106 protein-coding genes (2 of these 106 cut by a window edge) are annotated in these 111,477 nt (G+C 72.5%); 41 read left to right on the top strand and 65 right to left on the bottom strand.

Annotated elements, in window-relative coordinates; all coding sequences use genetic code 11:
- Positions 1 to 855 carry the 3' portion of a 3-hydroxybutyryl-CoA dehydrogenase gene (locus MWM08_RS24920; RefSeq protein WP_244457159.1) on the top strand. Its footprint begins 24 nt before the window's first position, so the window shows 855 of its 879 coding nt (coding positions 25-879); the start codon falls outside the window, past its left edge; it ends in the stop codon at positions 853 to 855.
- Between the two features lie 135 nt (positions 856 to 990).
- Here the strand turns inward: MWM08_RS24920 and MWM08_RS24915 are convergent, their stop codons facing one another.
- A complete protein-coding gene (locus MWM08_RS24915; RefSeq protein ID WP_244457158.1) occupies positions 991 to 1,518 on the bottom strand; it encodes a DUF992 domain-containing protein in 528 nt (175 codons plus the stop codon).
- A 107-nt stretch (positions 1,519 to 1,625) separates the two neighbouring features.
- Between MWM08_RS24915 and MWM08_RS24910 the strand changes: the two genes are divergently transcribed.
- A complete protein-coding gene (locus MWM08_RS24910; protein ID WP_244457157.1) occupies positions 1,626 to 2,525 on the top strand; it encodes an NAD(P)-dependent oxidoreductase in 900 nt (299 codons plus the stop codon).
- Positions 2,526 to 2,528: 3 nt separating this feature from the next.
- Positions 2,529 to 3,308, top strand: coding sequence for a potassium channel family protein (locus tag MWM08_RS24905; protein WP_244457156.1), 780 nt, complete (start codon positions 2,529 to 2,531; stop codon positions 3,306 to 3,308).
- Between the two features lies 1 nt (position 3,309).
- Here the strand turns inward: MWM08_RS24905 and MWM08_RS24900 are convergent, their stop codons facing one another.
- Complete coding sequence (locus tag MWM08_RS24900) at positions 3,310 to 4,095, bottom strand: helix-turn-helix transcriptional regulator (RefSeq protein ID WP_244457155.1); 786 nt, start codon at positions 4,093 to 4,095, stop codon at positions 3,310 to 3,312.
- 122 nt (positions 4,096 to 4,217) lie between these two features.
- Here MWM08_RS24900 and MWM08_RS24895 point away from each other — a divergent pair, with 122 nt between their 5' ends.
- The gene (locus MWM08_RS24895; protein WP_244457154.1) at positions 4,218 to 4,616 is read left to right on the top strand and encodes a hypothetical protein; all 399 of its coding nucleotides are present in this window, start codon (positions 4,218 to 4,220) and stop codon (positions 4,614 to 4,616) included.
- Between the two features lie 4 nt (positions 4,617 to 4,620).
- Here MWM08_RS24895 and MWM08_RS24890 read toward each other — a convergent pair whose 3' ends face one another.
- Complete coding sequence (locus MWM08_RS24890) at positions 4,621 to 5,385, bottom strand: 3-ketoacyl-ACP reductase (RefSeq protein WP_244457153.1); 765 nt, start codon at positions 5,383 to 5,385, stop codon at positions 4,621 to 4,623.
- A 192-nt stretch (positions 5,386 to 5,577) separates the two neighbouring features.
- Between MWM08_RS24890 and MWM08_RS24885 the strand changes: the two genes are divergently transcribed.
- A complete protein-coding gene (locus MWM08_RS24885) occupies positions 5,578 to 6,303 on the top strand; it encodes an aspartate/glutamate racemase family protein (RefSeq protein ID WP_244457152.1) in 726 nt (241 codons plus the stop codon).
- Between the two features lie 119 nt (positions 6,304 to 6,422).
- Here the strand turns inward: MWM08_RS24885 and MWM08_RS24880 are convergent, their stop codons facing one another.
- The 5 genes from MWM08_RS24880 to MWM08_RS24860 form a co-directional block, all read right to left on the bottom strand.
- Entirely contained in the window at positions 6,423 to 8,075 is a 1,653-nt protein-coding gene (locus MWM08_RS24880) for a heparinase II/III family protein (protein WP_244457151.1), read from the bottom strand.
- On the bottom strand, positions 8,072 to 8,740 hold the full coding sequence (gene rpe, locus MWM08_RS24875) for a ribulose-phosphate 3-epimerase (RefSeq protein ID WP_244457150.1): 669 nt from the start codon (positions 8,738 to 8,740) through the stop codon (positions 8,072 to 8,074). The genes MWM08_RS24880 and rpe overlap by 4 nt, the downstream gene beginning before the upstream one ends.
- A gap of 262 nt (positions 8,741 to 9,002) precedes the next feature.
- Entirely contained in the window at positions 9,003 to 9,569 is a 567-nt protein-coding gene (locus MWM08_RS24870; protein WP_244457149.1) for a transposase, read from the bottom strand.
- A gap of 94 nt (positions 9,570 to 9,663) precedes the next feature.
- Entirely contained in the window at positions 9,664 to 10,305 is a 642-nt protein-coding gene (locus MWM08_RS24865; protein ID WP_244457148.1) for a LysE family translocator, read from the bottom strand.
- 545 nt (positions 10,306 to 10,850) lie between these two features.
- Complete coding sequence (locus MWM08_RS24860) at positions 10,851 to 11,321, bottom strand: Lrp/AsnC family transcriptional regulator (RefSeq protein ID WP_244457147.1); 471 nt, start codon at positions 11,319 to 11,321, stop codon at positions 10,851 to 10,853.
- Between the two features lie 110 nt (positions 11,322 to 11,431).
- Here MWM08_RS24860 and MWM08_RS24855 point away from each other — a divergent pair, with 110 nt between their 5' ends.
- The 3 genes from MWM08_RS24855 to MWM08_RS24845 all read left to right on the top strand — a co-directional run bounded on the left by MWM08_RS24855 (position 11,432) and on the right by MWM08_RS24845 (position 13,656).
- Complete coding sequence (locus MWM08_RS24855) at positions 11,432 to 12,418, top strand: Bug family tripartite tricarboxylate transporter substrate binding protein (RefSeq protein WP_244457146.1); 987 nt, start codon at positions 11,432 to 11,434, stop codon at positions 12,416 to 12,418.
- 278 nt (positions 12,419 to 12,696) lie between these two features.
- The gene (locus tag MWM08_RS24850; RefSeq protein WP_244457145.1) at positions 12,697 to 13,344 is read left to right on the top strand and encodes a DUF2459 domain-containing protein; all 648 of its coding nucleotides are present in this window, start codon (positions 12,697 to 12,699) and stop codon (positions 13,342 to 13,344) included.
- A 126-nt stretch (positions 13,345 to 13,470) separates the two neighbouring features.
- Positions 13,471 to 13,656 (top strand): hypothetical protein, encoded by a 186-nt coding sequence (locus MWM08_RS24845; protein ID WP_244457144.1) that lies wholly within the window; start codon positions 13,471 to 13,473, stop codon positions 13,654 to 13,656.
- A gap of 311 nt (positions 13,657 to 13,967) precedes the next feature.
- Here MWM08_RS24845 and MWM08_RS24840 read toward each other — a convergent pair whose 3' ends face one another.
- From MWM08_RS24840 to MWM08_RS24805, 8 genes are all read right to left on the bottom strand, one after another.
- Positions 13,968 to 14,531, bottom strand: coding sequence for a DUF3035 domain-containing protein (locus MWM08_RS24840; protein ID WP_244457143.1), 564 nt, complete (start codon positions 14,529 to 14,531; stop codon positions 13,968 to 13,970).
- Between the two features lie 2 nt (positions 14,532 to 14,533).
- On the bottom strand, positions 14,534 to 15,031 hold the full coding sequence (gene lspA, locus MWM08_RS24835; protein WP_244457142.1) for a signal peptidase II: 498 nt from the start codon (positions 15,029 to 15,031) through the stop codon (positions 14,534 to 14,536).
- Positions 15,028 to 15,516: a signal peptidase II gene (locus MWM08_RS24830; protein WP_244457141.1), complete on the bottom strand. Its 489-nt coding sequence runs from the start codon at positions 15,514 to 15,516 to the stop codon at positions 15,028 to 15,030. The genes lspA and MWM08_RS24830 overlap by 4 nt, the downstream gene beginning before the upstream one ends.
- A 115-nt stretch (positions 15,517 to 15,631) precedes the next feature.
- Positions 15,632 to 18,541, bottom strand: a complete 2,910-nt coding sequence (gene ileS / locus MWM08_RS24825) for an isoleucine--tRNA ligase (protein WP_244457140.1) — start codon at positions 18,539 to 18,541, stop codon at positions 15,632 to 15,634.
- 236 nt (positions 18,542 to 18,777) lie between these two features.
- A complete protein-coding gene (locus MWM08_RS24820; protein WP_244457139.1) occupies positions 18,778 to 19,455 on the bottom strand; it encodes a hypothetical protein in 678 nt (225 codons plus the stop codon).
- 172 nt (positions 19,456 to 19,627) lie between these two features.
- Positions 19,628 to 20,851, bottom strand: coding sequence for an RNA polymerase sigma factor (locus MWM08_RS24815; RefSeq protein ID WP_244457138.1), 1,224 nt, complete (start codon positions 20,849 to 20,851; stop codon positions 19,628 to 19,630).
- Complete coding sequence (locus MWM08_RS24810) at positions 20,848 to 21,207, bottom strand: YciI family protein (protein ID WP_244457137.1); 360 nt, start codon at positions 21,205 to 21,207, stop codon at positions 20,848 to 20,850. The genes MWM08_RS24815 and MWM08_RS24810 overlap by 4 nt, the downstream gene beginning before the upstream one ends.
- Positions 21,208 to 21,239: 32 nt before the next feature.
- Entirely contained in the window at positions 21,240 to 21,683 is a 444-nt protein-coding gene (locus tag MWM08_RS24805) for a hypothetical protein (RefSeq protein WP_244457136.1), read from the bottom strand.
- A gap of 382 nt (positions 21,684 to 22,065) precedes the next feature.
- On the opposite strand from MWM08_RS24805, the gene MWM08_RS24800 reads away from it, so the two are divergent.
- Positions 22,066 to 23,346, top strand: coding sequence for a hydantoinase/carbamoylase family amidase (locus MWM08_RS24800; protein WP_244457135.1), 1,281 nt, complete (start codon positions 22,066 to 22,068; stop codon positions 23,344 to 23,346).
- Between the two features lie 100 nt (positions 23,347 to 23,446).
- Here MWM08_RS24800 and MWM08_RS24795 read toward each other — a convergent pair whose 3' ends face one another.
- Together MWM08_RS24795 and MWM08_RS24790 are read right to left on the bottom strand one after the other, a co-directional pair.
- Positions 23,447 to 24,736 (bottom strand): hypothetical protein, encoded by a 1,290-nt coding sequence (locus tag MWM08_RS24795; protein ID WP_244457134.1) that lies wholly within the window; start codon positions 24,734 to 24,736, stop codon positions 23,447 to 23,449.
- Between the two features lie 227 nt (positions 24,737 to 24,963).
- Positions 24,964 to 25,608, bottom strand: coding sequence for a histidine phosphatase family protein (locus MWM08_RS24790; protein WP_244457133.1), 645 nt, complete (start codon positions 25,606 to 25,608; stop codon positions 24,964 to 24,966).
- A gap of 75 nt (positions 25,609 to 25,683) precedes the next feature.
- Here MWM08_RS24790 and pgi point away from each other — a divergent pair, with 75 nt between their 5' ends.
- The gene (gene pgi / locus MWM08_RS24785; RefSeq protein ID WP_244457132.1) at positions 25,684 to 27,285 is read left to right on the top strand and encodes a glucose-6-phosphate isomerase; all 1,602 of its coding nucleotides are present in this window, start codon (positions 25,684 to 25,686) and stop codon (positions 27,283 to 27,285) included.
- Here the strand turns inward: pgi and MWM08_RS24780 are convergent.
- Genes MWM08_RS24780 through MWM08_RS24770 form a run of 3 tightly spaced genes read right to left on the bottom strand, consistent with a single transcriptional unit; the run spans position 27,270 to position 29,610 of the window.
- Positions 27,270 to 27,992: a lysophospholipid acyltransferase family protein gene (locus MWM08_RS24780; RefSeq protein ID WP_244457131.1), complete on the bottom strand. Its 723-nt coding sequence runs from the start codon at positions 27,990 to 27,992 to the stop codon at positions 27,270 to 27,272. The genes pgi and MWM08_RS24780 overlap by 16 nt on opposite strands.
- Positions 27,993 to 27,994: 2 nt before the next feature.
- A complete protein-coding gene (locus MWM08_RS24775) occupies positions 27,995 to 28,972 on the bottom strand; it encodes a phosphatidate cytidylyltransferase (RefSeq protein WP_244457130.1) in 978 nt (325 codons plus the stop codon).
- Positions 28,969 to 29,610, bottom strand: coding sequence for a CDP-alcohol phosphatidyltransferase family protein (locus MWM08_RS24770; RefSeq protein ID WP_244457129.1), 642 nt, complete (start codon positions 29,608 to 29,610; stop codon positions 28,969 to 28,971). Before MWM08_RS24770 ends, MWM08_RS24775 begins: the two co-directional genes overlap by 4 nt.
- Before the next feature lie 245 nt (positions 29,611 to 29,855).
- On the opposite strand from MWM08_RS24770, the gene mutL reads away from it, so the two are divergent.
- Positions 29,856 to 31,973, top strand: coding sequence for a DNA mismatch repair endonuclease MutL (mutL, locus tag MWM08_RS24765; protein ID WP_244457128.1), 2,118 nt, complete (start codon positions 29,856 to 29,858; stop codon positions 31,971 to 31,973).
- 333 nt (positions 31,974 to 32,306) lie between these two features.
- Here mutL and MWM08_RS24760 read toward each other — a convergent pair whose 3' ends face one another.
- The 4 genes from MWM08_RS24760 to MWM08_RS24745 all read right to left on the bottom strand — a co-directional run bounded on the left by MWM08_RS24760 (position 32,307) and on the right by MWM08_RS24745 (position 36,472).
- On the bottom strand, positions 32,307 to 33,806 hold the full coding sequence (locus MWM08_RS24760; RefSeq protein WP_244457127.1) for a glycosyltransferase: 1,500 nt from the start codon (positions 33,804 to 33,806) through the stop codon (positions 32,307 to 32,309).
- Between the two features lie 319 nt (positions 33,807 to 34,125).
- Complete coding sequence (gene rsmD / locus MWM08_RS24755) at positions 34,126 to 34,680, bottom strand: 16S rRNA (guanine(966)-N(2))-methyltransferase RsmD (RefSeq protein ID WP_244457126.1); 555 nt, start codon at positions 34,678 to 34,680, stop codon at positions 34,126 to 34,128.
- A 197-nt stretch (positions 34,681 to 34,877) separates the two neighbouring features.
- Complete coding sequence (locus tag MWM08_RS24750; protein ID WP_244457125.1) at positions 34,878 to 35,765, bottom strand: pseudouridine synthase; 888 nt, start codon at positions 35,763 to 35,765, stop codon at positions 34,878 to 34,880.
- Positions 35,762 to 36,472, bottom strand: a complete 711-nt coding sequence (locus MWM08_RS24745; protein ID WP_244457124.1) for a gamma-glutamyl-gamma-aminobutyrate hydrolase family protein — start codon at positions 36,470 to 36,472, stop codon at positions 35,762 to 35,764. The genes MWM08_RS24750 and MWM08_RS24745 overlap by 4 nt, the downstream gene beginning before the upstream one ends.
- Before the next feature lie 110 nt (positions 36,473 to 36,582).
- Between MWM08_RS24745 and MWM08_RS24740 the strand changes: the two genes are divergently transcribed.
- Together MWM08_RS24740 and MWM08_RS24735 are read left to right on the top strand one after the other, a co-directional pair.
- Entirely contained in the window at positions 36,583 to 37,209 is a 627-nt protein-coding gene (locus MWM08_RS24740; RefSeq protein ID WP_244457123.1) for a TetR/AcrR family transcriptional regulator, read from the top strand.
- A gap of 96 nt (positions 37,210 to 37,305) precedes the next feature.
- Positions 37,306 to 37,821 (top strand): DUF2852 domain-containing protein, encoded by a 516-nt coding sequence (locus MWM08_RS24735; protein ID WP_244457122.1) that lies wholly within the window; start codon positions 37,306 to 37,308, stop codon positions 37,819 to 37,821.
- 99 nt (positions 37,822 to 37,920) lie between these two features.
- Here MWM08_RS24735 and typA read toward each other — a convergent pair whose 3' ends face one another.
- From typA to MWM08_RS24715, 4 genes are all read right to left on the bottom strand, one after another.
- Positions 37,921 to 39,759 carry a translational GTPase TypA gene (gene typA, locus MWM08_RS24730; RefSeq protein ID WP_244457121.1) on the bottom strand — a complete coding sequence of 613 codons (1,839 nt, stop codon included), beginning with the start codon at positions 39,757 to 39,759 and terminating at the stop codon, positions 37,921 to 37,923.
- 287 nt (positions 39,760 to 40,046) lie between these two features.
- Positions 40,047 to 40,562, bottom strand: a complete 516-nt coding sequence (locus MWM08_RS24725; protein WP_244457120.1) for a hypothetical protein — start codon at positions 40,560 to 40,562, stop codon at positions 40,047 to 40,049.
- A 158-nt stretch (positions 40,563 to 40,720) separates the two neighbouring features.
- Positions 40,721 to 41,725, bottom strand: a complete 1,005-nt coding sequence (locus MWM08_RS24720) for an adenosine kinase (protein ID WP_244457119.1) — start codon at positions 41,723 to 41,725, stop codon at positions 40,721 to 40,723.
- 153 nt (positions 41,726 to 41,878) lie between these two features.
- Positions 41,879 to 43,186, bottom strand: a complete 1,308-nt coding sequence (locus tag MWM08_RS24715) for an LLM class flavin-dependent oxidoreductase (protein WP_244457118.1) — start codon at positions 43,184 to 43,186, stop codon at positions 41,879 to 41,881.
- A gap of 154 nt (positions 43,187 to 43,340) precedes the next feature.
- On the opposite strand from MWM08_RS24715, the gene MWM08_RS24710 reads away from it, so the two are divergent.
- Positions 43,341 to 44,921: an ABC transporter substrate-binding protein gene (locus MWM08_RS24710; protein WP_244457117.1), complete on the top strand. Its 1,581-nt coding sequence runs from the start codon at positions 43,341 to 43,343 to the stop codon at positions 44,919 to 44,921.
- Positions 44,918 to 46,261, top strand: a complete 1,344-nt coding sequence (locus MWM08_RS24705; RefSeq protein WP_244457116.1) for an LLM class flavin-dependent oxidoreductase — start codon at positions 44,918 to 44,920, stop codon at positions 46,259 to 46,261. Before MWM08_RS24710 ends, MWM08_RS24705 begins: the two co-directional genes overlap by 4 nt.
- 227 nt (positions 46,262 to 46,488) lie before the next feature.
- Here MWM08_RS24705 and MWM08_RS24700 read toward each other — a convergent pair whose 3' ends face one another.
- Together MWM08_RS24700 and MWM08_RS24695 are read right to left on the bottom strand one after the other, a co-directional pair.
- Positions 46,489 to 47,886: an ATP-binding protein gene (locus tag MWM08_RS24700; protein ID WP_244457115.1), complete on the bottom strand. Its 1,398-nt coding sequence runs from the start codon at positions 47,884 to 47,886 to the stop codon at positions 46,489 to 46,491.
- A 21-nt stretch (positions 47,887 to 47,907) separates the two neighbouring features.
- Complete coding sequence (locus MWM08_RS24695; RefSeq protein ID WP_244457114.1) at positions 47,908 to 49,056, bottom strand: penicillin-binding protein activator; 1,149 nt, start codon at positions 49,054 to 49,056, stop codon at positions 47,908 to 47,910.
- Here MWM08_RS24695 and rsmI point away from each other — a divergent pair.
- Together rsmI and MWM08_RS24685 are read left to right on the top strand one after the other, a co-directional pair.
- Positions 49,029 to 49,931: a 16S rRNA (cytidine(1402)-2'-O)-methyltransferase gene (gene rsmI, locus MWM08_RS24690; RefSeq protein ID WP_423815998.1), complete on the top strand. Its 903-nt coding sequence runs from the start codon at positions 49,029 to 49,031 to the stop codon at positions 49,929 to 49,931. The two genes, MWM08_RS24695 and rsmI, sit on opposite strands and share 28 nt — an antisense overlap.
- A 359-nt stretch (positions 49,932 to 50,290) precedes the next feature.
- The gene (locus MWM08_RS24685; protein WP_244457112.1) at positions 50,291 to 51,151 is read left to right on the top strand and encodes a calcium-binding protein; all 861 of its coding nucleotides are present in this window, start codon (positions 50,291 to 50,293) and stop codon (positions 51,149 to 51,151) included.
- Between the two features lie 283 nt (positions 51,152 to 51,434).
- Here MWM08_RS24685 and MWM08_RS24680 read toward each other — a convergent pair whose 3' ends face one another.
- Together MWM08_RS24680 and MWM08_RS24675 are read right to left on the bottom strand one after the other, a co-directional pair.
- The gene (locus tag MWM08_RS24680) at positions 51,435 to 52,103 is read right to left on the bottom strand and encodes a hypothetical protein (RefSeq protein ID WP_244457111.1); all 669 of its coding nucleotides are present in this window, start codon (positions 52,101 to 52,103) and stop codon (positions 51,435 to 51,437) included.
- Positions 52,100 to 52,606 (bottom strand): RNA polymerase sigma factor, encoded by a 507-nt coding sequence (locus tag MWM08_RS24675; RefSeq protein WP_244457110.1) that lies wholly within the window; start codon positions 52,604 to 52,606, stop codon positions 52,100 to 52,102. The genes MWM08_RS24680 and MWM08_RS24675 overlap by 4 nt, the downstream gene beginning before the upstream one ends.
- A 69-nt stretch (positions 52,607 to 52,675) precedes the next feature.
- Between MWM08_RS24675 and MWM08_RS24670 the strand changes: the two genes are divergently transcribed.
- Complete coding sequence (locus tag MWM08_RS24670) at positions 52,676 to 54,010, top strand: S8 family serine peptidase (protein ID WP_244457109.1); 1,335 nt, start codon at positions 52,676 to 52,678, stop codon at positions 54,008 to 54,010.
- Here MWM08_RS24670 and MWM08_RS24665 read toward each other — a convergent pair.
- Positions 53,979 to 54,179, bottom strand: coding sequence for a hypothetical protein (locus MWM08_RS24665; protein WP_244460067.1), 201 nt, complete (start codon positions 54,177 to 54,179; stop codon positions 53,979 to 53,981). The genes MWM08_RS24670 and MWM08_RS24665 overlap by 32 nt on opposite strands.
- Positions 54,176 to 55,564 (bottom strand): argininosuccinate lyase, encoded by a 1,389-nt coding sequence (gene argH / locus MWM08_RS24660; protein WP_255751377.1) that lies wholly within the window; start codon positions 55,562 to 55,564, stop codon positions 54,176 to 54,178. Before argH ends, MWM08_RS24665 begins: the two co-directional genes overlap by 4 nt.
- 110 nt (positions 55,565 to 55,674) lie before the next feature.
- On the opposite strand from argH, the gene MWM08_RS24655 reads away from it, so the two are divergent.
- The 5 genes from MWM08_RS24655 to MWM08_RS24635 all read left to right on the top strand — a co-directional run bounded on the left by MWM08_RS24655 (position 55,675) and on the right by MWM08_RS24635 (position 59,898).
- The gene (locus tag MWM08_RS24655; RefSeq protein WP_244457108.1) at positions 55,675 to 56,169 is read left to right on the top strand and encodes a TlpA family protein disulfide reductase; all 495 of its coding nucleotides are present in this window, start codon (positions 55,675 to 55,677) and stop codon (positions 56,167 to 56,169) included.
- A gap of 266 nt (positions 56,170 to 56,435) precedes the next feature.
- Positions 56,436 to 57,629 (top strand): hypothetical protein, encoded by a 1,194-nt coding sequence (locus MWM08_RS24650; protein ID WP_244457107.1) that lies wholly within the window; start codon positions 56,436 to 56,438, stop codon positions 57,627 to 57,629.
- Complete coding sequence (locus MWM08_RS24645; protein ID WP_244457106.1) at positions 57,626 to 58,225, top strand: protein-S-isoprenylcysteine O-methyltransferase; 600 nt, start codon at positions 57,626 to 57,628, stop codon at positions 58,223 to 58,225. The genes MWM08_RS24650 and MWM08_RS24645 overlap by 4 nt, the downstream gene beginning before the upstream one ends.
- A 5-nt stretch (positions 58,226 to 58,230) precedes the next feature.
- Positions 58,231 to 58,860, top strand: coding sequence for a lipase family protein (locus tag MWM08_RS24640; protein WP_244457105.1), 630 nt, complete (start codon positions 58,231 to 58,233; stop codon positions 58,858 to 58,860).
- Between the two features lie 285 nt (positions 58,861 to 59,145).
- Positions 59,146 to 59,898, top strand: coding sequence for a thioesterase domain-containing protein (locus tag MWM08_RS24635; protein WP_244457104.1), 753 nt, complete (start codon positions 59,146 to 59,148; stop codon positions 59,896 to 59,898).
- Here MWM08_RS24635 and ccmI read toward each other — a convergent pair.
- The 7 genes from ccmI to MWM08_RS24600 all read right to left on the bottom strand — a co-directional run bounded on the left by ccmI (position 59,882) and on the right by MWM08_RS24600 (position 65,951).
- Positions 59,882 to 60,679: a c-type cytochrome biogenesis protein CcmI gene (ccmI, locus tag MWM08_RS24630; protein ID WP_244457103.1), complete on the bottom strand. Its 798-nt coding sequence runs from the start codon at positions 60,677 to 60,679 to the stop codon at positions 59,882 to 59,884. The two genes, MWM08_RS24635 and ccmI, sit on opposite strands and share 17 nt — an antisense overlap.
- On the bottom strand, positions 60,676 to 61,107 hold the full coding sequence (locus tag MWM08_RS24625; RefSeq protein ID WP_244457102.1) for a cytochrome c-type biogenesis protein: 432 nt from the start codon (positions 61,105 to 61,107) through the stop codon (positions 60,676 to 60,678). The genes ccmI and MWM08_RS24625 overlap by 4 nt, the downstream gene beginning before the upstream one ends.
- A 284-nt stretch (positions 61,108 to 61,391) precedes the next feature.
- Positions 61,392 to 61,976: a DsbE family thiol:disulfide interchange protein gene (locus MWM08_RS24620; protein ID WP_244457101.1), complete on the bottom strand. Its 585-nt coding sequence runs from the start codon at positions 61,974 to 61,976 to the stop codon at positions 61,392 to 61,394.
- Positions 61,973 to 63,931: a heme lyase CcmF/NrfE family subunit gene (locus tag MWM08_RS24615; RefSeq protein ID WP_244457100.1), complete on the bottom strand. Its 1,959-nt coding sequence runs from the start codon at positions 63,929 to 63,931 to the stop codon at positions 61,973 to 61,975. Before MWM08_RS24615 ends, MWM08_RS24620 begins: the two co-directional genes overlap by 4 nt.
- Positions 63,932 to 64,166: 235 nt before the next feature.
- Positions 64,167 to 64,712, bottom strand: coding sequence for a cytochrome c maturation protein CcmE (ccmE, locus tag MWM08_RS24610; RefSeq protein ID WP_244457099.1), 546 nt, complete (start codon positions 64,710 to 64,712; stop codon positions 64,167 to 64,169).
- 313 nt (positions 64,713 to 65,025) lie between these two features.
- On the bottom strand, positions 65,026 to 65,169 hold the full coding sequence (locus tag MWM08_RS24605; protein ID WP_244457098.1) for a hypothetical protein: 144 nt from the start codon (positions 65,167 to 65,169) through the stop codon (positions 65,026 to 65,028).
- Positions 65,166 to 65,951, bottom strand: a complete 786-nt coding sequence (locus MWM08_RS24600; RefSeq protein WP_244460027.1) for a heme ABC transporter permease — start codon at positions 65,949 to 65,951, stop codon at positions 65,166 to 65,168. The genes MWM08_RS24605 and MWM08_RS24600 overlap by 4 nt, the downstream gene beginning before the upstream one ends.
- A gap of 218 nt (positions 65,952 to 66,169) precedes the next feature.
- On the opposite strand from MWM08_RS24600, the gene MWM08_RS24595 reads away from it, so the two are divergent.
- The 6 genes from MWM08_RS24595 to MWM08_RS24570 all read left to right on the top strand — a co-directional run bounded on the left by MWM08_RS24595 (position 66,170) and on the right by MWM08_RS24570 (position 70,199).
- Positions 66,170 to 66,451, top strand: coding sequence for a YciI family protein (locus tag MWM08_RS24595; protein WP_244457097.1), 282 nt, complete (start codon positions 66,170 to 66,172; stop codon positions 66,449 to 66,451).
- Positions 66,448 to 66,867, top strand: a complete 420-nt coding sequence (locus MWM08_RS24590; RefSeq protein WP_244457096.1) for an EVE domain-containing protein — start codon at positions 66,448 to 66,450, stop codon at positions 66,865 to 66,867. Before MWM08_RS24595 ends, MWM08_RS24590 begins: the two co-directional genes overlap by 4 nt.
- Positions 66,864 to 67,223: a Rieske (2Fe-2S) protein gene (locus MWM08_RS24585; RefSeq protein ID WP_244457095.1), complete on the top strand. Its 360-nt coding sequence runs from the start codon at positions 66,864 to 66,866 to the stop codon at positions 67,221 to 67,223. Before MWM08_RS24590 ends, MWM08_RS24585 begins: the two co-directional genes overlap by 4 nt.
- 156 nt (positions 67,224 to 67,379) lie before the next feature.
- The gene (locus MWM08_RS24580; protein ID WP_244457094.1) at positions 67,380 to 67,730 is read left to right on the top strand and encodes a hypothetical protein; all 351 of its coding nucleotides are present in this window, start codon (positions 67,380 to 67,382) and stop codon (positions 67,728 to 67,730) included.
- Between the two features lie 173 nt (positions 67,731 to 67,903).
- Positions 67,904 to 69,835: an acetate--CoA ligase gene (acs, locus tag MWM08_RS24575; RefSeq protein ID WP_244457093.1), complete on the top strand. Its 1,932-nt coding sequence runs from the start codon at positions 67,904 to 67,906 to the stop codon at positions 69,833 to 69,835.
- A gap of 4 nt (positions 69,836 to 69,839) precedes the next feature.
- A complete protein-coding gene (locus tag MWM08_RS24570) occupies positions 69,840 to 70,199 on the top strand; it encodes a hypothetical protein (protein WP_244457092.1) in 360 nt (119 codons plus the stop codon).
- Between the two features lie 7 nt (positions 70,200 to 70,206).
- Here the strand turns inward: MWM08_RS24570 and MWM08_RS24565 are convergent, their stop codons facing one another.
- On the bottom strand, positions 70,207 to 71,685 hold the full coding sequence (locus MWM08_RS24565) for a flavin-containing monooxygenase (protein ID WP_244457091.1): 1,479 nt from the start codon (positions 71,683 to 71,685) through the stop codon (positions 70,207 to 70,209).
- 149 nt (positions 71,686 to 71,834) lie between these two features.
- Between MWM08_RS24565 and MWM08_RS24560 the strand changes: the two genes are divergently transcribed.
- Positions 71,835 to 73,010 (top strand): MFS transporter, encoded by a 1,176-nt coding sequence (locus tag MWM08_RS24560; protein WP_244457090.1) that lies wholly within the window; start codon positions 71,835 to 71,837, stop codon positions 73,008 to 73,010.
- A 721-nt stretch (positions 73,011 to 73,731) separates the two neighbouring features.
- Here MWM08_RS24560 and MWM08_RS24555 read toward each other — a convergent pair.
- Positions 73,732 to 73,905 carry a DUF1674 domain-containing protein gene (locus MWM08_RS24555; RefSeq protein ID WP_244457089.1) on the bottom strand — a complete coding sequence of 58 codons (174 nt, stop codon included), beginning with the start codon at positions 73,903 to 73,905 and terminating at the stop codon, positions 73,732 to 73,734.
- Between the two features lie 37 nt (positions 73,906 to 73,942).
- On the opposite strand from MWM08_RS24555, the gene htpX reads away from it, so the two are divergent.
- Positions 73,943 to 74,878, top strand: coding sequence for a zinc metalloprotease HtpX (htpX, locus tag MWM08_RS24550; RefSeq protein ID WP_244457088.1), 936 nt, complete (start codon positions 73,943 to 73,945; stop codon positions 74,876 to 74,878).
- Between the two features lie 244 nt (positions 74,879 to 75,122).
- Positions 75,123 to 75,383: a hypothetical protein gene (locus MWM08_RS24545; protein WP_244457087.1), complete on the top strand. Its 261-nt coding sequence runs from the start codon at positions 75,123 to 75,125 to the stop codon at positions 75,381 to 75,383.
- A gap of 257 nt (positions 75,384 to 75,640) precedes the next feature.
- Here the strand turns inward: MWM08_RS24545 and MWM08_RS24540 are convergent, their stop codons facing one another.
- A complete protein-coding gene (locus tag MWM08_RS24540; RefSeq protein WP_423815997.1) occupies positions 75,641 to 77,011 on the bottom strand; it encodes an ammonium transporter in 1,371 nt (456 codons plus the stop codon).
- Positions 77,012 to 77,022: 11 nt separating this feature from the next.
- Positions 77,023 to 77,361, bottom strand: coding sequence for a P-II family nitrogen regulator (locus tag MWM08_RS24535; RefSeq protein WP_137125843.1), 339 nt, complete (start codon positions 77,359 to 77,361; stop codon positions 77,023 to 77,025).
- Positions 77,362 to 77,544: 183 nt separating this feature from the next.
- Here MWM08_RS24535 and MWM08_RS24530 point away from each other — a divergent pair, with 183 nt between their 5' ends.
- Complete coding sequence (locus MWM08_RS24530) at positions 77,545 to 78,801, top strand: FAD-dependent monooxygenase (protein WP_244457086.1); 1,257 nt, start codon at positions 77,545 to 77,547, stop codon at positions 78,799 to 78,801.
- A 443-nt stretch (positions 78,802 to 79,244) separates the two neighbouring features.
- Entirely contained in the window at positions 79,245 to 79,379 is a 135-nt protein-coding gene (locus MWM08_RS26375; RefSeq protein ID WP_255751375.1) for a hypothetical protein, read from the top strand.
- A gap of 100 nt (positions 79,380 to 79,479) precedes the next feature.
- Here MWM08_RS26375 and MWM08_RS24525 read toward each other — a convergent pair whose 3' ends face one another.
- The 11 genes from MWM08_RS24525 to MWM08_RS24475 all read right to left on the bottom strand — a co-directional run bounded on the left by MWM08_RS24525 (position 79,480) and on the right by MWM08_RS24475 (position 92,723).
- Positions 79,480 to 80,460 (bottom strand): Bug family tripartite tricarboxylate transporter substrate binding protein, encoded by a 981-nt coding sequence (locus tag MWM08_RS24525; protein ID WP_244457085.1) that lies wholly within the window; start codon positions 80,458 to 80,460, stop codon positions 79,480 to 79,482.
- 242 nt (positions 80,461 to 80,702) lie between these two features.
- Positions 80,703 to 81,173, bottom strand: coding sequence for a hypothetical protein (locus MWM08_RS24520; RefSeq protein WP_244457084.1), 471 nt, complete (start codon positions 81,171 to 81,173; stop codon positions 80,703 to 80,705).
- A 316-nt stretch (positions 81,174 to 81,489) separates the two neighbouring features.
- Entirely contained in the window at positions 81,490 to 83,004 is a 1,515-nt protein-coding gene (locus tag MWM08_RS24515; RefSeq protein WP_244457083.1) for a class I adenylate-forming enzyme family protein, read from the bottom strand.
- Between the two features lie 233 nt (positions 83,005 to 83,237).
- Positions 83,238 to 84,467, bottom strand: coding sequence for a glycosyltransferase (locus MWM08_RS24510; RefSeq protein WP_244457082.1), 1,230 nt, complete (start codon positions 84,465 to 84,467; stop codon positions 83,238 to 83,240).
- 65 nt (positions 84,468 to 84,532) lie between these two features.
- Positions 84,533 to 85,603 (bottom strand): non-hydrolyzing UDP-N-acetylglucosamine 2-epimerase, encoded by a 1,071-nt coding sequence (gene wecB, locus MWM08_RS24505; protein WP_244457081.1) that lies wholly within the window; start codon positions 85,601 to 85,603, stop codon positions 84,533 to 84,535.
- Positions 85,603 to 86,859 carry a glycosyltransferase family 4 protein gene (locus MWM08_RS24500; RefSeq protein ID WP_244457080.1) on the bottom strand — a complete coding sequence of 419 codons (1,257 nt, stop codon included), beginning with the start codon at positions 86,857 to 86,859 and terminating at the stop codon, positions 85,603 to 85,605. The genes wecB and MWM08_RS24500 overlap by 1 nt, the downstream gene beginning before the upstream one ends.
- A gap of 4 nt (positions 86,860 to 86,863) precedes the next feature.
- On the bottom strand, positions 86,864 to 88,057 hold the full coding sequence (locus MWM08_RS24495) for a DegT/DnrJ/EryC1/StrS family aminotransferase (protein ID WP_244457079.1): 1,194 nt from the start codon (positions 88,055 to 88,057) through the stop codon (positions 86,864 to 86,866).
- A gap of 36 nt (positions 88,058 to 88,093) precedes the next feature.
- Positions 88,094 to 88,690, bottom strand: coding sequence for a sugar transferase (locus MWM08_RS24490; RefSeq protein WP_244457078.1), 597 nt, complete (start codon positions 88,688 to 88,690; stop codon positions 88,094 to 88,096).
- Positions 88,659 to 89,897: an O-antigen ligase family protein gene (locus tag MWM08_RS24485; RefSeq protein ID WP_244457077.1), complete on the bottom strand. Its 1,239-nt coding sequence runs from the start codon at positions 89,895 to 89,897 to the stop codon at positions 88,659 to 88,661. Before MWM08_RS24485 ends, MWM08_RS24490 begins: the two co-directional genes overlap by 32 nt.
- Before the next feature lie 238 nt (positions 89,898 to 90,135).
- Entirely contained in the window at positions 90,136 to 91,071 is a 936-nt protein-coding gene (locus tag MWM08_RS24480; protein WP_244457076.1) for a hypothetical protein, read from the bottom strand.
- Entirely contained in the window at positions 91,068 to 92,723 is a 1,656-nt protein-coding gene (locus tag MWM08_RS24475) for a heparinase II/III domain-containing protein (protein WP_244457075.1), read from the bottom strand. The genes MWM08_RS24480 and MWM08_RS24475 overlap by 4 nt, the downstream gene beginning before the upstream one ends.
- A 118-nt stretch (positions 92,724 to 92,841) precedes the next feature.
- Between MWM08_RS24475 and MWM08_RS24470 the strand changes: the two genes are divergently transcribed.
- The 3 genes from MWM08_RS24470 (at position 92,842) to MWM08_RS24460 (ending at position 99,170) form a co-directional block, all read left to right on the top strand.
- Positions 92,842 to 95,520: an SLBB domain-containing protein gene (locus MWM08_RS24470; RefSeq protein WP_244457074.1), complete on the top strand. Its 2,679-nt coding sequence runs from the start codon at positions 92,842 to 92,844 to the stop codon at positions 95,518 to 95,520.
- A 133-nt stretch (positions 95,521 to 95,653) separates the two neighbouring features.
- A complete protein-coding gene (locus tag MWM08_RS24465) occupies positions 95,654 to 97,843 on the top strand; it encodes a YjbH domain-containing protein (protein WP_244457073.1) in 2,190 nt (729 codons plus the stop codon).
- A 271-nt stretch (positions 97,844 to 98,114) separates the two neighbouring features.
- Positions 98,115 to 99,170, top strand: a complete 1,056-nt coding sequence (locus MWM08_RS24460; RefSeq protein WP_244457072.1) for a glycosyltransferase family 4 protein — start codon at positions 98,115 to 98,117, stop codon at positions 99,168 to 99,170.
- Here the strand turns inward: MWM08_RS24460 and MWM08_RS24455 are convergent.
- The 3 genes from MWM08_RS24455 to MWM08_RS24445 all read right to left on the bottom strand — a co-directional run bounded on the left by MWM08_RS24455 (position 99,154) and on the right by MWM08_RS24445 (position 102,288).
- A complete protein-coding gene (locus MWM08_RS24455) occupies positions 99,154 to 99,846 on the bottom strand; it encodes a YjbF family lipoprotein (protein ID WP_244457071.1) in 693 nt (230 codons plus the stop codon). The two genes, MWM08_RS24460 and MWM08_RS24455, sit on opposite strands and share 17 nt — an antisense overlap.
- 163 nt (positions 99,847 to 100,009) lie before the next feature.
- On the bottom strand, positions 100,010 to 100,831 hold the full coding sequence (locus tag MWM08_RS24450; RefSeq protein WP_244457070.1) for a hypothetical protein: 822 nt from the start codon (positions 100,829 to 100,831) through the stop codon (positions 100,010 to 100,012).
- The gene (locus MWM08_RS24445) at positions 100,828 to 102,288 is read right to left on the bottom strand and encodes a hypothetical protein (RefSeq protein ID WP_244457069.1); all 1,461 of its coding nucleotides are present in this window, start codon (positions 102,286 to 102,288) and stop codon (positions 100,828 to 100,830) included. Before MWM08_RS24445 ends, MWM08_RS24450 begins: the two co-directional genes overlap by 4 nt.
- 362 nt (positions 102,289 to 102,650) lie before the next feature.
- Between MWM08_RS24445 and MWM08_RS24440 the strand changes: the two genes are divergently transcribed.
- From MWM08_RS24440 to MWM08_RS24425, 4 genes are all read left to right on the top strand, one after another.
- Positions 102,651 to 103,979 carry a FliI/YscN family ATPase gene (locus MWM08_RS24440; protein ID WP_244457068.1) on the top strand — a complete coding sequence of 443 codons (1,329 nt, stop codon included), beginning with the start codon at positions 102,651 to 102,653 and terminating at the stop codon, positions 103,977 to 103,979.
- A gap of 321 nt (positions 103,980 to 104,300) precedes the next feature.
- Positions 104,301 to 105,206 (top strand): hydroxymethylglutaryl-CoA lyase, encoded by a 906-nt coding sequence (locus MWM08_RS24435; RefSeq protein ID WP_244457067.1) that lies wholly within the window; start codon positions 104,301 to 104,303, stop codon positions 105,204 to 105,206.
- Between the two features lie 49 nt (positions 105,207 to 105,255).
- The gene (locus MWM08_RS24430) at positions 105,256 to 106,164 is read left to right on the top strand and encodes a S1C family serine protease (RefSeq protein ID WP_244457066.1); all 909 of its coding nucleotides are present in this window, start codon (positions 105,256 to 105,258) and stop codon (positions 106,162 to 106,164) included.
- A 177-nt stretch (positions 106,165 to 106,341) separates the two neighbouring features.
- Positions 106,342 to 106,479 (top strand): peptide chain release factor 1, encoded by a 138-nt coding sequence (locus MWM08_RS24425; RefSeq protein ID WP_244457065.1) that lies wholly within the window; start codon positions 106,342 to 106,344, stop codon positions 106,477 to 106,479.
- 37 nt (positions 106,480 to 106,516) lie between these two features.
- Here MWM08_RS24425 and MWM08_RS24420 read toward each other — a convergent pair whose 3' ends face one another.
- The 5 genes from MWM08_RS24420 to MWM08_RS24400 all read right to left on the bottom strand — a co-directional run.
- Complete coding sequence (locus MWM08_RS24420) at positions 106,517 to 107,281, bottom strand: TlyA family RNA methyltransferase (protein ID WP_244457064.1); 765 nt, start codon at positions 107,279 to 107,281, stop codon at positions 106,517 to 106,519.
- An 8-nt stretch (positions 107,282 to 107,289) separates the two neighbouring features.
- A complete protein-coding gene (locus tag MWM08_RS24415) occupies positions 107,290 to 108,117 on the bottom strand; it encodes a hypothetical protein (RefSeq protein ID WP_244457063.1) in 828 nt (275 codons plus the stop codon).
- A 280-nt stretch (positions 108,118 to 108,397) separates the two neighbouring features.
- Positions 108,398 to 110,317 carry a 1-deoxy-D-xylulose-5-phosphate synthase gene (gene dxs / locus MWM08_RS24410; RefSeq protein WP_244457062.1) on the bottom strand — a complete coding sequence of 640 codons (1,920 nt, stop codon included), beginning with the start codon at positions 110,315 to 110,317 and terminating at the stop codon, positions 108,398 to 108,400.
- On the bottom strand, positions 110,317 to 111,231 hold the full coding sequence (locus MWM08_RS24405; RefSeq protein WP_244457061.1) for a polyprenyl synthetase family protein: 915 nt from the start codon (positions 111,229 to 111,231) through the stop codon (positions 110,317 to 110,319). Before MWM08_RS24405 ends, dxs begins: the two co-directional genes overlap by 1 nt.
- A 2-nt stretch (positions 111,232 to 111,233) precedes the next feature.
- A protein-coding gene (locus tag MWM08_RS24400) for an exodeoxyribonuclease VII small subunit (protein ID WP_244457060.1) crosses the window boundary here: on the bottom strand, positions 111,234 to 111,477 show its 3' portion. The gene runs 14 nt beyond the window's last position; the window shows 244 of its 258 coding nt (coding positions 15-258); the start codon falls outside the window, past its right edge — the gene reads right to left on this strand; the stop codon is at positions 111,234 to 111,236.

The following is a 111,477-nucleotide window of genomic DNA, read 5'->3' as shown; positions in this document are numbered from 1 at the left end:
GTCATCGGCGCCGGGCTGATGGGCAATGGCATCGCGCATGTCGCGGCGCAGTCGGGCCTGTCAGTCGTGCTGATGGATGTGAGCCAGCCCGCGCTCGACAAGGCGCTGGCGACCATGTCCGGCAACATGGACCGGCAGGTGAAGAAGGGCCTGCTGACCGCCGAGGACAAGGCCGCCGCGCTGGGGCGCATCACCACCGCCACCACCAACGACGCCTTCGCCGGCTGTGACATGGTGATCGAGGCGGCGACCGAGAACGAGGCGATCAAGGTCAAGATCTTCGCCGCGCTCTGCCCGATCCTGAAGCCCGAGGCGATCCTGGCGTCGAACACGTCATCCATCCCGATCACGCGCCTGGCGGCCGCCACCGACCGCCCCGCGCGCTTCATCGGCATGCACTTCTTCAACCCCGTGCCGATGATGAAGCTGGTCGAGATCATCCGCGGCCTGGCCACCGATGACGCTACCGCCGCCGCCGTGACGGCGCTGGCCGAACGCATGGGCAAGGTGGCGGTACCCGCCGGCGACTGGCCGGGCTTCGTGGTCAACCGCATCCTGTGCCCCATGCTCAACGAGGCGATCCAGGCGCTGATGGAAGGCGTGGGGGATGTGCGCGCCATCGATGACGGGCTGAAGCTTGGCGCGAACCACCCGATGGGGCCGCTCGAGCTCGCGGATTTCGTGGGCCTCGATACGCTGCTGAGCGTGATGAAGGTGCTGCGCGAAGGGCTGGGCGACCCGAAGTACCGGCCATCGCCGCTGCTCGCGAAGTATGTCGAAGCCGGCTGGCTCGGGCGGAAATCGGGGCGTGGCTTCTACGATTATTCCACCACGCCGCCGACGCCCACCCGCTGAGCGTGCAGCCTCCGCGGCCCGCGATGCGAGCCGGGAGCGCACGGCGCAACCGCGCCCAGGATTGTAGTCCTGCCGGGCGCGCCGGTGCATGGCGCGCAGCCGCGCCGCCTGAGGCGGCGCCCGGCTACTGAAGGCTTACGGCGCCGCCGTCAGCACCAGCTCGCCGACGCCCAGCGCGATGTTCAGGCCGGTATTGCCCTCGACGCTGACCGGCTGCAGTGCAATGCCGCGGTCGCTGCCGCCCACGAGCACATTCGCGCCCACGCCCACCCCGGCCGTCGCACCCGCCGAGACACCCGCATAGGTGCCCGCCAGCGCGCCGGGGCGCGTATCGCCCGAGCTGCCCAGCACGCCCCACAGCATCACCGCCGCGCCGGTGAAGCCGATATCGACGCCGAAGCGGCGGATTTCGCCGGTGTAGCGCTCGGGATTGCCGCGCGCCGGGGAGAACAGGCAGGTCACCTGGCGTGTCGAGCCGAAGATGAAGCTGGTGCCGGCAGCGACGTCGCAGCGCAACGAGCCGATGCTCACGCGCCCGGTCTGCTGCGCGGCCTGGCCGCCGGTGGGGCTCGGTGTGCCGGGGGCCGGGGTCTGCGCCATGGCGGGCGCCGCGGCGATCGCGCCGGCGAGAATGGCGGCGAGGCGAAGACGGGTCGATGACATGGACATGGCTCCTTGTGCAGAGGGCGGCTGAAAACCTGCCCCGCCTTGGCGCAACGCGTCAGCCGCGTCATGGTTTCGCCCGTCCCGGGAACTTGTGAGGCACCGCCATGACCCCCATCACGCCACCTGCGCGTATCGCCTTCATCGGCATGGGGGTGATGGGTGCGGCCATGGCCGCCAATATCCTGCGGGCCGGCTTCGCGCTGACGGTCGCGACACGCAGCCGCGCCAAGGCCGAACCGCTGGTCGCCGCCGGCGCGCAATGGGCCGCGAACGCCGCCGATGCCGCCGATGGCGCAGACTGTGTCTGCCTGTGCGTGCCCGATACGCCCGATGTCGAGGCGGTGCTGTTCGGCGAGAACGGCGTGATCGAGGGCGCGGCACCTGGCACCGTGGTAATCGACTTCTCGACCATCGCGGCCGCCGCCTCGGCCGCCTTCGCCGCGCGCATGGCGGATCGCGGGATCGTACTGCTGGACAGCCCGGTCTCGGGCGGGCCGCAGGGGGCAATCGATGGCACCCTCACCTGCATGGTGGGCGGTGCCGATGCCGGTTTTTCGGCTGCGCGGGCGGTGTTCGACGCGGTGGGCAAGACCATCACGCTGCTGGGTCCCGCCGGCTCCGGGCAGGTCTGCAAATCGGCCAACCAGCTGATCATCGTGAGTGCGATGCAGGCCGCGGCCGAAGCGCTCGCCATGGGCCGCAAGGCCGGGCTCGACCCCATGCTGATGCGCCAGGCGCTGCTGGGCGGTTCGGCCCGGTCCTTCGTGCTCGAGAACCACGCAAAGCGCATGCTCGACCGCAACTTCAAGCCGGGCTTCCGCGCTGAGTTGATGCGCAAGGACATGCGCCTGGCACTCGGTGCGGTGCGGGACAATGGCGTGTTCGCCCCGGCCACCGCGCTCGCCGCGCAGATGATGGAGGCGGTGGTGAATTCGGGGCGCGGTGGCGACGACTGCGCGAGCCTCGGTGCGCTGGTGGCGGAGCTGTCGGGCCTGAAGGACTGACCGGTGGAGCAGGCGGGCACGCTGCGGGCACGGCTGCACCACCTGTATTACGGCACGGCGCAGGACGCCTGCCGCTTCCGCTATGGCGTGCTCGCCTTCGATATCGCGACCATGGGCTTCGTCGTCGTCACGTCGTTCCTGCCGCGTTCACCGGTGGTCGAGGCGATCGACGTGCTGATCGGCCTGGTCCTGGTCGCGGAATTCGCCGCGCGCCTGGCCGGCAGCCGGATGCCCTGGCGGGAGGCGCTGCGCCCGGCATCGATCGCCGACGTCATCGCCATCGCGTCCTTCCTCGCGCCGCTGGCTGGTGAAGGGGCGGGCTTCCTGCGCGTGGTGCGCACGCTGCGGCTGATCCATTCCTATCGCATGCTGGGCACGCTGAGGCAGGACTTCGCCTTCTTCCGCCAGCACGAGGAAGCCATCCTGTGTGCGACGCACCTTTCGGTGTTCATCTTCATCATGACAGCGGTGGTCTACGAGACCCAGCACGGCAGCAACCCGCATATCGGCAACTACGCCGATGCGCTGTATTTCACCGTCACCGCGCTGACCACGACCGGCTTCGGGGACATCACGCTGCCCGGCACCACGGGGCGGATGATCTCGGTCGTCATCATGATCGCCGGCGTCACGCTGTTCCTGCGCCTGGCGCAGGCGCTGTTCCGGCCGTCCAAGGTGCGCTTCGCCTGCCCCACCTGCGGGCTGCAGCGCCACGAACCGGATGCGGTCCACTGCAAGGCCTGCGGCACGCGGCTGAACATCCCGGACGAGGGGCGCTTCTGACTCACGCCGCCGCCATCGCGCGCAGCGCCGCCGCCGTCTCGCCATCGGCGGGAAAGAACGTCTCGAGCGAGAGTTCCGAGAGCATCACGTCGGTCGCCGTACCGAACACCGTCATGGTGCCGATCAGCGCAAGCTCGCCGCCCGGCACGCGCAGGCGCAGCGGTGTCGCGATCAGCGCGCGTTCGCGCTCGGCCAGGCCGGGTGGCGGGTCCTGCCCGGCCGGGTAGCGCGCCATCTCCTCCATCAGCGCCAGCAGCACGGGATCGCCGGAGGCATCCGCGTCCCGCCGCAGGCGGTCGAGGATGTGCGTCTTCCAGGCGCGCAGGTTGACGATGCGCGGCGCGAGCCCGTCCGGATGCAGGCTGAGCCGCAGCAGGTTCACCGGCGGGCTCGCCAGCACCGGCGCCACGCCATCCATCAGCCGCAGCGCGACGCGGTTCGCGGCCACCAGCGTCCAGTGCCGGTCCACCGCCAGCGCCGGATAGGGTTCGTGGCCATCGAGGATCAGGCGCACCGCGTCCATCGCTGGGCGCAGCGCCGGGTCGTCGATGGCGCGCTCGGCGTATTCCGGCGCATGGCCGGCCGCGACCAGCAGCGCGTTGCGCGCGCGCAGCGGAACCGCAAGCCGTTCGGCGAGGCGCAGCACCATTTCGCGGCTCGGTCGCGCGCGGCCGGATTCCACGAAGGACAGGTGTCGCTGCGAGACCTCGGCCTCGAGCGCGAGGTCGAGCTGGCTGCGCCGGCGGCGGGTGCGCCATTCGCGCAGCAGGGGTCCGAAGGCGGTCATGGGCGCATCCTGCCATGGCGCACGGCGTCACGACGATGACCCGCGAGGTAATCGCATCATCGCGCGCCGCAGGCCATGTCCCGGCAAGCCGCAACCCCGCGGTCATGCCCGGAGAGACAGCCATGACGACGATCCCCACCGGCGGCCTGCTGCGCATCGCGCTCGGCCTCGATGCCGTGATGAGCGGCGCGACCGCGCTCGCGCTTGTCGCCGCCTCGGGCGCCATCGCCGCGATCACGTCGCTGCCGGCGCCGCTGCTGCTCGCCTGCGGCGTGCTGTTCCTGCCCTACACCGCGTTGCTGGCCTGGGGCCTGACGCGGGAGAGCCTGCCGCGCTGGCTGGTCTGGGTGCTCGCGGTGGGCAACGCCGTCTGGGCGGTGGACTGCGCGGTGCTGCCGCTGCTTGGCCTGGTGTCGCCGAACGGTTGGGGCATCGCCTTCCTGGCGGCGCAGGCGGTCGCGGTCGCGGTGTTCGCGCAGATGTACCTCACGGCACTGCGGCGTGCGGCGCGCGCGGCCTGACGAATCAGAACCGCGGCATCAGCAGACCGCCATCGACCGGGAAGGAATGCCCGGTCGAGAACGGCATGGCACCTGCCGCCAGCGTCGCGATGGCGCCGCCGATGTCCTCCGGTTCGCCCCAGCGTGGAATGGGCGTGAGGCCGCCTTCGATCTGCGCGGCGTAGCTGTCCCAGACCTCGCGCGTCATGTCCGTGCGGATCATGCCCGGCTGGATGTCGTAGGTGTTGATGCCGTGCCGCGCCAGGCGCAGCGCGAACAGCTTCGCGATCATCGTGACACCCGCCTTCGACACGCAGTATTCCGCGCGATTCAACGACGCCATCACGCTGTTGACCGAGGAGACGAAGCACAGCGAACGATGCCCGCGCACCGGCGCGCCATCCGCGATCATGCGCTTCGCGACCGCCTGGGACAGAAAGAAGACGCCGCGCGCGTTGATGTCCAGCAGCCGGTCCCAGGACTCCGGCGTGGTCTCCAGCATGTCCTGCCGCTTGCGCACCTGCACGCCCGCGATGTTCGCCAGACATTCGATGCCCCCGAACGCCGCCCATGCGGCATCGACCAGCGCGCCATGCGCATCGACGTCGCCGACATCGGCGGACAGGAAGGAGAAGCCGGCGCCGGCATCGCGCACGAGCGCGCGGGTCTCGTCCACGCCGTCCTCGCTGATGTCGGCGCCCACGATGTCGAAGCCCTTCCGTGCGAGGGCCACGCAGGTCGCGCGGCCGATGCCGCGCCGCGCGCCGGTGACGAGGGCGGCTGGCTTCATGGGGCGGATCCTCCGGCGTGTGGGGCCCCGGAAACACGAGGCCCGCTCCACCTTCCGGCGGAGCGGGCCTGTCGCCGTTGACCGGCGCCGTTTCCTGGACGTTGCCCCGAACTGAGCGCCGCGATGTGACAGTGTGTTAAGGGTCGGGTCAACGGGGTAGGTGTGCGGTGCAACATGGTTAACGGAGCCCCGATGCGGATCCTGGTCGTCAATTCCAACACCACGCCGTCGGTCACCGATCGCATCGGCGCCGCGGCGCGCGCGGTGGCCTCGTCCGGTACCGAAATCACCGCGGTCAGTGCCCCCTTCGGCCTGCCGCTGATCGTCACGCGCGCGGATTGGCTCGCGGCGGGGCCGGCCACGCTGGCGGCGCTGGCGCAGCATCGCGGCCGCTACGACGCCGCGGTGATCGCCTGCTTCGGCGACCCGGGCCTCGATGCCGCGAAGGAGTTGCTCGACGTGCCGGTGCTCGGCATCAGCGAGGCCGCCTTCCATGCGGCGTCCATGCTCGGTCGACGCTTCGGCGTGGTGTCCTTCACCGCGGCCCTGCGCCCGATGTTCGAGGAATGCCTGGCGCATCACGGCCTGGCCTCACGCTGCGCCGGCTTCCGCATGGGCCCGGCCTTCAGCGGCGACCCCGGCACCGTGGCGGAGGACCGGCTCGACCTGCTGGCGGCGCTGTGCGCCGAAAGCGCGGAGCAGGACGGGGCGGAGTGCATCATCCTGGCCGGCGGTCCGCTCGCGGGCGTCGCGCCGCTGCTGCAGCCGCGCGTGGCGGTGCCGCTGGTGGATGGCACACAGGCCGCGGTGCGGCTTGCGGAAGCGATGGCGGGGCTGATGCCGCGCCACCCGCGCGCGCATCGCGCCCGCACGCTGACCGGTTTCGCACCGGAGGTGGCGGGGCTCTACGGCGCCTGACGCGGCCTGCGGACTGCGCCGGAGACACCATGCGGTGGAGCACCCCGTCGCGGGTCCCGAATGTCGGGTGCGGACGAAGCCGGGCGCGCTGCTCGTGGGGCTGATGCGGGGTGCGGGCCTCAGCCCTCACCCGGCCCCGCCATCGACACGCGGGTGATCGCCCACTGGACCGAGGCCTCGCCGTCTTCGGCCGTCAGCACCACCTGCTGGGACCGGCGCGGCTCGCCGCCGATATACACGCTCTCCTCGAGCGACACGCGCGCGCCCTTGGCGCGCAGCTTCCAGCCGATGCCGGAGGGCAGGCGCAGCAGCGCCGCGCTTTCGTCCTGCAGTAGGGACGCGACGACACCCGGATGCAGGTGGAAGCGCAGCGTGAACGGCCGCACCGTGCCGTCGCCGCCGACCTCGACCATGTCCTCGCCGCGCAAATCGTCGCCGGATTCCGCCAAATACAGCCGCCGGCGATGCAGCGCGCCGAAGGCGCGGCGCCACCCGTCATGGCTCGCTTCCAGCCACTGCGCGCCGGCCGATTCATGGCGTGCCGTCTCGACCTGTTCGGGCCGGCGGCCCAGGCCCTCGGGGCGCAGTTCCGCCGAGTTGGTGTCGGACAGGATCAGCGTGGAATGCGCCGCTGTGGCGCGCAACGCGTCGCGCCAGGCTTCCTCGGCCGCCGGGGCGGCGCCGCAATTCACGATCAGCCGGTCGCGCCCGACCGACATCTCGAAGGCCAGCGTGCCGGCATGGGCGAAGCGGTCCGCCCCCGCCGGTAGCCCGCCCTCGGAGGCCGCGGCGGCGGCACGCCCGGCTGGCGGCGCGCCGGTATCGGCGATGATCAGCGTGCGGCCGGCCTGCAGGCGCTGGAAGCCGGTCTCGGGCAGGTCGAAGGGTGCGCGGCCGCGTGCCTGGCCCTGCGTCAGCACCAGGTCGATCAGCGCGGAGGATTCGTCCCGCGTGCCGTTGAAGAGCGCGAGCCCACCATCGCCGTGCCGGAACAGCCGCAGCGCGGGTGCGGCGCGATCCAGCAGCGCGGCCAGATGCGGCGGGGGTTCGACGCCCGCGCCATGCATCAAGTTCCTGATCTCGATCAGGTCCTGCAGCGCGAGCAGCTGCATCGCGGGCGAGCGTTCGACATGCCCGCCATCGGGGTGGAACTGGCGGTCGATCTCGGCCGGCAGGAAGCGCGCGGCGCGCTGCAGGTAGGCGTCTTCCTCGAGCGCGATCGCCGCCGCCATCGCGCCCTTCAGGGCGGCGAGCGCGCCACGGTGCTCGGCCTCGGCCGGCAGGGCGGCGGACAGGTCGCGCGCATCCTGCGCCATGCGCGTCATCACCGCGCGGCGGAACTGGTCCTCGGCGGTCGCGGCGAAGAAATCCCAATGGCCGAGCCAGGCGGACAGGCGCGCGCCCATAACCTCGGGCGCGTCGGCCACCGCTTCCTCGGCGCCGCGGGTGAGCCAATCCGCCGTCAGCGCGCGTGCATGCAGCCGCGCCGCGTCGGTGCCCAGCGCGCGCAGGTCGCGCATCCAGGCGAAGCCATGCGCGGCGGCGCGCCAGGTGGGCGAGCCCGAGGCCACGTCCCACCCCTCCGCGCCGCCCAGGCCGATGCGCAGCGGGCGGGCGGTGCCGGCGGTTTCGAATTCCCCGCGCAGCAGCCGCGCGCCGCGCGCGGCATCGCCGGGCCAGAGGTCCCTGAAGGCGCGGGCCGGCGCTTCCGGCACCCGGACCGGGCGCAGCCGCGCCAGCTTTTGCCGCGCGCCGCGCAGGATGTTGATCATGCGGCGGCCCGCCGTGGGCTGCGCAGCCCGGCGATCGCGGCGGCGTAGTCCGGCTGGCCGAACACCGCGGTGCCCGCGACCAGAACGTCGGCACCCGCCGCGATGCAGTCGGGCGCGGTCTGCGCGGTGACGCCGCCATCGACCTGCAGGCGGATGTCGCGGCCCGAGGCATCGATCATGCGGCGCAGCATCGCGATCTTGGCCAGCTGCGACTGCAGGAAGGACTGCCCGCCGAAGCCCGGGTTCACCGACATCACCAGGATCAGGTCGGTGATGTCGAGGACATGGGCCACGGATTCGACCGGCGTGGCGGGGTTCAGCACCACGCCCGACTTCTTGCCCAGCGCGCGGATGGTCTGCAGCGACCGGTGCAGATGCGGCCCGGCTTCCGGATGCAGCGAGATGATGTCCGCGCCTGCGTCCGCGAAGGCGGCCAGGTAGGGGTCGGCGGGGGCGATCATCAGGTGGACGTCGAAGGGGATGGCGGCGTGGCGGCGCAGCGCCTTCACCACGACGGGGCCGAACGAAATGTTGGGCACGAAATGCCCATCCATGATGTCGAGGTGCAGCCAGTCGGCGCCGGCGCGCGCGACCGCGGCGGCTTCCTCGCCCAGGCGGGCGAAGTCGGCGGCGAGCAGCGAGGGGGCGATCAGCGGCGCGGGCACGGGTGGGTTGTAGCGGTTTGTGACGAAGGGGGACAATATCGTGCCCGCCGGGCAGAGAGTCTGTGCTTCGCCCTCAAGCGCCGGGCGGCCGCATCCGCGGCCTTGGCTGCGCGCCGTGCACTGGTGCGCCCGGGCCGGCGTGCGGTCTGGGCGCGGTCGCGACTTGCGCTCCCGGATCGCGGCAGGGCCGCAATCCGCAGGGCGTGCAGGGGGTGGGGGTGGTGCCGACGTGTGGATGGGGTCGGTGCGGTGGCGCTTGGCATCAGCGCAGCCGCCAGTAGCGGCGGTTGCCGCCGGCCCTTCGGATGGCGCGGGCGAGGGTTCCGAACAGGCCGATGGGGGCCTGGTGGCGCAGATTCAGCGCGGCGACGACCTTGGATTGTATGGTTTCGGACAAAACCGGGTCGGGCAGCCAGCGGGTCGCGGCGGGCATGGCGGCGGCCACGCGCAAGCGCTTGGCGAGCAGCAGCATCGACAGCGTGACGACGCGCGAGATGCGCCGCCAGGCACGGGCGATGCGCCAGGCGAGGGCACGCCAGGGATCATCCCGGTCGGCTGTGGCGACCTGGTGGAGCAGCAAGTTCATGTGGCCGAAGGCCGCCCAGCGGCGCAGGGCGCGGGAGGCGGTGTCGGCGCGGCCGAGATGCTCGGGGAGGTCCTTCCAGGGGCCGGCGGAACAGGCGACCCAGAAGATGGCGTCCAGCGTGCGGCGACGGTCCTGCGGGGGGCGGCCGGGGCGGCCCTCAGTGGGCGGCAGGTAGCGGTCGAGGAGGGTGAATTCGTCGTCGGTCAGGGGGCGGAAGGGGTGGGGGGCGACAGCGGCGGGCATGGGCGGGCTCGACGAAAGGAACCCAATCACGATATATGAAAAGATTCCTTTTTTCAAGTGTGACGTGGACGCATGTGCGGCGCGGCGCGCCGGGTCAGCCGCCAGGCCGCCGCGCGAAGGCCAGGCCGACCCCCAGCGCCATCATCGCCGCACCCGAGGCCTCGCGCAGCCTCCGCACCAATGCGGGGCGCGCCGCCGCCCCGCTGCGCAGCCGGCCGGCGCCGAAGGCCACGCCGACATCCACCAGCGTGTTCAACACGACCGACAGGAAGCCGAGCACGACGAACTGCAGCGCGACCGACCCCGCCGCGGGGTCCACGAATTGCGGCACGAAGGCCAGGAAGAAGGCCGCGGTCTTGGGGTTCAGGGCTTCCACGACCATGCCCTCGCGGAAGGCGCGACGGGGGCCGATCGGCGGGGCGGCGGCTGCTCCGGGAGCCGCGTCGCGCCGCGCCGCGCGGATCGTGCGCAGCCCGATCCAAACCAGGTAAACCGCGCCGACCAGCTTCAGCGCGGCGAACAGCTCTGCGCTCGCGAGCACGATGGCCGAGACGCCGAGCGCGCCGGCCAGCACGTGCACCATGCCCCCGATGCCGGTCCCGAAGGAGGAGGCGATGCCCTCCGCGCGTCCGCCCGCCAGGGTACGGGCCGCGACGTAGAAAATGCCCGGGCCGGGCGTGAGGGCCAGCAGCAGCGCGGCGGCGAGGAACAGGGCGAGCTGTGTGGTGTCGGGCATGGAGGGGCCTTAGCGCGGCCGGGGATCGAGCCCAAGCGCTGCGGCGATGCCGCGCGGGCTCCGATACGCGCGGAAGGGTGCGAGGGTCTGTCTGGACCCGGGGCGGCGCTCCACCCGCCACCCGCGCCCCCTGCGGATCGTGCGCCGCACGATCCGGGAGCGCGGCTGCGCGACCGCGCCCACACCAACAGTGTTCCCCGGCGCAGCTGTGCACGGCGCGCAAGCCTAGCCGGCGGATGCCGGCCGCCCGGCGCCCGAGGGCAAAAAGACACTCGGATCGCGGCCCTGCCGCGATCCGGGAGCGCACAGCGCGACCGCGCCCAACCCATCAGCCGCGCCGGGTGCACCAGTCCACGGCGCGCAAGCCAAGCCGGCGGATGCCGGCGCCCGGCGCCTGAGGGCAAAAAGACACTCGGATCGCGGCCCTGCCGCGATCCGGGAGCGCACAGCGCGACCGCGCCCAACCCATCAGCCGCGCCGGGTGCACCAGTCCACGGCGCGCAAGCCAAGCCGGCGGATGCCGGCGCCCGGCGCCTGAGGGCAAACTAAAGCGGCAAGGCCGTCGTGCTCTTCACCCGCTCCATCGCAAATCGCGACGTCACCTTGCGCAGGGACGGCACATCCGCCGTCAGCCGCCGGTAGAAGGTGTCGAAGGCGGCCATGTCGGGCACCACCACGCGCAGCAGGTAGTCGACGTCGCCGCCCAGGCGCCAGCACTCCACGATCTCGGGCAGCTTCGCCACGGTCGCGGCGAAGCGCTCGATCCAGGCGGCCGAATGGTCCCCGGTCTCGATCGCCACGAAGACCGACACACCCAGGCCGACCTTCTCCGGGTCCAGCAGCACGACGCGGCCGGTGATGACACCCTCCTGCTCCATGCGGCGGATGCGCTTCCAGCAGGGGGTGGGGGTGAGGCCGACCTCCTTCGCGATGTCGGCGAGCGACAGGGCGGCATCCTTCTGGATCAGGCGCAGGATGGCGCGGTCGGTGTGGTCCGGTTCAAATTTACGGCTCACGGGCAAGACCTTGGCTGGTTCCTGTTCTTCGATAGTAGAAAAATCTTTCTCTTGCAAGGTATCGGCGCATCGGGAGAACAGTCTTCCATTATCCTATGGGACCCGCCGTCATGACCACGCTTCGCCGAGACCTGCTGGTGAGCGCCACCCTGCTCGCGATGCCCGCCCTGCCGCGCGGCGCCGGCGCAGTGGGCACCGCCTGGTCGCCCGACCGGCTGCTTCGCGTGGTGATCCCGGTGGCGCCGGGCGGAAGCCTGGATATCCTGGGGCGCCTGCTGGCGCGGCACCTCGCGCCGCGCATCGGCCAGCCCGTGGTGGCCGAGAACCTGCCCGGCGCGGGCAGCAACATCGCGTTCGAGGCGGTGGCCCGCGCCCGCCCGGACGGTCTCACGCTGCTGGTCGGGTCGGACCCGCTGACCATCAACCCGGCCGTGTATCCGCGCGTGGGCTTCGACCCCGTGCGGGACTTCGCGCCGGTGATCGAGGCGGTGCGCGCGCCGCAGGTGCTGGTGGTCAACCCGGCCTCGCCGGTGACGGACCTGGCGGGGTTCATCGGCTGGGCGCGGGAGACGCAGGGGCGGATGACGGTGGCCTCGCAGGGCAACGGGTCGATCGGCCACCTGGCGCAGGCGATCTTCGCGCAGGCGGCGGGCGTCGGCTTCACCCATGTGCCCTACCGCGGCGGCGGGCCGGCGGTGCTGGACGTGGTGGGCGGCCATGTCGACGCGCTGTTCGTCACCCTGCCCGCGGCGATCGAGCATATCCGCGGCGGGCGGCTGCGCGCGATCGCCGTGACCAGTGCGCAGCGCAGCCCGGCGCTGCCCGTGGTGCCGACGGTGGCCGAGGCAGGCTTCCCCGGCTTCGACGTGGTGACCTGGCAGGGAATCCTGGTGCCGGCCGGCACGCCGGGGCCGGCGGTGGCGCGCCTCGCCGCTGAACTCGCGGCGGTGCTGGCCCTGCCGGAGGTGGCGGACGACCTGGCCCGCCAGGGCTTCACCGTGACCGCCCAAGGCCCCGACCGCTTCGCTGCCCTGGTGCGGGAGGAGGCGGCGCGCTGGCCGGAGGTGGTGCGTCGCGCAGGGGCGCGCCTTGAATGACGCGCAGGGGCGCGCCTTGAATGATGTGCAGGGGCGAATGATGTGCAGGGGCGCGGGTGACATGACGCGGCGGGCATCGCGCGCAGCCCGGCGCCCCGCACGCGGTACAAGCATGCGTCGGCGGGGCTGGACCCGCGCAGCCGGGCCCCGTGCATGCCGGCATCGTGCATGACGCGCCGGCGGCGCGCGGCATGACCGCCGCGAGCGCGACTCCCGCGGCGGCGCCTCCGCCGCGATCCGGCTGGACAGGCCAGCACCGGGCATGATGAAGCGGGCGCATGACGCCGCGACGTTCCCTCCTGGCCTCGGCGTTGCTCGGCGCCTGCGCCGCGCCGGTGCCGGCCCCGCTGCTGCCCGTGCCTGCGCCGGGCGGCATCGCGGTGGCGGCGGAGGCCTGGCACACCGACCTTTGCCTGCCCGCCGGGTTGCTGCGGGCCGGCCCGCTCGCGCCCTTTGCCGGGGCGGCACCGGCCGCCCAGGGCTTCGCCTTCGGCTTCGGCCTGGACTCCTGGATGCGCGCCGACCGGCCCAGCCTGGCCGAGGTGCTCGGCGCCGTCTCGGGCGGGCCGGCGGTGGTGTCGGTGCGCGCCACGCCGGGCCCCCTGCCGCCCGGTGCGGAGGACAGCGTGGCGTTGCGCCTGCCGCGAGGCGGGGCGGAGGCGATCGCCGCCTTCATCCTCGGCAGCATCGCGACGCCGCCGGTCGCCGCACCGCCCGGTGGGTCCTGGCTACTGCTGCCGGCGCGGCGCGGCTACACGCTCGGCTTCACCTGCAACACCTGGGTGATGGAGGCCCTGGCCGCGGCGGGCCTGCCGGTTCCGGTCGCCGGGATCCGCCTGCGCGGGGAGGCGATGGCGGCGCTGCGGGACGAGGCGCGGCGCCAGGCGGCGGCGCAGCCCGTCTCCTCGCCCGGCGGCGTGACCTGACGCGGCACGCCCGGTTCGCGCCGTGTGCGCAATGTCACCGTTCCGCCATGGTGGAATGCTTCAGATGCAACCGTGGACGGTGTGGAACGCTCTCCCCGCAGCCCGACGCCTTGGATTCGCGAAGTCATGTCCATCCGCCGAGACCTGTTGATGCGCACGTCGCTGCTGCGGCTGCCCGACCTCGCCGCGCTTCGCGCTGCGGCGGTTGTCAGCGGCCGGCCGGCGGTGCTGGCGCCGGTGGTGGCCGCGCGGCAGGCGCCGCCCCCGCGGCGCCGACCGGCCCGCAAGGCGGCAACGCCGGCGCAGGCCTGACCGGAGAGCACGGATTGGCCTTTGCGGGCGGCCGTTTCGGCGTTTCCGCGCCGGCGCGGTGCGAGCCGGCGTTCAGGTCCCGATGGGACGGAAACGCCTGATCGGGTGCCACTGCTCGCGTAATGGGCCCGGATCACGCTGCGTTGTCCGCCGGCCCGCGAAACGCCGGATCGGGCGGCATCAGCAGGTCGGGTGACGAGGCCTGCGGGAACGCTCCGGTCGAGCCGCTCAACCGCGCCAGCGCGGAGCGCCATCGCGGCGGGCGCGCCGCACCGCGCGCGCCGACCCGCCCGGCGCCGCCGCGGGCTGCGTCAGAAGCCCAGCCATTCGAAGAAACTGCGGCGGCGGGGCTGCACCACCGGGGTCTCGCCGATATTGCCGTCGCGGCCCAGCGCGGCGTTCTCGCGCAGGCGCTCAGCCTCCCGCCGCGGGTCGACCGGCGTGCCGGGGGGCGGCGGGTCGCGCCAGAAGATCAGCCGGTCGGTCAGCGCCCGGTTGGGCTGATCCAGGCGCAGGCTCTCCTCGTCGACTCGGCGACGAATATCGTCCGGGGCGTCGGGGCCGGCGCGCTGCAGCAACGCGGTCTCGCCCACCGTGCTGCGCTGGTTCGGTGCGCGCCGCGGGTCGTCGAGCGACAGGCCGGGCACCAGCAGGGCCTCGGCCTGGTTGCGCGCGCTGCGTTCCTGCGGCCGCGGGGAGCCCGGGCGCGGCGTGGGCAACGAGGTCATGTCGGGCGGCATGGACAGCGGCGCGCGGGTGGTCACCTGGAATTCGTCCGGTGCATCGCGCACCAGGCCGAGCGATCGGGTGGTGTTCGGCCCGCAGGCCGCGACTGCCAGTGCCGCCGCGGCGGCCAGGACGGGGGTGTGGCGCATCCTCATGGCCCCTCCTTAGGCCCGGGCTTGGGCCGGAACAAGGCATCCGCGACCAGCGCCAGCACGCCGCAGACGATGGCGGCATCCGCCACGTTGAACACATACCAGTGCCAGCCCCAGGCATGGGTGTCCACGAAATCGACAACGGCCCCGAAACGGATGCGGTCGATCACATTGCCGATGGCACCCCCCACCACGGCGCCGAGCGCGACCGCGGTGAGCCGGTTCTCGGCCCGCGCCATCCAGCGCAGCAGGAAGGCGGCGATCGCCGCCGCCAGCGCCGCGAGGACGATGTGGTTCCAGGCCCCCTCGCCCGACAGCAGGCCGAAGGTCACGCCACGGTTCCAGACCATGGTCAGGTCCAGGCCGAAGGGGCCGGCCTCCAGCAGCGGGATGTGGCCGACCTCGGGCAGGCGCGCGACCTCGAGGATCCACCACTTGCTGACCTGGTCCGCGACCAGGATGCCGGCCGCGATGGGCAGGCCGAGACGCAGGCTCATGCGGGCTTCCCCGGCAACAGCGCATAGGCGGCGGCCGCGGCGAACAGGAGCAACGCGCCGGCGATGATGGCGACATCCGCCAGGTTGAACACGAAGCGCACCTGCGGGCCCGTATGCACGACCAGGTAGTCCACCACGGCGCCGACCCGTGCCCGGTCGATGATGTTCGACGCCGCACCGCCGACCACGGCGCCGCGCGCCACGTTCAGCAGGATGCGCCGCGACCGCACCATGCGCACCAGCACGACCGAGGCGATGGCGGCCGCAAGCACGATGACCAGCAGGCGGCTGTCGGCCTCGGGCAGCACCATGCCGAAGACGATCCCGGGATTGTAGACCAGCGTGGCACCGAGGCCGAGGCCGCCCAGTTCGGCAATCGGGGCGTAGCCGTTCTCGGGCATGGCGCCGGACGAGGCCCAGGCCTTCAGCGCCTGGTCGAGCGCGAGGGTGGCGGCGGCGACCGCGAGGCCGGCGGGGAGGCTCATGCGCCGGTGCGGCCGCCGTGCCGCGGGTGGGGTGACGGGGTCAGTTGTCTTGGCGAGGCGGGGGCTCCGCCCCCACACCCCCGCCGGGGTGACAGTGTCACCCCGGACCCCGCCGTCACGTCAGGGACTCCACGGCGTCGGTGCAGCGCAGGCAGAGCGTGGGGTGCTTCGCGCTGGTGCCGACCTCGGGCAATACGCGCCAGCAGCGGGCGCATTTCGTGCCGGGGGCCGGGTGGAACACCGCCTTCGCGGCCGGTGCCTCGGCACCCGCAACGCCACCTTCGGCGCTTTCGTCGAGCAGCGTGAAATCGGACACGATGCAGACCTCGGCCCAGAGGTCCGGCGTCAGCAGCGCATGATCCTGGCCCGGTGCGAACAGGGTGGGCTTGGCCTGCAGGCTCGATCCGATCGTGCCGGCGGCGCGCGCCTTCTCGAGCTCGGCCGTCACCACCGCGCGCAATTCGCGCACGCGCGACCACTTCGCGGCCAGCGCATCGTCCTTCCACCCCTCCGGCACGAAGACGAAGTCGAGCAGATGCACGCTGCCGTCGTCGCTTTCCGCCGCCCCCGCCCCGGCCCCGAACCGCGCCAGCCAGGCTTCCTCCGCCGTGAACACCAGCACCGGCGCCAGCCACTTGCACAGGCAGCGATGCAATACGTCCAGCACCGTGCGCGCGGCACGCCGGCGCAGGCTGTCGGCGCGGTCGCAGTACAACGCGTCCTTGCGGATATCGAAGTAGAAGGCCGAAAGGTCGGTTGCGCAGAAGGCGTGGATCTCGGGGTACACGCCGGACCAGTCATGCGTCGCCACCGCCTGGCGCACGCGCGCATCGATCTCGGTCAGGCGATGCAGCACCCAGCGTTCGAGTTCCGGCAGTTCGGCATAGGGCACCGTCTCGGCCTCGGTGAAGCCGTCCAGGCTGCCCAGCAGCCAGCGCAGCGTGTTGCGGATGCGCCGGTACAGTTCCGCCTGTTGCTTCAGGATCTCGGGGCCGATGCGCAGGTCGAGCGCGGTGTCGGAATTCATCACCCACAGGCGCAGGATGTCGGCGCCGTACTGCTTCATCACGTCCTGCGGCGCGGTGACGTTGCCGAGCGACTTCGACATCTTGCGCCCCTGCTCGTCGAGCACGAAGCCATGCGTCAGCACCGCCTTGAAGGGTGCCACGCCATTGGTGCCGACCGATTCCAGCAGGGACGAATGGAACCAGCCGCGATGCTGGTCCGACCCTTCCAGGTAGAGGTCCGCCGGGAAATGCAGCCCGCGCGGCGGCAGCACGAAGGCGTGGGTGGACCCGCTCTCGAACCACACGTCGACGATGTCCATGACCTGTTCGTACAGCGCAGGGTCGCGGTCGGGGCCGAGGAAGCGCGCGGCGGCGCCGGGCTTGTACCAGGCGTCGGCGCCTTCGGTGCGGAAGGCCTCGACCACGCGCGCGATGATGGCGGGGTCGCGCAGCGGTTCGCCGGATTGCTTGGAGACGAACACCGGGATCGGCACGCCCCAGGCGCGCTGGCGGGAGATACACCAGTCCGGCCGCGCGGCGATCATGGAATCAAGCCGGTTGCGCCCGGCCTCGGGCACGAAATGCGTCCTGGCGATCGCCTCGCGCGCCTTCTCGCGGATGGTCCCCTCATCCTGCGCGGCACCCGTCGCGACCGGCTGGTCCATCGCGATGAACCACTGCGGCGTCGCGCGGAAGATCACCGGCTTCTTCGACCGCCAGGAATGCGGGTAGGAGTGCGTCAGCTTCCCCGTCGCCGCCAGTGTGCCGGCCGCGCGCATCGCCTCGTAGACGGCGGTATGCGCCTTGAACACATGCAGGCCGGTGAAGCCCGGCGCATGCTGCGTGAAGGTGCCGTCGTCGTTGACGGTCTCGGGGATCGGCAGGCCGAATTGCCGGCCGAGGTTGAAGTCGTCCTCGCCATGGCCTGGCGCGATGTGCACGAAGCCGGTGCCAGCTTCGGTCGTGACGAAATCGCCGGGTAGCAATGGGACCGAAAAGCCGTAGCCTCCGTTGGCGGGTTCCCAATCCCTCAGCGGATGGCGGCAGAGAGTGCCGTCGAGGTCTGAACCCTTGATGATGCGCTGTATCGTGTGCGCCGCGAGCCCAGCGTCCTTCGAAAAAGTCGGTAGCAGCGCAAGCGCTACGATCAGGCGCTCGCCAACACGCAGAAGCGATCCCTCGCTCACCCCTTCCACATGCACGATCGCGTAGTCGATATCTGGTCCGTAGGCGACAGCGCGATTTCCGGGGATCGTCCAGGGCGTGGTCGTCCAAATTACGACACTCGCACCGATTAGCTGGTCCACATCGAGCGTTAGGCTTGGTCGACCTTTTCCCCATATCGGGAAGCGCGCCCAAAGCGTCGGGCTGACATGGTCGTGGTATTCGATCTCGGCTTCCGCCAGCGCGGTCTTCTCGACCGGCGACCACATCACCGGCCGCAGCCCGCGATACAGCGACCCGTTCAGCAGGAACTTGCCGATCTCGCCGGCGATCATCGCCTCGCTGTCGAAGTCCATCGTCGCGTAGCGGTTGGCCCAGTCGCCGGCCACGCCCAGGCGCTGGAACTCGTCGCTCTGCACGCCCAGCCAGTGCTGCGCGTAGGCGCGGCACTCGGCGCGGAAATCCAGCACCGGGACGGCATCCTTGTCCTTCCCCTTGGCGCGGTATTCCTCCTCGACCTTCCATTCGATCGGCAGGCCGTGGCAGTCCCAGCCGGGCACGTAGTTCGCGTCATGCCCGGCCATCTGCGACGCGCGGTTGATGACGTCCTTCAGGATCTTGTTCAGCGCGTGCCCGATATGCAGGTTGCCGTTCGCGTAGGGCGGGCCGTCATGCAGGACGAACTGCTCGCGGCCCTTGGACTGCGTGCGCAGCCGGTCCCACACGCCAAGCCGCGCCCAGCGTTCCAGCATGGCGGGCTCGCGCTTCGGCAGGTCGCCCTTCATCGGGAAGGCGGTTTTCGGCAGGAAGACGGTGCCGCGGTAGTCGCGGCCCTCGGTCGGGTTGTCGTTCATCGGTGCCTGTCTCGGTGCGCCGGCGGCGGGCCAGTGCGGTGCCCGTTCCGGGTGTTGGAAATCGCGCGCGGGAGGTCCCGGCCCTCAGACGAGGACCGGGAGAATAATTCGCGCGGGCGCGTTCCAGGCCATCACCGGGTTATGCGGAGCGGCGGCGCGGGGCGTCAAGCGTCGCGTCCCGGGGCCATGCGCAGGTGCGGGCCAGGCGCGCTTCGGCGCGGGGCGTGCCGGCGCGGTCATCGCCGGGGCGGCAGGGCGGTGGCGGTCCCGCCCGGCGCGCCGCGCAGCGCGGCCAGGCAGGCCGCCGCGTCCGGCGTCCCGCCCGGGCCCGCCAGCGCCTGGCAGAGCCGCGGCGCGCGGACGTGCCAGTGTTCCTCGGGTGGCGGTGGCGTGGCGCCGCCGCGGAATCTCCAGTGGCCCGTCGCGTCGCGCGCCGCGCCGGCAGCCAGGCGCGGCCCGCCGGCGCCCAGGTGGCGGGATGCGATCTCCTCCCGCACCGCGTCGGTGGCGGCCGCCCCGGTGCCACCGAACCCGATCGCGACCACCACGCCCGCGCCGGACTCCCTCCGCAGGGTGCGCAGCGCGCCCAGCACTTCGGCGACTTGGTCGACGTCGCGGTTCGTGCAGGATTCCGCTGGGCCGGACGGGTAGTGCAGCACGCCCGCCTGCTCGGCCAGCAGCGCCGCGGCGACCCGGCGCGCCGCCGTCTCGTCGTCCGGCGAACCTGTCAGCAGCACCGCGGCCGCGTCGCCGGTCGTCCAGTCCCGCGGAAGTTCCAGCATCAGCAAGCGGCTGCAGGGCGGCTGCTGCCCCTGCGCCGCCGGCGTCACCCACACCAGGTCGAACAGGACGAAGGGCGTGGCGGGCCGGAGCTGCGCCCAGGCCGCATCCATGCGAAGGGCCAGCGCGGCCATTCCGCACGCCACCATCGCAAGGGAGCACCGCCACATGGGGCGACCCGTCCTCGTGAAGACGGCCCCATCGTTACGCCGCGGCAGGGTCGAAGTGAACGGAATTCGGCGCGCCGTGCGGTCGGCCCCGCTGGCCTGCGCCGGCGCGGCGGAAGGCTGCGCGGCCAGGGTCGTGTCAGGACCCGGCCAGGTCCCCGCCGGCCAGCAGGAAATCCCGCAGCGCCGGATCCGCCGTCAAGCCGATGGCGCGCTGCAGCGCCTGCGCGGCGGCCGTCGCCTGCCCGGCCTGTGCCGCCAGCCGTGCCCGCGCCACCCAATAGGGCTGGTAGGACGCGACCTCGGCTGCCGGCAGCGCATGCAGCGCCGCTGCCGCCCCCGGCGCGTCCCCTGCCTCCAACAGCATGGCCGCGCGGGCCACCTCGACCCCCACTCCCGGCGCATGCCGTGCCAGCAGGTCGTACAGCACGCGCAGCGCGGCGAAATTCGTCCGCCCGGTGACCGGGCGCTGGACATGCACCGACTGGATCGCGGCTTCGCACAGGAAGCGGCCGAACTGCCCGGCGCGCGAGGCGGCGGTCAGCAGGCCTTCCGCCTCGATGATCATGTCGCGGTTCCACAGCCGCGCATCCTGGCGCGCCAGGGGCACGAAGCGGCCGGCGTCGTCGCGCCGCGCCTCCCGCCGCGCCTCGCAATACAGCATGAGCGCCAGAAGCCCCTGCGCCTCGGGCGCCGCCGGCATCAGGGCGGCGGCGACGCGGCCGAGGTGGATCGCCTCCGTCGCCAGCCCACCCAGACCGGCATCCGTCAGCGCATCCCAGCCGGTGCCGTAGGCGGCGTAGATGGCGTCGAGCACATCCGCCAGGCGCTCGGCCAGGTCCGGGCCCTCCGGCACCGCAAAGCGCAGCCCGGCGTCACGGATGCGGGCCTTGGCGCGCACCAGCCGCTGGCCCATGGCTGCGGGCGCCACCAGGAAGGCGGCGCCGATCCGCGCGGCATCGAGGCCCAGCACCGCCTGCAGCATCAGCGGCGTGCGCACCGCGCGGTCGATCGCCGGGTGGGCGCAGACGAACATCAGGCGCAGGCGTTCGTCCGGAATGTCGTGGCCCGCCTCGGCGAGCTCCTCGCAGCGCCGCAGCACCTCATCCTCCGCCGCGTCGCGCACGCGGTGGTGGCGGCGCGCGTTGGACAGCGCGTTGCGCGCGGCGGTCAGCAGCCAGGCGTCGGGGGAGGCGGGCACGCCGCGCTCGGGCCAGGTTCGCAGCGCGGCGGCGAAGGCCTCGGCCAGGGCGTCCTCGGCGGCGCCGATGTCGCGCGTGCGGGCGGCCAGGATTGCCACGAGACGGCCGTAGGACCCGCGCGCCGCGGCCTCGGCGGCGCGGCGCGCGGCGTCCTCGCTCATGCCGGCGGGGCGGCCATGGGCGGCAGCACCGGGCGCACCTCGACCGATCCGGTCAGGGCACAGGGCGCGCGCGCCGCCCAGTCCAGCGCCGCATCGAGGTCCGGGACCTCGATCACGAAGTAGCCGCCGAGTTGTTCCTTGGCGTCGGGGAAGGGGCCGTCCTGCACCTGACGACGGCCATCGCGCAGGCGCAGCGTGGTCGCGGTGTGCGGACCCTGCAGCCCGTCGCCCTTCACGATGATGCCGGCCTGCGCCATGGCGCCGATGAAGGCGGTCCAGCCACCCCAATAGGGGCCGGCCTGGTCGGGGTGGTTGCGGGCGGCGAAGTCTTCCGCGGTCTCATTCAGGATCAGCATGTACTGCATGGGATCTATCCTTCGGTTCGGGATCAGGCGAGGGCGCCCGCGCGCGCGGCGCGGCGGGCCATGACGACGAGCGCGGCGGCGATGGCGACGACCAGCGCGAGCACCGCCACCTGCGGCGCCCCGAAGGCGGCAAAGACACCATGCAGCGCATCCCCCGCGAACAACGCCACATAGCCGACGAGCGAGGTGCCCAGCACCGGGATCGCCTGGCGCCGGCGCAGCAGCAGCAGCGCGGTGCCGGCCAGCCCGCCGGCCACGCCGACCGCGAAGGCGAGCGTCATCCAGACCGGCAGGCCGGCCATCAGCGCGGCCTGCGCGGGCGTCATGCCGGCGGCGACCATCGCGGCTTCGTCGGCGAGGGCGGTGCGGGCGAACTGCGCCGCGCCGAAGCCGTTCCAGGCGAGGGCGAGCAGCGCGGCGGGGATGAACCAGCGGGGCAGCGCCTGGCCGGGGTGAGGGGTGGTCATGCGTCGGGATCCTTCGCGAGGGCCGGCGCGGCGCCCCGCGGACGGAGGGGCGCGTCGCCTGCCTGACCCCGTGACACCCGGCCAGCCCCCATTTCGACATCGCTCCCGAAAAACATCGGCGTACCAGGCGATGTCTTGTCGAGCCGCCGGAACGCAAGGCCTGTCGCGACGTGGCGCCGGCCTGGACATTCGCGTGCCCCGGGGCACAGTGCCGGCGCCGCGGGGGATCGCGGCAACGCCGCCAGGCTTTCGTTGTCGCGTGCATCGTCGCGCGGTCGGATACGTCCAACCGGCCGCCATCCGCCCTACGCCATTGTTTTCGCGAGCATCTTCACCGGATCGGGTGATTCCACGCGCCCGGCATCTGCTCTAGCCTGTCGCCATGTCCGCAGTCCCAGACCACGCCCTGGCCGAGGCGCTCGCCCTCGCCACCGACCTGTTCGACCGTCTGGCGGCCGCCACCGCCGACCCGCCAGGCATCACGCGCGCGTCCTATGGCGAGGGCGAGGCCGCCGCCCAGGCCATCCTGGCCGACGCGGCGCGCGCGCTGGACCTGGAGGTCGCCACCGACGCCATCGGCACCTTGCGCATGACGCTGCCTGGCCGCGACCGCGGCCTGCCGGCGGTGGCGATGGGATCGCACCTCGATTCCGTGCCGCATGGCGGGAATTTCGACGGTGCCGCCGGGGTGGTGATCGGCCTGGCCATCGCCGCGGCGCTGCGCGCGGCAGGGCGGCGGCCGGCGCGCGACCTGCTGGTGCTCGGCATCCGGGCGGAGGAGATGTGCTGGTTCCCGGCCCACTACCTCGGTTCGCGCGCGCTGTTCGGCCTGCTGCCGCGCGCCGCGCCCGACACGCTGCGGCGCGTCGATACCGGCCGGACGCTGGCGGACCACATGGCCGACCACGGCCTGGATCCCACCCCGATCCGCGAAGGCCGAGCGCTGCTGGACCCGGCGCGGCTGCACGCCTTCATCGAACCGCATATCGAACAGGGGCCGGTCCTGGTCGAGGACGGCCTGCCGGTCGCCATCGTCACCGGCATCCGCGGCAGCCTGCGCTACCCGCTGGCGCGCGCGACCGGCGCGCATGCCCATGCCGGCGCGGTGCCGCGGCGCCACCGCCGCGACGCCGCCATGGCCGGGGTGGCGCTGGTCGCAGCGCTGGACGCGCGCTGGGCGACGCTGGAGGCGCAAGGCGCCGACCTGGTCTGCACTGCGGGCATCCTGGCGACCGACCCGGATCACCACACCTCGACCAAGATCCCCGGACTGCTGCGCTTCAGCCTGGATATCCGCAGCCTGGACGCGGCGCTGCTGGCGGACCTGGACGCCTGGCTGCATGCGGAGGCGGCGCGGATCGGCGCGGCGCGCGGGGTCGGTTTCGATTTCGGGCCGCCCACCCATGCCGCGCCCGCGTCGATGGATCCCACCCTGCGGGCGCTGCTGGCGCGCCAGGCCGTGGCGGCCGGCGTGCCGGTGCGACAGATGGCCTCCGGCGCGGGGCACGACTGCGCCACCTTCGCCGGGCTGGGCGTGCCCTCGGCCATGCTGTTCCTGCGCAACCCTCATGGCAGCCACAACCCGCAGGAGGCGCTGGCCATGGCCGATGTCGGCGCCGGCCTGGCCGTGCTGGTGCCCGCCGTGGCGGAACTGCTGGGCTAGAGCGCATTCCGTTCGCAACGGCCCACGCCATGCACTCCAGCCGCCTGTTTTCGCGAGCGTCTTTACCCGCTCGAACGATTCCGTTTGAGCGGGTGACGCTCTAGGCGACCACCACCACATCGCCTGCCGCCAGCGCCGGCGCGCCGTGCAGCACGCCGATCACGACCGAGGGGGCGCCGCCGGCGCCATCGGCATCCCAGCGCAGCACGCCGGTCGCGCTCACGTAGACCAGCTGCGCGAGGCTGCCCTGCGGCAAATCCAGGCTGAACCGCGCATCGTCCAGCGGACCCAGCGCCAGCCCGCCGCCGAAGCCCGCGCGGGAGAGCGCGATCACGTCCTCCGCGCGGAAATCGACGATCCGGTCCATCCCCTGGCCCGGCCCGTCGAAGCGGAAATGGTCGGGGCCGATGCCGCCCACCAGGCGGTCGAGCCCGCTGCCGCCGGCCAGCGTATCGGCGCCGCCCGCGCCCTGCAGCGTGTCGTCGCCGGCATTGCCGACCAGGCGGTTGGCGGCCTGGTTGCCGACCAGCGTATTGGCCAGGCCGTTGCCGGTGGCGTGCACGGCGGCGGCGCCGGTCAGAGTGGCCTTCTCCACCTCGGCCGCGAGGGTGACATGGGCGGCGGACATCACGTGATCGATCCCGCCTCCGGCCAGTTCCAGCACGCGATCGAGCGAGGTGTTCAGGACATAGACGTCGTCCCCCGCCCCGCCCACGAGGCTGTCGGTGCCGCGGCCGCCATCGAGCGTATCGGCGCCGGCTTCGCCGAGCAGCGTGTCGTTGCCCTCGAGCCCCAGGATGCGATCTGCGAAGGATGTCGCGCGGACGGCGTCGGCGGCGGTGCTGCCGCGGATGTCGGGCACGCCGGTCGGGTCGGCCTGGTGGCCGAACCACACGTGGTAGACGCGCCCGCCATAGGGGCCGGCGCCGGGGGTGGTCTCGACCCCGATGCCGATGGCGAGGAAGGCCGGCGAGGACCAGGCGCCAGTCTGCGCGATGACCGCGTTGTGGCCGGGCGAGCCCTGCCAGCCGGCCAGCGCCGCGGCGATGCTGCCATAGCCCGCCGCGCTGATCTCAAAGCCGTTGCCGGTGTAGCCGGTGCCGATCCGTTCGGGCGCGTCCCACATCACCTGCGGCGCGCGGTGGTCGTCGTAGTAGGGCGCGTCGGACCAGGAATGCAGGTTGGCACCCGCCGGCAGCGCCAGGTTGGCCGCCCAGATGTTCTCCCGCGTGTCGAGCACGTGGCGCCCGGCGGTCGCGGTCAGGCCCTTGGACAGCGGGATCGCGGCGAGACCGAGCGTCGCACGGTAGTCCATCATCAGGTGATGGAGCGCGAGTTCCTCGAGGCTGAGGGCGTCATGCGCGGTGGGGCGGGTGATGTCGACGGGCATGGCTTCCCGACTTCCAGTGAAGGCCCCGGACGGACGGAAGCGTCCGATGGGGTGACGATGCGCGCGAGACCGTGGAACCGGAGACGTTCACGCGCGCCAAGGCGGATGGCATCGACCCTAGATGGCACGCTGCCTAATGGAACCATCCGCGGCCTGGGGCACCCCCGAGGCGTGGCGGATCAGCGCGTCGGCCGGCGAGCCCGGCACCGGACGTGGCAAACGCGCACTCAGCAGCCGTGGAAGCCGCCGCCGGGCAGCGGCGCGAATTCGATGATGCCAAGCACGACGAAGCCGCCCGCGCCCCGCGGCGCGATCACCAGCGCGCCGCCTTCGGGGAAGGCACGCCCCCCGACCGCATCCCCCGCCACCATGATGGCCGGCGTGCGGTGGCCGACCAGCACGCGGTTCACCCCCGCCGCGACGGGCGCGGAGAACAGTCGCCGATGCTCCGCCAGCACCCAGTCGAGCCGTGGGCCGGAGAAATCATCCGCCAGCAGGCTGTCGGTCACCGCCACCTGGCGGGCGCCGAAGGCGAGTTCCGCCGTGTCGCGCGCGCGATAGACCGGGCCCGCCAGCACCGGGCGTTCGACCGGGATACCCAGTTCCGCCAGCCGCGACCCGATGCGCGCCGATTGCGCGCGGCCGGCGGGCGAGATGTTGCGTTGCCCGGCGCGGTCGCCGACGCGGAAGGTGATGTCGCAATTCTCCCCGCGCGTGTCGGCGTGGCGGAAGAACAGGACATGGCCGCCGGCGCGCAGGGTGGTGACCAGCGGGGCAGCCTCGGCGCTGTCGGCGGCGACGGGACGCAGCCGTTCGGCCTGCGCCGCGGCGGGCAGGACCAGGGCTGCGAGGATGCCTCGGCGAAGCCACATGCGCCTTGAATGGTGCCGGCTGCGCGGCTTGCCAAGCCTGTGGCAGTCTCGCGCGGGCCACCAACGGGACACGCCATGCCGAACGACGATGCCGATGCCGCCTGGTCCGCGCTGATGGCACTGGCGCGGCGGCCCGATGCGCGCGCCATCCGGCCGCTGTTCGCCGCCGATGCGGACCGCGCGGCGCGCTGGACGCATCGCGCGGGAGACGTGGCGCTGGACCTTTCGCGCACATCCGTGTCGGACGACGTGCTGGCGGCGCTGCTGCGCCTGGCCCGCGCGCGGGACGTCACGGGCTTCCGGGACCGTATGCTGGGTGGCGGCGTGGTCAACCCGACCGAGGGCCGCGCCGCGCTGCATGCGGCGCAGCGCGGCGGCGGCGATGCGGCGGTGCAGGCGACGCTGGCGCGCATGCAGGCCTTCTGCGGCGCGGTGCATGGCGGCGCGCTGTGCGGCGCGACCGGTCAGCGCTTCACCGACGTGGTGAATATCGGCATCGGCGGGTCCGACCTCGGCCCCGCTATGGTGGCGCGCGCGCTGTGGACGCCGGCGGCGCCGATGCGCGCGCATTACCTGGCGAATGTCGATGCCCATGCCTGGCAGGAGATCCGCGCGCGGCTGGACCCCGCCCGCACGCTGGTGCTGGTGGCGTCGAAGACCTTCACCACGCAGGAGACCATGACCAACGCCGCGCTGGTGCGCGCCTGGCTGGTAGATGCGCTGGGGGAGGCCGGCACGACGCATCTCGCGGCGCTGTCCACCAACCTGCCCGCGGCGGCGGAATTCGGCATTCCGGGCGAACGCGTGTTCGGCTTCGCGGATACGGTGGGCGGGCGGTTCAGCCTCTGGAGTGCGATCGGGCTGTCGATCGCGCTGGCGCTGGGATGGGACGGCTTCGCGGCGCTGCTGGCCGGCGCGCGTAGCATGGACGAGCACTTCGCGAGCGCGCCGCCCGAATCGAATCTGCCGCTGCTGCTGGCGCTGACGGAAGTCTGGCACGTGAACGGGCTGGGATACCCCGCGCGTGCCGTGCTGCCCTATGACGAGCGGCTCGCGCGCTTCCCGGCGCATCTGCAGCAGCTGGAGATGGAAAGCCTCGGCAAGGCCGTGGCGCTGGATGGCGGCGTGGTGGCGCGCGCGAGCGGGCCGGTGGTGTTCGGCGAACCCGGGACGAATGCGCAGCATTCCTTCATGCAGCTGATCCACCAGGGACCCACGCCGGTGCCGGTGGACTTCATCCTGGTGGCGAAGCCCGACCATCCCTTCGCCGACAGCCACCGCAAGCTGCTGGCGAACGGGCTGGCGCAGGCGGAGGCTCTGCTGGTCGGGAAATCTGCCGCCGAAGTGCGCGCCGAGATGGCCGCCGCCGGCGCGGACGCCGAGCGCATCGCCGCCATCGCACCGCATCGCGTCTTCACCGGGGACCGGCCGTCCAGCGTCATCATCCTGCCGCGGCTTACGCCGGGCACGCTGGGGCAATTGGTGGCGCTGTACGAGCACAAGGTGGCCTGCCTGGGCGCTCTGTGGAACATCAACCCCTTCGACCAATGGGGCGTGGAACTGGGCAAGGTGCTGGCGGGCGGCACGCTGGCGGCGCTGGAAGGGCGTGCCGTCGCGGCGCAGGCGGCGACGGCGGCGAGTGTGGCGGCGATCCTGCGGCTTCAGGCGGAGGGCTGACCCGGGATCAGCGCGCGGACGGCGGCTTCGCAACGCGCCGCTGTGGCCTCCCAGCCGGTGCGCCCGCCCGGCAGGTCGTGGCACGCGACCGGCGCGCCGATGCGCAGGCGCAGCTTGCCCGGGCGCGGCCAGCGGCGCGTCGGCGGCCAGGCGGCGAAGGCGCCCTCCAGGTAGCACGGCACCACTGGCACGCCGCTGCCCGCCACCAACGCGCCGATGCCGGGCTGGAAGCCGGCCATCACGCCGTCGCGGCAGCGCGTGCCCTCGGGGAACAGGATGTAGACGAGGCGATCCTCGACCAGGCGTTCGCGCAGGGTGGCGATCTCGCTGGCACGGGTGCGCTTGCGCCAGACCGGCAGCGCGTTGACGGCATAGGCGGCGAAGGCGGAGGACAGCGTCGAGGTGAAGAAGGTATCCCCTGCCGCCAGCGCATGGGCGCGCCGCGCCGTATCGCCGCGCAGCACGGCGGACAGCGTGAGCGCATCGAGGTGGCTGGCGTGGTTGCCCACCAGCACGAAGGGGGCGGGGGGCAGGTTCTCGCGCCCCGTCACCTCGAGCCGGTGGAAGGCCGCGAGGTAGGCGCGCACCGCCGCGCGCCAGGCGCTGCCGAGCACGACGGAACCGAGCCCGCGTTCGCGCGACAGGCTGCGCAGCCGGTCGGCCGGGTCGAGGCCATGGTCGCGCGCCGGGCGGAGCTTGAACTCCATTGCTAGGGCCCCGTGACGAGCCGCGCCGGCTGGCCCATGCCGAAGCCGACGAAGAACTGGATGAAGTGGAAGGCGGCGGGTGCGACCAGCAGCAGCGAGTTGAAGCGATCGAGCACGCCGCCATGGCCGGGCAGGATGGTGCCCATGTCCTTGATGCCGATGTCGCGCTTGATCGAGGACAGCATCAGGTCGCCTGCCTGCGCGCCGATGCCCACGATCACGCCGAGCAGCAGCAGCCAATGCCATTGTCCGAGCGGCGTGCCGGCAAAGATGAAGGACGACAGTCCGGCGACCAAAAGCGTGGTGACGCATAGCGCGCCGACCGCGCCCGAGATGGACTTGTTCGGGCTGGTATTGGGCACCAGCTTCGGCCCGCCGAGCAGCTTGCCGAAGGTGAAGGCCGCGACATCCGACAGCGCCACCGTGGTCAGCAGCATCAGCATGATGGGCCGGTAGCTGGGTTCGTTCGCCATGAACGACAGGTGCGCGAGCGCCGCACCGAACAGCATGTAGGCGAAGATGCCGAGGGCGACGCGCTGCACGTAGCCCTGTGGACGATCGCGCGGGATGGTGCCGATGATGATGACGCCGACCGTCAGCGGCCAGAGGGCGACGAAGAAGCCGTACCAGTGGTCGAGCGCCGCGAAGTTGGCGGCGAGGATGCCCAGCACCACGATCCCGGCGACCAGCGGTTCGCGAAACAGCCCCGTCGCGCGGTCGAATTCCCGCAGGCAGGCGAGGCCGAGCACGGTGACCGCGCCGATCACCCATTCGCGCCCGAGCAGCACCGGCACCATCATCAGCGGCAGTAGCAGGCACCAGGAGGCGGTGCGCAGCCATAATTCCCGGCGCAGTTCGGGCGAACCGCGGCCGCGCGCCGTCATCACGCCGATCACGCCGAAAGCGATCGCGACCACCGCGACGGCCGCGGCGACGATGCCGATGGTGACCGGGTGGTCGAAGGCGCCGTGGCGGGTCATCGCTTCGCCTCCAGCGCGGCGGCGGCGCGCGCCAGGCGCCGCCAGGCGGTGAACACCGACCCGATGGTGATGACGACCAGCACCGCGGTGACCGCGGCCGCGCCGCCCCAATCGCTCGGCACGAAGGCGCACCAGGCGGCCAGCGCTGTCACCAGCGCCATGCGGTGCTGCTTTGCCATCGGGCCGCAGAAATCGCTCGGCGCACCGCCGGCGCGGGCGGTGGTCCGCACATAGGCGGTCAGCATCGCCGCGAGCGCCGCTGCAAGCCCTAGCGCGACGGACCCCGCCGCGACGCCCAGGCCGACCAGCACCGCCGTGTCCGACACGCGATCCGGCACTTCGTTGTAGAGTTCGCCGACCGGCGAGGCGACACCGCGCCCGATCGCCACCATCCCATCCAGCAGGTTGGCCATCAGCCGCGCCTGCACCAGCAGCGCGCCGAGCAGCCAGAACACCCAGGCCGCGCCGGGCAGCCACGCGACGGCGGCGAAGCACAGCCCGGCCAGCAACCCGGCCCCCATGCCCGCCACGGAAATCCCGTTCGGCGAGGCGCCACGCGCCACCAGCGCCGCCGCCATGCGCTGCGTGATGCCGAGGTTGCGCGCTGCGATCGGTCGCCGGTCTGCCTCGTTGGTCATGCCCCACCCCTGCCAGGGCGCGCAGCATGGCGCAGCGCGGCCGGCGCCGGAAGGAAGCGCTGCACAGGTCATGCCGCGACGCGTCGAGATGCGACCGCGCAGGTCCGGCCGCCGGCGCTGGCGGCCCGCTGACGGCCGCGGGTCACCGGCGCCCCGGACCGCCAGGCTCTCGACGGCGTCCGGTGTCCGGCCGTCGCGCCCGTGGTCGTGATTCCCGCCGCCGCCGAACTGCTCTACCAAGCCCCATGGACTCCGTCCCCCCGGCCGAGTCGCGCCTCCGCCCGGCCATCCGCCGCCTCTCCGAGACCACCGCCAACCGCATCGCCGCCGGCGAAGTGGTGGAACGCCCCGCGGCCGCCGTGAAGGAACTGGTCGAGAACGCGCTCGACGCCGGCGCCGCGCGTATCTCGGTGCTCCTCGAAGGCGGCGGGATGGACCGCATCCTGGTCGAGGATGACGGGTGCGGCATGGATGCCGCGGACCTGGCGCTCGCCATCGAACGCCACGCGACATCGAAGCTGCCCGAGGAAGCGATGCTGTTCCGCATCGCGACGCTCGGCTTCCGCGGGGAGGCGCTGCCCTCGATCGGTGCCGTGGCGCGGCTGTCGATCACCTCCCGCCCGGCCGGTGTGCATCCCGCGCGCGCAGGGGCGCGCGACGCCGCGCACCGCATCACGGTCGAGGGCGGCCATGTCGGTGCCGTCGCCCCCGCCGCCGGGGCGCCCGGCACGCGGATCGAGGTGCGCGACCTGTTCTTCGCCACTCCCGCGCGGCGCAAGTTCCTCCGCCACGCGCGCACCGAGGCCGACCACGCGATCGACGCCGTGCGCCGCCTGGCGCTGGCCTGGCCCGAGGTCACCTTCCGCGTCGAGAGCGACGGGCGCGAGGCGCTGTCCCTGCCCGCCACCGATTGGGAGGGGCGCATCCGCCAGGTGCTCGGCCCTGGCTTCGCCGCCGCAGCCGTGCCCGTCGAGCATGTCGGCGCCACCATCGACCTGCGCGGGCTGGCTGCACTTCCATCGTTCACCCGGCCGACCACCATCGGCCAGCACCTGGTGGTGAACCGCCGCCCGGTGCGCGACCCGCTGCTGCGCGTCGCACTCCGCGTCGCTTATCGCGACCTGATTCCGCAGGGCCGCCATCCCGCGGCGGCGCTGTTCCTCGACATCCCACCCGAGAGCGTGGACGTGAACGTCCACCCGATGAAGACCGAACTCCGCTTCCGCGAGGGCGAGGCGGTGCGCGGGGCGGTGATCTCGGCGCTGCGGCGCGCGCTGGCGGTCGGCGCCGGCGCCGCGGTGGCGGCGCCGGGCTTCGTGCCGGGTGCGGCGGCCTGGCCCGCGGTGGCTGGGGCTTGGCCGGAGGGTGGCGGGGTGTCGCCCGGGACGGGCGCGGGGGGGCTGTCGCCCGGGACGGGCGCGGGGGGGCTGTCGCCCGGGACGGGCGCGGGGGGACTGTCGCCCGGGACGGGCGCGGGAGGCACGGCACCCGTGACGGGTGCGGCGGGAACGGTGCCCGGGCTCGGCGCGGGCGGGTCCGCGCCGCTCACCGAAGGCTTCGGCGCCAGCCCCATACCGTCCTCGGCGCGTGATGATCACGGCGCGCATGCCGGCCTGGATGGCGATGCCGGTGCGACCCGCCGGCCGGGCGGCGGCGCGCCCGGCTTCGCCGAATCCCTGGGCGCTATGCCTCTGCCGGCGCCGCCACTGCAGCGCGCCCTGGGCCTTGTGCCGGCGGCGCCGCGCCCGGCCCCGCCCGCCACCGAGCGCGCGCCCGCGCATCACCCGCTCGGCCGCGCGCTGGCGCAGATCCTGGACACCTACATCCTGGCCGAGGCGCCCGACGGCGCGCTGGTGCTGGTCGACCAGCACGCCGCGCATGAGCGCCTCACGCATGAGGCGCTGGCCGCGCAACTGGTGGATGGCGGCGTGCGCGCACAGCCGCTGCTGCTACCCGCCGTGGTCGACCTGCCCGCGCCCGACGCCGCGCGGCTGCTGGAACACGCGGAGGCGCTGGCGCGGCTCGGGCTCGAGATCGAAGGCTTCGGCGGTGGCGCGGTGTTGGTGCGCGCGCTGCCCGCGCTGCTCGGCGCGCCCGACCCCGCGCCGCTGCTGCAGGATCTGGCCGAGGAACTGGCCGAACTGGGCGAGGCGGCCTCCCTGCAGCGGCGGGTGGATGCCGCGGTGGCGCGACTGGCGTGCCATGGCAGTGTGCGCGCCGGGCGGCGGTTGCTGCCGGCCGAGATGGATGCGCTGCTGCGCGCCATGGAAGCCACGCCGCGCGCGGCGACCTGCAGCCACGGGCGCCCCACCGTGCTGCGCCTGGATGCCGCGGCGCTCGAGCGGATGTTCGGGCGGCGATAGGGCGGATCCCGACCGGATAGGGTCGTCCGGTCGGATGAACATGCTCGTGCTCTCGAGGGCGGATCGCGATCGGACGGGATCATCCGGTGGGGCGAAGATGCTCGGTCGATCGAGGGCAGATCCCGTTCGGATGGGGGCGTCGGGCTGGGTGACGACGGTCGTCTCATCGAGGACAGATCGCGATCGAACGGGATCATCCGCTCCGGCGAGCATGCTTGCGCCATCGGGTGCAGAAGCCGAATGGATGCGGTCATCCCGTCGCGTGCGGATGCGCGTGAAGGTGCGCAGCGAGAGGCGCTGACACGTGGAAACCGCGCGCGCCAGGGGGCAGCGTCAGCCGCGTGGCGGCGGGGCCTCGGGCACCAGCTCGGCCTCGGCCAGCGCCCAGCCGGCGGTCTCGCCACGCGGGCACAGGGCGAAGGCCTTGGCGCCCTCGGCGGTGATCAGGCGCGTGTCGAGGTCGACCACCACCTGCAGCCCCTGCGCCGGCACGGTCGCGATCACCCGCGCACCGTCCAGCACCTCGATCACCGCGCCCTCCGGCGCCGGTGCGGCGCAGGCCAGGTGCAACACGATGCGCGCGATCCGGCGCTGGGCCATCGCCTCGGACAAGTCCAGCTGCGCGCGCCCGGCAATTGCCACGCGCCCGCCATCGCCGCGGGCCCAGCCGGCGCCGAGCAGGGCCGCGCCGGGGCCGCGGCGCCATTCCGCGATGCGCAGCCTTTCCCCCGGCTTGAGCGTCGCCAGGCGTAGCCGCAGCGCCAGGCGCGCGGCCTCGCCCTCGACGCGGGCCAGCCGCGCCGCGTGTTCCTCCCGCAGTCGCGCGACGTGGGTGGGGCCGAAGCCGCCCGGGCGCGGCGAGGCGAGCATGGCTTCCATCGTCTCGGCGCCGCGCATCGCATCACCGGGGCTGGGCTGCCCGGCCAGCGCGATGGCCTCGGCATGGATGGCGCGCAGGCGTTCCATGTACAGGTCGAGCCCGATCTCGGGCACTGCCAAGGCGCGCAGGGCGGCCTGGTCCCCGGCGTCGATGGCGTCGATCTCGGCCAGCACCAGCGCGGGGTCGAGCGGGCGCAGCAGCGTGGCGCCGCCGAAATTGCGCCGCCGCAGGGCGTGGAAGTTTTCGGTCGTGACCAGCCCGGCCAGGCCGCGCGCATCGGCGCAGACCACGGCGCAGCCCGCGCCCAGCGCCTCGAGCGCGGCGCGGCCGGAGCTGACCACCACGGCATGCGCGGCCATGAGGTCCGGCAGGTTCGAAACCGTCTCGCCCAGGCCACGGCCGACCGACGTGACCTGCCAGCCGCGCGCGATGAGCGCCTCCGCCAGCGCGGGAAAGGCGCCCGGCGCACCACCCTTGCCGACCAGCAGCGCGCTGCGCGGCGTCGGCGGTACGGCCGGCGGCGAGCAGGCCGCGAGGTCGGCGGCATTCGGCAGCATGCGGATGCGCGCTTCCGCCACGCCGCCCTCGATGCGCAGCCGCTGCGCCGTCTCGGTGGAATGCGCGACGAAAACCTGCGCCGTGTGCGCCGGCGGCGGGCGGTCCCACACGCTGCGGAAGTCGTGGCAGGACCAGGTGGCTGGCACGTCCGGGAAGGCGGCGCGCGCGACCAGGAAGGGCGTGTTGTGGTGGCCGTGCAGCAGGTCGGGTGCGAAGCCATCGAGGTCGCGGATGCGGTCGGTGACCATGACGCCGCGCGGCAGCAGCATCCCGGCGGTCGCACCCTTCTCGGGCGTATAGACCGCGACCGTGTCGCCGCCCGCGACCAGGCGCAGTGCGCATTCCACCGTGACCAGTTCGGTGCCGGTGCGGCCGGTCAGGCAGATGTTGGTCATCAGGATGCGCATCGTCCGGGGTCCGCCGCGTGTCGGTTCGAGAATGCGCCTTTTGGCGCATTCTCAAAGGGCGGCGCCGGCCCCCATCCGGCCCGGTCATCGTCGCGCCAGGGGCGCGCAAGTCGCGTAATGACCAGGGCGCGCGCTTCGCGTGATGGCCGTATCCTGGAAGGGGCGGCTGCTCGGGAGTGCACACGGATGACGGCTGTGCCGAACGGATGGCAAGGCCGACCGGATGCAAGCACCGGATCAGGCAAGGATGATCGCGACGACGATCAGTCGAAGATCCAGCGGTGAACCGTCGCGCGGCGAACCTCCGCTATGGCGCGCGCAGTACGTGCAGTGTCGCCGCGCCGTGGCTGCGCGTGGCGACCGGCACGAAGGCCGGCAGGTCGAGCGCTTCGTCGAGGCCTGCCTCGGCCACCACCAGCGCTTCCGGCGCGATCCAGCCGGCACCGCCCAGCGCCGTCAGGGCGCGTTCGACCAGGCCCTGGCCATAGGGCGGGTCCAGGAAGATCAGCCCGCAAGGCACGCGCGCGCGGGGCGGGCGCGTCGCGTCCGCAACGAGCACGGCGGTGCGCGCATCCTCCTTGCACGCGCTGATATTGGCGCGCAGCGCCGTCAGCGCGGGCTTGGCGGTCTCGAGGAAGGTGCAGTGGTCCGCACCGCGCGATAGCGCCTCGAGCCCCAGCGCGCCGGTGCCCGCGAAGGCGTCGAGCACCAGCTGGTCCTGGATGGTGGTGCGCCCACCCCAGGGGGCGTGCCACAGCATGTCGAACAGCGCCTGGCGGACGCGCTCGGCGGTCGGGCGCGTGGCCTCGCCGGGTGGTGCGACCAGCGTGCGGCCGCGATGGCGCCCGGCGATGATGCGCATGGTTCCGGGCCCTCAGGCGGCGGGCGCGGCCCATACGGGCCGCTTGCCTTCGCGCCACGCGTGCCTGCGCCCGGCGCGGCTGATGGTCTGGGCGCGGTCGCGTCGTGCGCTCCCGGATCGCGCGGTTGCGCGATCCGCGGTTGTGGTCCTCGGGCGCGGGGGCCGGGCCGCGATCCGCGCGGGGTGCACCCGGCAGGTCATTCGCGCCCGCGCGGATTGTCGCGGCCACGCACGGGCCGGCGCGTGCCCATGGTGGCGCTGCGCGCGCGGGGCATGCGGCGCGGGCCTTCGGGCGGTGCTTCGGGCAGCGGGGCCAGCGCCGTCTCGCGCAGGCGCTTGGGCGCATCGAGGCCGAGCTGATCGCGCAGCACCTTCGCGTTCACTTCCTCGACCGCGCCGCGCGGCAGGATGCCGAGCTGGAAGGGGCCATAGGCGGTGCGGATCAGCCGCGTCACCTCGAGGCCCAGATGCGACATGACGCGGCGGATCTCGCGGTTCTTGCCCTCCTGGATCGACACGGTCAGCCAGGCATTGGTGCCCTGGCGCGCATCGAGCCCGGCTTCGATCGGACCGTACTTCACGCCCTCGACCGTGACGCCGCGGATCAGTGCCGCCAGCGCGGCTTCGTCCACGCGGCCATGCACGCGCACACGATAGCGGCGCAGCCAGCCGTTGGACGGCAGTTCCAGCTTGCGCGCCAATTCGCCGTCATTCGTCAGCAGCAGCAGGCCTTCGCTCGTGAGGTCCAGCCGCCCGACGCTGACCAGGCGCGGCAGGCCGGGGGGCAGTTTCTCGAACACGGTGGGGCGGCCCTGCGGGTCGCGATGCGTCGTCACCAGGCCATCGGGCTTGTGGTAGCGGAACAGGCGCGTTCGTTCGGCCGCGGCCACCGGCTTGCCGTCCACCGTGACGTGGTCGCCGGGCGTGATGAAGGTGGCGGGGGTTTCCACCACCTTGCCGCCGAGCTTCACGCGGCCCTCGGCGATCATCTTCTCGGCGTCGCGGCGCGACGCGATCCCGGCGCGTGCCAGCCATTTTGCGATGCGTTCGCCGCGGCGCGCGTCGTCGGTGTCGTCCTCGCTCACCGGCAGGCCTCCACGAAGGCGGCGAAGATCGCCGGGTCGCGCGGGTCCACCGCGTATTCGGGGTGCCACTGCACGCCGAGCGCGAAGCGATGGCCGGGGTGTTCGACGCCCTCCACCACGCCATCGGGGGCCAGCGCGTTCACCACGCCGCTGCCGGCGGTGGCGACCGCCTGGTGATGCGCCGAATTCACCGCCATCCGCGTGGTGCCGACGATACGCGCGAGCAGCGTGCCCGGCGCGATCGCCACCTCATGCCCCGGTTCGGTGCGCGGGTTGGGCTGTTCGTGGGGCAGCGCGTTCGCCACCTCGTCCGGGATGTGCTGCACCAGCGTTCCGCCGAGCGCGACCGCGAGCAGCTGCTGCCCGCCGCAGATGCCCAGCACCGGCTTGTCGGTCGCCAGCGCTGCGCGCGTCGCGGCGAGTTCGAAGTCGGTGCGGCCGGGCTTGAGCGTCACCTTGGGATGCGGCGCGCCGCCGCCCCACAGCGCCGGGTCGACATCGAAGGCGCCGCCGGTCACCAGCAGCCCATCGACCTCATCCATATAGGCGGCTGCCAGCGCGGGTTCGTGCGGCAGTGCCACCGGCAGCCCGCCGGCCGCGACCACGGCGGAAAAATAATTCTGCCGCAGCGCATACCAGGGCAGCTTCGACCAGCCGCCGGCGGGTTCCGAATCGAGGGTGACGCCGATCAGGGGGCGGGTGCGCATTCCCGTGTGCTAGGCCAAGCGCCGCGGGACCCGCAAGCGCAGTGCGGCAGCCGGATCGTTCCGGTGTCGAGGGCTGGCGCCCCGGGCCGGGCGATGCAAATGATCCTCACATGTCCCGGTTCGGCGAAAGGCGCGGCTACCACCACGGCAACCTGCGCGAAGCGCTGGTCGAGGCCGCGGTGCAACTCATTGCCCAGCACGGCCCGGCCGGCTTCACGGTGGCCGAGGCCGCGCGCCTGGCCGGCGTCTCACCTGGTGCGCCGTACCGGCATTTCCGCGATGCCGAGGCGCTGCTGGCCGAGGTGGCGCTGCGCGGCTTCGAACGCTTCACGGAGGTGCTGTCGCGCGCCTGGTCCGGCGCTGGCACCGACCCGGCGCGTGGCTTCGAGGCGCTCGGGCGGGCCTACCTCGATTTCGCGCGGCGCGAACCGGCCTACTACGCGGCGATGTTCGAGACGCGGCTTGACCCGGCGGCGCATGCCGGGCTGCAACTGGCCTCCGACCGCGCCTTCGGCGTGTTGCGGGAGGCGACGGAACGGTTGATCGCGCGCCTGCCGGAGGGGCAGCGCCCGCCGGGGCTGATGGTGGCGCTGCATGTCTGGTCGATGTGCCACGGCATCGCATCGCTGTTCTGCCGGCCCGACCAGGCGCGCCGCAAGCTTCCCATGGCGCCGGAGGAACTGCTGGAGGCGGGGCTGCTGATCTACCTGCAGAGCCTGGGCCTGGGCGCCACGTAACGAATCATCGCGGCCGCGGATTCCTGTTGACCACGCTGCAGCGGATCCCCAATGTAAATGTCGCTTGCATTTACATCCCCTGACGCGAGGAGCGCCATGTCCGCCACCGCCTATCCCGACGACGCCGCCTTCCCCAGCCGCCGCGACCGCCGGGAGCAGCGCCGCCACGACCGCCGCTGGCGCGACGAAGGCGCCGACGGGTTCCGCCCCTCCCGCTGGAGCCCCTGGACCGCGCCCAAGCCGGTGATGATCGCGGTGATGGTCCTGGCCTTCATCCTGTTCTTCCCCATCGGGCTGCTGATCCTGGGCTTCATGATCGGCTCCGGCCGGCTGGGCCGCCGCTGGGCGCGCCGCTACGGCATGGGCCCCGAGGGCGGGGGCGCCTGGTGCAGCTGGAACGATGACCGCGGCGGCACCTCCGGCAACGCGGCCTTCGACGAATACCGCGTGGATACGCTGCGCCGGCTCGAGCAGGAGCAGCAGGATTTCGCCGCCTTCCTGGAGCGCCTGCGCTTCGCCAAGGACCGTGCGGAGTTCGAGCAGTTCATGACCGATCGCCGGTCGCGCCCCGCGGCACCGCCGACCGAGGGCGAACGCCCCGCGCAGGGCTGAACGCAGAACGGGGAGGGCGCCTGGCCCTCCCCGTGTCCTGGTACCGACCCGGCCACCGCAAGGCGGCCGGGTTTTTTCGTGTCTGCGTCGGGGGCGGCCTTACGCCGCCTCGCTCTCCGCCCGGCGCGCGTGCTTCTTGCGCTCATGCGGGTCGAGGTAGCGCTTGCGCAGCCTGACGGCGGAGGGCGTCACCTCGACGAGTTCGTCGTCCTCGATATAGGCGATGGCCTGCTCGAGGCTCATGCGCCGCGGCGGGATCAGCAGCAGCGCCTCGTCCTTGCCGGCGGCGCGGATGTTGGTGAGCTTCTTCTCCTTGATGGGGTTCACATCAAGGTCGTTGTCGCGCGAATTCTCGCCCAGGATCAGGCCGACATAGACCTTGTCGCCCGGGTTCACGAAGAGCGTGCCGCGTTCCTGCAGGTAGAACAGCGCGTACTGGATCGCCTCGCCATCGGCGTTGCTGATCAGCGAGCCGTTGCGCCGGCCCTCGATCACGCCGGCCCAGGGCTGATAGCCCAGGAACAGCCGGTTCATCATGCCGGTGCCGCGCGTGTCGGTGAGAAATTCGCCGTGGTAGCCGATCAAGCCCCGCGAGGGGATGTGGAAGGTCAGGCGCACCTTGCCGCCGCCGGACGGCCGCATGTCCTGCATCATGCCCTTGCGGATCGACATCTTCTCGACGACCACGCCGGAATACTGCTCGTCCACGTCGATCAGGCATTCCTCGAAGGGTTCTTCCTTCTCGCCCGTCTCGGGGTTGTCGCGCGTGAGCACGCGCGGGCGGCCGATGGTCAGTTCGAAGCCCTCGCGGCGCATCTGCTCGATCAGCACGCCCAGCTGCAATTCGCCGCGGCCCGCCACTTCGAAAGCGTCGACTTCCTCGCTCACCTTCACCTTGATGGCGACGTTACCCTCGGTCTCCTTCATCAGGCGGTCGCGGATCTGGCGGGAGGTGACCTTCTTGCCCTCGCGGCCACCAAGCGGGCCGTCATTGATGCGGAAGGTCATCGCCAGCGTCGGCGGATCGACCGGCACGGCGGGCAGCGGCACGGTCACCTCGGGCGATGCGATGGTGTCGGGGATGGTCGCTTCCGACAGGCCGGCGATGGCGATGATGTCGCCCGCCTTCACTTCCTCGACCGGCACGCGATCCAGGCCCGAGAATGTCATCAGCTTGGTCAGCCGGCCGGATTCCACCACCGAACCATCCTGGCGCAGCACGCGCACCGGCATGTTCAGCCGGGCGACGCCCTGTTCGATGCGCCCGGTCAGGATGCGGCCGAGGAAGTTGTCGGATTCCAGGATCGACGCGTTCATCGCGAAGGGCGCGTCGACATCGACCGTCGGCGCCGGCACATGCGACAGGATCAGGTCGAACATGGCCGAGAGGTCCTTGCGCGGACCTTCCAGCTCCAGATCCGCCCAGCCCTGCCGGCCGGAGGCGAACAGCGTGTGGAAATCGAGCTGTTCGTCGGTCGCGCCCAGCGCGGCGAACAGGTCGAACACCTCGTCATGCACCTCGTGCGGGCGGGCGTCCTGGCGGTCCACCTTGTTGATGACCACGATCGGGCGCAAGCCGCGCGCCAGCGCCTTGGTCAGCACGAACTTGGTCTGCGGCAGCGGGCCCTCGGCCGCGTCGCACAGCACGATGGCGCCATCGACCATCGACAGGATGCGCTCCACCTCGCCGCCGAAATCGGCGTGGCCGGGCGTGTCCACGATGTTGATCTTCACGCCCTTCCATTCCACTGCGGTGGACTTGGCGAGGATGGTGATGCCGCGCTCGCGTTCGAGATCGTTGCGGTCCATCGCCCGCTCGGCCACCTGCTGGTTGGCGCGGAAGGCACCGGCCTGGCGCAGCAGCTGGTCCACCAGGGTGGTCTTGCCGTGGTCGACGTGCGCGATGATGGCGACGTTGCGGATAGTGGCGGCGCTCATGGCGCACCTCGTTCTGTCTGGCCAGCGCGGCCCCTGCGATGCAGGTCCGGCCACGCCTGGTTGTCGGCACGCCGCGCGGCAAGCCGCACCCCTGCCCCGATCGTGGGCGGGCGGCGCGGCGTGTTGCCTGGCGGGTGTTGCGGCGCACACATAGTGCGCCGTCACCGGAATGGCGAGGGAAAAAGCACCCTGCCACCCCGGCGCACGCAAAGCCGCGGCGCGCCGGGGGGCGGCGCGCCGCGGGATGTGGGCGACGAATGGCGGCACGCAGCCGGCGTACCGGTGGCCTACATGCCCTGCGCGCGCGCCATGCTGCCGGCCTCGGCGATGAGCGCCTGCGCGCTCGATGTATCGCGGCGCGCGATGGCCGCCCGCGCCTCGGCCATGCGGCCAATCGGCCCGACACGGTTCGGGATGGTCTCGGTGCCGGCGATCGTGGACCGTGTCAGAACCTGCGCCTCGGCGCGCTCGATCAATTCGTTGGCGAGCGCCGGGTTGTTCTGGCGGAGCGCCTGCCCGGCCTGCTGCAACAGCTGGTCGACGCTGTGCGTCGAGACGACATCGGCAACCGCGGCTGTGCGGTCACCACCATTCAGGGCGGAGTCGCCCGCTACGCCAGGGCCGGGCACCACCGGCGCCAGGACGATCGGCGCTGGCGCGACGGGCGTCAGGGGAACGCTGGCCCCCGGCGGCACCAACGGGGGCGATGCCCCGGGCTTCATCGTGCCGTCGCCTTGGCCCAGCGCCGGCGTGACCATCAGGCCGAGGCCGATCACCGCCCATCGGATCGAGTTGCCGTGCATGTGTTGCTCCTGTCAGCGGGACTGCAGACAGAACGCGGCAGGCAGGCAAACGGACGACCTTCAGGGGCGGCGCCGGGTTCACAAACCCGCGATATCCCCCCGCTCCCGCGACGCGGCGGTGCCGCGAACCGGTCGCGAGAGATGGCCGCCGACGCGCGTCAGCCCAGCGCGGCGGCGACGCCCTTCGGCCCGCCGGCGACCAGCGCCTTGAGGTCCGCCTGCGGACGGGCGCCGAAATGGCTGATCGCCTCCGCCGCCGCGACCGAGGCCCAGCGGCCGCATTCCGGCAGCGGGTGGCCGGCCGTCAGCGCGGCGAGGAACCCGGCCGCGTAGGCATCGCCCGCGCCGGTGGTGTCGACCACCTTGGTGGGTTCGGCCGCGATCGCGTGCGTGGCCTCGCCTGCCAGGACCACGCTGCCGTGTTCGGAGCGCGTCAGCGCCGCCAGGCCCACATCGGCGCGCGCCGCGGCGGCGGCTTGTTCGAACGATGTCGCGTGGTACAGCGCGCGGATCTCGGCCTCGTTCGCGAACAGGATGTCGGCTTCCTCGCGCACGAAGGCCAGGAAGGCGTCGCGGTGGCGCTCCACGCAGAAGGCGTCCGACAGGGTGATGGCCACCTTGCGGCCCGCGGCATGGGCGATGCGCGCCGCGGCACGGAAGGCCGCCTGCGCCGCCGGCGGGTCGAACAGGTAGCCTTCAAGGTAGGTCACCTGCGCGCCGGCGATCGCGGCGGCATCGAGATCCTGCTCGCCGAAAGTCACGCAGGCGCCGAGGAAGGTGTTCATGGTGCGCTGGCCATCCGGCGTGACCAGGATCAGGCAGCGCGCGGTGGGCGCGCCGCCGGTCAGCGGCGCGGTCGGGAAGTGCACGCCGGCGGCGGTGATGTCGTGGCGGAAGACCTGGCCCAGCGTGTCATCCGCCACTTTGCCGAGGTAGCCGACCTTCGCCCCCAGCGCGGCGGCGGCGGCGCAGGTATTGGCCGCGGACCCTCCGCTGCTCTCCATGCCCGGGCCCATGTCGGCGTAGATTGTCTCGGCCTGGTCGGTGCCGATCAGTGCCATGCCGCCCTTGGCCATGCCGTGGCGGGCCAGCATGGCGTCGTCGGCGCGGGCGAGGACGTCGACGATGGCGTTGCCGATGCCGAGGATGTCGAGGGTGGTCATGCAGGAGCGCCTTGCCGGGATGAGGTGTGCCGCATAGCGGCGGCACCGCCCGGCGGCAACTGGAGCGCATGGCATTCGCCAGCGCGCAGGCCATGCTCTCCGGCATTCCGGTCAGGCGAGCATCGTCCACCGCTCAGTCGAGCGGGCGATGCTCTAGCGCGGGAAGAACCGGTTCGTCGGCATCTCCAGGCCCAGATGCCCGCGCAGCGTCGTCGCAGTGTATTGCTTGCGGAACAGCCCGCGGCGCTGCAACTCCGGCACCACTTCGTCCACGAAGCCGTCGAAGGCGCCGGGGAACCAGGCGGGGAGGATGTTGAAGCCGTCCGCGGCACCCCCTTCGAACCATTCCTGCAGGGTGTCCGCTATGTCCGTCACGGTGCCGGCCATCACCCAGTGGCCGCGCGCGGCACCGGTCAGGTTGTGCATGTCGCGCCAGGTCATGCCCTCGCGCTTCGCCTTGGCCAGCATGGCGCGGGCGAAGCCGTGCGAGGTGTCGGGCAGCGGCAGGTCCGGCACCTTCTCGTCCAGCGGAAAGCCTGAGACATCGATGCCCAGGCGCCCCGACAGCAGCGACGCCGCGTTAGTCGAGGTCACGAAGGACTGCAGCTGGTCGAGCGTATCGCGCGCCTCCTGCCGCGTGCGGCCCAGGATGGGCATGACGCCGGGCAGCACCGCGATTTCGTTCGGTGCGCGCCCGTAGCGCGGCATGCGGTCCTTCAGCGAGGCATAGGCGGCCTTCGCCTCGTCCAGGTCCTGCACCACCGAGAACACCACATCCGCGGTGCGCGCCGCCAGGTTCAGCCCCGGTTCGGACGACCCCGCCTGCAGCACGATCGGCCGCCCCTGCGGGCAGCGGCCGATGTTGAGCGGACCCTTCACCTTGAAGAATTCGCCCTCGTGGTCGAGCGCGCGCATCTTCGCGCCGTCGATGTAGCGGCCGGTGTCGCGCTCGGCGACGATCGCGCCGTCGTCCCAGCAATCCCACAGCCCCATCACGACATCGATGAATTCCTCCGCAACGCGATACCGCGCGTCATGCGGCGGATGCTGGCGCCCGAAATTCGGCGCGGAGCGCGGGTTGGACGACGTCACGGCATTCCACGCGGACCGCCCGCCTGACAGGTGATCGAGCGAGGCATAGAAGCGCGCGACGTTGAACGGTTCCTCATAGGTGGTGGACATCGTCGCACCCAGCCCGAGATGCGTGGTGGTCGCAGCGAGTGCGGCCAGCATCGTGATCGGTTCGAAGCGCGCGGTGAAGGACGGGTGGTCGTTCACGCCGGCCGCCAACCCATCACCGAGGAACAGCAGGTCGAAGCAGCCGCGTTCCGCGATGCGCGCGATGTGCTGGATGACGGGTAGGGACTGGAAGGAATCATAGGCGCCGGGCATGCGCCATCCGGCGATGTGGTTGCCGGTGCCGAGCACGAAGACACCGAGATGCATCTGGCGTGCGGCCATGCGTGATCTCCTGGAATGCGCCGCAAGGTGACGCGGGGCGCGCGCGCCGACAAGCCGGCGCGCTACGCGATGCGCCCCTGGCACATCGATTGCAAACCCGGCAGGCTCGAACATCGTGGCCGTCGTGGCTGCGCCGAATCCTGGAGCCCCCATCATGCCCCGCCTTCGCCTGTCCCTTCTGGCCGCGGGCCTGCTTGTTGCCGCCGCGGGCGCCGAGGCGCAGACGCTGCGCATCGCCTTCAAGGCGTCGATGGACGGCACCGACCCGCACCAGACCTTCACGCCCAATCGCAACGCGCAGCTGCATGTGTGGGAAACGCTGGTGACACAGGATGCGACGCTGCGCCCGCGGCCGCTACTCGCGGAATCCTGGCGCGCGGTCGATCCTGTCACGTGGGAATTCAAGCTGCGGCGCGACGCGATTTTCCATGACGGGTCGCCCTTCACTTCCGCGGACGCGGCGTTCTCCATCCTGCGCGCGCGCGCCGCGACGGGGCCGCGCACTTATGCCGCCGCGGTGCGCAACGTGGCCGGCGTCGAGACACCCGATGCCCATACGCTGATCGTCCGCACCACCGTGCCCACGCCCCTGCAGCCGGACTTCCTGGCGGCGATCGCCATCCTCAACGCCCGCGCCGCAGAAGGCGCGGTGGATGCCGATTTCAATGGCGGGCGCGCGGCGATCGGCACCGGCCCGTACCGCTGGGGCCGCTGGACGCCGCAGCAGGACGTGACCTTCGAACGCAGCCCGAACTGGCGCGGCGCGCCCGAGCCCTGGGCGCGCGTGCAGATCCGCTTCGTGCCGAATGACAGTGCACGCGTCGCCGGCCTGCTGGCCGGCGATGTCGACGTGATCGACAACGTTCCCACCGGCCTGCATCAGCGCGTGCGCGAGAACGCCAACCTCCAGCTGGTGAACGGCTATTCGGTCTTCACCCACTATTTCTACCTGGATGCGATGAGCGCCCAGATCCCCAACGCCACCGGCGCCGACGGCCAGCCGCTGCCCAGCAACCCATTGCGCGACCTGCGCGTGCGCCGCGCCATCAACCACGCCATCAACCGCGTGGCCCTTGCGGACCGCGTGATGGAAGGCAGCGCCACCGCCACCGGGCAGATCGCCGCGCCGGGCCTGATCGGCCATGTGCCGAACCTGGCCCTGCCGGAATTCAACCCCGCCCGCGCCCGCGCCCTGCTGGCCGAGGCCGGTTACCCCAACGGCTTCACCCTGACCGTGCATTGCACGCAGGACCGTTTTGCCGGCGATGCGCGCACCTGCCAGGCGATCGGGCAGATGCTCACCGCCGTGGGCATCCGCACGGTGGTCGAAGCACTGCCCATGCCGATCTACCTGCGCCGCAGCGCGACTCTCACGCCGGGCGGCGCACCGGAACTCTCCGCGCATCTCGCGATGTTCGGCTCGTCGTCCGGCATCGCGTCGGAGGGCCTCACCGCTTTGCTGCGCACGCCGAACGCCGCGCGCGCGCATGGCGGGTGGAACCGCACGCGCTTCTCGAACGCGGAATTCGACGCCATGCTCGACCGCGTGGACAGCGAATTCGACCCCGAGACGCGCGAACGCCTGACCCAGGAAGCCATCCGCTGGGTCGCCGACAACGTGCCGCTCGCGCCCGTCTTTCATGTCGGCGCGTCCTGGGGTGCCAAGCGCGGCCTGGTCATGACGCCGCGTGCCGACCAGTACACCATGGCCACGGAGATCCGGCCCGCACCATGACGAAGCAACTTCACCTCGGCGCCTTCTTCTTCACGCCGGGCAGTCATTCTGCCGGCTGGCGCCATCCCCTCGCCGTTGCCGAAGCCGACATGTCCTTCGCACACTACGTGCAGATGGCGCAGACCGCCGAGCGCGGCTGCCTCGACTGCGTGTTCTTCCAGGACACCGCCGCGGTGAACGGCAGCGCGGGGCTGGACGGCGCATCGCCATGGCGGCCCGGCATGGGGCGCCAGGTGTTTCCGGAGCCGGCCACGCTGATCGCCGCACTTGCGCCGGTCACGAAGCACATCGGGTTGGTCGCGACCGCCACCACCACCTACAACGACCCCTACACCATCGCGCGGCGCTTCGGGTCGGTGGACCACATCTCCGGCGGGCGCGCGGGCTGGAACCTGGTGACCTCGCAGATCGAGGACGAGGCCGGCAACTACGGCTTCGACCGCCACCCCGACCACGCCAACCGCTACGAACGCGCCGAGGAATTCTTCGACGTCTGCGCCGGGCTGTGGGATTCCTTCGAGGACGGCGCCTTCATCCGCGACAAGGCCTCGGGCCGCTACCTCGACCCGTCCAAGGGCCATATCCTCAACCACCAGGGCGAGTTCTTCCGGGTGCGCGGGCCGCTGAACCTGCCCCGCACGCCGCAGGGCCGCCCCGTCATCGCCCAGGCCGGGTCATCCGACGACGGCCGCAAGCTGGCGTCGCGCGTCGCGGACATGATCTTCACCGCGCAATCCGTCCTGTCCGAAGGCCAGGCCTTCTACAAGGACATCCGCGCCCGCGCCGCCGCCCACGGCCGCGACCCCGACCACGTCCGCGTCATGCCCGGCTTCATGACCATCCTGGGCGAAACGCAGCAGGAAGCCGACGACATCGCCGGCGCGCTCGCCGACATGATGGACGAAGCCAACGCCATGCGCCTGCTCGCGCGGCTGTGCGGCGACCTCGACATCCACAGCTACCCGATCGACGGCCCGCTGCCCGACCTGCCACCGTCCAACGCCGCCCGCGCCCGCCAGGAGCACCTCGTCGCGAAAGCCCGCGCCGAGAACCTCACCATCCGCCAGGTCGCGCGCTACCTCGGCACCGCACTCGGCCACCAGCTCATCATCGGCACACCCAAGCGCGTCGCCGACACCATGCAGGAATGGTTCGAAGCAGGTGCCTGCGACGGCTTCACCCTGCTGTTCCCCTTCTACACCAAGCCCCTCGACGACTTCGTGCGCCTGGTGGTGCCGGAACTCCAACATCGCGGCCTGTTCCGCACGCGCTACCCCGGCCCGACCCTGCGCGACAGTCTTGGAATCCCGGTTCCCGGGAACAGGTTTGCCGGGGGGTAAGGGCGCGGCGGGGGGCCAGCCCCCCGGACCCCCCCCCGCTGGGAGGCAACCGCCTCCCAGACCCTGGGGTCAAAGGGCCGGTTGGGAGGAGGGGCTCGTCGGTGCCACCGACGCGTCGGGAGCACGCTGCCCCTCCTCCCAACCGGCCCTTCGGTCACGCGGGTCCGGGGGCACGTATGCCCCCGGCGGGAGGGTTCGGGAGGGCAGAGCCCTCCCGGCGGCGCCCCTCACCCCCCCGGCCACCAAACCCGGAACGTGGTTCCCGAGCCTTCCTCGCTGTCGATGCCCATCGTGCCGCGGTGCCGGTTCACGATGTGTTTGACGATGGCAAGGCCGAGGCCGGTGCCGCCGGCGTTGCGGGACCGGCCTTTGTCCACGCGGTAGAAGCGTTCGGTCAGGCGTGGGATGTGGTCGCGGGGGATGCCGGCGCCATCGTCGGTCACGCTCAGCACCATGCCGCGGCGGCCGTCCGGTGCGGGGCCGGGTGCAACGGCGAGGCGTATGGTGCCGCGGTCGCGCCCGTGGCGAATGGCGTTGTCGAGCAGGTTGCGGATGACCTGCGCGACCTGGTCGGCGTCGGCCGGTTCGGCGGTGCCTTCGGCCAGGTTCAGCACCAGCTTCGCCTTGCGGGCTGCCAGGATGGGCGCCATCGCGTCGGCTTCCGCACGCGCGATTGCCGCCACGTCGGCGCGGCCCGATGGTGCCTGGTGTTCCGTCAGTTCGATGCGCGACAGGCCGAGCAGGTCGTCGATCAGCCGGCGCATGCGGTCGGATTGCTCGGCCATGATCTGCAGGAAGCGCTGCTGTGCCGCGGGGTCGTCCGCGGCGGGGCCGCGCAGCGTCTCGATAAAGCCGATCAGGCTGGCGAGCGGCGTGCGTAATTCGTGACTGGCATTGGCCACGAAATCGGCGCGCATGCGTTCCACCGCGCGTTCGCGCGTGCGGTCGGACAGCAGGACAATCACGCGCCCGCCATCGGCCAGCGGCGGGTCCATCGGGATCACCTGCACCGCCACGTCGCGCATCACCGGCACGGGCAGCACCAGGTCGGCCACCGCGGGTTCGCCGCTTGCCATCGCCTGGTCCAGCGCCTCGGCCAGAGCGGGGTGGCGCAGCAGCGCGGCGGCGTCGGGTGGTGCAGTGGTCGCGTTGCGCGAATCCGTGCCCTGCCGGCCGCCCAGCATCTCGCGCGCCGCGCGGTTGGCACGCAGCGCGGTGCGGTCGGCCGAGAGCACCAGCAGCGGGTCGGGTAGCGCTTCCAGGATGGCGGCGTCGGCGCGGCGCAGGCTTTCCACCAGGGCGCCGCGCTCCGCGAGGTTGCGCGCCAGGCGCGTCACGCCATCCGCCACGTCCTGCACCGAGGGCAGCAGCGGTGCCACCGTCAGGTCCGGCACGCCGTCGCCGTTCGATGCGGCGCGGATCTGCCGCGCCAGCCGCCCGAGATTGCCCAGCCAGATGCGCGCAACGGCCGCGCTGCCCGCCAGCGTGACCAACAGCGCCGCGCTGCCGGGCCGAGGCGCCAGCGCGCCGGTCGCCATCAGCAGCAGCAGCGCGGTGCTGGGAGCTCCGGCGACGACCAGCGTCGCGCGGATCCAGGCCCCCGCGCGCGGCGCTTCACCGAACATGGCGCGCGGCGTACCGGCGCGTCAGGACCCTGCCGCGCCGGGCGCCGGCGCACGTTCGACCATGCGCGGTTCGCCGCTGGGTTCCACCGCGAACAGTGCCAGGCCGCGCTGCACCAGGCCTTCGGGCTGCAGGCGCACGGGGCCGTCGACTCCATCGAAGACCTCGCCCGTATTGGGACCGGACTGGCCGCGTGGGGTCAGCACCACGCGCGCGGCGACGCCCGCGGCGTCGTAGGCGATGCCCGCCAGGCGCGGCGGGCGTTCGCCGAAAGCGCCTTCGAAGCGCGCATCGAAGCTGGCGCGCGACCGCGGGTCGGGGGCGGCGAAGATCGCGCCGTGCAGCGCGGGTTCCTGCCCCAGCGTCGCATCCTGCGCCCAGAGCGCATGGCCCAGGATGCGGGGCGCCGGCGCGTTCAGCCCGGCCGCGCCGAGCCCCGCCGCGACGCCGCGCGCTGCGGCACCCGTGCTGCCGATCAGCACCGCATCGACGCCGCCGCCGCTGCGCTGCGCGACATCCTGCGCCACGGCGCCACCGCTGGCGCGCGCCGAGTGCAGCACGATGGTGGGGTCCGGCAGGCCCCATTCGGCGGCCACGGACCGCATGGCGGTGGCCAGGGCGCGGCCGAAGCCATCATCCGGCGCGGCCAGGGCGAAGCGCTGCGCGCCGGACGACATCGCCGCGCCCATCGCGCGGCGCACCTGCTGCGCCGGTGTCACGCCCAGCGTCCAGACGCCGGGGCCGGACTGCGCGGCATCGTTCGTGAAGGCGATGATCGGGATGCGCCCCGCGCGCGCGGGGGCCGAGGCGGCGGAGGTCTCGGCCGCGGTCAGCGGGCCCACGATGATGCGCGCGCCGGCGCCCACGGCCTGGCGCGCCGCGGCCGCGGCACCCGACGCGGTGCTGCCGGTGTCCATCGGCACGAAGTCCACGCTGCGCCCGCCGCGTTCGAACAGCGCCAGCTCCGCTGCCTGCTCCATGGCGCGGCCGAGCGAGGCCTGCGGCCCGGACAGCGGCAGCAGCAACGCGATGCGGTCGCGCGGCGTCTCCTGCAGCGGTTGGCGCGACGAGATCGGCCCCGCCCCTTGCGGGCCGCAGGCCGCGAGGCCCACAAGGGCCAGCACGGCAAGCGCGGAGAAGCGGCGTGGGAGGCGATGCGGCAGAAGGGACACGGTTATCGGATCCTCCCGGTGGTCCGGCGGCGCGGCCGGGCCTTGTGCTTGTAGCGACGCCGATCGGCAACCTCGGCGACCTCGCGCCCCGTGCCCTGGCAGCCTTGCGGGACGCCGACGCCGTGCTGTGCGAGGACAGCAGGGTGACAGGCGGCCTGCTTGCGCGCCAGGGCGTTACGGCGACCATGATCCCCTTGCACGATCACAACGAGGCCGCGCAAGCCCCCCGCCTGGTCGACCGCATGGTGGCGGGCGAGCATTTCGCACTGGTCAGCGACGCCGGCACCCCGCTGGTGAGCGACCCTGGCTACCGCCTGGTGCGCGCGGCGATCGATGCGGGCGTTCAGGTCTCCGCCATCCCGGGGCCGAATGCGGCGGTGATGGCGCTGTCGCTGTCGGGCCTGCCGCCGCACCCCTTCCTGTTCCTTGGCTTCCTGCCGGCCAGGGCCGGGCCACGCGCGACGGAGGTGGCACGCTTGCGCCAGCTGGAACGCGCGGGGCTGGCGGCGACGGTGGTGTTCTACGAGGCGCCGCATCGCCTGGCCGAGGCCCTGGCCGCGCTGGCCGAGGGCCTGAGTGCGTCGCGCCCCGCCGCAGTGGCACGCGAACTGACGAAGCGCTTCGAGGAGGTGCGGCGCGGCACGCTTGGCGAGCTGGCCGGGCACTACGCGACCGCCGAGGCGCGCGGCGAGATCTGCATCGTGGTCGGCCCCGCGCCGATCGAGGAAGCCGGCGCGGACGAACTGGATGCCGCGCTGCGCGCCGCTTTCGCCGCCGGGTTGTCGCTGCGCGACGCGGCCGCCAGCGTGGCCGAGGCGACCGGGCTGAAGCGACGCGACGTGTATCGCCGCGCACTGGAACTGGGCGAGGGCTGAGCGACCGCCGCCGCCTGCGCCCTTTACGCATCCTGCGCTGTCGGGCGGTGCTGCGGCGCGGCGCCGTCCGTGAAATGCTTCACACCGACGTCTGGCCTCCGACCCGCGCAGACCAGCCTTTTGCGGGGCGTTGCAGCCGCGCGCGCCGGCGCACCGCAACGCCGCCAGGTCCTTGTTTTCACGCGCATTCTGACCCGATCGAATGATCCCGCCCGCCCGGGATCCGCCGCGCCCGGGAGCCTGCGCGGCACCGCCACTGCAGGGCGCGGCGACGCGGAAGAAACGTTCCGCGGCCCGCGTTGTCCCCGCAGCCGCCGTCGGAATGCCCCGGCGCGGCGCCACAAACGGGAGACACCACCATGCCCACCATCTTCGGCACCGAGGACAATGACCGTCTGTTCGGCACCAGCCTGGCCGACCGCATCCTCGGCCGGTCCGGCAATGACGAGATCTTCGGCAATGACGGCGCCGACATCCTGTCCGGCGAGGCCGGCAACGACGAGCTGTTCGGCGGATCCGGCAACGACACGCTGCTCGGCGGCGGCGAGGACGACACCATGTATGGCGGCCTCGGCAACGACAGTCTGAACGGCGGCGACGGCAACGACGTGGCCTTCGGCGAGGACGGCGCCGACCGCCTGACCGACGACATCGGCAACGACACGCTTGATGGCGGCGCGGGCAACGACATCCTGCGCTCCGGGCGCGACAACGACCTGCTGCTGGGCGGCGCGGGCGCCGACCAGATGTTCGCCGGCGCCGACAACGACACGCTCGACGGCGGCGTGGGCAACGACCGCATGTTCGGCGAACATGGCGACGACGTGCTGAAGGGCGGCGCCGGCAACGACCTGATGGACGGCGGCGCCGAGCACGACACGCTCGACGGTGGTGCCGGCGCCGACACGATGCTGGGCGGCGAAGGCTCCGACCTGTTCCTGGCCGGGGCGGGCAACGACCTCATGACTGGCGGGGAAGGCGACGACACCTTCCGATTCGAAGGCCGCACCTTCGCCGATGTGATCACCGACTTCTCGGTCACCAACGACAAGATCCAGATCGCCGTGCAAGGCGTGGACGACTTCGACGACCTGCGCTTCAGCCAGACTGCCGACGGCGACGCCATCATCGCCTGGGGCAGCCCCACCACCGGCGGATCGGTGACGCTGCTCGACGTCGCGGTGGCATCGCTGTCGACCGACGACTTCTCCTTCGGCTGACCACGACCGACCGGACCAGCGACGCCGGGCCGCCGCGAGGCGGCCCGGCATTGCGCGTAGGGCGCGAGGCGGGGGGCCAGCCCCCCGGACCCCCCGCTGGGAGGCAACCGCCTCCCAGACCCTGGGTCAAAGGGCTGGTTGGCAGGAGGGGCATGGCGCGCCCGTCGCGTCAGTGCCGCCGTCGAGCCCCTCCTCCCAACCAGCCCTTCACTCACCGCGGGTCCGGGGGCACGTATGCCCCCGGCGGGAGGGTCCGGGAGGGCAGAGCCCTCCCGCCACGCCCTCACCGCGAACGCCAGCCGCGGCGCTGTGCCTCCGCCTCGGCCGTGGCGTCCAGGGCCGGCCCCGCGCCCAGGCGCTCGAGCACTTCGGCGATCACCGGGTCGTCGCCGCTGGCCGGCTGGAAGCTGCCGGCGGTGGTGTTGCGTGCCACGGCGACGCGCAGGCGCCAGCCGTCGGGCTCGCGGCAGGCCAGGCCTTGCACGGTGCCCGTGCCGTCCGGCAGGGCGAATCGGCGGCAATAGGCGCCGCCTTCGACCAGGTGCGTGCCGGCGATCGTCACGCCGGTGTCTGTGCGGCCGTGGTCGAGCGCGGCGCTGACGCTTGGGGGCAGCAGGCCGGGCGTGGCGCCGTCGTTCTTCAGCCAGGTGCCGAGGAAGGCGCCGACCACAAGGCTCGCGGCCGCGGAGAAGGCGGCGATGCGCCAGCTGCTGCGGTTGTCGTTGGCGGGGCGCGCCGCCGGTGCCGAGGCGGCCGCCAGCAGCCGGGCCGGTGGCGGTTCCGCCAGCACGTCGTGGAAGGCGCTGGCGGCGATGTGCCGGCCGTCCGCCAGCAGCGCGACGCGTTCGGCCAGGGCCGGGTCGGCGTCGATGGCGGCGGCGATGCGCTCGATCTCGGCCTCGGGCAGGGTGCCGTCGGCGAAGGCCATCAGGGTCTCGTCCGGGATGCTCATGGCTTGGGGTCCCCCGGGGCGCCCATCGAGCGGGCCAGCGCGATCCGTCCCCGCGCCGCGCGGCTCATCACCGTGCCCGGCGGGACGCCCAGCACCGCCGCCGCTTCCGCGTAGCTCAGATCCTCGATACATGTCAGCACCAACGCCTCACGCTGCTCCTGGGGCAAACGCAGCAGGGCGCGTTCGGCATCCCGCAATTCGAGCAGGTTCATGGCAATGCCTGTCCCGTCGGCGCCGGGGATGGATTCGGCGTCGTCCAGCGTTTCATGGATGCCGCCGCGCGCCGCGCGGCGCCGGTGGCCATCCAGCCAGAGGTTGCGAAGAATGCGGAACATCCAGGAATCGAACCGCGTGCCCGGCGTGAAGCCGTCCTGGCTGCGCAGCGCGCGTTCGCAGGCTTCCTGCACCAGGTCGTCGGCGCGGTCGGGGTTGCCGGCCAGGGCCCGCGCGAAGCGCCGCAGCCGCGGCAGCAGCGCGACAAGGTCGGCTTGGAAGGTCGACACGCGATGGCTGCTCCCGACGCAGGGGTTTGTTGCGCCCTTGTCGCGCGCACATACCGGATCGTGACGCCGATGACGAGGCGAGCCCCGCGCCTGCTGGCGGTCCTGGCCGTGCTGTTGCTGTCCGGCGGTGCGCCGGCCTGGGGCGATGACGACGGCGATGATGGCGGGGGCGGCGGCGCGGGGGCGGGCGGCGCCGGTGGCGGCGGCGGCGGCGGTGGGCCGGGCAGCAGCGGCGACGGCGCCGGGCGCTCCGCGGCGGATCGCGGCGGGCTCGGCCCGAATCCCGGGCGCATTCCCATGCCGCCATCCTGGCAGCGAGCGCTGGACAACCTGTTCGGCGTGACCCCGGCACCCGCGCCCGCCCGCGCCGCGCCGCCGCGCGCCGAGATCGTGGCGCTCGGCATACCGCCGGCAGCGCTAGGCCCGTTGCGGGCACAGGGCTTCGCGGTGGTGGCGGAACGCACGCCGGTCGGCCTGGTGCGGTTGCGCGGGCCGGCGGGGCTGACGGAGGCGCAGGCCTTCGCACGCCTGCGCGCCGCCGCCCCGGCCGCGGTGGTGGATCGCAACCATCGCTACCGCCTGGCTGGCGAGGTCGAGGCCGAAGCCGAGGCCCCCGCCGCGGCGCCGGGCTGCGCGTCGCCGTCGGGCCTGATCGCGCTGATCGATACCGGCGTCGATCCGCGCCACCCGGCGCTGGCCGGGCGGATCGAGCGGCAGGAGGTGCTGCGCGGCCCGGGCCGGCGCGCGTCGCGCACCACCCACGGCACGGCGGTGGCTGCGCGGCTGGCGGCCGCGGTGCCTGGCCCACGCATCGCGGTGCTGGATGCCTTCCACCTCGGCCCCGATGGCGATGCGGCGGATGCCTACGACCTGGCCGCCGCGGTGGCCCGTGCGGGCGAGATCGGCGCGGAAATCGCCACCGTATCGGTGGTCGGCCCCGCCAATGCGGTGCTGGACCGGCTGGGGCGCGAGGCCGCCGCGCGCGGCACGGTGTTCGTGGCCGCGGCGGGCAATGACGGGCCGCGGGCCGCGCCGCTGTACCCGGCCGCCTATGGCTGGACGGTGGCAGTGACGGCGGTGGACGGGGCTGGGCGCCCCTGGCCGCGCGCGGCGGCGGGGCCGCACATCACCTTCGCCGCCGTGGGGGTGGATGTGCCGATCGCGCAGGGTGCGCAGGCACGGCCGCGGCGCTGGTCGGGCACGTCCTTCGCAGCGCCGGTGGTGAGCGCCACGCTGGCGATGGTGCCCGGCAGCGGAGCGGCGCGGATCGAAGCGCTGGCCGCGCTGGCGCGCGATGCCGGCACGCCCGGGCGCGACCCGGTCTATGGCTGGGGCGTGGTCGAACCTCGCCCCTGCGCGCCAACCACGCTGGTCAGCGGTTCGGATAGAGCCGCGGATAGGTGATCTGGTCGGCGGGGCCGGGCGGGCGCACCGGCCCGACCTTGCCGCAGGCGCCGAGCAGCAGGATCAGCGCGAGCGCGCCGAACGCCGCGCGAAAGGCCGCGGGCGCGGCAGATCCGCGGTTCCGGTGCCCGGCGACGCCTGCGCCCTCCGGCGATCGGGCGCGGGTCACGCGAGCTTCGCCTTCCATTCCGCCGCCATGGCCGCGACATTGGCCGGCGCCGTGCCGCCATACGACGTGCGCGAGCGCACCGAGGCCGCGACGCTCAGCACATCGTAGACGCCTTCGTGGATGCGCGGTTCGGCTTCGCGCATTTCCTCGATGGTAAGGCCCGCGAGGTCGACGCCGAGGCCTTCGGCCTTCTGCACCAGCGCGCCCGTGACGTGGTGGGCGTCGCGGAAGGGCATCTTCAATTCGCGCACCAGCCAGTCCGCGAGGTCGGTCGCGGTGGAGAAGCCGGCGCCGGCGGCGGAGGCGAGGCGCCCGACATCCGGCTTCAGGTCGCGCACCATGCCGGCGGTGGCGGCCAGCACCAGCGTCATGGTCTCGGCGGCGTCGAAGACGCCTTCCTTGTCCTCCTGCATGTCCTTGAAATAGGTCAGCGCGAGGCCCTTCATCACCGTCAGCAGCCCGACCAGCGCGCCGATCACGCGCCCGGTCTTGCCGCGCACCAGCTCCGCCGCGTCCGGGTTGCGCTTCTGCGGCATGATGGAACTGCCGGTGGTGAATGAATCCGACAGTTTCACGAACCCGAAATAGGGGTTCGTCCAGATCACGATCTCCTCGGCGAAGCGCGACAGGTGGGTGGCGCACATCGAACAGGCGAACAGGAATTCCGCCGCGAAGTCACGCGATGCCACGGAATCCAGGCTGTTGCGCGTTGGGCCGTCGAAGCCCAGTGCCTTGGCCGTCATGTGCCGGTCGATCGGGAAGCCCGTGCCGGCCAGCGCCGCCGCGCCCAGAGGGCATTCGTTCATCCGCGCGCGGCAGTCGCGCAGGCGCGACAGGTCCCGCGAGAGCATTTCGACATAGGCCAGGAAATGATGCCCGAGCGTGACCGGCTGCGCCGGCTGCAGGTGCGTGAAGCCTGGCATCACCGTGCCGGCATGTTCCTCGGCGCGGGCCACCAGGGCGCGCATCACGTCCTCGATCTGGCCCGACAGCCCGTCGATCGCGTCCCGCACCCACAGCCGCACATCCAGCGCCACCTGGTCGTTGCGGCTGCGCCCGGTGTGCAGGCGCTTGCCCGCATCGCCGATCGCGGCCGACAGCCGCGCCTCGACGTTCATGTGGATGTCTTCCAACGCTTCGTCGAAGGGGAAATCCCCCTTCTCGATGCGCGCGGCGATGTCGGTCAGGCCCCGACGGATATCGGCCTCGTCATCCTTCGAGATGATCCCCACATGCGCCAACATCGCGGCATGGGCGAGCGAGCCGCGGATGTCCTGCCGCCACATCTTGCGGTCGAAGCCGATCGAGGCATTGATCGCCTCCATGATGGCGGAGGGGCCTTCCGCGAAGCGCCCGCCCCATTGCCGATTGGCGTTGCTGCTCACCTGTGGGGGTGTCTTTCGTGCTGTCCCGTTCGCGCCGTTCCGTCCTGGCCGCCGCCTCGGCGCTGGCGACGGCCACCCTGATACAGGCCGGGCTTCCGGCCCGTCCAGCCATGGCCGCCCCGCACGGTCTGAACCGCCTGCGGGAGGGCGTCGCGGCGATGCCCGAACTGTCCTTCACGAACGCCGAAGGCCGCCCCCACACCCTCGCGGACTTCGCGGGGCGAGGGCTGGTCATCAACCTCTGGGCCACCTGGTGCCCGCCCTGCGTGGCGGAAATGCCGGCTCTCGACCGCCTGGCCGCCACGCTGGAGCGGGAGAACATCCAGGTCCTGCCGCTCTCCTCAGACCGCGGCGGGCGCGAGGTCGTGCAGGCCTTCTACGACCGCACCCGGCTGCAATCCCTGCGCATCTGGCTCGACCCGCGCGGCGCGGCGGCACGCGCCCTCGGCGCGCGCGGCCTACCCACCACCGTGATCGTGGACCGTGCCGGGCAGGAACGCGCGCGGCTGGAAGGCGACGCCGCCTGGGATGCGCCGGAATTCGTCGCCGCTATCCGCCGGCTGGTGGGGCGCAGCGCCACCGAGGCGCCGACGCGCGGAGCGTAAGGCAGGGGGCGCTGCGCCCTGACCCCCGCCGGGGAGGCAGTGCCTCCCCGGACCCCGCCGTGAATGGGGAAGGATGAGGGACGGGCAGGGCGTGCGCCCGCGATGATGGGCACGCCCTGCCCGTCCCTCAGCCCTCCCATCAAATCCGCCGGTCTGGGAGGCCGCAGCCTCCCAGCGGGGGGGTCTGGGGGGCTGGCCCCCCGGCCACGCCCCCGGCACCGAATCCGATTGACACGCCCTCCGCCACACGGGACGGGTCAGCCCAGATGAGCATCGCGCCGCCCACCCCCCTGATGCCGGTCCGCCGCCGCCTGGTGTTGCACGTGCCAGGCTACGAACCGCTCAGCGCCGTCGCCCAGCAGCGGCGACTGGCGCGCACGCTGGACCGCACGGCCGCGACCTGGGGGCTGGCGGCGGAGACCGGCGCCGGCACGGAGTCCGCCGATGGCGTGGTGCGGACCGTCCACGCCCGCCTGGCCGGCCCCGATTGGGCGACAGAGGCCGACATCCGCATCCTGGCCTGGGACGACCTGATCGCGCGCGACCTGGCGGTGCCGCTGCCCGCGCGCATCCTGCGCGGCGCGGCGGCGCTGGCACGGCTGCTGGCGGATGGCACGCTGGTGCGCTACGGCGCGGCGCATTGGCGCTACCTGCTGTTCGTGGCGCTGCCGGTCGCACTGCTGGGTGGGGCGCTGGCGGCGGGGCTGCTCGCCGGGATGGCGCTGGGCGGCTGGGCAGGGGTCGTGCTCGGCGTCGTGCTGGCGCTGGGCCTGGTGCTGCTGGCGGACCGGCGCGCACATCTGGGGCATCTGTTCGCCGACTGGTCCTTCGCGCGCGACCTGGCGGCCGGGACGCGGCCCGATATCGCCGACCGCATCGCCCGCTTCGCCACCGAGATCGCCGCCGCCCGCCGCGCGCGCGCAGTGGACGAGGTCGTGTTGACCGGCCACAGCCTCGGCATGGTGCTGCTGGCGCAGGCCTTGGCGCAGGCGCTGCGTGACGACCCCGATCCGCCGCGCCCGGCGCCGCGCCTGGTGCTGGTGGGGCTCGGCTCCTCGCTGCTCAAGATCGCGCTGATGCCGCAGGCGGGGGCGCTGCGCGCGGGTGTGGCCCGCATCGCGACCGCGCCGGGCCTGACCTGGCTGGAATACACCTCGCGGCGCGACCTGGTGTCCTTCCATCGCGCCGATCCGGTGGCGGTGCTCGGCCTGCCCGGGCGCGGGCCGCGGATGGAGCGCATCCACCCGCGTGCGATGCTCGACGCCACCGGCTGGAAACGCGTGCGGCTGTCGATGCTGCGCGCGCACCGCATCTACGTCACCGGCAACGGACGGCGGTATTTCTATGACTGGGGGATGCTGGCCTGCGGTCCCGGCGCGGCGGGGCGGGATCCCAGCCCGGAGATGCTGATCGGCCCCGATGGCGCGCTGCGCCACGCGCCCCAGGGCGCCGCCGCATGACGCCGCTCGTAGCCAAGCTCCTGCACGGCCTGTGCATGGTGGCGTGGTGGGTGATCCGCCGGCCCTTCGAACGCAAGTCCAAGCGCAACGTCCTGCTGCGCGACGCGATGGACCTGCGCGAGAAGGCGGTGCTCGGCGTGTCCTTCACCGGCCTCGGGCTCATCCCCTTCGCCTATATCGCGACCGGCTTCCCGGCGGCGCTGGACCAGGCGTTCTCGCCCGTGCGCGCCATCGCGGGGCTGCTGCTGTTCGTCGCGGCGCTGGGCCTGTTCTACGCCACGCACAAGGCGCTCGGGCGCAACTGGTCGGTCACGTTGGCGGTGCGGGCCGAACACTCGCTCGTCACCGGCGGGGTCTATCGTTTCGTTCGCCATCCGATGTACACGGCCTTCTGGATGTGGGCGATCGCGCAATCCCTGACGCTGCAGAACTGGCTGGCCGGCCCGGCCGGGATCATCGGCTTCGGCACGCTTTACCTGCTGCGTGTCGGGCGCGAGGAAGCCTTGATGCGTGAAACCTTCGGCTCCGAATGGAATTCCTACGCAGCGCGCACGCCGCGCATCATCCCCTTCGCCCCGCCGCCGAGAGCCCGCTGACCGCCATGCCGCACCCGACCCGACGCACAGCCCTGCTGGGCTTTGCCGCAACCGCTGCCGCTTGCGCCGGCGGCGACAACGAAATCCCGCTGGCCGGCCCGCCGCGCGGGCGCGTCGTGTTGCTGCGCGGGCTCGCGAATGTGTTTTCGACCGGCATCGACGAACTCGAGGAGACGCTGCGCCGCGATGGCTATGACGCCGAGGTGTTCAACCACCTCGACTGGAGCGCGCAGGCCGACGAGGCGCTGCGCCTCGCACGCGCCGGGACGCTGCCGCGGCCCTTCGCGGTGGTCGGCCATTCGCTCGGCGCCGATGACGCGATCCGCCTCGCCGCGCGCTTCGGCCAGGCCACCGGCATGATGGACGTGGTGGTCACCTTCGACCCGGTGCTGGTGCGCGACGTGCAGCGCGGCCCCGCGCTGGTGCGCAACTACTTCCAGCAATCCGACCTGTGGGGCGGTGGGCGCCTGACCGCCGCGCGCGGCTTTTCCGGCGTGCTCGAGAACCGGCCCGTGCGCGGCGACAACCACTTCACCATCGACAAGGACCCGGCCCTGCACCGCGAAGTGGTGGCGCTGCTGGACGCCACGCATCCGGTGGCGCCGCCGCGCCGCGCGCCACGCCGCGCGGCCTGACGCCAACCGCCGATTTCATCGACCGATGGTTTCGGGTGTTCCGCCCCTCGGACGCATCGTGCCGGAGGCACGCCATCGGCATGACGCGAAGGCCTTCGGCGGCCTTGGCGTCGCGCGACGGCGCGCGGCAGCCGTTCGCGCGCTCGGCGCGCATCGAGCGCTCGTACCGTCGGTCTGGCACCCACGCCACGCCGGCCCTGCCTGTGCAGCGGGACCGCTGCATGGACCCGGCGCCGCCCGCTGCCATGTTGTCGCCAAAGCCCGGCTTCATGTCCCACTGCGACCATGACCCCTGAGCCTTCGCCCTTCCAGCGCCGCATGGCCCTGGCGCTTCTCCCCGCGTTCGCCGCCTGCGCGCCAACGCCCGTGCCGCCCCTGCCGCAGGCGCCGCGCGGCCGCGTGCTGCTGCTGCGCGGGCTGCTCAACATCTTCTCGACCGGCATGACCACGCTGACGCTCGCGCTGCGCCAGGCGGGCTTCGACGCGACGGTGCACAACCATGCCGAATGGCGCGGGCTGGCCGACCGTACGGCGCGCGAGGCCCTGGCCGGGACGGTGCCGCGGCCGCTCGCGGTGGTGGGGCATTCCTTTGGCGCGGACGACGCCATCCAGCTGGCGGGGCGGCTGGGCGCGGCCGGCGTGCCGGTCGACCTGCTGGTCACCTTCGACCCGTCCTGGGTGCTGGCGGTACCACCGGGGCCGAAGCGCGTGCTGAACTTCCACCAGGACCGCGACACTTACGCGCGGCGCCTGTCACCAGGCCCCGGCTTCGATGGACGGATCGACAACCGCCAAGTGAACGACGAAAGCCACCTGTCGATCGACAAGAACGCCGTGCTGCACGCCGAAGTGCTGGCGGCGATGGAGGAGGTGGCGATGGCGCCGGCGCCGCGGCCTGCCGCTGCGCCTCACGCGCGGACTGTCGCGCCGGACGCTGTCACCGGGGCTGGCGCAGCGGTGGCGGCCGGGCCGCCGACAGGTCCCGCGCCGCCGCGCCTTCCCCTGCCGCCCGCCCTGCCCGTCAGGGCAGCGCGCTGAGCCGACGTTCCAGCAGCCCGCGCCAGGGCGCATCCGGCGGGGTTTCCGCCAGTAGCGCCTGCCACAGGTTGCGCGCATTGGCCGGGCGGCCGCTCTCGGCCTCGGCCAGGCCGGCCAGGAAGCGGAACCGTGGGTCGCCGGGTTCCGCCGCCAGCGCGCGCGTGAGCCATGGCGCGGCGGCCGCGGGCGACCCGCGCGCGATCTCCATCTCCGCGATGTCGCCAGCCAGTTCGGCCTCGAAGCGGATATCGAGCGCACGGGTCCAGGCGGCGATCGCGGCCTCGGGGTTGCCGCGGCCACGCTCGGCATTGCCCAGCAGCACCCAGCCCTGCCGCGCCTGGTCGCTGCGTTGGTCGAGCGCCTCGATCCGCGCGCGCACCGCCGACAGGACCTGGTCGTCGCGCGCCGCAGCCTCCGCCCGCACCTGGTACGGCGCCGACGGCATGCCGGGCGACCCGCGCAGCAGGTAGATCCCGAAGCCCGCCGCGCCCAGCAACGGCAGGATCGCCACCAGCAGCGCCGGGCTGCGCTTGGTCGCGGCTTCCTCCGCCTGGTCGGCCGCGGCGATCAGGCGGCGCTGTACCTCGATCCGCGCGGCACGGTGGCCGGCCTCGTCGAGCCGGCCGGCCTCGTGCTCGCGATCCAGTTCATCGAGCTGCGCGCGATACAGCGCCACATCGGCCTCGCGCCGCCCGCGCGCTGCAGCCGGGCGCAACACCGCTGCGCCAAGCGGCAACAACGCGGCAAGCGCGAGAAGCACCAACGGAATCCAGGAGGTCATGCGCCGCCGCCACGCTCCAGCTCAGCCAGCCGCCGACGCTCCGCCTCGCTCAACGGCACCGGTTCGACCCCCGCCTGCGCACGCCGGCGCCGCAGGATGATCACCGCCAAACCACCACCCACCGCAATCAACGGCATGGCCCACAACAACGCCGTCACCGGGTTGAAGGGCGGCCGCAACAGGACAAAATCGCCATAACGCGCATGGACGAAGCGCATCACCGCCGGCGGATCATCCCCCGCCACGATCCGCTCGCGCACGATCCGCCGCAAATCACGCGCCAAATCCGCATCACTGTCCTCGATGGACTGGTTCTGACAAACCATGCAGCGCAACTCACGCCCGATCTCCTGGGCACGCAGCTCAAGCACCGGATCCGGCAGACGATCCTCCGGCCGACCCACGGCCGCGGTGGCCGGACCGGCCAAGGCCCAGAGCAGCGGGAGGGTTGCGATGAGGCGGGGCAGGGCGGACGGAGAGGGGCTTTGCCCCCCTCCGGACCTCCCCCCACCAAGGGGCAACGGCCCCTCGGATCCACGGGCCTTCAATCGGGGAGATTGGGGATAGGCATCGTCGGCGCCGCCCTGCCCTGTGGGCATGCCATGCCCCTCCCCAATCTCCCCGATCAAGTCGAGGGGTCCAGGGGCCCTTAGGCCCTTGGCGGGTGGGGTTCCGGGGAGGGCAGAGCCCGCCCCGAGCGCCCTGACCGCGCTCACGCATACCTCCGCAGCAGTGGCCTCAGGTCCCGGTCCAGCACGTCTGGGGTGATCGGGCCGGCGAAGCGCCAGCGGATCAGGCCTTGGCGGTCGACCAGGTAGGTTTCGGGCACGCCGTAGACGCCCCAGTCGATGGCGATGCGGCCGGGTTCGTCGCGGCCGAGTTTTGCGAAAGGGTTGCCGTGGCGTGTCAGGAAGGCGGCGCCGTCGGCCGGGCGGTCCTTGTAGTTGATGCCGAGAACGGGGATGCCGTCGCGGTGCAGGCGCATGAGTTGCGGGTGTTCGACGATGCAGGGCACGCACCAGGAGGCCCAGAAGTTCACGATGACGGGGGCCGGCAGGGGGCCGCGCAGGTCGGCGGCGCTGAGAGCCGGAAGGCCGGTGGCTTCGACGGGCGGCAGGCTGAAGTCGGGCACAGGTTGCCCGAGCAGTGCCGAAGGCACGCCGCGCGGGTCGTATTCGCCGGTCTGCAGGCCGCGCAGCATGGCGTAGAAGCCGGCGCCGGCGGCCGCGGCGAAGCCGAGCGGCGCATAGAGCATCCAGCGGCGCGGCCGCGCCGGCGGGGCGGGTGTGTCGCTCATGCCGGGGCTGCCGCGCCTTTGGGGGCGGGGGCGGACACGCGCATGCGGCGGTCGGACAGCGACAGCCCGGCGCCGAGCGCCATGATGATCGACCCGAACCAGATCCAGGGCGCGAGGGGGTTGTGGTGCAGGCGGAGCACGCCGGCGCCGTCGCGTTCCTCGCCGAGCACGGCGTACAGGTCGCGCATGGCGTTGGTGTGGATGGCGGCTTCGGTGGTGGTCTGGCGGTCCACCGTGAAGGTGCGGCGTTCGGGCTCCAGCACCGTGACCACGGCGCTGTCGCGCGAGATGGTCACGGTGGCGCGACGCGCGGTGTAGTTCGGGCCGGTCGCGTCGGTCAGGCTGTCGAGGCGCCATTCGTAGCCCGCAAGGCGCGTGCTCTCGCCGGGCTTGAGTGCGATGAGCGTATCGGTGGCGATGCCCATGCCTGCCACGCCGGCGATGGTCACGCCCATCCCGGCATGCGCGATGGCGGCGCCCCAGGCCGCGCGCGGCAGGCCGCGAGCGCGTTGCCAGGCCTGGTGCGGGCGGCGGAACAGTGCGATCCGGTCGGCCACGTCGGCGCTGGCGCCCACCACCAGCCAGGCTGCCAGCGCCATGCCGATGGCGGGCCACACCGGGTAGCCCATGGCCGCCAGGTAGAAGAAGCCGATTGCGAGCGCGGCGCAGGCCGCCCACCACAGCCGTTGCAGCGCCGCCCATACATCGCCGCGCTTCCAGGGCAGCATCGCGCCGATCGGCATGGCCAGCACCAGCGGGATCGCCAGCGGAGCGGTCGCGGTGTTGAAGAAGGGCGGGCCCACCGAGATCTTCGCGCCGGTGAGGATGTCGGCGAACATCGGCCATAGGGTGCCGGCCAGCACCACCGCGGCGATCGAGCACAGCAGCAGATTGTTGAGCACCAGCGCGCCCTCGCGCGAGATCGGCGCGAAGATGCCGGTCGGTGCCAGCTTGTGCGCGCGCCAGGCGAAGATCGCGAAGGCGCCGGCGACGTAGATCATCAGCAGCGCGAGGATGAACACGCCGCGCGTCGGGTCGTTGGCGAATGCGTGCACGCTGTTCAGCACGCCTGAACGCACCAGGAAGGTGCCGAGCAGGCTCATGGCGAACGCCATGATCGCCAGTAGCACGGTCCAGATCTTCAGCGCGTCGCGCTTCTCGACCACGATCGCGGAATGCAGCAGCGCCGCGCCCACCAGCCAGGGCAGCAGCGAGGCGTTCTCGACCGGGTCCCAGAACCAGTAGCCGCCCCAGCCCAGTTCGTAATAGGCCCACCAGGACCCCAGCGCGATGCCGAGCGTCAGGAACGACCAGGCCATCAGCGACCATGGACGCACCCAGCGCCCCCAGGCGGCGTCCACGCGCCCTTCCAGCAGCGCGGCCACGGCGAAGGCGAAGGTCACCGCATAGCCGACATAGCCGAGGTAGAGCATCGGCGGATGCAGCGCGAGGCCGATGTCCTGCAGCACCGGATTGAGGCCCTGCCCGTCCGGCGGCGGCGGCCAAATGCGGTCGAAGGGGTTGGACGTCAGGATGATGAACAGCAGGAAGCCCACCCCGACCCAGCCCAGCACGCCGATGACGCGTGCCTTCAGTGCGGAAGGAAGGTCACGCCCGAAGCCCGCCACCGCCGCGCCGCACAGCGCGAGGATCAGGACCCAGAGCACCATCGACCCCTCGTGGTTCCCCCAGGCGCCGGACAGCTTGTAGATCATCGGTTTGGCCGAATGACTGTTCTGCACGACGTTCGACACCGTCGTGTCGTTCACCGCGAAGGCCCACAACAGGCAGCCGAAGGCCACCGCCACCGACACCAACTGGCCCGCCGCCAAGGGCCCCGCCGTCGCCATCCAGCGCAGATCCCGCCGATGCGCACCCACAATGGGCAACACCGATTGCGCGACGGCAAGGATACAGGCCAGGGCCAACGCGAAGTGACCGAGCTCGGGGATCATGCGAGGGCGCTCCGGTGGCGGTGGGTATGTCGGGGAGCCAGCCCCCCGGACCCCCCGCTGGGAGGCTGCGGCCTCCCAGACCCGCGGGATTGATGGGCAGGGATGAGGGAGGGGCAGGTCGCGCGCGTGATCGAGGGCGCGCGCGTGAGCCCCTCCGTCATCCCTGCCCATTCACGGCGGGGTCCAGGGGGCAGCGCCCCCTGGCCGAGCCCCACGCGCACCGGCGCCGCCCGCATCATCCGCCGCTCCGTCCCGGTCGTGGGGCCGTGTTCCATGTCTCCGCCGGTGGTGCCGCGCCGTCGGCGGGGTTCCAGTGGCCGGCGCGGCGCAGCGCGTCGGCGACTTCGGGGGGCATGTAGGTTTCGTCGTGGCGGGCCAGCACTTCGCTTGCGCGGAAGGTCCCGTCGGGCAGCAGGCGGCCGAGGGTGACGACGCCTTGGCCTTCCCGGAACAGGTCGGGCAGCACGCCGGAGTAGGTGACGCTGATGGCCTGTGCGCCGTCGGTCACGCGGAAGGTGGCGGCGGGGCGGCCGTCGGAGCCGGTGCGGCGTTCGACGGACCCGGCCTCGACCAGCCCGCCGAGGCGGAAGGCGCGGTCGGCCGAGGGCTTGTTCGCCAACACGTCGGAGGGCGAGAAGAAGAAGACGATGTTGTCCTGGAAGGCCGTCAGGGTCAGGGCGGTGGCGGTGCCGAGGCCGAGGCCGGCCAGCAGCAGGACCATCAGGCGGCGCTTCTTTTTGTGTGTCACTGCGTGACCTCTCAGACGCCGGGCGGCCGGCATCCACCGGCCTTGGCTTCGCGCCACGCACTGGTGCGCCAGGCGCGGCGGGCAGGTTGGGCGCGGTCGCGCATTCGTGCTCCCGGATCGCTGCGCAATCCGAAAGGGTTCGGGGCCTGGGGCGCGCGCTTTGCCATGCCGTGCGGATCGCGTCCCGCAATTGCGGGCGCAAAAAGACTCGGATCGCGCACCGCGCGATCCGGGAGCGCACGGCGCGACCGCGCCCAGACCGCCCGCCGCGCCGGGCGCTCCAGCTCAGGGCGCGCAAGCCAAGCGGCCGGATGGCCGCGCCCGGCGCCTGAGGGCACAGAAAAACTCACGCTCGATCCCCCCGGGGATCGAGCGTCGCGAGCAGCCGCTTCGCCGCGCGATGGCGCAGCGCGGCGCCGATCGCCAGCGCGCCGAAGGTGCCCAGCACCAGCACGTAGGACGCCGTGATGTGCCACCAGTGGAGGGTCATGCCACCGCGTCCTCGCGCCGCGCGCGGGCCAGTTGCAGCGCGCGGACACGGCGTTCCATCACCGCGGCGCGCGTGCGCGCCAGCACCACCGCGCCGAACAGCAACGAGAAGCCGATCGCGCAGGTCAGCAGCGGATACAGGATGTCCACGTGCATGCCGGGTGCGTCCAGCCGGGTCACGGATGCCGGCTGGTGCAACGTGTTCCACCAGTCGACCGAGAACTTCACGATCGGCACGTTGATGATGCCCACCAGCGCGAGGATGGCGCCGGCCTTCGCGCCGCGCTCCGGGTCGTCGAAGGCGCGCACCAGCGCGGCGTGGCCGAGCCACAGGAAGAACAGCACCAGCACGGATGTCAGCCGCGCATCCCACACCCACCAGGTGCCCCACATGGGCTTGCCCCAGAGGCTGCCGGTGGCCAGGCACAGCGCGGTGGCGGCGGCGCCGACCGGCGAGAGTTCGCGCGCCGTCAGGTCCGCCAGCGGGTGGCGCCAGATCAGCGACATGATGGAAAGCACCGCGAGGCCCGTGTAGCCGCCCATGGCCAGCCAGGCCATCGGCACGTGCACGTACATGATCCGCACGGTCTCGCCCTGCTGCCAGTCGGGCGGCGACAGCACCAGGCCCCAGAGCAAGCCGGCACCAAGCACCAGCAGCGCGGCCGCCCAGAGGAACGGCATGAGCCTGCCTGTCGCCCGCAGGAAGCGGCCGGGATTGGCAAAACGGTGGAGGCTCCGCGCAGCCGTTCTCGGCGCGTCGGTGGCTCCGGTGCCGGCAGTCAGGCGTCCATCCACGCCCCCAACCTAGGGGATCGGCTCGGTTTGTTGAAGTCGGTGTCAGCCGACCGTTACGTGCTGTCACGTAAGCGCCGGAGAGTCCGCCGGGAACCCGCCCCCTTCGGGCCTCGCCGCGGAGGGCTGTTGATGCCGGCCGCGGGCGGGGCTACCTCGACGCATGGCGCTGCGGCGGGGCGCGCCGGGGGGTGGCGATGCTGTTTGCCGTGACGATCGAGGACAAGCCCGGCATGGCCGCGACGCGCCGCGCGGTGCGGGATGCGCATATCGCCTGGCTGGAGCGGCATCGCGCCATGCTCGTGCTGGCCGGCCCGATCATGGATGCGGAGGGCAATTCCATCGGATCGGTCCGCGTGGTCGATGCGCCCGACCGTGCCGCGGTCGATGCCCTGACCGAGGGCGATCCCTTCGCCCGCGCCGGCTGCTTCGCGCGGGTGTCGATCAACCCCTATCGCATCGTGTTCAGGGACGGGGTGCTCGCCGAATGAAGCACTGGCTGGTGAAGTCGGAACCGGATGCGTTTTCCTGGGACCAGCAGGTGGCAAACGGGGTCGAGCCCTGGACCGGCGTGCGCAACCACATGGCCAAGGCCAACCTGATCGCGATGACGAAGGGCGACCGCGCCTTCTTCTACCACTCCAACATCGGCAAGGAGATCGTGGGCGTGGTCGAGGTGGTGCGCGAGGCCTACCCCGACCCCACCGCCGAGGCGGGCAGCCCGTGGGTCTGCGTGGACATGAAGGCGGTCGGGCCGGTGCCCAAGGCGGTGACGCTCGCGGCCATCAAGGCGGAGCCGAAGCTGGAGGGCATCGCGCTGGTGCGCATGTCGCGGCTGTCGGTCATGCCGATCTCGGCCGAGCACTGGAAGGTGCTGGCGAAGATGGGCGGGTGGAAGGGCAAGTGAAGCCGGTCGTGGCCGAACGCGTGCTGTGTGCGCTGGCGGATATTCCGGATGGGCAGTCGAAGGGCTTTCCGGCCGTGCCGGGCGCCTTCACCGGGCTGTTCGCGGTGCGGCGCGGGGATCGCGTGTGGGTCTACGTGAATTCCTGCCCGCATATCGGCGTGCCGCTGGACCCGGTGCCGGACCGGTTCCTGGATGGGAAGAAGCAGAACATCATCTGCTCGACGCATGGTGCGCGCTTTCGGATCGAGGACGGGTTCTGCACGTCGGGCCCCTGCTACGGCGAATCGCTGGAAGCCGTGCCGCATCGCATCGATGACCAGGGGCGGGTGCTGGTGCCCGAGGATGCGGGGCTGTAGCTGCGCGCCATCGCGGCGCTGCGTCCCTGCCGCGATCCTGCCACGCCTGCCGCGGCGCCGCCGCGATCGCCCCGAAAGCACCTTGCCGCCGCCCTTCGGCCGACGCGCCCGCAGGGTCTTCTTGGTCTTGCGCTCGGACCAACACAGGAGGACCAGATGCGCCAGACCTACCGCACCGCCTTTCTCGCCACCGGCCTGATGCTCATCGCGGGCAGCGGCTTCGCCCAGGGCACCAGCCCCAGCACCGCGTCCGGCCAGGCCACGCCCGGCACCACCGCGCCGGCGCGCCCCGCGGTGACCACGCCGGCGCCGCACGCCTCGGCGCCCACCACGCCCGCGCCCCAGGCCGCGCGCCCCGCCACGCCGGCCAACCCGGGTGGCGCCGCGGCCGGCACCGCGCAGCGCCCGGCCGTACCCGCCGCGCCGCAGGCCGGCACGCCCGCGCCGCGCACCGACCAGCGCAGCCAGGCGACGCCCGCAGCGCCGGCGCCGGTGCGCACCAACTGACCCTGCTCTCTCCCTGACCCTGCTCCCCCGCCCGCCCGGCCCCCGCCGGGCGGGCGGACCCGCGTTCGGGAGATGGCGCCGAATCCATGCGTCTGGACGGCCAAGGTTGACCTGAATCAAACCGCTGCGGCAAATCCCTGGCCAGAAACACATCTGGTCAGGGAGACCGGTCCATGGCGGACGAACTCATTGCGGTGAAGCCGGAAATCGCCGCGCGGGCGCGCATCGATGCCGCGAAGCGCGAGGCGATGGTGGCCGCCGAGGCGCGCGACCCCGACGCCTTCTGGCGCACCGAGATGAACCGCATCGCCTGGATGACGGCGCCGACGAAGATCAAGGCGGTCGACTTCACCGGCGACGTCTCGATCAAGTGGTTCGAGGATGGCGTGCTGAACGCCTCGGTCTCCTGCCTCGATCGCCACCTCGCCACACGCGGCGACCAGGTGGCCATCATCTGGGAAGGCGACGATCCGAACACCGACGCGAAGGTGACGTATCGCGAACTTCATGCGCGCGTGTGCCAGTTGGCGAACGCCATGCGGCGCCTGGGTATCAGCAAGGGCGACCGCGTCTGCATCTACCTGCCGATGATCGTGGAGGCGGCGGTCGCGATGCTGGCCTGCGCGCGCGTCGGCGCGATCCATTCCATCGTCTTCGGCGGCTTTTCGCCCGACAGCCTGGCGTCCCGCATCCAGGATTCCGACTGCGCGATGCTGATCACCGCCGATGAAGGCCGGCGTGGTGGCCGCAAGGTGCCGCTCAAGGCCAATGCGGACGAGGCGCTGCTGTCCTGCCCGTCGATCCGCAGCGTGATCGTGGCGAAGAACACCGGCGGTGCGGTCGACATGATGGCGGGCCGCGACCACTGGTGGGACGCGATCACCGCCGGCGAGGGCACCACCTGCGAGCCCGAGCCGATGAACGCCGAGGATCCGCTGTTCATCCTCTATACATCGGGGTCCACCGGGAAGCCGAAGGGCGTGCTGCACACCACCGGCGGCTACATGGTCTGGGCGTCCTTCACGCATGAGAACGTCTTCGACTACCGCGACGGCGAGATCTACTGGTGCACCGCGGACGTGGGTTGGGTGACCGGGCACACCTACATCGTCTATGGCCCGCTCGCGAATGGCGCGACCACGCTGATGTTCGAAGGCGTGCCGTCCTGGCCCGACAATGGCCGCTTCTGGCAGGTCTGCGCCAAGCACAAGGTCAACATCTTCTACACCGCGCCCACTGCCATCCGTGCGCTGATGCGCGACGGCGAGGCGCCGGTGAAGAAGCACGACCGGAGCAGCATCCGCATCCTCGGCAGCGTGGGCGAACCGATCAATCCGGAAGCCTGGCTGTGGTACTACCGCGTGGTCGGCGACAGCCGCTGCCCCATCGTCGACACCTGGTGGCAGACCGAGACGGGCGGCATCCTGATCTCGCCGCTGCCCGGTGCCGTCGCGCAGAAGCCCGGGTCGGCGACGCTGCCGCTGCCGGGCGTGAAGCCCGCCATCGTCGATAGCGAGGGGAAGATCCTCGAGGGTGCCACCGAGGGCAACCTGGTGCTGCTCGATTCCTGGCCGGGGCAGATGCGCACCATCTATGGCGACCATGCGCGCTTCGGGCAGACCTATTTCTCGACCTTCCCGGGCATGTACTTCACCGGCGACGGCGCGCGGCGCGATGCCGATGGCTACTACTGGATCACCGGGCGCGTGGACGACGTGATCAACGTCGCCGGCCACCGCATGGGCACGGCGGAGGTGGAATCCGCGCTGGTCGCGCATCCCGCCGTGGCGGAAGCCGCCGTCGTGGGTATGCCGCACGACATCAAGGGCCAGGGCATCTACGCCTATGTCACGCTGAAGGCCGGCATCGACCCGACCGAGGTACTGCGCAAGGAACTGGTCGCCTGGGTGCGCAAGGAGATCGGCCCGATCGCGACACCCGACGCCATCCAGTGGGCGCCCGGCCTGCCCAAGACTCGCTCCGGCAAGATCATGCGCCGCATCCTGCGCAAGATCGCGGCGAACGAGACCGAGGGCCTCGGCGACACCTCCACCCTCGCCGACCCCGGCGTGGTGCAGGAGCTGATCGAGAACAAGGTCGGATAGCGGCATGGCCACCAGGCGCTACCGGGACGTCTACATTGCGGGACCCGACCTGGTAGCGCCGGTGCTGCGCGGCGTGATTGCGCCGCTGGAGGGTGCGCCCTATCGCATCAGCCCCTTCTTCCCGCCTTCGGCGCGGGATGTCTTCCACGAGGTGGTCGAGCGCATCCGCGGCGGCGCACTGACCGGCCGGCAGACCGCGGGTGCCTGCTGGTGCGCGCTGGTTTCACCGGGCGAGCTCCACGCGCTGCTGGATGACGTCTATGGCACGGCGGAAGACGATCCGCCGCTGTTGCTGGCCCTGCGGCGCTTCGTCGCCGCGCTGCCGCGCGAATGCCAGTTCTCGCTGGTGGCGGCGTCGTTCTGACGGCACCTCACCGATAGACGAAGGCGCTGTCGGTCAGGTCGATCGCCGGGATCGCATCCTTCTCCGCCCAGTAGTCGTGCGCATGCGCCCATTCCGGCTTGTCGCCGCGCCGTGGCAGCACGTGCTGGCCGCGCGCGACATATCCCGATGAGAATTCGTCCGGGTCGATCCAGGGGCCGAGCGCCATGCCGGCATCCTCGGGCCGCAGTGCCACTTCCACCTGCCGCGCCTGGCGGGCCTGCATGTGGTTGAGCAGCCGGCAGACGAAATCCGCCACCATGTCGGCGCGCAGCGTCCAGGCGGCGCGGATGTAGCCGAACACCCAGGCCATGTTCGGCACGCCGGTGAACATCATCCCGCGATACGTCACCGTCTGCCCGAAATCGAGCGGCGCACCATCGATGCTGAAGGCGATGTCGCCCAGTACGCTCAGGTGGAACCCGGTGGCGGTGACGATGATGTCGGCATCGAGCGTGGCGCCTGACTTCAGCAGCAGGCCGTTCTCGGTGAAGGTCTCGATCTCGTCCGTGACCACGCTCGCGCGGCCCTGCGCGATGCCGCGGAACAGGTCGGCATCCGGGATGAATGCCAGCCGCTGCTGCCAGGGGCGATAGCGGGGCGTGAAATGCGTGGCGACATCGTAGTCGGGACCGAGGTGGCGGCGGACCTCGGTCAGCAGCTCCTCCTTCACCTTTTCCGGTTCGCTGTGCGTGCGGGCGATGAAGCGCGCCTGCTCGAACAGGATCTTTCGCCGCACGATCTCGTGGATCCAGTCCTCGTTGATGCCGAGGGTGCGGAGTTCATCCGCGATCTCGATGGCGTTGCGCCCGGTGCGGAAGAAGGTGGGCGATCGCTGCAGCATGGTCACATGCGCGGCGGTATCGGCCATGGCCGGCACGATGGTCGCGGCCGTCGCACCCGACCCGATGACCACCACGCGCTGTCCGGCGTGATCCAGGTCGTCCGGCCAGGCCTGCGGATGCACGATGCGGCCGCCGAAGCGGTCCATGCCCGGCCAGTCGGGCGTGTAGCCTTCCGCGTGCCGGTAGTAGCCCTGGCACATCCACAGGAAATTCGCGGTGAAGCGCGCGGTGGTGCCGTCGCGCCGCTCGGCCTCGATGCTCCAGCGCGCCGTGGCGGAGTCCCACGATGCGGTGCGGATGCGGTGGCCATAGCGGATGTGGCGATCGAGCCCATCCTCCGTGATCACCTCCTCCATGTATTTCAGGATCTCGGGCGCGGTCGCGATGGGCGGGCCGACCCAGGGCTTGAAGCGGTAGCCGAAGGTATAGAGGTCGCTGTCCGATCGGATGCCTGGATAGCGATGCGTGCGCCAGGTGCCGCCGAACCCCTCCTGCGCGTCGAGCACCACGAAGGACCGGCCGGGGCACTGTTCCTGCAAGTGATGCGCACCACCAATGCCGGAAATGCCGGCACCCACGATCAGGACATCGAAATGCTCGGCACGATGCGCGGGGTCATCCATGGACGAAAGCCTAGCACCAGGCGCCCACGGGTTGTGAAGCGGGGCGCTGCGGCGCAGCATCGCGGCATGCACAGCATAAGGGCGGGGAAGAGAACTCCCCCGCACCCCCTCCTTCTTTTGGCTGTCACCAGGGCAGCAGGGACGCCACGGTGACCGCACCCCCGAGCAGCGATGCCAATATGCGGCGGGTGCTGGCCATGTATGGGCCGGCGGTCTTTGCCGGCGCGCTGGCGACGCGCGCGACGGACCCCGTGGTGGCGGATATCGCGCTGGATTTCGGTACCACGGCAGCGCAGGCGGCGCTGCTCGGCACGGCCTATACGCTGCCCTTCGCGCTGGTGCAGCCGATCCTGGGGCCGGTCGCGGATTCGGTGGGCAAGCGGCGCGTGGTCACCATCTGCGTGGGATTGCTGGCGGTGATGCTGGTGGCTTCGGCTATCGCGGCATCGCTGGGGTGGCTGATGGCGTTCCGCGCGCTGTCGGGCGCGGCTGCGGGCGGGATGATGCCACTCACGCTCGCGATCATGGCCGATGCGGTGCCGCTCAAGGACCGCCAGGTGGCGTTGTCGCGCATGCTGGTCTTCGGCATCTCGGGGCAGATCGCGGGCGGGGCCATCGCAGGGCCGGTCGCGGCGGTGTTCGGCTGGCGCGGGATGCTGCTGCTGTGTGCACTGGCTGCGGTGGCGGGGGCGGTCGCACTGCTGCTGGCGGCGCGCGGCGCGGCGCCGGAACCGGTCACGCGCTACGACCCCGTGGTGGCGGCCAAGCGATACCGCACCATCCTGGCCAACCCCAACGCCATCCCGCTGTATCTGACGGTTGCGGCCGAGGGCGGGCTGGTCTTCGGGTCCTTCCCCTTCCTGGCGCCGCTGATGATCGCGCGCGGCATCGGCGGCACCACCGAGGCGGGGCTCGCGATCGGCGCCTTCGGCGTGGGGGGGCTGGCATATGCGGCCATGGCGCGGCCGCTGTTGGCGCGGTTCGGCCAGGCGGGGGTGGTGCGGATTGGCGGTGGGATCGGCGCGCTGGCGCTGCTGGGCTTTGCCGTGGCGCCGGCCTTCTGGGTCATGGCGACGGCGGGGTTCCTGCTCGGCATCGCCTTCTACATGATCCACAACGCGATCCAGACGCGGGCGACCGAACTCTCGCAGCAGTTCCGCGGCAGCGCGGTGTCGCTGCACGCATTTTCCTTCTTCAGTGGGCAGTCGTTGGGGCCGGTGGTGTTTGGGCTGGGCGGGGCAGTGGTGGGCCTGGGGGTGTCGCTGGCGGTGGCAGCGGTGCTGCTGTTCGGCCTCGCCTGGATGCTGGCGCGGCGCCCGGCCTGACGGCGGGATCGCCTGCGCATCGCCACCGGCGGTTTGGAACAGACCATGATTCTGTCCGTCGGGTCGGGAGAATCGACCTATGTCGAATCAAGCACTTGGTCCGAGTCGCGCGAACGAATCGCTGACGCGCAGGGGCCGAGTCGCGCAAGCGTCTGAAATCAAGGGATTGTGGTGCGCATGCGGCAAGGACCACCAGGGCGTTCGCGCTTCGTGCGGCGCGCGGCGCCGAGTCGCGCCGGCGTGGATCGTGGCTGCGATCACTCTGTTCCGGCGCGAGTTGGCACGCGGCGGGAACGGGGCGCGCGGCACGGACCCGCATCAACCTCTTGTGGTGCGCGCGGGGTATGGGCCACCAGGACGTTCGCGCTTCGTCCGGGCCGCGCGGCCGAGTCGGGCGAGCCGATTGCAGGGCTTCCGAAGCGGATCGCGTCGTGATCCGGCGGCGTGTGGCGCGACCGCGCCTGGCGCGTCAGCGGCGTGCAGCACACCAGCGCGCGGGGTGAACACAAGCGGGCGCGTGAGGGCCGAACACCGGATCGTGCCGTGACCCGGCGAGTGCATGGCGCGACCGCGCCCAGGCCATCAGCCGCGGCCAGCGCGGCAGTGCACGGCGCGAAGCCAGGCCTGCGCAGGCCGGCGCTCCACGCTGCAAGCGTGCCTGGGCGCGGCATGCCGGAGGCGTGCCTTCGGCACGGCACCTCCCGGGGACGAATGAAGCCGCTCAGAAATCGCTGACGCGGCCCTTGCGTTCCCAGTCGCCGAAGCGGGTCGGTTCGGGGCCTGTCGGGCCGCCGATCTCCTTGGGCAACTTCGGCGCCGGGGCTGGCGTTGCGGCGGGGCGCGCGGCCGGCGGGGGCGGCGCGGGCACGGGGTCGTTGTCTGGCGTCTGTGTCATGGCCATCCTGATGTAGGCACTCGCGAGGGAGTTGGACATGGGCGGCTATGCGCGTACCGCGGTGTTGCTGGCGGCACTGACGGCGGTGTTCGGCGGGCTCGGCTTCGCCATCGGTGGGCAGCAGGGGATGGTGCTGGCGCTGCTGTTCGCCGGCGGCATGAACCTGTTTGCCTGGTGGAACAGCGACCGGATGGTGCTGCGCATGCAGAACGCGCAGCCGATCGGCCCGCAGGATGCGCCACGGCTTTACGAAATGACGGCCATGCTGGCGCAGCGCGCAGGCTTGCCGATGCCGGCGCTGTACGTGATCCATGAGGACCAGCCCAATGCCTTCGCCACCGGCCGCAGCCCGGCGAGCGCGGCGGTGGCGGTGAATACCGGGCTGCTGAACCTGATGCCGGAGAATGAGGTAGCCGGCGTGATCGCGCACGAGCTCGCGCACATCAAGAACCGCGACACGCTCATCATGACGGTCACTGCCACGGTGGCGGGCGCCATCTCGATGCTGGCGAATTTCGGCATGATCTTCGGGGGCGCGAACCGCGATCGGAATTCCAACCCGTTCGGCCCGATCGGCATGATCCTCATGCTGATCCTGGCACCCATCGCCGCCGCCGTTGTGCAGATGGCGATCAGCCGGTCCCGCGAATACGAGGCCGACCGCGTGGGGGCCGAGATCACTGGCGACCCGCTGGCGCTGGCGGGTGCATTGCAGCGGCTGGAATACCAGGCGCATCAGATCGTGAACCAGCGCGCCGAGGCGACGCCGGCCATGGCGCATATGTTCATCATCAACCCGCTTAGCGGGGCGCGGATGGACAACCTGTTCTCGACCCATCCGCGCACGGCCAACCGCGTCGCGGCGCTGGAACAGCTGGCGGCACGGATGGGGCAGGGTGGGGGTGGGCCTCGGCTCGCCGCGCCCAACGCGCCCGGGCCGTGGAGCGGCGGCAAGCGCAATCCCTGGGGGTGAAGCCGGCGCGCTTTCGCCACGCGAACGCATCGCGGCGTGCGCGATGAGGAAGGGCGGATGTGTTCGGTCAGCGACGGTGGGAACGCTCCCGTAGCGCTGGTCTGCGTGGCACCGCTGCCGCCAATTTCGGTGGGATCGACACGGGCTGGTCGTCCTTCGGGTGAGGCGGCCTGATCGGATCAGTGTCGGTTCCGGTCACCACGCCTGGCGGCGTCGCATACGATCCCGCTCAGGAGACTGTCTCGTGCTGCCCCACCTCTCCCTGCGCGGTGACCTCGATGAGGTCTATGCGATCCATGACGTGGACGAGGCGTTCGGTGTCCCGGCCGAAAAGGCCACCATCGGGACCGCTGGCGATCTGTTCGACGTGCTCCGGTCGGCGCTGCCGTACGCCATGGCGGAGGACCGAGATACCTGGGCGCAGTTTCGGATCGCGCTCCGCCACGAAAGTGGCGTCAACCCTGACGTGGTCGGGCGCGAGACGCTTCTCATCAGGCCCGCCTAGAGCAGATCCCGACCAGATGGAATCATCTGGTCGGGCGAAGATGCTCGCGAAAACAACGGGCTAGAGTCGTTACAGTGAGCCAAGGCGAACGAACACGGCTCTAAGGCCCTGTCGCGTGGATCAGGCGCCTGCTTGGGCGATCGCCGTACGTGGCCGCTGCGGCGCAGCGCCGACGCAGCCAAGCAGGACGCAAATGAAAAAGGCGCGGCGGTTGCCCGCCGCGCCTTCCCGCCGCGCCCACGTGGCGCCGCGGTGCTTCAGTTCAGCCGCTCGCCATGCAGCGTCACATCCAGGCCTTCGCGCTCCTCCTCCTCGCTCACGCGCAGGCCGATCACCAGGTCGGTGATCTTGAGCAGGATGAAGGTGCCGATCGCCGTGAACACCATGGTGGCACCGACCGCGGTGCACTGCTTGATGAACTGCTCCATCGAGCCCGACACGCCGTCCGGCGCGGCGGTGGTGGCGGACAGTGGGCCATAGGCCAGGAAGCCCACCATCAGCGCGCCGACGATGCCGCAGATGCCATGGATGCCGAAGGCGTCGAGGCTGTCGTCATAGCCCAGCGCATGCTTCAGCGCCGTGGCACCCCACAGCCCTGCCAGACCGGCCGCGATACCAATGATCACGGCCGAGCCCGGCAGCACGAAGCCCGCTGCCGGGGTGATGGCTACCAGGCCCGCCACTGCGCCGGAGATCGCGCCCAGCACGGACGGCTTGCCCTTGATCATCCACTCGGCGAACACCCAGGACAGCACGGCCGCCGCGGCCGCAAGCTGCGTGACCAGCATGGCCATGCCCGCGCGCCCGCCGCCCGACGAACCGGCCGACCCCGCGTTGAAGCCGAACCAGCCCACCCACAGCAGGGAAGCGCCGATCACGGCCAGGCCCAGGTTGAACGGCGACATGTTGTCGCTGCCGTAGCCCACGCGCTTGCCGATCACGATCGCCGCCACCAGGCCGGCGACGCCGGCGTTGATGTGCACCACCGTGCCGCCGGCGAAATCCAGCGCGCCATCGACGAACAGCCAGCCCGACGGGTGCCATACCCAATGCGCGATGGGGCTGTAGATCAGCAGCGTCCAGAGCGTGATGAAGAACACCAGGGCCGAGAACTTCATGCGGTCCGCCACCGCGCCGGTGATCAGCGCGGCGGTGATGACCGCGAAGGTCATCTGGAACATCACGAAGATCGATTCCGGGATGGTGAAGGCGACCGTCGCGTCGCCGCTGCCCAGCGTGAAGGGCTTGTCCCAGTTCTCCGCGATGCCCGCCAGCAGCACCTTCGAGAAGTCGCCGATATAGGGCGCGTAGGTGCCGCCATTTCCGAAGGCGATGGAATAGCCCGCCACCATCCACAGCACCGACACCAGGCCGCAGATGAAGAAGGACTGCATCATGGTGGCGAGCACGTTCTTCTTGCGGACCATGCCCGCATAGAACAGCGCCACGCCGGGCACGGTCATCATCAGGACCAGCGCGGTCGAGGTCAGCATCCAGGCGGCATCGCCGGTGTCGACCTTGGGGTCGTCCTGCGCCAGCGCGGGCAGTGCCGCGAACAGCAGGGTTGCCGCGGCGAGCCCGCAGCGCGCGAAGATGCGCTTCACTGTCGTATCATCCTTTCCGTGCATGTCCCGGGGGCTCACAGCGCCGAGCCGTCGGTCTCGCCCGTGCGGATGCGCAGCGCGCGCTCCACATCGAGCACGAAGATCTTGCCGTCGCCGATCTTGCCCGTGCGGGCCGTCGTGGCGATCGCCTCGACCACCGCGTCGGCCAGTTCGTCCGGCACCGTGACCTCGATCTTCACCTTGGGCAGGAAGCTCACATGGTATTCGGCGCCGCGGTAGATTTCGGTCTGGCCCTTCTGCCGGCCGAAGCCCTTCACCTCGGTCACCGTCAGCCCCTGGACACCGAGCGGGGTGAGCGCCTCGCGCACCTCGTCCAGCTTGAAGGGCTTGATGACAGCCATCACCAGTTTCATGGCCCGTGCTTTTCCTCTCTGGGGCAAACGCGACCTCAAGGCTTCCAAGAGCCGTGCCAGACCGCCGCGCGGCGGGCAGCCGCCGGAGGACGGCCGCGCCCCCGGCTGAATGACCGCGAATTGTGCAGATGCCTGCGTCGCGGGCGGGCTGGCGCTCCTGCCGCGGGCGCCTAGATTGGGCGCATGGACAGCACCCTCGATGTCGACGTGGCCATCATCGGCGCCGGGCCGGTCGGCGCGACCCTCGCCGCCACCCTCGCCGCCGCGGGCGTGACCGTCGCGGTGGTCGACGCGGCCCCGTTGCCGCCGATGGAACTGCCTGAGTTCGACGGCCGCGCCTACGCCATCGCGCTGTCATCCAAGCGGCTGCTCGAAGCGGCCGGCGTGTGGGACCGGCTGCCCGAGGCCCCCTGCCCCATCCTGGGCATCCGCGTGGCGGATGGCAGGCCGGGCGAGCCTGCCTCCCCACTGTCGCTGCATTTCGACCATGCCGAGGTGGGCGAGGAACCCTTCGGCTGGATGGTCGAGGCGCGGTCCCTGCGTGTGGCGCTGAACGCACGCCTGCCGCAGGCGCCGGGCCTGCACGTGTTTGCCCCCGCCCAGGCGGCGGTGGAGCGCGGCCCCGAGGGCGCGTCGCTGCGCCTGTCCACCGGCCAGCGCGTCACCGCCCGCCTGGTGGTCGGCGCCGAGGGCCGCAATTCCCCGCTGCGCCGCGCCGCCGGCATCGCCGCCGCTCGGCTTGATTACCACGCCATGGGGATCGTCGGCGCGGTGGCGCATGAGAAGCCGCACCGCAACATCGCGCTTGAGCAGTTCCTGCCGCATGGCCCCTTCGCGCAGCTGCCGATGAACGGCATCCCGGGCCATCCGAATGTCAGCGCGATCGTCTGGACCGAACGTACTGCCATCGCGAAGGCGGCGCTGGCCATGGACGATGCCGCCTATGGCCGGCAGATCGCCGCGCGCATGGGCGACCACCTGGGGGCCATCACGCCGATCGGCCGGCGCTGGTCCTACCCGCTGAGCGCCATGCACGCCGCCCGCTTCACGGCCGAGCGCCTGGCCCTGGTGGGCGATGCCGCGCACGGCATCCATCCGATCGCAGGGCAGGGGCTGAACCTCGGTTTCCGCGACGTGGCCGCGCTCGCCGAGGCGGTGATCGAGGCGGTCAATGCCGGGCAGGACCCCGGGGGTGGGGCGGTGCTGGCGCGCTACCAGGCGGTGCGGCGGCCGGACAGCCTGGTCATGTTGGGGGCGACGCATGTGCTCGAGCGCCTGTTCTCCTCCCGCCTGCCGCCTGTGCGCATCGCGCGGCGCCTGGGCATCGCGGCGGTGGACCGGCTGCCGGGGCTCAAGCGCTTCTTCGCGACGCGGGCGATGGGCCTCGGCGGCGGGGCCGCCGGGCTGCTGGGTGGGCAGGGGATTGCGCGCGCGCGCTGACCTCCCGACCGCCGGTGCGGTGGCACGGGCTGGGCGTTCGCATCCCGTCAAGTCCCCCCGGCGTAATGGCGGACGATCACGTATCCAAGTGATCTGTAGATTTGCCATCGAGTGATCGAGACTTCGGGATACCCATGATTGCATCGCTCGGGGAATGAAGCGGTGCGAGCTCGCGCCTGTATTGCACCTTGACCCGCGCCCCTGCTGCGCCCCCGCCGCCTCGAAAGCGCGCTGCGGCCGAAGTTTTGCTGCACATGCGTAAGATGCATGCAAGCTATTTGCGCAACGATAGGGAATTCAGTCGCCTGTCTTGCGAGAAATCTTCTATCAATTTGTATCGTCACTGCGGGAATTACGCTGTCATGGCGCCGGAAAAGTCTCCGCGTACCACGACCGGCTCCACCGCCCGGTCCTTCAATCAGGGATCGACCGGACCGCGGGGCATGCACGGCTGGTGGGATGGGCTGAATTGCTGGTTCGAGCGGCGACCGGTCGGTGTGCGCCTCGGGCTCGTGGTGCTCGCGTCGCTGGCGCTGTGGGCCGTGATCCTGCTGGCGGCTGCCAGCCTGCTCGCCTGATGCGGCCGGCGGCCACGCGCCGGCCTCCGGCAAATGCCCGGGGTGGCGCGGGCGTCTTGCGCTGCCAAGGCCGGCAGAGGTGCCGGCCCTGGCAATCCGTTCAGTCGAGCCGGATGTTCTGCCGCGCGATGATGCCCTGGAACAGGTCGCGCTGTTCCGCCAGGTAGGTCGCGAAGGCCGCCGGGCCACGCGGCACGGGTTCGACGAAGATGCTCTCGAAGCGGCTGCGCACGGTGGGGTCGGCCATGCCCTGTTCGACCTCCAGCGCCAGGCGCTCGGCGATCGCGGTCGGGGTGCCTGCGCGCGCCACCAGGCCCACCCAGGCGCCAGCGTCGAAGCCCTCGAAGCCGGGCACGCGGGCGAAGGGCTGGATGTCCGGAGCAAGCGTGCTGCCATCCTTCAGCGAAATGCCGAGCGCCTTCAGCGCGCCCTGCCGAACCAGCGGGAAGGTCGCCGCCAGCGTTTCGATGGAATAGTTGATCTGCCCGCCGATCAGCGCGGTCATGGACGGCGCGCTGCCGGCGAAGGGGACGTGCAGCGCATCGACCCCGGCACGGGCGTTGAAGGCCTCGATGATCAGGTGCGCGGTGGCGGCGCGGCCGGACGATCCGAAAGTGTAATGCCCGGGCCGCGCCTTCAGCAGGGCGATGAACTCCTGGATGGTGTTGGCCGGGAAGTCCGGGCGCACCACGAGCAGGTAGGGCGACACGCCCCACATCGCGATGGGCGCGAAGTCCCGCGTGGTGTCGTAGGGCAGGCGTTGCAGCAGCGGCGCGATGGTGAAGGGCCCCGAGGACCCCGCCAGCAGCGTGTACCCGTCGGGCGCCGACTTCGCGACCGCATCGGTGCCGATGGTGCCGCCGGCTCCGGCCCGGTTTTCGGCCACCACGGGCTGGCCAAGCTTCTCGGTCAACCGCTGCGCGATGACGCGCCCGGCCAGGTCGGTCGCCTGGCCCGGCGGCCACGGGATGACCATGCGTATCGGCCGGTTGGGCCAGGGCGCGGCCTGACCGTGCGCGACCTTCACCGTGGGCAGGGTGGCGGCCATGAGCGCGAGCGTCGCGCGGCGATCGATCCGCATTGGGCGATTTCTCCCAGTCATCCGGGCGGTTTCCCCGCACGTTGCCATTGTCTGAGCATGCCGCGCCCGCCGCGACAAGCCCGGCGCGCGACCATGCCCGGGATGGGGCGGGCCGGTGCCGCGCGCTTCAAGCACGCACCCAGGGCGCCTCCGCTCGCCTTGGCTCGCTGCAGCGTATCGAGCCAGTTGCATGAGCGAACATCGTCACCCGATCGGACGAGCCCGTCTGATGGGGGTGTGGTCTAGCGCGGGGGCACTTCCGAGAAGAACACCTGCGTCGGGATGCCACGGCCGCGATCGTAGTTGCCGACCCAGATGTCGTACTGGCCGGACATGGGCTGGCGCAGCACGATGCCCGGGTTGGTACCCTGGAAGTCGTCGTTGCAGATCCACTGCCCGTTCGGCAGGTTGACCACCAGCGTCACGTCGGCGTTGGACCGCGCCCCGATCCACAGCGGCAGCCCGCCGCCGGCCTGGTAATTGAGCCGCACATCCGGCGCCTGCGCGATGGTGCCGACGCAGCCCGGCCCGCCGATGCGTTCGGCCGGAATGGTGCCGCCGGCGGTCACGTTCACCACGAAGGGGTCGGGGGCAAAATTGAAGCGGAGGTTCGCCGTGCCGAAGGACGGGCGCAGGTTGTAGTTCTGCGCGGCGACGCCGCCGGCGACCAGGGCCAGTGCGGCGGCGCCGGCAAGAGTGCGTCTCGAAAACATAGCTGATCCTCCGGTTTTGCGTCGGTCGGGATATTTCATCCGCGCATCGCGCGGCGGCAAGGCGAAATTGCACCGGCGCCGTGAAGATACGGTGTGCGCGGCGGCGACTGCGGCGCGCAGGCCACAGCGTCGCTGCGCCCGCGCGCGAACCCGCACCAACCGCACGCGGCTTTGACTCGTGCCGAGCGCCAGAAGGACGACACCGAGGGACCCGGAGGTTTCCGCGGCACGACGTGTCTGGAGGCGTGCCGCAGGCACGACGCGTCTGAGGGTCGGTACATGTGGCTTCAACCGGTCGACGACTTCGCCAGTGGAATCAGCGCGCCACCAGCCGCGGATGCGGTCCGTCCTCGAAGGCATGCGTCGCCAGCAGCGCCTCGCGCACGCGCGCGCGCACCACCTTGCCCTGCGCGTTGCGCGGCAATTCGGGCAGCGCGAGCCAGGCGCGCGGGCGCTTGTGCCGCGCCAACGGCGCGACCCGCGCTGCCGCGTCGTCCGCCCAGCCCTCCGGCGGGGACTCCGCCACCGCCACGATCACCTCGCCCCAATAGTCCGACGGGATGCCGAACACGCAGACCGCGCGCCCGCCGGCCGCGCCATCCAACGCGGCCTCGATCTCGCCGGGATGGATGCGGTAGCCACCGGACTTCATCACATCCGCCGCGCGGCCCGACAGGTGCAGCCGCCCGCGCGCGTCGATCGCACCGAGGTCGCCGGTGCGGTGCCACGCGCCCGGCGGGCGCGCGACGAAGCCGGCGCCGGTGATGGTGCCGGCATTCATGTGGCGCGCGCGCAGATGGATCTCGCCGGCGTCGCCGGGCGGAACCGGCGTGCCGTCCTCGCCGCGCACCGCGACCTCGACACCCGGCGCGGGCCAGCCAAGGCAGGCGCCAAGCCCGCTGTCGGGCGCGGCCATGACCTCCGCCACCTCGGGCGGTTCCAGCACGGTGATGGGGTTGAAGCATTCGCTCATGCCGTAGGTGATGCGCACCACCGGGCCGAAGGCCTCCGCGGCGCGGCGCCACACCTCGCGCGACAGCGTGGAGGTGCCGGTGAAGATCACCCGCGTGCCCGCGAAGCGCCGGCCGGGAAACAGCGAAAGAATCTTCGCCAGCACCGTGGGCGGCGCAAAGATCGCGGGGCAGCCGGCGGCCAGGATGGGTTCCACCGCGTCCGCGCGCACGCCGTCCTGGAGCACCACTTCCGCCCCCTGTTCGAGCCAGGCGGCGGCGATCAGCGACGCGCCATGCACATAGGGCGTCATCAACAGCACGCGGTCGCCCGCGCCGGGTGTGAAGGGCAGCACGGCGCGCTGCAGCAGGTGCGCGGTCCAGCGCCCGCCATGCGTATGCACGATCGCCTTGGGCCGCCCGGTGGTGCCGGAGGTGAACAGGATGCGCCCCCAGGCGTCGGCCGGCACCGGCGGTAGCGGCGCGGCTGCGGCGTCGGGCGCCACATCCTCGATCGGCCAGGGATCGAGGCCGAGTGCGGCCAGGCGGCCCGCCTGCGCGCGCGGCGCCAGCACGCGGCGGAATCCCGCGAGCTGCGCGAACCACGCGATTTCGGCATCGGTCGAATGCGCGTTGACGGGCACCTCCGCCGCGCCCGCGATGGTGACGCCCATGCTGACCCAGGGCGCATCGACGCCGTTGGGCACGAGGGTCGCGACCGGCGCGCCGGGTGGCACGCGAAGCGCATGCGCCAGCCCATGCGCGCGGGCGGCGAGTTCGGCGAAGTCCATCCGCGCCACGCCATCGGTGACCGCGACACGCGAACCGAAGCGCGCCGCGAGTGTGAGAAGGTCGTTCGACCAGGCAATTCCATCCCGCATGGCCGCAAGGTCGGCCGGCGCGGTGCGCTGGTCAAACCGCGGCAGCGCAGGTCGCCGGCCGCACGGTCCGCTGTCGCGCGGCGGCACCGCACAATTCTCCGGAAGCCCGGCGCGCGAATCCATCCGCGATCAGGGCCGCCGCCTGCCGCAGCGTCCAGCCACTGCCCGATGGCACCGGCCACGATACTGCTCGACACGACCGCACGTCTTTCCCGCTGTGCGGCCTCCCGCCGTCAGACCGCCGGGCGTCGCGCCGCCAGGTCGCGATGCAGCGCAACAAGCCGCGCTGCCTCGGCTTCCCATGCGAAGCGCGTCCGCGCCGCCTGCCAGCCGGCCGCGCCCATCGCCGCGCGCCGTGTCGGGTCGGCCAGCGCCGCCACCGCCTGCGCCACCGCCGCCGCGTCGCCGGTCTCGACCAGCAGGCCGCAGCCGGCTGTGCGCACCACCTGCGCCACTTCCTCGGCGAAGACCGGTGCGATCACCGGCAGCCCGGCCGCCATGGCGTCGAACAGCTTGTGCGGCAGCGCCAGGCGGTGGTTCTCCTCGCCGCGCTGGAACAGCACCAGCGCGATGTCGGCGCCGCGCAGCCGCGCCAGCGCGGCATCCTGCGGCAGCCAGCCGGTGACCTCGATGCGGTCGGCCAGCCCGAGTGCCGCGGCGCGCGTGCGGAAGGCGTCCTCGCTGCCATCGGTGAAGCGGCCGACCAGCAGCAGCCGCGTGGCGGGCGAGCCGAGCGCCAGCGCATCGAGCATCTGTGCCCAGCCTCGTGCGCGCCCCAGCGCGCCCAGATGCACCAGCGTGACCGGCCCGGCGGCGTGCGCGCGCGGCGGCACCACAGGGGCGGGCGCGTAGTTGCGCACCGCCACGAGCCGCGCGCCCGCGAAGGGCGCATCGAGCCCGTCCTTCGCCACCACGACCGCATCCGCCGCGCGGCCCATCCAGCTGCAGGCGCGCGCGATGGCGGCGCTCGCGACCGGCCGCAACCAGGCCGGCAGCCGCGCATCAAGGCGCGACGGATAGTGTTCGTGCACGTCCAGCACCACGCGCGCGCCGCAGCGCCGCGCCGCCAGCAGCGCCGCCAGCCAGGCATCGGGTTCCGAGGCATGGATGGCATCGGGCCGCAGCGCCGCGGCATCGCGTGCCAACGCCAGCAGCCCCCGCAGCCGGCGGTGGCGGTGCGTCAGGATGCGCACGCCATCGACCTGCGCCGGCGCATCGGTGTCGCCGGGGCCCAGGTGCAAGACATCGAAACCTGCGGCCACGAGGGCCGCGCCTTCCTTGCGCACCACGCGCGTGTCGGCGGGCGGATGCGCGGCCGAGAGCAGCAGCACGCGTGCCGCGGCGGCGTCGTGCGATGCGGCAGCGCCGCGCGCGCTGCGCGTCCCGTCCGGTGGTGCCGCTTCGCGCGGGCGCATCGCGCCGTCGCCGTCCGGACCGCGCAACTGCGGCACGCTCGTGTCCATGCGCGCCGTATCCGCGCCCGACACGCCCGCCGGTCGGCGCGTTGCGCCATGCCGCGCCGCAGTCGTCATGGCGCCAGCAGTTCCGCGAGATGGTCGCGCATCCGCGCGCCCGCGCGCCCATCCCACAGCGGGATCGGCGCTGCGCGGCCGGGCGGATCGCGCATCGCGTCCGCCAGACCTGCCGCCGTCACCAGCCGATTGCCGCCGGCGTCCAGTGTCGCCGGACGCTCGGTGGACGGCCGCAGCGTCAGGCAGGGCAGGCCGAGTGCCGCCGCTTCCTCCTGTACGCCGCCGCTGTCGGTCGCGACCAGCCGCGCATGGGCCATGAGCGCGAGGAAATCGAGGTAGCGCAGCGGCGGCAGCATCCGCACGCCGCGCGGCGGCCCCAGGCCGAAGCGGTCCATCCGGGCGCGCGTGCGCGGATGCAGCGGCCAGGCCAGCGGCAGTGCCCTCGCCGCGTCCTCGACCGCCGCGACCAGCGCGCGCAGGGCGGGTTCGTCGTCCACATTGGCCGGGCGATGCAGCGTCACGATACCATAGCCGCCGGGCTGCAGCCCGGCGGGGAGCGGACGCGCGCGGGCCGCGGGCAGGTGGCGCAGCAGGCTGTCCACCATGGCGTTGCCCACCGCGCGCACGCGCGCCGCGCCGTGTCCCTCGGCGCGCAGCCGCGCCGCGGTGGCGTCGTCCGGCGCCCAGAGCACGTCGCTGATGGCATCCAGCGCGCGGCGGTTGATCTCCTCGGGCATGTCGGCATCGCCGCAGCGCAGCCCGGCTTCCAGATGCGCCACCGGGATCCGCAGCTTGCGCGCTGCGAGGCCCGCCGCCAGCGCGCCATCGACATCGCCCGCCACCACCACCATGGCCGGGCGGTCGCGCTGCCAGGCGGCCTCGGCCGCGATCATGGTGCGCCCGGTCAGTTCGGCATGCGACCCGCCACTGATGCCCAGCGAGACCCCCGGCGCGGGCAGGCCCAGGTCGTCGAGCAGGTCGCCGAACATCGCCGCGTCGTGGTGCTGGCCGGTGTGCACCAGCACGGGCGTGCAGACCGGCGGAGCCTCGGCCAGCGCATGCCACAGCGCGGCGAGCTTCGGCAGGTTCGGCCGCGCGGCCGCGACCATGTGCAGCACCGCGCGCATCACCGCGGCGCGCCGGCCAGCGCGCCGGGTGCGGAGGGCACCGGCCGTGCGGCATCCTCGACCACGGTGCAGAAGCGCTCGGCCAGCAGGCGGCGATCCCAGGTCGTCACTGCCTGGCGCCGCGCCGCCGCGCCCATGCGCACGCGCAGCGCCGGATCGTCCGCCAGCCGCGCCAGCGCATCGGCCAGCGCGGCCGCATCGCCCGCCGGCACGGCGATGCCCGAAGGTCCCTCCGCCACGATGCGCGCCGCGCGCCCGCCCTGGTTGGTGACCACCGGCAGCCCGGCCGCGAGCCCGTCCATGATCTTGTTGGGCGCGGTCCATTCGGCGAATTCGGGCAGCCCGGCCAGCAGGTGCAGCGCGACCTGGCTGCCGGCGTACAGCGCGCCCAGTCGCGCGCGCGGCATCGGGTCGAGGAAGGTGACGTTGCACAGCCCGTCGGCCTGCGCGCGCGCGACCAGGCCGGGCTTCGCCCCGCCATCGCCCACCAACAGGATCCGCAGGCGCGTTTCGCCGCGGTCACGCAGCACGGCCGCTGCGTCGAGCAGCGAATCGAGCCCATTCGCCCGCCCATGCGCACCGGCATAGACCGCGAGGCATTCCCAGGGTGCCGCGATGGCGGGCCGCCACGACGCGACATGCGGGCCGAACAGGTGCAGGTCGCAGCCATTGGGCACCACATGCACGCGCGCCGGTTCGGCACCGCGGGCACGCGCGGTCTGCGCCATGCCGTCCGACAGCGCCACAATAGCGGCGGCGCGCCGGCAAGCGGCATCGGCCATGTGGTCCATCGCCGCCAGCACCGGGCGCGGCACGCCGCCCAGCGCGCGCGGCAATTCAGGCCAGGGGTCGCGGATCTCGAACACGAAGGGTGTGGAACGCAGCGCCCGGGCGGCCAGCGCCGGGATCGCGACGGTGAGCGGCGTGGACGACGCCACCACCAGGTCGAAATCCCCGCGCATCGCGAGGTGCGTCGCGCGCGCGGCGAAACGCAGGAAGGCGATGGCGCGCGCGCGCAGGCCCATGGCATTGCCACAGGGGATGTCGAATTCCACCACGCGCACGGCGCCGACGCGCCCCTCGCGCCGGCCGCGGCGGAACGGACCATCGAGGCCGCTCACGGCGCCCTCGTACCGCCCGCAGGCGAGCGTCACCGCATGGCCGCGCGCCGCGAGCGCGCGCGTCAGCCCGTCGCTGCGCGTGCCGGTGCTGCCGCCCGGACCCGAATGGTGCTGGTGCAGGTACAGGATGCGCATGCGCTCACGCGCGCCAGCAGCCGCGGATCGCGTCGATCACCAGGTCCTGGTCGGCCACCGTCATGCCGGTGCCCGAGGGCAGGCACAGCCCCTGCGCGAACAGCCCGCGCGCGACCGCCCCGCCGGCGCGCGGCGCGTCACGGAACACCGGCTGCTCGGGCAACGGCTTCCAGACCGGGCGGCATTCGGCGCCGGCTTCCTCCAGCGCGATGCGCACCCTGTCGCGGTTGGTCCCGGCGCGGGCGGGGTCCACCAGGATGGCGCTCAGCCAATGCGTCGAACGGCCCCAGCGCGGCTCGGGCATCGGAGCCAGTCCCGGCAGGTCGGCCAGCGCGGCGGCATAGCGCGCGAAGATGCCGCGCCGCGCCGCCACCCGTTGCGGCAGGACCGCGACCTGCGCCAGGCCCACCGCCGCCAGCACCGATGACAGCCCGTAGGCATGCCCGGTGGCCGAATGCTGGTAGTGCGGCGCGGGGTCCTTAGCGTGGCTGGCCAGGTGGCGCGCGCGCGCCAGCAGCACCGGGTCGTCGGTGGCGAGCGCGCCGCCGCCGCCGGCGGTGACGATCTTGTTACCGTTGAACGAGAACGCTGCGACCCGCGCCCCCCGCCCGGCTGGCCGGCCGCAAGCAATCGCGCCCAGCCCCTCGGCGCTGTCGCTCAGCACCGGCACGTCGTAGCGCGCGCAGGCGGCCAGGATGGCGTCGAGCTCGCTCGCCTGGCCGTAGATGTCCACCGCCACCACCACCCGCGGCAGCCGCCCGCGCCGGGACGCGGCGCGCAATTCGGCGCGCAGCAGGCCGGGGTCCAGCGTCCAGGATTTCGGGCAGACATCGAGGAAGCGCGGCACCGCGCCCATCTGCACCGCCGGCGCCACGGTCGCGACGAAGGTGAAGCCGGGCGCCCAGACCTCGTCGCCCGGACCGATGTCGAGCACGCGGTAGGCGAGATGCAGCGCAGCGGTGCCCGACGATGTCGCGAGCACATGGGGAAATCCGGTGGCGGCGCCGATCGCGGCTTCGAAGGCGGCGATGGTGGGGCCGGCCGGTGCGACCCAGCCGCTCTCCAGCACTTGGCGCAGGCGGTCCAGCTCGTCGCCGGCCAGATGCGGTGCGGAGAGGTGGATGCGCCGGCCCGCGCCGCGCTCGCCGATATTCGGTGGGGTGGGCGGCGGTCGGGACGAGACCAGGTAATTCACCACCAGAGTGTATTATGAAAAAACTAATTCAACCAAGAGTTATGATCGCTTCGATCCACGAAAAGCCGGCATCGTCGCATGCCCCGTCGCCGCCGCCCCGCGCGCCGACAGCGCCAGCGCCGCGCAGCGCAGCAGCAGCGCCAGGTCGGCCGACAGGCACAGCGGTGCCTCGGCATAGCGGGCATCGAGTTCGAGCCGGCTGTCCCAGCCCACCGCATTGCGCCCGGCGGCCTGCGCCAAGCCCGCGAGACCCGGGCGCGGCCGCAGCCGCAGCGCCTGGCGCGGCGAATACAGCGCGACATAGCCGACCGGCAGCGGGCGCGGGCCGACCAGGCTCATCTCCCCGCGCAGCACATTGACCAGCTGCGGCAGTTCATCGAGTGCCAGCGCGCGCAGCACGGCGCCAAGCCGCGTCATGCGCGCGGCATCCTCGCCCGGGCCATCGCGCAGGGTGCGGAACTTCAGCACGGCGAAGGGCACGCCGCCGCGCCCGGCGCGCACCTGGCGGAACAGGACAGGCGCGCCGAGCCCGACGCGCACCGCCACCGCCAGCAGCAGCAGCACCGGCGCCAGCAGCGCCAGCAACGCCGCCGCGCCGGCGACATCAAGCGCCCGCTTGCCGAAGCGCGCGTACATCGCCGCCCTCCTGCGATCGCAGCCCGAGCCCGAGCGCCAGGCCCAGCGCGAACCACGCCATGCGGTTGCCGAGATCGGTCGAGACCATGACCGACAGCGCCACCGGCAACACAAGCGCGGCGATGCGTGCGGCGCGCCAGCCTTCCGCGCGCGCGCCCAGCAGCATCGCCGCGACGCCGCTGCCGCCGAAGGCCGCCAGCCACAGCACCAGGCCGGGCAGCCCACCTTCGGCCAGCGCCTCCAGCGCGTGGTTGTGGGGGTACATGCCGCGCCGCTCACCGAAGCCGGCCGCCGTGGTGAAGCCGCCGGTGCCCAGGCCGAAGGGCAGCGCGGCGGCACCCTGGTCGAGCGCGGCGCGCCACAGCGCCAGCCGGCCCGACGATTGCGCGACATCGCCCTCCGCGAGGCGCTCCACCGTGCGCAGCCCGGCCGCGAGCGTGGGGTCGGCCAGGATCAGCGCCAGCACGCCCGCCGCCGCACCCAGCACCGCGCCCGGCCAAGCGAGTGCGAGGCCGCGCCGCCCCGCGCGCCACAGCGCGATGGCCGGAGCCGCGGCCAGCGCCAACGCCAGTGCAGCCAGTGCCGCCCGCCCGCCCGGCAGCAGCGCCGCGGCGCCCAACAGCGCGACCAGCGCAAGCCAGCCCGCACGGGGCGCGAAGCGCCGCGCCTCGGCCGCCCGCACGGCGGCCAACGCCGCGGCGGAGGCGATCGCCAGCCCCGCGATCTGGTACTGCACCCGCACCAGGTCGGGATGTGCGCCGGGTGCGCCGCCCAGCACCACGCGGTCGGTCGCGAGGCCCCAGGCAATCGCACCGGCGACAAAGGCGCCGATGCCGATGGTGGCATCTGCCAGGGCGCACAGCGCGCGCCTATCGCCCGCCATCGCCAGCCCCGCCGCCAGCATGGCCGGACCGAGCAGCACCGCATCCGTCAACTTGGCGTGCAGTATGACCGAGGATGGGCTCCAGGCCCCGGCCAGCACCATCCAGAGCCACAGCAGCGCGCAGGCCGCGAGCGGCAGTCCGAGTGCGGGGTCCGCGCGCCAGCCGCGCGACGCGAGGAAGACCGGCATGACTGCCAACAGCCCGACCGCCGCGGCCGCCGTCAGGTCGAAGGGCAGGCCGGCCAGCAGTGGCGCCGATTTCAGCGCGCCGGCAAAGTGCAGCGTCGCGGCCAGCACGCCGGTGCCGAGCGCGACCGCGTTCATGGTCGCACCGCGCGACGCGTCGCGACGGATCGGATGCCCCGCGCCGCCGCACCGCAATATTCGATCGGCCCGTCCGCACGATGCATCCGCGTCGCCGTGCCCGGCGCGGCCGGCGCGATGCGCGGCTGGCCTGCCCGGGCGCCACGTGCGCCGGGCGTCGCACGGCACCAAGGCGGCGTGATTCCGCGCGCATCGGGCGGTGGCCACGCGCGCGCCGAAGCCGGTGCCGCGCGCCGCGTCATTCCCCCGGCACCTGCGGCAGCACCGGCGGGCGTTCCGGCTGCGGGCGCGCCACCGTTGGTTCGCGTCGCGGCGACGGCGCGGCGGCAGCCACCGTCGCCACCGGGTCGTACCGCAGCAGCAGCAGCGCCGCACCCAGCGCCAGCACCGCGATCGGCACCGCCACCGCCAGCAGCGCCAGCAGCAGCGATCGGTTCGGCAGGGACGGCCGCGCCTCGACCATCGGGGCCGAGACCAGGCGCGCGGCCACCGCCTCGTCCGCCGCGACCACCAGGCCGGCGCGCTGCTGCTGCGCCAGCAATTCGTAAAGGCTGTTGCGCAGGAAGATGTCGCTTTCGCGCGCCAGGCGGCGTTCCAGCGCGGCGACGCGGCGCGCCGCCTGTTCGGCCAGGTCGGCGCGCACCTTGGCTTCGGCGAAGCCGTGCAGGCGGCGCAGCGCATCCAGCGCCAGGGCCGGGTCGGCATGCGCCAGTTCGATGGTCCAGGTGACGGAGGCGAGCGACTGCGTCACCGCGAGGTTGCGCTCGAGCCAATCCTGCACGTCGTCCGCATCGGCCGGGCGCGCGCCGCCGAGGACGGCGCGCAGCGTGCCGCCCAGGCCCTGCGCGCGGCGCGCCTCGATCCATGCGGGCAGGGTGGTCTCGCGCGCCAGCAACGCCGCGGCTTCCGGACTGCGCATGGCACCGAGGTAGACCGCGAAATTGCCGGTGGGCCGCGTGTCCAGCAGCCCGCCCGGCGCGAAGGGCGAGGGCGACAGCAGCGAGGACACGGCGAAGGACGTCGTCTCGGCCGGCGCCACCACCGCCTGCGCGACATGTGCGCGCGGCATTAGCAACACCACCGCCGCACCCACGGCCCAGGCCACCAGCGCGGCGATGCACAGCCCGCGACGCACGCCCCACAGCCCACGCAGCAGCAGCGGCAGCGGCATCATGTCAGGTCCACCACGGTGGTCAGGCGCGACACCAGGCTGCGCGCCGTCGCTTCGAGCACCGGTGCGGGGACCACCACGCCGTAGGCTGGGCTCTCCCAGCCCTGCGCCAGGCGCAGGCGCAGCGGCCCATCGGCTGCGATGGCGATGCGCGCCGCCGGGCCGTCCACGCCCGTCGCAGTCAGTCGCCAATCGCCGGGGGCGAGGCGCCAGCGCAGTGTCAGCGCGGCAAAAGTGCCGCCGACCTCGTCGCGCACCGTCAGGCGGCGATCGTCGAGCGTGAAACGCCGTGCGTGGCGGCGCCCGCGCCAGTCGCGCAGCACGGCGCCGTCCGGCAGGGTGCGGCAGCGCGGCCAGCGCGCAAACAGGAAGCGCGAGACGCGCGGCATCTGGTCCTCGCCATCGAAGGCGATGGTGTTGTGCCCGGCGGTGCCGGCCAGCGCCTCGATCCACCAGGTACCGCCCGGCGGCGGGTTGTAGGACCCGGTGCCGCCGTCGCGCAGCAGCACGGTCTCGCCGATGCGGAAGTCGAGGTGCAGCAGGTCCGCCTGGGCGGGGCGGAAGCGCAGCGGCGCGCCGCTGCGCAGCAGGACCGACAGCGCGCCGCGCGTCTCCCCGCGCCAGCCGGCGCTGCGCCAGGCGCCGCCGCGCGGCAGCACCGCGTCGGGGCAGGGAATGCCCAGCATCCCGCAGCCGAAATCATCGGGGTGGCCCGCGCTCGCGTCGCAGAATAGGCGCGCGGCGCGCTCGAGGCTGCCGCGCGCATCCGCCGGCCCGGCGCCCGACAGGTCGGCCAGGGCGGAATCGTCGCAGGCGCCTGCACGCGGCAGCGCGCCGCCCTCGGAGGCCACGCGGTGCAGCCACACCGTCGCCGCCCGCGCGCGCTGCGTGAACGGCGCGGCGAAGCCGGGCGCGCCGTGGCGGCGGCGGAACCACTCGGCGACCGCGATCGTGTCCAGCAGCAGCCGGTGATAGCCCGGCGAGGCCTGCGCGAAGGCGCCATCCGGCGTGACCAGCCGCGCCACCGCGCGGGCCAGGTCGCGCGCGCCGCGCCGCGCCATGGCGGCGTCATCCAGCACAAGGCCGAGCACGAACAGCCCGGCCGGTTCGCTGACCGCGTGGTTGTTGTCCTGCGCGGCGGCATAGGCACGCGTGGCGGCGATGCGCTGGGCATGCGCGGCAAGCACGGCACGCGGCACGCGGTCCGGGCCATGCAGCGCCCCGAACAGGCACAGGTGCAGCGCGCGCAGAGCGGCTTCCTGCCCGCAGGCCCAGGCGGGGCCTCGGAAGGGCGGGTTCGCCGCGATCCAGTCGGCCAGCAGCGCATCCGTCGTCGCCGCGCCCGGCGCCACCAGCGCGCCGAGCCGGTTTGCCTCCCACACCGGGCGGATGTCGCCCGGCGCGAACAGGTCGAGGTCGAGCGCATGTGCCGCGCCGTCGAAGGGGCCATGCCACGGCGAGGCAGCGCGCGGCGCGACCGGCGCATCCGGCAGCGCGCGCCGCGCCAGCCCCAACCGCATCCGTGCCCGGTGCCAGGCGAACAGCGCCACCGCGCGCGGCCCGAGCCGCCAGGCGGCATCGGCCACCAGCCACCAGCGGCGGGCTGCTGGTGCGGGCCTCGGTGGTGTCTCGGCGAGGACGGCGCTGCGCGTCACGCGACGCTCCGCGAATGAACGCGGGACAATAGGCAGAATCACCAATAAGTTGTAAACAGGCGATGACATGAGCGCCTGACGTTTCCGGGAGGTTGCCGACCCGCCGATGCTCGGCCTGTTGCGCCGCTGCCGTTTTCTGAGCGTCCTGCTGTCCGTCGCGATGGCCGGGCCGGCGGCGTTGGCGCAGTCGCTGCCGGGCGGTTCGCCGCTGCTGGCGCCGCCGACACTGCCCTCGGTGCTGCCGAACGGCACGCCCCTGCCGGGCCTGCCGCCCGGCCAGCAGGATGCGCTGCAGCGGCTGCTCGATGCCGGTGCCACGCGGGGCCCGCCGGCGGGGCTGCCGCGCACCGCGCCGCTGCCCGCCTTCCAGGCGCAGCCCCTGCCGCCCGCCGCCGAGCCGCAGGACCCGCTTTCGGCCGCCGAGGCCTTCTTTGCCGCGCGGCTCGACCCGCCGGTGCTGCGGCAATTCGGCTACGACACGTTTCGGAGCGGCCCTGCCCCGACGCAGGGCTTTGGCGCGCTGCCCGAGGACTATGTGCTCGGCCCCGACGACGAGCTGGTGCTGGCCTTCCGCGGCCGGGCGCGGCAGACGCTGACGCTGCGCATCGGGCGCGACGGGATGCTGCTGCTGCCCGACCTCGCGCCCATTCCGGCGGCGGGGAAGTCGCTGAAGGATTTGCGTGCGCACCTGGAAGGCCTGGCGGCGCGCGACCTGGCGGGGTCGGAGGTGTTCGTCTCGATCGGCCAGGTGCGGCAGATGAACGTCTTCGTCGCCGGCGAGGTGCTGCGCCCGGGCTTCCAGGGGCTGAATGCGCTGTCCTCCGTGCTCGATGCGCTGTCGGCCGCCGGGGGCGTGCGCAAGACCGGATCGCTGCGCGCCATCCGAATCGAGGGCCCGCGCGGGCGCCGCGTGGTGGACCTGTACAGCGTGATCGCCGACGCGCCGGGCGATGCCGACCTGTCCCTGCGGGAGGGCGAGCGCATCATCGTGCCGCCGGTGGGCGGCACCGTCGCCGTCGCCGGCGATGTCGCGCGCCCGGCCATCTACGAACTGCCCGCGCGCGCCACCGCCGCGCCGCTGGCGGACATGCTGGCCCTGGCCGGCGGCACCATCCGGCCCGGCGGCAACCGGCTACTGGGGCAGCAGAGCGACGGCGCCGGGCGGCGATCCTTCGCCGAGTTGGCGCCCACATCCATGATCCGCCGCGGCGACGCGGTGTTGGTGCAGCCCGGCGCCGACGTGGTGGCGAATACGGTACGGCTGGCGGGGCATGTCGCCATCCCTGTCACGCGCGCAGCCGCCGGCGGGCGGCAATCCCAGACCCTGCGCGGGCTGATCAGCGACCGCCGGCTGCTGCGCAACGACCCCTATGTGCGGTTGGGTGCGGTGTGGCGCGCCGATGCGCGCACCGGGTCGCGCAGCTTCGTGCCCTTCGACCTCGGCCGCGTGCTGGAAGGGCATGCGAACCTGGCGCTGCGCGAAGGGGACGAGGTCATCATCCTTGGCCGCGGCGACATCGCCTGGCTGACATCGCCGGTGGTGCAGCGCGCGCTGCGCGGGGAAGCGCCGGCGAATACCGCTCAGCAGGCCGGCGCGGCCCCCTTCGACTGCGCGGCACTCACGCCGCTGGCACTCGCCTCGCGCGCATCGCCGCAGCGCTTCGCGCACATCAAGGGCGCCGGCTTCCCCGAGATCGGCGCACCCACCTGCCCGCAGGTGATGGTGGACTACCCGGACCTGGCGGCCTTCCTGCTGGACCAGACGGTGGTGCTGACCGGCGAGGTGCGCACGCCCGGCCTGCTGCCGATCGTGGACAATACCGGGCTGGATCAAGCCATTGCGTCCGCCGGCGGGCTGTCGGATGCCGCCGACCTGCGCGTGGTGGAATTCGCCCGCGAGCCGGCCGACCAGACCGGGGCCATTCCCCTCGCGCGCACGCGGCTCGACCTCACCAGCCGCAACTTCGCGGCGGTGCGGCTTTCACCCCGCGACACCATCCGCATCCCGCGCGCCTTCGGCGACCGCGATACCGGGCCGGTCATCCTGGTGGGCGAATTCCTGCGCCCCGGCACCTACGACATCCGCCGCGGCGAGCGCCTGTCCGAAGTCATCGCACGCGCCGGCGGGCTGACGCCGCAAGCCTACCCCTACGGCGCCGTCTTCACCCGCGAATCGGTGCGCCAGCGCCAGCAGGAAGGCTTCCAGCGCACCGCGCGCGAACTCGAGACCAGCCTGATCCAGGTCGCGGCCGGCCAGGCCGTCGCCGGCACGCGCGGCGCGCAGACCGACCTGGGTTCGGCCATCAACGCCGGGCGCGAACTCGCGAACTCGCTGCGCGAAGCCCGCGCCGCAGGCCGCATGGTGGTGGAATCGAACCCGGTCATCCTCGCCGCGCGCCCCGAACTGGACGTGCTGCTCGAACCGGGCGACGTGATCGCCATGCCCAAGCGACCGAACGAGGTCACGGTCGTGGGCACCGTGCTCAACCCCGGCTCCCTGCAGTTCCGCACCGGGTGGCGCGCCTCCGACTACGTGCGCGCCTCGGGCGGCACGCAACGCTTCGCCGACCCCTCCCGCGCCTTCATCGTGCTGCCCAACGGACAATCCACCGCGGCGGGTCTTTCGGCCTGGCAACAAGGCGGCCCACCCGTGCCACCCGGCAGCCTGGTGGTCGTTCCCCAAGACCCATCGCCGTACGAAACCTGGGGCTTCGTGCGCGACCTCACGCAAGTGCTCGGCCAGATCTCGGTCTCGGCCGCTGCCCTGGCGGTGATCGCGCGCGAGGCGCAGCGCTGAGATGGCGGGCGCGTGCCGGGGGGCCAGCCCCCCGGACCCCCCGCTTGGGGCATACGTGCCCCCAGACCCGCGCAGACCGGATGGCCGGAATGGGGGAGGGGCTCGTCGGTGGCACCGGCGCGACGGGCGCGCCATGCCCCGCCCCCATTCCGGCCATTTGACCCCGGGTCCGGGGGGCGGTTGCCCCCCGGCGGGAGGGTCCGGGAGGGCAGCGCCCTCCCGCTACGCGCTTGCCATCCTGGCGCTGCTCTCCGCGCCCGCGCACGCCCAGGGCCTCGGTGGGGACGGGACCGGGTCGGACTGGGGTGGGGTCGGGCTGATCGAGATGCGCAATGCGCGGTTTCGGGCCGATGGCGTGATCGAGGCGGGGGTGGCCTGGCGGCACCAGCGGCAGTTCTGGTTCGTGGGGTTCCAGGCGTTGCCGTGGTTGGAGACGACGTTCCGGGTCAGTGAGCGGCTGAACGGCACGACGGGGTCGGGGATCGTTTCGGACCGGTCCTTCGACATCAAAATCCGGCTGTGGGACGAGCAGGAATGGCGTCCGGCGCTGGCGGTCGGCATCCAGGACATTGCCGGCACCGGCATCTATGCGGGCGAATACCTGGTGGCGTCGAAGCGCTTCTGGGATTTCGACGTGACGCTGGGAATGGGCTGGGGTCGGCTCGGCACCTATGCGGATGGCAACAACCCGCTGACCGACATCTGGAGCGGCTTCGGCGAACGCACGCGCGATGTCGGGCAGGGCGGCACGCTGCGCTGGCAGTCGTATTTCCGCGGCGAGGACATCTCGATCTTCGGCGGCATCGAGTGGAACGTGCCGGCAATCCCGACGCCGTGGGGCGACTTCGAGGGCCTGCGCGCGAAGGTCGAGTTCAGTGGCGACCGGCTGCGCGACGAACGCGGCGGCTATCCCGGACGCACCACGAACCTGCGCGGGTATTCCGCGAGCCGCGTGAATGCCGGGCTGCAATGGACGAATGACTGGCTCGATGTCGGCGTGCACTGGGTGAACGGGACCGACCTGCTGCTGCGCGCGAGCGTGCGGATGGACGCGCACGACCCGCCGCGCGCGCCCATGCCCGCGCCGCCGGCGATGGCTGAGCGCGCCGAGGGTGGCTCGGCCGAGTCCGCCGCGCTGGCGCCACGCATCTTCGCCGCATTGCGCGAGGCACGCCTGCGCGGAACCGCCTTCGCCATTGAAGGTGAGGAAGCGCGCATTGCCGTCTCCGGCGGCCCCTTCCGCACCCTGGCGCAGGTCGCCGGCCGCGTCGTGCGCGCGGTGCAGCCGGTGCTGCCGCGCCAGGTCGAGCGGATCGTCATCGCCTGGTCGCGCGACGGGCTCGAGATCGCGCGGCTGATGGTGCTGCGATCGGCCATCGAGGCCGCGGCGCGCGGCCACGGCAGCGCCGAGGAAATCTTCGCCACCGCCATCCTGATGCCTCCGGGAGAACCCTTCGAAGGCGCGGCCCGCGCGCCTGGCCCGTTCATCGACTGGGGCATCGACCCGCTGGTTCGCGTGATCCTGGGCGACCCGTCCCGCACCGCGCTGTACCAGGTGGGCATCGGCGCCAATGCGCGCGTCGAACTCGGCGCCGGCTTCGCCATCGGCGGCGCCATCACGCAGGTGCTCGCCCAGAACATGGACGGCGCCGCGGCATCGGATTCCGTGCTGCCGCGCGTGCGGTCGGACTACGCGCTCTATGCCGACGACGGGCGCAACCTCGCCGTCACGTCGCTGTATGCCGAACGCATGTGGTCGGTCGCCCCCGACATCTTCGCCCGCGGCACCGTCGGATACCTCGAACCCATGTTCGCCGGCGTGTCCGGCGAAGTGCTGTGGCGCCCGCATGACCGACCCTACGCGATCGGCCTCGATGTGAACTACGTGGCGCAGCGCGACTACGACCAGCGGTTCGGCCTGCAGGACTACCGCGTCACCACCGGGCACCTCTCGCTCTACCTCGACCTGCCCTGGTGGAACCTGACCACCACGCTGCGCGGCGGCCGTTATTTGGCCGGCGACTGGGGCGGCACGGTTGAAGTCGCCCGCCGCTTCGATTCCGGCATCGAGGTCGGTGCCTTCGCCACCTTCACCGACGTCTCCTACAGCCGCTTCGGCGAAGGATCCTTCGACAAAGGCATTTTCATCCGCGTTCCACTCGACATCTTCGGCGTTCAAAGCCGATCCGCCGTCGGCGCCGTTATCCGCCCCACCCAACGCGACGGCGGCCAACGCCTGGCAACCCCCAGCCCCCTGTGGGAAACCACCCGCGACGGCCGCGAGGACTCGCTGCGGCGCGGGGCGGGGTGGTTCACGCGGTGAGGGTGCGGCGCGGGAGGGCTCTGCCCTCCCGGACCCACCCGCCGGGGGCATACGTGCCCGCGGACCCGCGGAGACCAATGGCCGGATTGGGGGAGGGGCATGGAGCGCCCTTCGCGTCGGTACCGCCGACGAGCCCCTCCCCCAATCCAGCCATCTGACCCAGGGTCTGGGAGGCGGTTGCCTCCCAGCGGGGGGTCCGGGGGACTGGCCCCCCGCCTTGCGCCCCTCCCCGCCTGGACGCCTCGCTCCGCGCCGGGCATAGCGCCCTCGCATGTTGATCGAGGCGGTATTCCGACATCTGGGGTTTGCGGTCGTGCTGGCCTTGGTGTCGGCCGTCGTGGTGCGTCTGATGATCGCCTATCCGATCCTCGATCATCCCAATGCGCGGTCGTCGCATGTGCGTCCCACGCCGCGGGGTGGTGGCGTCGGGGTGGTGGTCGCCTTCGTGGTCGGGATGGTCGTTCTGTATTTCGGGGCGGCGTTTGCGCGGCTGCCGCCGTTGCAGTTCGGCGGTGTGATCGGTGCGGCGGTGGCGATTGCCCTGGTGTCCTTGTGGGACGATGTGGCCGACCTGCGGTTTTCGGTGAAGCTGGGGGCGCAGGCGCTGGCGGCGCTGGTCGCGATCGGCAGTGGGTTGGTGGTCGAAAGGCTGGCCGTTCCCTGGGTGGGGGAGGTGCCGCTGGGGTGGCTTGGTGTGCCGCTCACGTTGTTCTGGATCGTGGGGTGCACCAATGCGCTGAACTTCATGGATGGGCTGGATGGCCTGGTCGGCGGATCGGTGTTCCTGGCGGCGGTGATGCTGTGCGTCGTGGCGGGCGGGCAGGGCGGGTGGTTCGTCTATGCTGCGGCCTTGCTGTTGGCGGCGGGGCTGGCGGGGTTCCTGCCGTTCAACCTGCATCCGGCGCGGATCTTCATGGGCGATGTGGGCAGCCAGTTCCTGGGCTTCATGATGGCGGTGCTGGCGGTGGCGGCGGCGGGGTTCGACGCGGCGTCGGTGTCGTTCCTGATCGTGCCGCTGCTGCTGTTCGGGTTGTTGTTCGATGCGGCCTTCACGCTGGTACGGCGGGCGGCGATGGGGCGGCGCGTGGCGGCGGCGCACCGGACGCACCTGTACCAGATGGCGCAGCGCAGCGGTCTGGGCGTGCGGGCGGTGGCGGGCGTGCATTGGGGCTTCGTGCTGGTGCATGGCGCGCTGGTGGCGCTGTTCCTTGAATTACCGTCGGGCCTGAAGCCGCTGGTCGTGCTGCCGGCGCTGGCGGTGCAGGCGGTGTGGCTGGCCTATGTGTTGCAGCGGATGCGGCGCGCCGGGCTCACCTGGGCAGAGTGATGAAGTCCGTGGGCGCGCTGCCGGGGCCAAGCACGTCGATCACCAGCGGCGGCAGCCCGTCGCCGACCCATTGTTCGGACCGGAACACCGCGTAGCTGCGCGCATCGGCCCAGAAGCGGTTGGTGAAGGATGCCGCACCCCGGCAGGTCTCGCGCACCAGGACGGTGTCCTCGACCTCGGCGGGGCCGGCGCTGACGCGGCAGTTGAGCCGCAGGCCGAAGCGCATGCGCGCCGGGTCGGTCTCCGACCGCATCACGTCCACCACGCGCGCGCCGCTGACCGGCGTGTCGGTCAGGTCGCCGATGCGGGTCAGCGGGTCGATGCCGTCGAAGCGCGTGGCGGCGACCACTTCGCGCAGCCCGGCGGTGGCGACGATGCGCGGGCCTTCGGTCGCGACCACCACGCCGCCGGCGGTGCGCCACATGCGGCGTTCGCCTTCCTCCTGCACCAGGGTGGCGATGCCGCGGCGCGACCCGAGCGACAGGCCGAGCGCGGTCTCGGCACGTACCGCGCCGCCGGGCGTGTCCCAGTCGGCCTGCGGGATCGCCTCGGAGGTTTCGAACAGGCCGTCGGGGATCGGGATGGGCCAGACCATCACGCGCACGACGTCGGTCGCGGTGGTGTTGCCGCAGGCGCCGAGCAGCAGGACGGGCAGCAGGAGGAGGATGCCTCGCACAGCGCGAGAATATCACCGCATAATTAAACCGTCAGGCGAAATCTGGCGCGGTGCAGAAGACCGCCGCGGATGGACCAGGCGGCGCGGCCCGAAGCCTGCCCGCCACATCCATGACCGCGACGTGGCCGGCTGGGCTGCGGGACCCCGCACCCTGGCACGGTCTCTATGGGCCTGCGACGCGCTCCAGCAGCGCGCGCAGCAGCCCGGCCCCTTCGCCCAGCGCTTCCAGCGCCCCCGGCCGGCCCGCCGGGTCGCCGGTGCCGGCCGGCCATTGCGCGCGGTCCTGCCCGAGTTCCGCCACGGACAGCCGGCCGTCGCCGTCGAAATCCAGCCCCTCGACCGCGATGCGCGCCAGCGCCAGCGCGGCGGCGGCGCCGAGGCCCGTGGCGCCGGCCAGCGCCGCCGGCGTCGCGCCATCCTGTGCGGCCAGGGCCCAGGCGGTCCCGCGCAGCAGCCGCGCGACCTCGGCCACGCCCAGCATGCCGTCGCCGGACACGTCGCCGACCGCCACCAGCGCCGCGATGCAGGGTGCCGTCGTGCCGCCCTGGCAGGCGGCCTCCAGCCTTTCGAGCGCCGCCAGCACCGCGAGGCCTTCGCCATGCAGTGCCGCCAGGCCGGGTGGCGGGGTGGTGCAGCGCTGCCACTGCAGCACCGGCGTGTCGCCCGGCAGCCGGTCGTCACGCAGCTTGGCGTCGGGTTCCATGGTTTCGAGCCCATCGCCGGCGGCGCGCAGCAGCACGCGCGGTGCCTCGGCCCCGGCACCTATCCCCAAGGTCCAGTCGCCGAAGGGGCGCAGGCCGCGCAGCCGCACCAGGCGGGCGGGTCCGTCGGCCGGCAGGCGCGCCACGCTGCGCGCGGTCACGTGCAGCAGCGCCGAGGGGGTGGCGCAGGCACCCTGCCCCCAGGTGCCGCGCAGCGCGTCGGGAATGCCCTGCGCCGCAGCGGGCGTGCCCACCAGCATCAGGGCCAGCAGCAGGCGCTTCACCGCAGTTCCAATTCCACGCCGGCGCAGATGTCGGTGCCGGCCAGGATCATCTCGCGCCCATCGCGGAACACCGCCACCAGGTCGACCAGGCAGGGCGTGCCTTCCGGCGGTGCGAAATCCAGCGTTTCGTTCACGCCGAGCACGGTGCGGCCAAGCCGGTCGATGCCGCGCGGCGCGCCGGGCGCATCGGCGTAGAGCTCGGCGACCGGCACCTCGGCGGCGTTGCGCAGGCGCACGCTGCCCGGCCGTGGGCTGGTGTCGGCGCTGTCCTCGCCCTCGTCCAGCCGGTCGGCCAGCGTCCAGCCGGGGCGCAGCACGATGGTCGCGGTCTCGCACAGGTTGATGCTGGTGCGTTCCTCGGCGGCGCGGCGTTCCTCGAAGACGATGCGCAGGTCGGCCTCGCAGTCGCGCAGGCGGGCGGCGACCTCGCGCCGCTGGCCGCGCGGCAGCACTTCCTCGCCCAGGCGATCGGGGCCCCAGTCTTCCTCCGAGGTGCCCGAGAGATAGACTTCCTGGATGGTGGCGCCGTGACGGTTCACCAGGGTCACGCGGCGTTCGGGCGGGCGCGGCGCGCCGGACCCGTCGAACGCGACCTCCCGCGTGGTGCATAGGTCGATGCCCTGCTTCACTTCCTCGGCGTCGTCGTCATAGACCGCGCGCAGGTCCCACAGGCAGGCCGCACCGCGCAGGCGCAGCGTGAAGTTGCCCCCGGCCTGCAGCACGGTGTTGCCGAGCCGGTCCGCGCCCCAGGCGAGCGGCGCGCGGGTCGAGGCATAGAATTCGCGGATGGTGCGATCGGCGGTGTTGCTGATGCGCGTCTCGCGCCGCGGCGCATTGGGGTCGCCGAAGGTGAGGCGCGGGTCGCGGCACAGGTTCATCGCCGCACGGGTGTCTTCCTCGCCATCGTCGAACACCGCCGTCACGTCGAAGATGCAGTCGCGCGTGCGGCCGAGGCGGATGCGGAATTCGCGCGACGGCTCGACGACGTTCTCGCCGAGCCGGTCCGGGCCGCGGCTGGGCGCGCCGGGCGGGGCAGCGAACACCTGCAGCACGGTGGTGTCGGTCTCGTTGCGGATGGTGGCTTCGCGCAGGGGAATGGCGGGATCGCCGAACTGCACGCGGCGGTTCTGGCAGACGTTCTGGCGCCTGCGTTCCTCGGTGCCGTCCTGGAACACGGCGCGGAATTCCAAGGTGCAGTCGGCGCCCTGGATGCGGGCGCGGAAGGTGCCGCGGTCGGGCACGGTATCGGCGCCCAGCAGGTCGGGGCCGAAGGCCTCGCCGCCGGCGGGGGCGGCATAGAGCTCGCGCAGGGTCTGTCCGGACTGGTTGATGATGCTGGCCTCCCGCTCGCGCGGGGCGGGTTGCGCGGGGGCGGCCTGCCGCGGCGCGGGCTGGCCAAGGGCGGCGATGGGGGCCAGGGCAAGGCAGGCGGCCATCGCCATGAAACGCAGGCGCATGCGGGGTCTTCCGGGGGGATGTGGCGCGCAGAATGGAAGCGGGGGACACCGCCGCGCAAGGGCACGCAGGACACAGTGATGCGGAAAAGCGACGGTCGCGCGGCTGTCCGTGCCGGCTGCGGGATTAGGTCACGGACAGGTCGACTGGTCTGGTCGGGTGCGGCTCAAGGCCGGAGGTTTCGCCGCCCGCCACCGCGGACGGCGGGGGCGCGAACGCGCTGCCGAACCGACCGTATCGGCAGCGGCCTGGTGCCCCGCCCGGCCACCGATCCCGGATGTCGTCGTTGGATGGCGGCGCGCGCGCCGTCCGATCGGACAGCGCGCTAACGCGGCGCCAATACCGCGCGGGGCATGGTGCGGGGATGCGCCCTGACCTGTTTGCCACCGCCGCCGCCCTGCGCAGCCTGCAGCCCCAGGCGGTGCACGGCACCGTCACCGGGCTCGGCGGGCTCGCCATCACGCTCGAGGGGCTGGGGCCGCTGGCCGCGATCGGCGACCGGCTGCGGCTCGAACCACCATCCGGCGCGCCCGTGCTGGCCGAGATCGCGGCCTTCCGCGACGGGCGGGCCGAGGCCATCGCGCTCGGCCCGATCAATGGCCTGTCGGCGGGCGCGCGGGCGGTGCTCGCACCGCGCCCGGCGTTGCCGGTGAGCGACGCCTGGCTCGGCCGCGTGCTGGACCCGATGGGCGTGCCGATGGATGGGCAGCCGCCGCCGGCGCGCGGCGCGCTGCCGCGCGCGACCCACGCCCCCGCACCGCCGGCCGGGCAGCGTGCGCGGCTGGGGCCGCGGCTCGCGCTGGGCGTCCGGGCGCTCGACCTGTTCGCGCCGGTGCGGCAGGGGCAGCGTCTGGGGCTGTTCGCGGCCTCGGGCGTCGGAAAATCCACGTTGATGGCGATGCTGGCGGGTGGGGTCGCGGCGGATGTGATCGTCTTCGCGCTGGTCGGCGAACGCGGGCGGGAGTTGCGCGAATTCATCGAGGACGACCTGGGCCCCGAACGCCTGGCGAAGTCGGTGGTGATCTGCGCGACCTCCGATGCCGCAGCGCCGATGCGGCGCGAGGCCGCCTATGCCGCCATGACCGTGGCCGAGCATTTCCGCGACCAGGGCAGGCAGGTGCTGCTGCTGATGGACAGCGTAACGCGCTTCGCGCTGGCGCTGCGGGAGATCGGCCTGGCCGTGCGCGAACCGCCGGCCACACGCGGCTACCCGCCCTCGGTCTTCACAGAACTGCCACGGTTGCTGGAACGCGCCGGCCCGGGCCCGGACGGCTGCGGCGGCGCCATCACCGCATTGTTCACCGTGCTGGTCGAGGGCGACGACCATGACGAACCCGTGGCCGACGCGGTGCGCGGAATCCTGGACGGGCATGTCGTGCTGGACCGGCGCATCGCGGAAGGCGGGCGCTATCCGCCTGTGGACGTGCTGCGGTCCCTGTCGCGCACGGCCCCGGGCGTGCTGGACGCGCATGAACGCCCGCTGGTGCAGGAAGCGCGGCGGCTGCTGTCCACCTATGCCGAGGTGAAGGACCTGGTGCGGCTTGGGGCGTATCGCGTGGGGCACGACCCGCAAGCGGACCAGGCGGTGCGCCTGGCGCCCGCCATCGAACAGGTGCTGGCGCAGGCGAAGGGGGAACCGAGCGATCCGGACCAGGCCTTCGGGGCGCTGGTGGCGGCGCTGGCGGAGGCCTGAGGGTCCAGACCCCGCGGCGGATGGCCGCGGATCGCTGGGCCACTGCCAGGACGGACGCGCTGATGGCATCGGCAAGCGGCCTGACGCCGCGGCTGCCGCACGCGACCGGCCACGCGCCCGGCAAATGATCGGGTTTGGACCGCCTGGAACCTTCTCCGCCCGCCTCGGCGCGCTGCACCGGCTTCAGGGACTTGTTTTCGCGCGCATCCTCACCCGATCGGATGGGTCCATCCGGTCGGGATCCGCCCCGGAACCACCCCGCGTTGCCCCGCGCCCCGCCCCGGGACTACACCTGGACCCAAGCACCGCGGAGACACGTCCATGCCTGAGACCGCCATCATCAGCGAGGTCGCCCCGCGCGACGGCATCCAGTCGATCAACCCCGCGCAGCCTGTCTCCACCGAGGCCAAGGTCGCGCTGATCCGGGCCTGCTACGATGCCGGGCTGCGGCGCATGGAGGTGGGATCCTTCGTCTCGCCCAAGGCGATCCCGCAGATGGCCGGCACCGAACCCGTGCTGGAAGCCGCCAAGGCGATGCCGGGCCTGGAATGCACCGTGCTGGTGCCGAACCGCCGCGGCTTCGATGCCGCCATCCAGCACGGCGCGCATCGCCTGGGCTTCTTCATGTCGGCCACGGCTGGGCACAACAAGGCGAACCTCAACCGCACGCGCGAGGAATCCTTTGCCGAACTGGCCGCGCTGGTGCGTGACACGCCGAAGGGCACGCTGATCCGCTTCAACCTGTCCTGCGTGTTTCACTGCCCCTTCGATGGCGTGGTGCCGGAGGCCGAGGCGCTCGACTGGGTCGAACGCATCGTGGCGCTGAACCCGGAGATGGAGATCGCGCTGGCCGACACCACCGGCAATGCCAGCCCCGACCAGGTGAACCGCGTGTTCCGCCACGCGATCGGCGCCTGGGGTCACCGCTTCGCCTTCCATGGCCACGACACCTACGGGATGGGCGTTGCCAACGTGGCCGCGGCCTGGGAGGCCGGCTGCCGGGTGTTCGATTCCGCCGCGGGCGGCATCGGCGGCTGCCCCTTCGCGCCCGGCGCCACCGGCAATGTCGCGACCGAGGACGTGGCCTGGATGTTCGCCCGCATGGGCGTGCAGACCGGCGTGGACTGGCCGCGCCTGCTGGTCGCGGCCGATATGGCGGCCGCGATTCCCGGCGCGGTGCCCGGCGGGCGGATGCGCGCGGTGCCGGCCGCGCGACTGGCGGCATGACGCGGTGCGCCCTTTCGCGCGCGCACGCGCCACCCAATCTCTGCCGGTGATGCGTCCCGCCCTCCCCCTGCTGTTGTTGCTCGGCGCCTGCGTGGCGGAGCCCCCGCCCGAGGCCGCCCTGCCGGGCGAAGGCCAGGGCGGGACGATCGTCGCCGACTATGGCGGCGGCAGCGCACCCGTCGCGCGCTACGTGCGCCTGCCGGACGGCCGCGCCATGCCCGTCGAGGCACCACCGGCCGGTGCGCCCCCTACCGCTGCGCCTGGCGCGGCTGGCAAGCCGCTGCAGGGCGGCGGGGAGCCGGCCGGCGAGGCCGCCGCCCCGCCCCGGGCACGGGCAGGCCGCGCGATCGGCACCGGGTCGGCCTTCGCGGTCACAGCGAATGGCCTGGCGGTGACCAATGCGCATGTCGTGCAGGGCTGCGCGCAGGTGCTCGACGAACAGGGCCGCGCGGTTCGCGTGGTGGCCACCGACCGGCAGCGCGACCTGGCGCTGATCGACGCCGGGCGCGGCTTCGGGTCGGTCGTGCGGTTCCGCCCGCAGGCGGCGGTCGACCTGGGGGAGACCGTGCTGGTGTTCGGCTTCCCCTATGGCCAGGCGCTGGGCACCGGCATCAACGTGACCAATGGCATCGTGACCGGGCTGGCGGGGCCGGGGGGCGACGTCTCGCGCTTCCAGATGAATGCCGCGGTTCAGCCGGGGAATTCCGGCGGGCCAGCGGTGGATGATGCCGGGCTGCTGCTGGGGGTCGCGGTCGGACGGCTGAACGACCTGGCGGTGCTGCGCGCCACCGGGTCCTTGCCGCAGGGCGTGAACTTCGCGATCCGCGCCACCGAAGTCGAACGCTTCCTGGCCGAGCAGAACGTGCGCCCGGCGCGCGGTGCCCAGGGCGGCACTGGGGCACGGGCGGTGTCGGCTACCGTGGCGCCGGCGGTGTTCCAGGTGCTCTGCCGCGGCTGAGGCGCCGCTCGGGGCGTCCTGCAGGCGCGGGCGGGCGGGCGCGTTCCGGATCGCCGCGCCCCGCGACATGAACCGCGTCACCGCGGCGCGCCACGCCCCCGCCGCAACCTTTCCCACATTCGGGCGCTTTGCCTCGTGAGAGTGGCAGCGTTGCCCGATGTGGCGAACGGAGGATGCATGTCCGAAGCCGAAACCGAGCGGCGGATGGCCGAGCTGGACCGCCTGCTGAACGACCCCGAGACACGCATGGATGCACACCGGGTCTGGGTCCTGCTGGCAGAACTCGCCCGGCCGCCGGAGCCGGCGCGGCGGTAAGGGTAGCCATGGGGTCCGCGCCGCCGGAGCGGCGCTGTCAGGACGCGGCCGCGGCGTCCTTCGTCGTGGCGATCAGGAATTCGCGGTTGCCTTCCGGCCCGGTGATCGGGCTGGGTTCGATGCCGAGCACCCGCCAGCCGGGCAGGGCCGCCCACCAATCGTGGATGGTGGCGCAGACCTCCGCATGAACGGCCGGGTCGCGCACCACGCCGCCCTTGCCCACGCGGTCGGGCCCGGCTTCGAATTGCGGCTTGATCAGCGCGACCGCCCAGGCGCCGGGAGCGGCCAATGCAAGCGCCGCCGGCAGCACCGTGCGCAGCCCGATGAAGGACGCGTCGCACACCACCACGCCGGGCGCCTCAGGCACCTGGTCGGCGGTCAGGTGGCGCGCATTGGTGCGTTCCAGCACCACCAGCCGCGCGTCCTGCCGCAGCTTCCAGTCGAGCTGCCCGTGCCCGACATCCACTGCGAAGACCCGCGCGGCGCCGTGCTGCAGAAGTACGTCGGTGAAGCCGCCGGTCGATGCACCGACATCCACCGCGATGCGCCCGGACGGATCCAGCCCGAAATGCGCCAGCGCATGCGCCAGCTTGATGCCGCCGCGGCTGACCCAGGGATGGTCCTGCCCGCGCAGGTCGAGCGGCAGGTCCGCCGCCAGCAGGTCCCCGGCCTTGGCGATGCGCCGCTCACCGGAAAAGACCTTGCCCGCGAGGATCAGCGCCTGCGCGCGTTCGCGTGAGGCAGCAAGGCCGCGTTCGACCATCAGGACATCGGCTCGCAGCCGGCCGCGGCTGCCGCCCATGACGGCGATCAGGGGCGCAGGCCGGCCCGGCGCAGGCGCAGCACGGAAGCGGAGACCTCCGCCGCCTCGGTCGCGCTGCCGGTATAGCCATCGAGGTCGAGCACGCCGGGATCGGTCGGCAGCAGCCCCGGCGGCCCGCCGGCCAGCACCAGGATGGCGGTATTGCGCGAGGCGCGGCGCAGCCCCTGCGCGGTGGCGCGGATCTCGTCCTCGGCCTGGCCTGGTTCGAGGCTGATCCAGGCCACGTCGAAGCGCTGGTCATGCGCCGAATCGCGCGCTTCTTCGGCGGCGTGGCTGTTGCAGTCCCGCACCTGCCAGCCGGCGCGGTCGAAGAAGCGCAGCGCCACGCCGTGCTCGACGCTGGGCAGGTCGTCATGCGTGCTGGACAGCGTCAGCGCGGTCTGCGCGGTGTGCGGGTCCATGCCGGGCGGATCGGCGTCGGCGTCGTCGAGCGAGAGCAGGCACATGCGCAGCTGCCAGACCTTCGACAGCCGCTCACTTTGGTCGAAGGCGTCGGGGTCGTAGCGGCGCCGCAGCGCGACCGCCGCTGGCAGGATGATGTCGCGGCAGATCGGGCGGAACATCACCCCGTCGGGGTTCAGCGCCGCGAGAGCGGCGACACCTTCGTCCAGCGTACCGTCCGCGAGGGTGGCGGCCAGCGCGGCCGCATCGCGCCGCCAGGTGCCCACGGGCGGCGTGCCGAAGCGGACCGCGAGAGCGGGCACGAGCAGGCGGCTGGCGATGTCGTGGATCAGCGTGGCGCGATGGTGGGTCGTGAGCCGGCCGGACGGGCGAAGCTGATGTGCCTGTCGGGCATCTCGGTCCAGCACAGCCACGTCTCGACCCTCCCCCAACCGCCGGCATGACGCTGCCGATGCGGTGAATCTTGTCCGGCGAAGGCGCCAGGATTGTGCGCCAACCCGGTTACGGGCCTCGGTCCGCGAGCGCTGCGGAACCATCGTCAGAGGTCAGCCTAGCCTCGCCCCGCGACGGGTGACAATGGGGTCGTCAAACGCAGACGACAGTTGCGGAAACGGCCGCGAAACGACCGCGGTGTTCCCGCCGCCGCAACACCGGCGCCGTGCGTCGACATGTGCGGTGAAGACGCGGGCCGCATCAGGCCCGCGCCGGTTGTGCCTTCGATTGCTGGCCGAGGGCCGCGAGCGCGGTGGCGGCGATCTGCGGCGCGTTCAGCCCGGCCTCGTCGTACTGCTTGCGCGGCGCGTCGTGGTCGATGAAGCGGTCGGGCAGGCACATCGGGCGGAACTTCACGCCGCCATCGAGCAACCCGCGAGTCGCCAGGTGGTGCATCACGAGTCCGCCGAAGCCGAGGATGGAGCCTTCCTCGATGGTGATCAAAACCTCGTGCTCGCGCGCCAGGCGTTCGACCAGCGCGGTGTCGAGCGGCTTGGCGAAGCGCGCATCGGCCACGGTGCAGGACAGGCCGTGGGTGGCGAGTTCATCTGCCGCCTTCAGGCATTCCTGCAGGCGCGCACCGTAGGACAGGATGGCGATGGAGGTGCCTTCGCGCAGCACGCGACCGCGGCCGAGTTCGAGCACGCTGCCGCGCGCCGGCAATTCGAAGCCGAAGCCCTCGCCGCGCGGATAGCGGAAGGCCGATGGCGCGTCGTCGATCGCGGTCGCGGTGGCGACCATGTGCATCAGTTCGACCTCGTCAGCGGCGGCCATCAGCACCATGCCTGGCAGGCAGCCGAGATAGGCGATGTCGAAGATGCCCGCATGCGTCGCGCCGTCCGCACCCACCAGGCCGGCGCGGTCCATGGCGAAGCGCACCGGCAGGGACTGCAGCGCGACGTCGTGCATGATCTGGTCGTAGGCGCGCTGGAGGAAGGTGGAATAGATCGCGCAGAACGGCTTCATCCCCTCGGTCGCCATGCCGGCGGCGAAGGTGACGGCGTGCTGTTCGGCGATGCCGACATCGAAGCAGCGCTTCGGGAATTTCTTGCCGAACATGTCCAGGCTGGTGCCGGACGGCATGGCCGCGTTGACCGCCACGATGCGGTCGTCGTGCTCGGCCTCGGCGATCAGCGCGGTGGCGAAGACCTTCTGGTAGGTCGGCGGGCCGGGCGGCGCCTTGGCCTGTTCGCCGGTCACGACATTGAACTTCTGCACGCCGTGGTACTTGTCGGCGCTGGCTTCCGCCGGCGCGTAGCCCTTGCCCTTTTGTGTCACGACATGCAGCAGGATGGGGCCGGCATGGTCGGTGTCGCGCAGGTTGCGCAGCACCGGCAGCAGGTGGTCGAGGTCGTGCCCGTCGACGGGGCCGACGTAGTAGAAGCCGAGTTCCTCGAACAGCGTTCCCCCGGTCAGCAGTCCGCGCGCGTATTCGTCGGCGCGGCGCGCGGCGCGTTCCAGCGGGGCGGGGAAGCGCTTGGCCACGCGCGCCATCAGGTCGCGCAGGCTGAGGAAGGGACGCGACGACACCACGCGCGACAGGTAGGCCGACATCGCGCCCACCGGCGGGGCAATCGACATGTCGTTGTCGTTCAGGATGACGATCAGGTTCGCCTTGGACGCGCCGGCGTTGTTCATGGCCTCGTAGGCCATGCCGGCGCTCATCGCGCCGTCGCCGATGATGGCGATGACGTGCCGGTCGTCGCCCTTGAGGTCGCGCGCGATCGCCATGCCGAGGCCGGCCGAGATCGACGTGCTGGAATGCGCCGCGCCGAAGGGGTCGTATTCGCTCTCGCTGCGCCGGGTGAAGCCCGACAGCCCGCCGCCCTGGCGCAGCGTGCGGATGCGGTCGCGCCGCCCGGTCAGGATCTTGTGGGGATAGGCCTGGTGGCCGACGTCCCAGATCAGCCGGTCGGTCGGCGTGTCGAACACCGCATGCACCGCGACGGTCAGTTCCACCACGCCGAGCGACGCACCGAGGTGACCGCCGGTGGAGGACACCGCGTCGATCGTCTCGGCGCGCAATTCCTCCGCCAGGCGCTTGAGCTGGTCGCCGGAGAAGTTCTTCAGGTCGGCCGGGACGCTCACGCGATCCAGCAGGGGGGTGGCCGGGCGGTTCATCAGGTCCTCCGCGCGATCGCGTAGTCGGCGAGCGCCCGCAACAGATCGGCACGTTCACCCAAAGCGTCCAGATGTGCGGCCGCCTGCGCGGCCAGTCGTTCCGCATGCGCACGTGCGCGCGGGATGCCAAGCAGGCCCACAAGCGTGGCCTTGCCGGCCTCGGCATCCTTGCCGGTACGCTTGCCAGCCTCCTCGGCGCTGACGGTCGCATCCAGCAGGTCGTCGGCAATCTGGAAGGCGGCGCCCAGGTCGCGCCCATAGGCGGCGAAGGCATGGCGCATCTGCAGCGGTGCCTTGCCCAGGATGGCCCCGGCCTCGGCGGCGAATTCGATCAGCTTGCCGGTCTTGAGCAGCTGCAGCCGGCCGATCTCGGCTTCCTCGAGCGGTTCGCCCGCTTCCTCGGCCAGCATATCCAGCATCTGCCCGCCGCACATGCCGCGCGGGCCGGAGGCGCGCGCGAGGCAGCGGCACAGCTCGGCGCGCACGTAGCTGTCGGAATGCGTGTCGGGTTCGGCCAACACGTAGAAGGCGTTGGCCTGCAGCGCATCGCCGGCCAGCACCGCGGTCGCTTCGTCGAAAGCCTTGTGCAGCGTGGGCTTGCCGCGGCGCAGGTCGTCATCGTCCATGCAGGGCAGGTCGTCATGCACCAGGGAATAGGCGTGCAGCATCTCGATGGCGGCGGCGGTGCGCAGGGCGGGGTCGCGCGCGACGCCGAACTGCCGCGCACCTTCCAGCACCAGGAAGCCGCGCAGGCGCTTGCCGCCGCCGATCGCGGCATAGCGCATGGCTTCGAACAGCTTGGCCTCGGGGCCTTCGGGGCGCGGGATCAGGATGTCGAGCGCCTCGTCGATATCCGCCGCTGCCTGGGTCATGGCGGCGCGCAGGCCCTCGGAGGAGGCCGTGATGGATTCCATGCCTACTCCACGTCCCGCAGGGCGAGGCCTGCCGGGCCTTCCACGATGGCCTGCACCTTCTGTTCGGCTTCCGCGAGCTTGCGTTCGCAGTGCGCGCGCAGCGCGGCGCCGCGCTGGTAGGCAGCGACCGAGGCTTCCAGTGCCCCCTGCCCGCTTTCCAGCGCCTTCACGATGCCTTCGAGCTCGGCGAGTGCCTGCTCGAAGGACAGGGTTGCAATGTCGGGCGGCGTTTCGCGCGCCTCGGTC

Source organism: Roseomonas fluvialis (assembly GCF_022846615.1).
Lineage (GTDB): Bacteria > Pseudomonadota > Alphaproteobacteria > Acetobacterales > Acetobacteraceae > Neoroseomonas > Neoroseomonas fluvialis.
This window is presented reverse-complemented; position numbering and strand designations above follow the sequence as displayed.

Coding starts and splice junctions, on each gene's coding strand:
- MWM08_RS24915 (WP_244457158.1), bottom strand. CDS start 1,518: ATGTCATCGACCCGTCTTCGCCTCGCCGCCATTCTCGCCGGCGCGATC.
- MWM08_RS24910 (WP_244457157.1), top strand. CDS start 1,626: ATGACCCCCATCACGCCACCTGCGCGTATCGCCTTCATCGGCATGGGG.
- MWM08_RS24900 (WP_244457155.1), bottom strand. CDS start 4,095: ATGACCGCCTTCGGACCCCTGCTGCGCGAATGGCGCACCCGCCGCCGG.
- MWM08_RS24895 (WP_244457154.1), top strand. CDS start 4,218: ATGACGACGATCCCCACCGGCGGCCTGCTGCGCATCGCGCTCGGCCTC.
- MWM08_RS24890 (WP_244457153.1), bottom strand. CDS start 5,385: ATGAAGCCAGCCGCCCTCGTCACCGGCGCGCGGCGCGGCATCGGCCGC.
- MWM08_RS24885 (WP_244457152.1), top strand. CDS start 5,578: ATGCGGATCCTGGTCGTCAATTCCAACACCACGCCGTCGGTCACCGAT.
- MWM08_RS24880 (WP_244457151.1), bottom strand. CDS start 8,075: ATGATCAACATCCTGCGCGGCGCGCGGCAAAAGCTGGCGCGGCTGCGC.
- MWM08_RS24870 (WP_244457149.1), bottom strand. CDS start 9,569: ATGCCCGCCGCTGTCGCCCCCCACCCCTTCCGCCCCCTGACCGACGAC.
- MWM08_RS24865 (WP_244457148.1), bottom strand. CDS start 10,305: ATGCCCGACACCACACAGCTCGCCCTGTTCCTCGCCGCCGCGCTGCTG.
- MWM08_RS24855 (WP_244457146.1), top strand. CDS start 11,432: ATGACCACGCTTCGCCGAGACCTGCTGGTGAGCGCCACCCTGCTCGCG.
- MWM08_RS24850 (WP_244457145.1), top strand. CDS start 12,697: ATGACGCCGCGACGTTCCCTCCTGGCCTCGGCGTTGCTCGGCGCCTGC.
- MWM08_RS24845 (WP_244457144.1), top strand. CDS start 13,471: ATGTCCATCCGCCGAGACCTGTTGATGCGCACGTCGCTGCTGCGGCTG.
- MWM08_RS24840 (WP_244457143.1), bottom strand. CDS start 14,531: ATGCGCCACACCCCCGTCCTGGCCGCCGCGGCGGCACTGGCAGTCGCG.
- lspA (WP_244457142.1), bottom strand. CDS start 15,031: ATGAGCCTGCGTCTCGGCCTGCCCATCGCGGCCGGCATCCTGGTCGCG.
- MWM08_RS24830 (WP_244457141.1), bottom strand. CDS start 15,516: ATGAGCCTCCCCGCCGGCCTCGCGGTCGCCGCCGCCACCCTCGCGCTC.
- ileS (WP_244457140.1), bottom strand. CDS start 18,541: ATGAACGACAACCCGACCGAGGGCCGCGACTACCGCGGCACCGTCTTC.
- MWM08_RS24820 (WP_244457139.1), bottom strand. CDS start 19,455: ATGGCCGCGCTGGCCCTTCGCATGGATGCGGCCTGGGCGCAGCTCCGG.
- MWM08_RS24815 (WP_244457138.1), bottom strand. CDS start 20,851: ATGAGCGAGGACGCCGCGCGCCGCGCCGCCGAGGCCGCGGCGCGCGGG.
- MWM08_RS24810 (WP_244457137.1), bottom strand. CDS start 21,207: ATGCTGATCCTGAATGAGACCGCGGAAGACTTCGCCGCCCGCAACCAC.
- MWM08_RS24805 (WP_244457136.1), bottom strand. CDS start 21,683: ATGACCACCCCTCACCCCGGCCAGGCGCTGCCCCGCTGGTTCATCCCC.
- MWM08_RS24800 (WP_244457135.1), top strand. CDS start 22,066: ATGTCCGCAGTCCCAGACCACGCCCTGGCCGAGGCGCTCGCCCTCGCC.
- MWM08_RS24795 (WP_244457134.1), bottom strand. CDS start 24,736: ATGCCCGTCGACATCACCCGCCCCACCGCGCATGACGCCCTCAGCCTC.
- MWM08_RS24790 (WP_244457133.1), bottom strand. CDS start 25,608: ATGTGGCTTCGCCGAGGCATCCTCGCAGCCCTGGTCCTGCCCGCCGCG.
- pgi (WP_244457132.1), top strand. CDS start 25,684: ATGCCGAACGACGATGCCGATGCCGCCTGGTCCGCGCTGATGGCACTG.
- MWM08_RS24780 (WP_244457131.1), bottom strand. CDS start 27,992: ATGGAGTTCAAGCTCCGCCCGGCGCGCGACCATGGCCTCGACCCGGCC.
- MWM08_RS24775 (WP_244457130.1), bottom strand. CDS start 28,972: ATGACCCGCCACGGCGCCTTCGACCACCCGGTCACCATCGGCATCGTC.
- MWM08_RS24770 (WP_244457129.1), bottom strand. CDS start 29,610: ATGACCAACGAGGCAGACCGGCGACCGATCGCAGCGCGCAACCTCGGC.
- mutL (WP_244457128.1), top strand. CDS start 29,856: ATGGACTCCGTCCCCCCGGCCGAGTCGCGCCTCCGCCCGGCCATCCGC.
- MWM08_RS24760 (WP_244457127.1), bottom strand. CDS start 33,806: ATGACCAACATCTGCCTGACCGGCCGCACCGGCACCGAACTGGTCACG.
- rsmD (WP_244457126.1), bottom strand. CDS start 34,680: ATGCGCATCATCGCCGGGCGCCATCGCGGCCGCACGCTGGTCGCACCA.
- MWM08_RS24745 (WP_244457124.1), bottom strand. CDS start 36,472: ATGCGCACCCGCCCCCTGATCGGCGTCACCCTCGATTCGGAACCCGCC.
- MWM08_RS24740 (WP_244457123.1), top strand. CDS start 36,583: ATGTCCCGGTTCGGCGAAAGGCGCGGCTACCACCACGGCAACCTGCGC.
- MWM08_RS24735 (WP_244457122.1), top strand. CDS start 37,306: ATGTCCGCCACCGCCTATCCCGACGACGCCGCCTTCCCCAGCCGCCGC.
- typA (WP_244457121.1), bottom strand. CDS start 39,759: ATGAGCGCCGCCACTATCCGCAACGTCGCCATCATCGCGCACGTCGAC.
- MWM08_RS24725 (WP_244457120.1), bottom strand. CDS start 40,562: ATGCACGGCAACTCGATCCGATGGGCGGTGATCGGCCTCGGCCTGATG.
- MWM08_RS24720 (WP_244457119.1), bottom strand. CDS start 41,725: ATGACCACCCTCGACATCCTCGGCATCGGCAACGCCATCGTCGACGTC.
- MWM08_RS24715 (WP_244457118.1), bottom strand. CDS start 43,186: ATGGCCGCACGCCAGATGCATCTCGGTGTCTTCGTGCTCGGCACCGGC.
- MWM08_RS24710 (WP_244457117.1), top strand. CDS start 43,341: ATGCCCCGCCTTCGCCTGTCCCTTCTGGCCGCGGGCCTGCTTGTTGCC.
- MWM08_RS24705 (WP_244457116.1), top strand. CDS start 44,918: ATGACGAAGCAACTTCACCTCGGCGCCTTCTTCTTCACGCCGGGCAGT.
- MWM08_RS24700 (WP_244457115.1), bottom strand. CDS start 47,886: ATGTTCGGTGAAGCGCCGCGCGCGGGGGCCTGGATCCGCGCGACGCTG.
- MWM08_RS24685 (WP_244457112.1), top strand. CDS start 50,291: ATGCCCACCATCTTCGGCACCGAGGACAATGACCGTCTGTTCGGCACC.
- MWM08_RS24680 (WP_244457111.1), bottom strand. CDS start 52,103: ATGAGCATCCCGGACGAGACCCTGATGGCCTTCGCCGACGGCACCCTG.
- MWM08_RS24670 (WP_244457109.1), top strand. CDS start 52,676: ATGACGAGGCGAGCCCCGCGCCTGCTGGCGGTCCTGGCCGTGCTGTTG.
- MWM08_RS24655 (WP_244457108.1), top strand. CDS start 55,675: ATGGCCGCCCCGCACGGTCTGAACCGCCTGCGGGAGGGCGTCGCGGCG.
- MWM08_RS24650 (WP_244457107.1), top strand. CDS start 56,436: ATGAGCATCGCGCCGCCCACCCCCCTGATGCCGGTCCGCCGCCGCCTG.
- MWM08_RS24645 (WP_244457106.1), top strand. CDS start 57,626: ATGACGCCGCTCGTAGCCAAGCTCCTGCACGGCCTGTGCATGGTGGCG.
- MWM08_RS24640 (WP_244457105.1), top strand. CDS start 58,231: ATGCCGCACCCGACCCGACGCACAGCCCTGCTGGGCTTTGCCGCAACC.
- MWM08_RS24635 (WP_244457104.1), top strand. CDS start 59,146: ATGACCCCTGAGCCTTCGCCCTTCCAGCGCCGCATGGCCCTGGCGCTT.
- ccmI (WP_244457103.1), bottom strand. CDS start 60,679: ATGACCTCCTGGATTCCGTTGGTGCTTCTCGCGCTTGCCGCGTTGTTG.
- MWM08_RS24620 (WP_244457101.1), bottom strand. CDS start 61,976: ATGAGCGACACACCCGCCCCGCCGGCGCGGCCGCGCCGCTGGATGCTC.
- MWM08_RS24615 (WP_244457100.1), bottom strand. CDS start 63,931: ATGATCCCCGAGCTCGGTCACTTCGCGTTGGCCCTGGCCTGTATCCTT.
- ccmE (WP_244457099.1), bottom strand. CDS start 64,712: ATGCCGGCCGCCCGGCGTCTGAGAGGTCACGCAGTGACACACAAAAAG.
- MWM08_RS24605 (WP_244457098.1), bottom strand. CDS start 65,169: ATGACCCTCCACTGGTGGCACATCACGGCGTCCTACGTGCTGGTGCTG.
- MWM08_RS24590 (WP_244457096.1), top strand. CDS start 66,448: ATGAAGCACTGGCTGGTGAAGTCGGAACCGGATGCGTTTTCCTGGGAC.
- MWM08_RS24580 (WP_244457094.1), top strand. CDS start 67,380: ATGCGCCAGACCTACCGCACCGCCTTTCTCGCCACCGGCCTGATGCTC.
- acs (WP_244457093.1), top strand. CDS start 67,904: ATGGCGGACGAACTCATTGCGGTGAAGCCGGAAATCGCCGCGCGGGCG.
- MWM08_RS24570 (WP_244457092.1), top strand. CDS start 69,840: ATGGCCACCAGGCGCTACCGGGACGTCTACATTGCGGGACCCGACCTG.
- MWM08_RS24565 (WP_244457091.1), bottom strand. CDS start 71,685: ATGGATGACCCCGCGCATCGTGCCGAGCATTTCGATGTCCTGATCGTG.
- MWM08_RS24555 (WP_244457089.1), bottom strand. CDS start 73,905: ATGACACAGACGCCAGACAACGACCCCGTGCCCGCGCCGCCCCCGCCG.
- htpX (WP_244457088.1), top strand. CDS start 73,943: ATGGGCGGCTATGCGCGTACCGCGGTGTTGCTGGCGGCACTGACGGCG.
- MWM08_RS24540 (WP_423815997.1), bottom strand. CDS start 77,011: ATGCACGGAAAGGATGATACGACAGTGAAGCGCATCTTCGCGCGCTGC.
- MWM08_RS24535 (WP_137125843.1), bottom strand. CDS start 77,361: ATGAAACTGGTGATGGCTGTCATCAAGCCCTTCAAGCTGGACGAGGTG.
- MWM08_RS24530 (WP_244457086.1), top strand. CDS start 77,545: ATGGACAGCACCCTCGATGTCGACGTGGCCATCATCGGCGCCGGGCCG.
- MWM08_RS26375 (WP_255751375.1), top strand. CDS start 79,245: ATGCACGGCTGGTGGGATGGGCTGAATTGCTGGTTCGAGCGGCGACCG.
- MWM08_RS24525 (WP_244457085.1), bottom strand. CDS start 80,460: ATGCGGATCGATCGCCGCGCGACGCTCGCGCTCATGGCCGCCACCCTG.
- MWM08_RS24520 (WP_244457084.1), bottom strand. CDS start 81,173: ATGTTTTCGAGACGCACTCTTGCCGGCGCCGCCGCACTGGCCCTGGTC.
- MWM08_RS24515 (WP_244457083.1), bottom strand. CDS start 83,004: ATGCGGGATGGAATTGCCTGGTCGAACGACCTTCTCACACTCGCGGCG.
- MWM08_RS24510 (WP_244457082.1), bottom strand. CDS start 84,467: ATGGACACGAGCGTGCCGCAGTTGCGCGGTCCGGACGGCGACGGCGCG.
- wecB (WP_244457081.1), bottom strand. CDS start 85,603: ATGCGCGCGGTGCTGCACATGGTCGCGGCCGCGCGGCCGAACCTGCCG.
- MWM08_RS24500 (WP_244457080.1), bottom strand. CDS start 86,859: ATGCGCATCCTGTACCTGCACCAGCACCATTCGGGTCCGGGCGGCAGC.
- MWM08_RS24490 (WP_244457078.1), bottom strand. CDS start 88,690: ATGTACGCGCGCTTCGGCAAGCGGGCGCTTGATGTCGCCGGCGCGGCG.
- MWM08_RS24485 (WP_244457077.1), bottom strand. CDS start 89,897: ATGAACGCGGTCGCGCTCGGCACCGGCGTGCTGGCCGCGACGCTGCAC.
- MWM08_RS24480 (WP_244457076.1), bottom strand. CDS start 91,071: ATGATGCCGCTGCCGCTGCTGCTGCGTGGGCTGTGGGGCGTGCGTCGC.
- MWM08_RS24465 (WP_244457073.1), top strand. CDS start 95,654: ATGCCCCGCCCCCATTCCGGCCATTTGACCCCGGGTCCGGGGGGCGGT.
- MWM08_RS24460 (WP_244457072.1), top strand. CDS start 98,115: ATGTTGATCGAGGCGGTATTCCGACATCTGGGGTTTGCGGTCGTGCTG.
- MWM08_RS24445 (WP_244457069.1), bottom strand. CDS start 102,288: ATGCGCCTGCGTTTCATGGCGATGGCCGCCTGCCTTGCCCTGGCCCCC.
- MWM08_RS24440 (WP_244457068.1), top strand. CDS start 102,651: ATGCGCCCTGACCTGTTTGCCACCGCCGCCGCCCTGCGCAGCCTGCAG.
- MWM08_RS24435 (WP_244457067.1), top strand. CDS start 104,301: ATGCCTGAGACCGCCATCATCAGCGAGGTCGCCCCGCGCGACGGCATC.
- MWM08_RS24430 (WP_244457066.1), top strand. CDS start 105,256: ATGCGTCCCGCCCTCCCCCTGCTGTTGTTGCTCGGCGCCTGCGTGGCG.
- MWM08_RS24425 (WP_244457065.1), top strand. CDS start 106,342: ATGTCCGAAGCCGAAACCGAGCGGCGGATGGCCGAGCTGGACCGCCTG.
- MWM08_RS24420 (WP_244457064.1), bottom strand. CDS start 107,281: ATGGGCGGCAGCCGCGGCCGGCTGCGAGCCGATGTCCTGATGGTCGAA.
- dxs (WP_244457062.1), bottom strand. CDS start 110,317: ATGAACCGCCCGGCCACCCCCCTGCTGGATCGCGTGAGCGTCCCGGCC.
- MWM08_RS24405 (WP_244457061.1), bottom strand. CDS start 111,231: ATGGAATCCATCACGGCCTCCTCCGAGGGCCTGCGCGCCGCCATGACC.